The organism is Sinorhizobium sp. GQ132 (genome assembly GCF_059758575.1).
This window is the reverse complement of record NZ_JCAXDX010000001.1, coordinates 511277-625050: the sequence shown is the minus strand read 5'-3', so window position 1 is coordinate 625050 and position 113774 is coordinate 511277. Positions and strand designations below refer to the sequence as shown.

Here is a 113774-nt window from a genome sequence, read left to right as displayed (position 1 = left end):
CCCAGGAAAGATCCTCGGCGATGCCGTTTACCTTTTCCAGCGCCTGGTAGAGCGGCACGGTGCCGATCGGTACCGGCGAATTGCGGATGATCCATTCGCGGATGTTGTGAATGTTGCGGCCGGTGGAAAGGTCCATGACCGTGTCGGCGCCCCAGCGCGTCGCCCAGACCATCTTCTCGACCTCCTCGGCCATCGATGAGGTGACGGCGGAATTGCCGATATTCGCGTTGATCTTCACCAGGAAGTTGCGGCCGATGATCATCGGCTCGGCTTCCGGGTGGTTAATATTGGCCGGAATGATGGCGCGGCCGCTCGCCACTTCCTGGCGCACGAATTCCGGCGTCACGAAATCGGGGACCGAGGCACCGAAGCTTTCGCCGTCTCGGGCGAGCGCCTCCTTCGCGGCCTTCCGGCCGAGATTTTCGCGGATGGCGATGAACTCCATTTCCGGCGTGACGATGCCGGCGCGGGCATAGGCGAGCTGGGTTACCGCTTTTCCCGGCTTAGCCTTGAGCGGTTGGTGACGAATCGGGAATTCCGGCGTCAGCCTTTCACCGGTCGCAAAGCCATTGTCTTCGGCCTTCACCGCACGGCCGTCGTAGCTCTCGACATCGCCGCGCTTGAGAACCCAGTCGCTGCGAAGGCGCGGCAGGCCCGCGTCGATGCGGATATCCACGTTTTCGACCGTGTAGGGGCCGGAGGAATCGTAAACAGTCACCGGCGGCTCGCCGGAGGTCGGATGCAGCGCGATCTCGCGCATCGGCACGCGGATGTCCGTGTGGATCTCGCCCGGCTTGTAAACCTTGCGGGATGCCGGGAGCGGTCCTTGCGTGACCGAGGGCGCAGCGGCGAGAGGCTTGATTAGATTCATCTTGAGGCTCCAATGTTTTCGCGTTGGAGACCCAGTTCTGAAGCCGGAAGGATGAAAAGACGTATCGCCGATGAATTGCCGGTAAACGGAATCCTGGCTGCTGCACGTCTGCACCGTCCCTACGCCAGTATGAACTGGATCAGGTTCAACGGGTCACTGCGCGCGCTAGCAGTATCTCAGCCCCTTGCCGGGACCCCCCTGGTGAATGGCGCAATTAGGGACGGTTATCGCCGCGGCGTCAAGATGGTTTTTGCACCGGCTAAATCCCGTGCGCAGGGCTCGCGCCATGCTTGCAAATGCAAAGTTCTAAATCTACTTACCGTCCGAGTCTGAAGCGCCATGATGCGCATAGCGAAAAGGGGTGAAGGTCTTGGGGCAGGCGGAGACGGGGACCATGAAAAGGGGACGCAAGGCGCTTTGGGCGGCTGTTGCGGTCATCGCAATCGCGGCCGCAGGCGCGACCGGTTACAAGATCGCTGTCGAAAAGAGCGTGAGCAGGCTGATCGCCGAACGGGGCGGCAGAGTGGGCACGGTCGAAGCGGACTTCTTCGGGCGCATTCACCTGCGCGACCTGACGCTGCCGCTGAAGGAAGGATCCGAACTTCGCGTCGCCGCGATCGACGGGCGGCCCAGGATCCTGTTCCTGGACGGCATGCTCGAGGTCAGCGGCGTGGACCTCGATATGCGCCCGGGCAAGATCGCCGTGCCGAAGGTGATCGTCGAGCAGGCGGAGTTCGGTCGCGACACGCTGGCGCAAATGTTCGGCGCGGGAAGCGATCTTTCGCTGCCGAAACAGTTGGCGCTTTTTACGGCAAAGAGCGTCGCCGCCCCTGAGGTGATCATCACGCAGACGGTTGCCGGTAGCGAGCAGAAGCTGGTCTACAAGAACGTGGTCTCGGAAGGTATCGTGGATGGCCGCATCGCGCGCTATTCGGCGAGTGGTGCGAGCTTCGAAGCCGGCATAGGCGCCTCCGATGGAGAGGGCGGCGAGAAGAGGCGGCTGACGGGCTCCCTCGGAGCCATGACGGGGCAGGACGTCGATGCCGCCTATCTGGCCCGCATCTATACTGAAAAAGCCGGGCCGGGCGACGAGCAGGCAAGGCCTGTCTATGGGCCATTCTCGATCAAGGATATAGCCTTCTCGGATGGCGAGGCGAGCTTCGGCTATGACGAGGTTCGCAGCAGCGGCGTAAGCATGCGGATGCTGGACGAGCCGCTTCGCGAGACTCTAGAGAAGCTCAACTCGGTCTCGTCGCCCGAGGATCTGCCCGTGGCGGAGCGTCAAGACTATTTCGCCCGGATTCTGTCGGTCGCCGATTTGACGAGGAAGGCCGACATGGAAATGCTGGGTCTGAAGATCGACGCGCCGGACAAGGATGGTGAAGAGGGCGAGAGGATCAGGCTTGCGGTGGATCGCCTCGCGCTCGAGCTGGATGGCCGGAAGCTTGACGCGTCGGTGAATGGCTTCTCGATGGCGGAGGGCGCGGACTACGTCAAAGTCTCCGAAGCAAGCATTTCGGGCTTTTCCTGGGATCCCAGCGTGGAAGCGCTGAAGAAGTTCGTCGCTCTGCAGGATGGGCAGCATGAGAACTTCCCTTTCACGACGCTGCTGCCGGAGTTCGGAACGTTCCGCGTGGCGGGAATCGATGCCGATCTGCCTGACTCGAGCACCGGCGTGGAAGACTGGGACGAATACAACGACACTCCGGATGCTGGAGAGGGCGATCGGCCGCAACGCATCCGCTTCACGATGAAGGGATACGAGCTGGCGCTCGCGAAACCGCGAAACGGCATTCCGACTGACGTCCGCGCCGGATACCAGGACTTCGCCCTTCAAATCCCGGAGCATACGCAGGACGAGACTCTCGCCAAGCTTCGCAAGCTGGGCTTCAACGAATTGGTCCTCTCCTCCAACCTCGAAGCCGCCTGGGACGAAGCGAACGAGACTCTGGTCATCAAGGATATTTCCACGAGCGGAAAGGATATCGGCCGCTTTTCCCTCTCCGGCCTTCTGGGAGGCGTGAGCGGCGACTTCTTTTCGGGCGACGCGGCCAAGGCGCAGGCGGCGTTGTTCGGCCTCACCGCGCGGGAAGCAAGCCTGAAGATCGAGGACAAGGGCTTCACCGCCAAAGGGATACAGGTCTATGCCGAACAAAACGGCATGACGGAGGATCAGGCACGCGGTATGCTGGAAATGACGGCGTCGGTGATGCTGCAGCAATTTGCCGCGCAGGAGCCTCGGCTGCGGAACGTGATGGATGCAGTTTCGCGGTTCATCGCGAAACCGGGGACATTCACGCTGACGGCCAAGGCCAAATCCGCCAGCGGCATAGGTGCGCTCGAATTCGCGGTTGCTTCGCAAAATCCGCTTCTGCTTCTCGACAGGGTCGACTTCGAGGCGACGGCGGAATAGCGGCCTTCTCACCGCAAGCGGGGCGAAGAGGGCTCCAAGCGCCGCCTAAGTCTACTCCCTGGTTCAACGCAGGTTGAACGGGGAAGGGTTAGAGCGTGGGCAAAACTGTCCACCTACGCGTCGCCACTCTTCGCGCCTGCACGGTCGATAAAATCCGCCCGATTGATCCCATGGCGCTGCAGCTTGTCGTAAAAAGTCTTGCGGGGGATTCCGAGGGCTTGGAGGGTCTCCTTGACGTCGCCGCGGTGCGCCGTGAGAGCCTGCTTGAGGATATCGGCCTCGTAGCGTTCCAATCTTTCCGGCAGGGTTGCTCTGCTTGAGGCGGGCGTTGCGGCCGGGGCTCCCAGGTTTCCCTCCACCCCCAGCGCGACCCGTTCGGCGAAGTGCGAAAGCTCGCGCACATTGCCCGGCCAGGAATGCGTGGCCAGGTAGGCGCGCATGGCAGCCGAGATCGCGGGCACGTCGCGGCCGAAGCGTTCCGAGGCGCGGGCCAGGAAATGGGAGAAGAGGAGTGGGATGTCGTCGCGCCGTTCGCGCAAGGGCGGGATCGAGAGCGTCACGACATTCAGCCGGTAATAGAGATCTTCGCGGAAATCGCCGCGCGCGGCCGGATCGCCGAGGTCGACCTTGGCTGCGGCGACGACGCGGATGTCGACGGGACGGGTCAGGTTGGTGCCGAGCGGGGTGATCTCGCGTCCTTGCAGCACGCGCAGCATCTTCACCTGGGTTGCCGGCGGCATCGCCTCGATCTCGTCGAGGAAGAGGGTGCCGCCGTTCGCATGCTCGATCCTGCCGACCCGCTTCTTGACGGCGCCGGTAAAGGCGCCGGGCTCGTGGCCGAAGAGCTCGCTTTCGATGACCGTTTCCGGCAGAGCGCCGCAATTCAGTGCGACGAAGTTGCCGGTCCTGCGTCGGCTCCATTGGTGCAGCAGCGTGGCGACCACCTCCTTGCCGCTGCCCGTCTCGCCGGCGACCAGCACATCGACATCGGTGTCGGCGATGTGTTTCAAGGTCTGGCGAAGCCGCTCCATGGCCGGCGTCTGGCCGATCAGCGGCAGTCCTTCGGAGGCGGCTTCGGCCGCGCGGCGCAGCGCCCGGTTCTCCATGACGAGCCGCCGTTTCTCCTCTGCGCGCCGGGCGCTCTGGACAAGACGGTCGGCGGCAAACGGCTTGGCGATGAAGTCATAGGCGCCGTCCTGGATCGCCTGCACCGCCATCGGTATGTCGCCGTGTCCTGTGACAAGGATCATCGGCAGGTCCGGATCGAGCGCCAGAACCTTGCGGAAAAGGGCGAGCCCGTCCATGCCCGGCATGCGGATATCGCTGATGACGACGCCCGCGAAGTCGGCGGAAAGTTCGGAGAGCGCCTCCGTCGCGCTGGCAAAGGACGAGACGGTGAAGCCCGCAAGCTCGAGCGTCTGCTGCATCGCCTTGCGCAGATCGCGGTCGTCATCGATCAGGAACACGGATGGGGCGGCGCTCATCGCTCAGGCCTTCTTGAGATTGACGGTAAATATCGTTCCGGAGGGACCGCTCTCGACCTCGATCGTGCCGCCATAGTCGGAGACGATCTCCTTGGAGATCGCGAGACCGAGGCCCAACCCGTCTTCCTTCGAAGTGTTGAACGGCGTGAACAGCTCTTCGCGGACATCGGCCGCAATCCCCGGGCCATTGTCGGCGACGGTCAGCGCGATACCGCCGGCCACGTCCTCGCAGCGCACTCGGATCGCGCCGTTCTCGCTGTCGCCGATCGCTTCCAGCGCATTCTGCAGAAGGTTGATCAAGACCTGCTCCAGCCGGATGCGGTTGCCGAGTGCCTGGAGGTCATCGGGCGGCAGATCGATGCGTATTGCGTCCATCCGTCCGGCAAAACGGCTTCGGAGCAGCATGAGCGCACCCTCGACGACCTCCTTCATCGCGGTCGGCCCGGCGGCGAAATGGCCCTTGCGGGCGAAGCGGCGCAGTTCGTCGGTGATGGCGCCGACCCGATCGGTAAGTTCGGCAATGCTTTCCATGTTCTCGGCGGCGGTGGAGCTCTGGCCACGGTCGAGAAAGGTGCGGGCATTATCGGCATAGGCGCGGATGGTGGCGACCGGCTGGTTGATCTCATGGGCAACCCCGGCCGCGACCTGGCCGAGGATCGCCAGTCGGTTCGCCTGGACGAGGTCCTGCTGCACGGCCTGGAGCTTCTCGGTGGTCTGCCGGTGGTCGGCGATCTCGGATTCGAGACGGTCGCGCGCCATGCGCAGGTCGCGCGTCCGCTCCTCGACGCTCGCCTCAAGCGCATTGCGGGCCAGCCGCTCCTCGGCGCTGCGCATGGCGACGACCTGGCGACGGCGCAGGAGCAATGCGGCAAGTGCGAGAAGCGGTACGAGCGTGGCAAGGGTGAGGAGCTGCGCTTCCCGCGCACCCGCCGCAAGCGGCGCCTTCAGCGGCGACAACTGCTCGAGCCGCCAGTTCGTCGACGGCACCATGGTTTCCACGCGCAGGAAGGTTGCGTTGGAGTCGCCCGGCAGCAGGGCGTCCAGCGTGGAGGAGCCATCGGGCCGCGCTTCGATCTTCCGGAAAGGCAGCGGCAGCAGCGGTGCATCGCCGAACTGCAGGCTTTCGCGGATGGGTGCGAGCCGGTCTTCGGGGATCGGCTTCGTCGTCATGAAGCGCCAGGAGGGCAGGCTGGTGATGAGGACGATGCCGCGCCGGTCGGTGACATAGGCCGGCTTGCCGGAGACCTGCCAATCCGCCTCGACCCCGTCGAATTCGAGCTTGGCGACGATCACCCCCAGCGGACCGCGGGGCCCGTCGACGCGCCGGGAAATATAAAGCCCGGGCCGCTTGCTGACCGTGCCCAAGGCGAAGTGTTCGGCCATGCCGTCGCGCACGGCGAGCCGAAAATAATCGCGGAAGGCATAGTCGTTACCGACGAAGCTCGTCGGCTCCTGCCAATTGCTGGCCGCGACGGCCACGCCGCTCCGGTCGATCAGATAGATGACCGCGGCTTCGGCACTTGTCGCCAAGGCCTCGAGCTTGCGGTTGATACGGTCGAGCGACTGCCTGTCCGGCGAAATCAATGCGCCACGAATGGCTGCGTCGTCGGCGAGGACAAGCGGCAGGGCGCGCTGCCGTTCCACGACTGCCCGAAGAAGCGAGGCTTTCAGGCTGGCGTCGATCCGGCTCTGGCCGGCAAGGCCGGCGAGCGCCTGCGACCGGCCGTAGTCTCGCGCAAGAAGAAGGCCGGCCGCCAGAAGGACGAGCGCGACTGCCGCGAAAACCAGCCAGGACCGTCGGGCCCGGCTGCGAAGCGCACGCGGATCGCTCGCATCTGCAGGAAGTTTGGCCATGCGAGCATTGTGCATGATTTCGCTCAGCGCGCCAGCGTGTCTGTGCGGAAATCCGCACATATCCACGAACAGCAAGCGTGCGACGCTCCCAAAAATCTCATGAATTCAATCGCATCGGCCTCCGCGGCAAACTGGCACGCATGTTGCTCACCAGCTCCACAAGGCAGCCATTGCTGTCGATCTTCGGAAAGCGGCCCGGGAGGCCCGGCATGTTGCCGGACTGGGCCTGCCACGTGGAGGACATCATGATCATCGAACATTCCGCGGAGGTCCGCGGCAAGACACCTCTTTACCGCCATCTCTATGTCCAGGTGCTGGCGGCGATCGCCGCAGGCATCCTGCTCGGGCATTTCTATCCGGACATCGGCACGGAGCTCAAACCGCTCGGCGACGCCTTCATCAGGCTCGTGAAGATGATCATCGCGCCGGTGATCTTCCTGACGGTCGCGACAGGCATTGCCGGCATGACCGATCTCGCCAAGGTCGGCCGCGTGGCCGGCAAGGCGATGATCTACTTTCTCGCCTTCTCCACCCTTGCCCTTCTCGTCGGCCTCGTCGTCGCAAACGTGGTTCAGCCAGGCGCGGGAATGCATATCGATCCGGCCTCGCTGGACGCCAAGGCGGTCGCGACCTATGCCGAGAAGGCACACGAGCAGTCGATCACCGGCTTCCTGATGAACATCATCCCGACGACGCTCGTCGGCGCCTTCGCCGAGGGCGACATCCTGCAGGTCCTGTTCATCTCGGTGCTCTTCGGTATTTCGCTGGCGATCGTCGGCAAGAAAGCCGAGCCCGTCGTCGATTTCCTGCAGGCGCTGACGCTTCCGATCTTCCGGCTCGTTTCGATCCTCATGAAGGCCGCCCCGATCGGCGCCTTCGGCGCCATGGCCTTCACCATCGGCAAGTACGGCATCGCCTCGATCGCCAATCTCGCCATGCTGATCGGCACCTTCTATCTGACGTCGTTTCTCTTCGTCTTCATCGTGCTCGGCGCGGTCGCACGCTATAACGGCTTCTCGATCCTCTCGCTCATCCGCTACATCAAGGAGGAGCTGCTGCTGGTGCTCGGGACGTCTTCCTCGGAGGCGGCGCTTCCGGGCCTCATGAACAAGATGGAGAAGGCCGGCTGCAAGCGCTCTGTCGTGGGTCTGGTCATTCCGACCGGCTATTCCTTCAACCTGGACGGCACCAACATCTACATGACGCTTGCGGCCCTGTTCATCGCCCAGGCGACCGATACGCCGCTCTCATACGGCGACCAGATCCTGCTGCTCCTCGTCGCGATGCTGAGCTCGAAGGGTGCGGCCGGCATTACGGGCGCCGGCTTCATCACGCTTGCCGCAACGCTCTCGGTCGTTCCCTCCGTGCCGGTCGCCGGCATGGCGCTGATCCTCGGCATCGACCGATTCATGTCGGAATGCCGCGCCCTGACCAATTTCGTCGGCAACGCGGTTGCGACGATCGTGGTGGCGAAGTGGGAAGGCGAGCTCGACCAGGCGCAGCTTTCCGCAGCTCTCGGCGGCGAGGCGTCTGCCGAGGCCATCCCGGCGCTCGTCCAGCCCGCCGAATAAGCTAGCCTCTCAAGGCGAGACCGCACGCCGGTGCGGTCGGCGCGGTCCGGTTCTCCGGGCCGCGCTCTTTTTGCGATGGCGTGCGGCTCCGCAATCCTCTCGGGACTTTTCGGGACGGTCCCCCGCCGCACGGGCCGATCAGATCCCGTGCAGCACCTGCGTCGCCTTCACTGCCGCCGAGGCCCGGTTTTCGACGCCGAGCTTCACATAGATCTGTTCGAGATGCTTGGTGACGGTGCGCGCGCTCAAGCCCAGGATTTCGCCGATGTCGCGGTTGGATTTCCCTTTGGCGATCCACAGCAGCACCTCGGACTCCCGCTGGGTGAGCCGGAAGTGCTGGCGCAGCGTTTCGTCGTCGCTCAAGCCGTTCTCGGCCGTCAGCCGGAAGAGGTATTCATTGGCGCCGACCGCGCCGAGATAGGAGATCTGCAGGCCAGTCTGGCTGCCGCGCTGCAGGGTGAAGGTCCCTTGCCTTTCGCCGGGACTGGTTTCCCGCTCCCGCATCCACTCGGCAATGCGCCCGGCGACGAAGGCAAGACCGTCGTCGCTGCCGGTGGCCGCGTTGACGAGACGGGTCGCCTGCGGCGTCGACCAGCGGACCGTTCCATCGCCCCGCACCGCCAGCAGATGCCGCCCCGCCGCGTCCAGTGCGACGCGGGCGCTCTGGGCGGAGCGCGCATTGGAGAGATGGACGCGGATGCGGGCGCGCAGCTCGTCGATATTGATCGGCTTGGTCAGGTAATCGACGCCGCCGGCTTCGAGCGCCCGCACCACATGCTCCGTCTCGGTGAGGCCGGTCATGAAGACCACGGGCACCTGGGCGACGGAAGCATTCGACTTCAGCCGGGTGCAGGTGTCGAAACCGTCCATGCCGGGCATGACCGCATCGAGCAGGATGATGTCCGGCGTGATGCGGTCGGCGATGTTGAGCGCCGCGTTGCCGGAGGTCGCGATCAATACGGAAAAGCCGGACTGTTCCAGCGCTTCGGTCAAAAAGCCAAGCGCCTCCGGTGAATCGTCGACGAGAAGTACGATATCTCGCACGTTCGCTGCCTCAGGCACGGGCATTCGCCTCCCCGGCGAGCAGGCGTTTGAGGAAGGCGTCATAGCCCGCGAGGTCGAATGCCCCGACATAGGCGCGCGCCGTCTCGGCGAAGGCTCGGTTGTCCGGGTTCAGGGCGATCTCCGTCAATTTTGCTTCGATGCCCCTCACGTACCCGATTTCGCCGAGCTCGATCAATTCCTTCAAATGATGATGGCCGGGGCTCGCCACCGCAGGGGTCATGCCGGTGCCGGACGTTTCCTGCGGGCCGTCGTCGTAGATCCATTCGAGTTTCAGGTGGATCGCGAGCTTGTCGGTGAGCTGGCGCAGGCCGAAGGGCTTGGCAAGCGCATCGTTGTGGCCGATGGCGCCGGCGGCCGAGCCGTCGCCGATATTGGCCGAAAGCATGATCGCCGGCGCGCTCTGGCCGCCTTCCCTCAGACGCATCACCAGATCCCAGCCGCTCATGCCGGGCATGGAGATGTCGATCAGGAACAGGTCCGGTTTCGTATGTTCGACGAGCGCCAGGCAGGCCGCCCCGCTCGCCGCCGCAAGAACGGTGAAACCGAGTGGCGCGAGCAGCTCGCCCATCAGGTCGCGGTGGTCCGCATTGTCGTCGACGACGACGATCGTCCGACGTGGTCCTCGATAGGACTTGATCCTGCGGACCGGGTCCTTGAGCGCGGCGGGCCGGTCGACGGCAGAGAGCATCAGCCGGACCTTGAAGGCCGTGCCCTTGTCCTTCTCGCTGGTGACGGAGATTTCGCCGCCGAGCGTCTGGGTGAGCAGGCGCGTGATGGTCAGGCCGAGGCCGAGGCCCGGCATGCGATATTCCGCCTCGCCGCGCTGAAAGGGCTCGAAGATCCTGGGCAGGTCCTTCTCGCCGATGCCGCGGCCGCTATCCTCGATGGTGAAACTTGCAACCTGGCTGCGATAGGCGACGTCGAAGCGGATATGCCCCCGTTCCGTGAACTTCAGGGCATTGGAGAGCAGGTTGACGAGGATTTGCCGCAGGCGCTTGTCGTCGGTCCGCACATATTGCGGCAGCGAGGCTGCGCGGTTGTGCTCGAAGGCGATGCCCTTGGCCTGCGCCTGCGGGCGGAACATGTCGACGATCTGGTCCAAAAAGTCCTGAATGTTGATCTCGTTGGAATAGACCTGCAGCTTGCCGGCTTCGATCTTGGAAATGTCGAGGAGGCCGTCGATCAGTCCGGAGAGATGGTCGGCGCTGCGCCTGATCGCCTTGATCGCGCCCTGCCGCGGCGGCGGTATCGTCTCGTCGCGCTCGAGGATCTGGGCGTAGCCGAGCACCGCATTGAGCGGCGTGCGCAGTTCGTGGCTCAGGCCCACGACATAGCGGCTCTTCGCGCGATTGGCCGACTCCGCCCTTTCCTTCGCGTCCTGCAGCGCCGCGTCCGTCTTCTTGTGGGCGGCGATCTCCTTCAGAAGAGCCGTGTTCTGCCGGGAGGATTCCTCTTCCGCAACGACCCGGCTGTCATGGGCAAGCACGTAGAACCAGGACACGACGCCGGCAAGGATGGCGAAGACGAAAAAGACGATGGCGATGGTCCGCTGGACGACGTCGGCGATCTCGGGAGAGGCGGCCGTGGTCTGGTGAGCGATCATCGCCAGGATCACGCCGATGCCGGTAATAGAGATCACCGCCGAAATCGCGTAACGGCCGAGCCTTGTCGCGAGCTTTGCGACGACCGTTTCGGGCAGGACCGCCTTGGCCACGGTGGCGACCTGCGCCTTCAGACGCGCCTTCGGCTTGCACATGTCGTGGCAGCGGCTGTCGAGCGAACAGCAGAGCGAGCAGATCGGCGCCGCATAGGCCGGGCACCAGGCCATGTCCTCCGGTTCGAACGGGTGCTCGCAGATCGAGCAAGTGATCTCGTTTTCGCGGAGCCAGCTCTTGCGCGGCTTGCGGGCGAGATAGAATTTCCCCTCCGTCCACCAGGCGATCAGCGGCGAGACGACGAAAGCCGTGACGAGCGCGATATAGGGTGCGAGCGAGGCGGCGATTTCGCCCGCCGCGCCGAAATGCGCGACGAGGGCGAAGAGCGTCGACACGCCCATGGTGCCGAGACCGACGGGATTGATGTCGTAGAGATGGGCGCGTTTGAACTCGATTCCGGGCGGGGCGAGACCGAGCGGCTTGTTGACGAAGAGATCGGCCGAGATCGTCGAGAGCCAGGCCATGGCGACGATCGAAAAGATACCGAGCGTTTCCTCCAGCAGACGATAGATGCCGAGCTCCATCAGGAGGAGCGCGATCGCCACGTTGAAGACCAGCCAGATGACGCGGCCCGGATGGCTGTGGGTGAGCCGCGAGAAGAAGTTCGACCAGGCGAGCGAGCCCGCATAGGCGTTCATCACGTTGATCTTGAGCTGCGAGACGACGACGAAGGCTGCCATCAGCAGGAGCGCGGCCGTGTCCGATGGGAAGATGTAGCCGAAGGCCGTGTAATACATCTGCGCCGGGTCGGCGGCCCTGGTCGAGGGAACGCCGGTGCTGAGCGCCAGGACGACGAGAAAGGAGCCGGCCAGCAGCTTCGGCGCGCCGACGATCACCCAGCCGGAGCCGGCAAGAAAGACGGCGATGCGGTGGCGGAGCTTGCGCTCGCCGTCAGGCGGCAGGAAGCGCAGGAAGTCCACCTGCTCGCCGATCTGCGCCGTCAGAGCGAAGATGACCGCCGAGGCAGCGCCGAATTCGACGAGATGGAACGGCGCGAGCGTGCCGGGGGGACCCGATGTGTGATGGATGCCCGCATAGGCGAGCCACAGGCCGACCTTCTCCCAGTCCGCAAACGCGATGAAGACGAAGGGAAGAATGTTCAGGACGATCCAGAAGGGCTGCGTGACGAGCTGGAACCGGCTGATCAGCTTCACGCCATGGGTAACCAGCGGGATCACCATGACGGCGCTGACGATGTAGCCGATCCAGAGCGGTATGCCGAGCGCAAGCTCCAGCGCCCCGGACATGATCGAGGCTTCGATCGCGAAGAGGATGAAGGTGAAGCTCGCATAGATCAGCGAGGTGATCGTCGAGCCGATATAGCCGAAGCTCGCGCCGCGCGTGAGAAGGTCGATGTCGACGCCGTGACGAATGGCATAGCGGCTGATCGGCAAGCCGACGAGAAGGATCATCAGGCTCGCGACGAGGATCGCGACGATGGCGTTGGTCGTGCCGTAGGACATGGTAATGGCACCGCCGATGGCTTCCAGCGCCAGGAAGGAGATGGCGCCGATCGCCGTCTGCGAAATGCGCGCCGAGGAGAAGCGCCGCGCGCTCTTGGCGGTGAAGCGCAGCGCATAGTCTTCGAGCGTCTGGTTGGCGACCCAGCGGTTATATTCTCGCCGAACGGGAATGATGCGCTGGCGTGCCGCCATGGTCCCTCGTCATCTCGCAATGCCGGCCGAATGCGCCAGCCGCCCATGTCGTAACACGGACGAGCGCCCCGGGAAATTGCTGCATTGCGGAAAACGTCGGCGCTCTATCGGGGGCGCTTGATCAGTTTTGATCGTTTCGTATCGAATGCTCTCTTTCTTTAAACGGATTTGCTCTGCGTTCCCTTGAGGCGGACCAAGCGAATGGGCAATCCTGCCAGCCAGAGGAGATCAAATGATCAAAGAACAGCGACATGCGAGGATTCTTTCGATACTCCGCCGACAGGGCGTTGTGAGTGTGGAAGAGTTGCGCCGCTGCATGCCGGGCGTCGCGGCCGTGACGCTCCGGCGGGACCTCGCTCAACTGGATGAACTTGGGGCCGTCCGGCGTCGCCACGGGGGAGCAGTGCTCTCCGACGAGGCGATCGTGCGCTCGAAGGGCTCGCTGCCCGGGGCGGAGGCAAGCCCGCTCGCATCCGATCTCGACTCGCTTGATGCCGTCATTCTGCCACCGATTTCCGGTCGGGGAAGCGACGCGCTCCGGCGGGAAATCATTCGCCGCGGAATACCTTTCATCGCCGAGAGTGCGGCCCAGCCGGACGGGGTCTACCTGGGTCCCGACAACTTCACTGCCGGCGTGGAACTGGGACGACTGGCGTCGTCGGAGGTGGGCGGCAGTCCCGTCACGATGCTTGTGATCGGTGTCGCCGAGTTGCCCAATACCCGCGAGCGCGTGGCGGGCTTCGAGGCAGGTCTTGCCGAAGCGGGCGTCAAACCGGCGACCGTCTATCGGGTCAATGGCCAGGGCAGCTACAGGGTCGGCCTTCGTGTCGCCCATGACGCCTTCGTCGCGAACGACGCGATCAACCTCGTCTTCGCCGTCAATGATCATGCGGCCATTGCGGGAATCGAGGCGGCGGAGCGCCTGGACAGACGGGTCGCGGTCTATTCCATGGGCGGCGAGAGCGCCGGCTTCATGGCGCGCCTTGCCGAGAACGGCCCCCTTCGCGCCGTGGGCGCTCTGTTTCCGGAGGTGGTCGGGCGCCTGGGCATCGATATGGCCGTACTGGGGGTGTTAGGGCAATCCTTGTCCGACACCATCACGCCGCACGCCATCATCACGCCCGAAACGCTCGACGACTATTTCGAGAACGGTCCGCAAGGCTGGCACCTCAAGGAGGAGGTGCTCGAACGGCTTAGCAGCGGTCGGCTCGGCTTCAAGGCGAACCTTCTGCGGTCGCGGCGGATCGGGTTCCTGCCGCACTATCCCGCGCATGACTGGTACAGGAGCATGGCGAGCGCCATGCAGACCCGTTGCCTCGTTTACGGGGCTACGCTCGTCATTTCGCCGCCGCATCATGGCATCTCGGCCGAGATCGCCAGGCTGCGGCGAGAGATTGCCCAAAGCGCGGTTCAGCTTTTCCGGCCCGGATTGGTGGCTGCGCTCAACGAGGGGCAGGCAAACGTCCTTCTGGCCGAAGAACTTCGAAGCCTCGCGGCAAACAAGCCGGAACGTCTGCAGGGCGTTACAGTGCTGACCAATTCCTTCGACGTGCTGCATGTGCTGGAGGACACCTCCGGGATCAAGGTGATCCTGACGGCCGGGGAATACCAGAAGGCCGACCGCTGCCTGGTAGGGCCGAGTCTCGGGGCGATATTCGAGCGGGTCCGCCCGCATCTCGCCTTCGTCGCTGTGGACGGGGCTACATCCGGCTTCGGCCTTTCCTCGCTTGACGAGCGGCGCGCCCTTGCGGCTCAGCGGTTCATCGATGCGGCGCAGACCACCATCGTCCTCGTCGACAGCGTCGCGCTCGGTTCCGACGCCAATCATCGCATCGCCGGAATTTCCCAGATCCGCTCGGTGCTCACCGACGATGGTGCTCTGCCCGAGGACCGTCAGCGTTTCCGCTCGGCGGGCGTCGACGTGCTGATCGCCGGGGAAGCGCTTCCCGAGCCGAGCTTCGAGACGGGCGCAAACTACCGAAGTCATTCCTGAAACAGACATATCGCGAGGGAGGAAACCATGAAGCGATCACTTTTGACGACTGTATTCCTGGGAGCGGCGTTGCTTTCCACGGGGCCGGCGCTTGCCGCCGAGGTGACGCTGCAGTTCTGGGACAACCAGCAGACCGAAAGCGGCCTTTCGGATGTGCAGAAGGCCGCCGTCGAGCGGTTCATGAAGGAAAATCCCGACATCAAGATCGAGGTCACGACCGTACCCTATCCGGAATATCAGCAACGGCTGCTGACGGCGGTGCAGGGCGGCAATGCGCCGGATATCGCCACGCTCGACCAGATCTGGGTCGGCGCCTTCGCCAAGGCCGGCGCGATCGCCGACCTGACGGATGGGGCCGCTTCCGCCGGTCTCACCCGTGACGGCTTCTTCGGCGGGGCTTGGGATTCGGCAGTGCTGGACGGCAAGCTCTACGGCATTCCGTTCAATGTGGACGTGTGGCAGTTCAGCTACTACAATAAAGACTTGCTCGCCGCTGCCAAGATCGACCCGGCGAGCCTCGGCACCTTCGACGGATTGAAAGCCGCCGCCGAAAAGCTGACTGCCGACGGCAAGTTCGGCGTCGGACTGTTCGGCCACAAGGGCGAGGATACGGTCGTCGTCGGCGACTCTTTCATATTCTCCAATGGCGGCAAGATCCTGAACGACGACGGCAGTTGCGCCCTGACGGAGGCGCCTGCGGTCGAGGCCCTCACCTACCTTCAGGCGCTATCCAAGTTCGCCCCCGCCGGCATTCTCAATGCCTCGTCCGGCGACATGCGCGAATTGTTCCTGAACGGCTCGCTCGCCATCGAGTTCTGGCCGGCCCTCGAACAGCCGACCTTGCAGAAGAGCAGCCTCAGCTGGGGTTTCGTGAATGGAACCGCGCCGCAGGGCAAGATGCCGGTCGGAACCTTCGGCGGCTGGAACCTGGCCGTTTTCGAATCATCCGAGAACAAGGAGGCGGCTTGGAAATTCATCCAGTTCATGGTGCGTGAAGACGTGAACGGCGATGTCGTCGACCTCATTCCCGCCAACAAGAAGGCCGCCGAGGCCTTCCTCGAAGAGAACCGTCAGGATCCGCAGACGATCATGACGCATCTCGACAATGCGAAGGCTCGTCCGCTGTCGCCGCGTTATCTCGAGCTTGCTGATGCGCAGGTCGCCATGTTCCAGGACATCTATGCGGGCGGCGATCCGGCTGCGGCAGCGGCCAAGGCCTGCGACGTCATCAACACCCTGAAGTAATTCCATCTCCAGCCGCATCCCGGAGACGGGGTGCGGCCCAGGATAAGGTTTTTCCGATGCGCCAAGATCGCCGGCTCCACTGGCTGCTTCTTGCACCCGCTCTCATTCTGATGGCGGTCATGCTGTACTATCCGATGTTCGCTACGGTCTATGAAAGCTTCCACGAAACGAGCTTCCTGAACCCCGATCCCAAGTTTGCGGGGCTCGCGCTGTACCGGCGTGTCCTGGCAGGCGGCACCTTCACGCAAGTGCTGGTGAATTCGGTCGTCTGGACGCTCGGCGTCGTGCTGTTGCAGAATATGCTTGGCTTCCTCACCGCGCTTCTGCTCAATCAAAATCTGCCGATGCAGGGCGCGCTTCGCGCCGTCGTCCTCCTGCCCTTCATTCTGCCCGGAGTCGTCGCCGCCATCCTCTGGCGCTTCATGTACGATCCGCAACTGGGTCTCGTGAACTCACTGCTGCTTCAGGCGGGGCTGATCGAAAACAGTGTCGCCTGGCTTGCGGACAGCCGCATGGCCATGGCCTCCGTGATCGTCGCTGCGGTCTGGAAAGGCTTTCCCTTTTCCATGCTGATCTACCTCGCGGCCCTGCAAAACGTCGACCGAAGCCAGATCGAGGCAGCGACGCTGGACGGTGCGGGGCCTGTGCGCCGGCTCATCGATGTCACACTGCCCGCGATCCGTGACGTGATCGTCGTCAATATCGTGCTGACTCTGATCCTGACCTTCAACTACTTCGACATCATCTGGGTCCTGACCAAGGGTGGTCCGCAATCGGCAACCCACATATTCCCGACCAAAATCTTCGAGACCGGCTTCGGCCAGTTCCGCTTCGGCGAGGCTGCGACCTACGGCGTGTTTTCGATCCTCGTGCTCGCTGTCCTCGTGGCGCTCTATGCGATCGTTCAGGGCAGGGCCAATCGCCGGAGGGTCGCCGCATGAAGCAGACCCGATCGACCCGCCTCGCATTGATGCTGCTCCAGCTTCTCCTGGCCGTGCTTGTCCTGCTGCCTTTCTTCTGGATGCTTTCCGTCAGCCTGAAGCCGCCGGCCGAACCCTTTGCGATCCCGGCCCGGCTCTGGCCGGACCATCCGACGATCGACAATTACGTCACGGCGTTCCGGCCGGAATTCCGCACCTATTTCCTCAACTCGCTGGTGGTATCGCTTTCCACCGTCGTCATCAGCGTGAGCCTTGGCCTGCTTGCCGCCTACAGTTTCACGCGGGCGCAGCTTGCCGTGATGTCCGCGCTGGTCGGGATGGTGGTTCTGGCGCAGATGTTCCCGCACTCGGCGATCATCATCCCGATCTATAAGATGATGCGCGGCGCAAATCTGCTCAACACCTACTGGTCGCTTATCCTCGCCTATGTATCGGTGACGCTGCCGGTGGCGATCTGGATGCTCAGGGGTTTCCTGCTGAAGCTTCCGGCCGCACTCGAGGAATCGGCCGCGATCGACGGTGCGACGCCGCTTCGCGTGTTCTGGGACATCGTCGTGCCGCTGTCGCGCCCCGGCCTGATCGCCACATCGGTCTATGTGCTCATCGTCACCTGGCAGGAGTTCCTCTTCGCGCTTTCCTTTACCTCGACAAAGGAGATGCGGACGCTGCCGGTCGGCCTCAACGATTTCATCGGCCAGTACGGAATCCGTTACGGCGAACTCATGGCCTCCTCGGTGATGGTTTCGCTGCCGGTCATGGCCGTCTTCTTCTTCCTGCAACGCTACTTCGTCGCCGGCATCACCGCCGGTGCCGTGAAAGGCTAAGCCATGGCACTGATCGAAGCGTCGGACCTCCTTCCGGGTATCCGCCAGATTCTCTTCAACCGGCCGGAAAAGCTGAATGCGCTCTCCACGCCCCTGATGCGCGAATTCGAAGCTGCGCTCGACGAGGCGGCTGCGGATACGGACGTGCGCGTCGTCGTGCTGCGCGGCGCCGGCGGCAAGGCTTTCGTCGCGGGCGCGGACATCGCCGAATACCAGGGAAACAAGCGGGCGGAATTCTTTGCCTACCAGTTCAATTCCCGCCGGGTTTTCGACCGGCTCGAACGTGTCGCCAAGCCCGTGATCTGCGCCATCGACGGCTTTGCCCTCGGCGGCGGTTTCGAGATCGCGCTCTGCTGCGACATCCTGATCCTGTCCGAAACCGCGCAGCTCGGTCTGCCGGAGGGGCGGCTCGGCCTGTGCCCGGGAGGCGGGGGCACGCAGAGGCTCTTGAGAGCGATCGGGAAGTATGCGGCATCCGATCTTCTGCTCGCCGGGTGGCGGATGTCGGCGGAGCGGGCTCTCGCACTCGGGATCGCCGCGGACGTCGTTCCGCCGCAGGAGATGGAAGAGGCGATCCTGCGCCGGGCGCGCGCCTGCCTGAAGATCGCGCCGCTCGCGGCGGCCGAGATCAAACGGCTGCTCAGGGAGGGCGCTGACGCCTGCACCGAGACGGCGAAGAGCCTGGAGCAGGAGGTTCTGTTCCGCCTCTATTCGACCGCCGACGGCCAGGAGGGCATCGATGCCTTCCTTGAGAAACGCGATCCCCAGTTCAGGATGGAATAGATCATGGAATTCAAGGACAAAGTCATCGTCGTGACCGGCGGTGCCAAGGGCATCGGCCGCTCCTGCGTCGAGCTGTTCGCGGCGCGCGGGGGGCAGGTCGTCTTCTCGGACATCGACGTCGCAAGCGGAGAGGCGCTGGCTGCAGGGCTCGGGGATTGCGTCGCGTTTCTGCGCGGCGATGTTCGCCGGCTTGCCGACATGCAGGCCATGGCTTCCCTCGCCGAGACCCGTTTCGGGGGCCTCGACGTGATCGTCAACAATGCAGCCGTCGCGCTCGACGGCGTGATCGACGAGATCGACGAAGAACGCTGGACGACGGTGATCGACACCAACCTGACCGGTTTCTGGCGAACGATGAAGGCCTGCGTGCCGCTCCTGCGCAGGCGCGGTGGCGGCGCGGTGGTCAATCTCTCCTCCGTCCAGGGTCTGATCGGCTTTCAGGGCTGGCCGGCCTACGCTGCCGCGAAGGGCGCGATCATCTCGCTAACGCGGCAATGCGCCATCGATCTGGCCAAGGCGGGTATCCGCGTCAACGCCGTCGCGCCAGGCACCATCATGACGCCGATGAACGAGAAGATCTTCGACGAGACCGAAGACGCACAGGCCCTGATCGACACCTGGAACCGGGCGCATCCGATCGGTCGTTTTGGCCAGCCGATGGAGGTCGCCGAGCTCGTCGCCTTCCTGGCATCAGACAGGGCGAGCTTCATCACCGGCGAGATTGTGCGTTGCGACGGCGGGCTCGCCATCCGGGGCGAGTGATGCAGGACCTGTTTTCCATAGGTACGCCCTGCGGCGCGTTACAGTTCGATCCGGCCGTCGGCAACATTCCCCTGCTGCGCTTCCACTGGGCGGGGCGCTCGATCGAGCCCCTCTATGCAGCTCCGTGGCGCGACGAACCGGAGGCGCAGGCCAATCCGGACCTTTCGCCCGCCGAGCGCCGGCTGGCGGGAGACTTCTTCTGCGCCCCCTTTGCCGAGGCGGCGGATCCGGATGTACCTGCTCACGGCTGGACCGCCAACAGCGCGTGGCAGTTGCGGGAGCATGGGGCCAACCGGCTGTGCCTTGCGCTCGCTCGCGACGTCTCCGGCGCGCAGATTGCGAAGATCCTCGAAATTTCCGCGGACGCGCCTCTGCTCTACCAGGAGCACCGGATCGACGGAGGGGAGGGCATTCTGCCCGTCGCCCATCACCCGATGCTGCATCTTGAGGGACGCGGACGCTTCTTCACCTCGAAAAAGCGAGCAGTCCTCACGCCGGGCCAGATCTTCGAACCGGGGCGCTCCTGCCTCGCCTATCCGACGCGCACCGCCGAGCCGGAGCAAGTGGAAGGCGCGAACGGCGGAACGGTGGACCTGACGCGCTGGCCGATCGGCAGCCGCAACGAGGATTTCGTGATCCTGGTCGAAGCATCCGGTTCGCCACTCGGCTGGTCCGCGGTGATCCGGGAGAAGGAAGACGATATCGTCTTCTTCCTCAAGGACCCCTCCGTCCTGCCCGTCACCATGCTGTGGTTCTCGAACGGCGGGCGCGACCATGCCCCGTGGAACGGGCGGTTCGTGGGGGTAACGGGCATCGAGGACGGATGCTGCGCCGGGCCGGGCGGCGAGGCGCAAGCCCGTTCGGGGAACGCGGTTGCGGCCGAAGGCGTCGCGACCGGGCTGCCGCTGGCCGAAGGGCGCAGCCATATCGTTCGCCATGTGATTGGCGCGGTGCCGCGCCCGGCAGGATGGACCCGCATCTCGGATATCTCCATCGCAGGGAACCTGCTCACGATCTTGGACGGTGCCGGACGGCAATTGGATCTGCCGTGGCGACGCGACTTCCTGAAAGGACACGAATGATATGGCTGCAATCGAGCTGCGCAAACTGACCAAGAGCTTCGGCACCTATACCGCGCTCGGCGGACTGGATCTCTCCATCGGTGACGGCGAGTTCCTGGTCCTGCTCGGTCCATCGGGCTGCGGCAAGTCGACCACCATGCGGATCGTGGCAGGCCTCGAGGAACCGACGTCAGGCGAGATCCTGATCGACGGGCGCCGGGTCAACGACGTCCCCGCTCGGGACCGGGACCTCGCCATGGTGTTCCAGAACTATGCGCTCTATCCCCACATGACCGTGGGCGAGAACATCGCCTATCCGCTGAAGATACGGAAAGTCGTCAGGCCCGAACGCGAGGAACTGGTGCGCGCTGCGGCCCAAAGGGTGGACATGGAGCATCTCCTGACCCGCCGTCCGGCCGAGCTTTCCGGTGGCCAGCGGCAGCGCGTGGCGCTCGCCCGCGCCATCGTGCGGCGCCCGCAGGTGTTTCTGATGGACGAGCCGCTTTCCAATCTCGATGCAAAGCTGCGCACGGTGATGCGCGGCGAGTTGAAAAACCTGCAACGCGACCTCGGTGTCACGACCATCTACGTGACCCATGATCAGGTCGAGGCCATGACGCTGGCCGACCGCATCGTGGTGCTGAACAAGGCGGTCATTCAGCAGATCGGGACACCTGCGGAGATCTACGCCCGTCCCGCGAACACCTTCGTCGCGAGCTTCATAGGCTCACCCCCAATGAATCTGCTCCCCGGCCATCTGCGGGACGGTTTTTTTGCAAGCCAAGGCGGGCGCTTTCCGCTGGACCATGCGCCAGGTGAGATAGTGCTGGGCATCCGGCCGGAACACGTGCGGGTCGCGCCGGAGGGGAGCGGCCATTTCAAGGGTACGGTGTTCTCCTCCGAACTGCTCGGCGACTGCACCATCCTGACCGTCAAGGCCGGTGATGTGTCGATCGCCGCCAAACTGCCGCCGGAGGCGGGGCTCGAGCGAGGCACGCCGGTCAGCCTGAGCTTCGCAGCAGGACGAATGCATTTGTTCGATGCCGCGACGGGCGGGCGACGGGGAGAGGCGTGATGTCTGCCCCCGTTCTCTCAGAAAACCGCGTGCGGGTCTTTTTCGACGGTATATGGAGCGAGCCGCGCCTGAGCCACCCGGAGGGTGTCGCCATCGGGCCCGACGGCTGGGTCTGGTGCGGCAACCAGGACGGCGACATATGTCGCATCGCCCCTGACGGCAGCCGCATCGAGCGCGTAGCAGCAACCGGGGGCTTCATTCTCGGCCTCGCCTTCGACGGGGATCGGGGGCTCTACGCCTGCGACCTGAAATACGCGTCCGTATTCCGGCTGGATATTGCGGCCGGCACGCTGGAACGACTCGACGCACCGGGTATGCGCATACCGAACTATCCGGTCATCGACCGTCGCCGCCGTCGCCTTCTCGTCTCGGACAGTCATGCTTCCGACCGGCCGGGTCCGGGCATCTGGGCCTTCGATCTTGCCGGCCGAACGGGGCATCTCTGGTGCAATTCCGACTTCACCTTCGCCAACGGGCTCGCAATGCGGCCCGGCGAAGACGCGCTCTATGTCTGCGAAACCTTCGCCAAGCGCGTATCGCGCATCGGCATCGAGCCCGATGGCAGTGCAGGGGAGATTGCTTCATTCTCAGCCGGACTACCCGGCTATCCCGACGGTCTTGCCTTCGACGAGGCCGGCAACCTCCTGATCTCTCTTTACGAACCATCGCGCATACTGAGGGTGGATGCCGGGGGCGGCGTATGTGTGCTTGCCGAGGATCCGACAGCGCATGTGCTTTGCCATCCGACCAACATCGCCTTCGACGGTAAGACGCTCTACGCAGCCAATCTCGGCCGTTGGCACATTGCAGCGATCGATTGCGACGTCGGTGCGCCTCCGCTCTGGAGGGCCACGGCATGACCTTTGAGGGCCTCACCTGGGATCATCCGCGCGGCTATGACGCGCTTGCGGAGACGGCGCGGCGCGTGAACGCCCGCCGTGCGCAGCCGTTGATCCGCTGGAACAAGCAACCGCTGGAAGGTTTCGAAAGTGCCCCCATCGGCTCGCTTGCGGAGAGCAACGACCTCCTGGTCATGGATCATCCGCATATCGGCGAGGCAATCGCGGAAGGGTGTTTCCTGCCGCTCGAAGACCTCTATTCCGCAGAACAGCTGCAGGCCTGGCGCCGCGACAGCGTCGGCCCTTCTGCCGAGAGCTACCACTGGGATGGCAGAACCTGGGCGCTGCCGCTGGATGTGGCGACGCAGGTCATGGCTCGTCGGGCGGACCGGCTCGCTGCGGCGCCCAAAGGCTGGGATGACGTGCTTGCAATCGGTCAACGCCTGCCCGTGGCGCAGTCGCTCGCCGGACCCCACGCGGTCCTGACCCTCATGTCCATGGCAGCCGGGGCCGGCGGCTGTGTCGGCGGGGCGGAATTCCTGTCGGACACCGAGGGCGCCCCAGCGCTCGAAACCATGCAGCGTCTCTACGCGCGGCGGCCCCGGGGAAGCGAAGCGCTCAATCCGATAGCGCTTCTGGAAGCTATGGCCCGGGGCGAAGATGTCGCGCTGGTGCCGCTGGTCTTCGGTTACGTCACCTATGCCGTGGCGGGTCATGCGCCCCATGCCGTTCGTTTTTCGGATACGATCCGGGTCGCCGGCGGCAGGGGCGGGGTCATCGGCGGCACGGGAATCGCATTCTCCCGCCGGTGCAAGCCGACGCCGGAGCTGCTTGCGCATATTGCGTCGCTCTTGTCCTCCGAGACGCAGATAGAGACGTTCCCGGCCTTTGGCGGGCAACCCTCCGCGCGTGCCGCCTGGCAGGACGCTGAGGTCAACCACGGCTGGAGCGATTTCTATCGCAACACGCTCGCCACGGCAGAGGCGGCACTGCTGCGCCCCCGTTTCGACGGTTACATCGCCTTTCAGGCGGCTGCCGCGGAACGAATCCGCTCGGCGCTGGAGCGGCGGGAAGAACCCGAAACCACTCTCGCTGCCCTTCGCACTCTCTGGCTGCGCGCGCGCCAGGGGGCGAGGGGACATCTCGACGACAAAAGAGGCTGATTATGACCGACACCCAGAACTCCACCCCTGCCGCCCCGGCGGGCATCCGCATCCTCGATTTTTCGCATCTGCTGCAAGGCCCTTTCGCGACGCAGCTTCTTGCCGATATGGGGGCGGACGTCATCAAGATCGAACGCCCCGGCACGGGTGACCTGTTCCGCTCGCTGACCTTTCGAAATAAATGGGTCGGTGGCAGCGAAAGCCCCAATTTCCTTGCCTGGAACCGCAACAAACGCTCGGTCGCACTCAATCTCAAATCGCCGGAGGTCAAGGCCATTCTCATGGAGATGGCGCGGAGCGCCGATATCGTCGTCCAGAACTTCCGCCCCGGAGTGATGAAGGCGATGGGCTATGGTTACGAGGATTTCCGCGCCGTCAATCCGCGGATCATCTATTGCTCCGGTTCCGGTTACGGCGAAGACGGCCCCTATGTCGAACGGCCCGGCCAGGACATGCTGGTCCAGGGGCTCACCGGCATCATGGCCGCGACGGGACAGGCGGACTCTCCGCCTACGCCGGTCGGCGCGGGCTTCTCGGACCAGATCGGCGCGATGAACATGGTCTACGGCATCCTTTCCGCGCTCTACTGGCGCGAGAAGTCGGGGCTCGGACAGGAGGTCAAGGTGAACCTTCTTGCCGGCATGCTTGCGCACCAGAACCAGGAGATGGTCATGGCGCTGAACTTCAATGAGGATTTCCAGCGTCCGCGAACGGGCATCGGGCATCCCGGCATGGATGCGCCGTTTGGCACCTATCCGACGAAGGACGGTTGGGTCACGATCGCGATGAGCCCATACCGCACACTGGTGAGAGTGCTCGGCAACGACGATCTCCTCGCCTACGACGATCCCGAAAAGCTCTTCGATCAGCGGGACGAGATCTGGCGCAAGCTGGCGGCGGAGACCGGGAAATGGACGACGGCCGCGCTGCTGGATGCATTGCTGGAAGCCGACATCTGGTGCGGCGAGGTGAAAACCCATCTTCAGGCGGCCGAGGATCCGCAGGTGCGCCACATGGAACTGGTGACGAGCTACGAACATCCGCGCGCCGGCACGGTGAAGGTTGTCGCACCCGCGGTGCGCCATTCCGAAACGCCTGCGGCGATACGCCGGCCGGCGCCGCTGGTCGGCCAGCACACCCGCGAAGTCCTGGGGCAGTTCGGCTATTCGGAAGATCAGATCAGCGCCTGGCTCGCTTCGGGCATTGCCTATGCAGACGAGGGAACAGGAAAGTGAACGGCGGGCTGTAGCGCGGGTCAAGTCGGCACCCGCCCATTGCAGATCGCAGCTCTTGACAGAACGCCACGCTGCTGCAATAAACCATCAAGTTAATTAACCTGATGGTTTATCAATCATGGACCAACTCAGCAGCACCCTCTCGGCATTGGCCGACCCGACCCGCCGGGCCATCGTTGCGCGCCTCGCCGCCGGCGAGGCGACGGTGAACGAACTTGCTGCTCCGTTCGATATGAGCCTGCCGGCGGTTTCCAAACATCTGAAGGTCTTGGAACGTGCGGGGCTGATATCCCGGGGCCGCAACGCCCAATGGCGGCCCTGCCGGCTGGAGGCGGCGCCGTTGAAGGAAATCGCCGATTGGGTCGAGCGCTACCGCCACTTCTGGGAGGGCAGTTTCGACCGGCTCGACAGCTATCTTCACGAGTTGCAGCGCAACGAAAAATCGGATCACGACTGAACCGGGTTCGCCCGACCGCAAGGGAGAAGATCATGAATGCCCCGTCTCCGAAGGAAGAGATCGCGCTCACCATCACGCGCGTCTTCGACGCGCCCGCCAACCTCGTCTTCAAGGTCTGGACCACACCCGAACACCTGGTGCGCTGGTGGGGTCCGAAGGACTTCACGGTGCCCGCGATCACTGCGGATTTCCGTGAAGGCGGCGCCTGGCGCGGCTGTATCCGCTCGCCTGAGGGCCAGGACTACTGGGCGCACGGCATCTATCTCGAGATCGTGGAGCCGAGCCGTATCGTCCTCAGCTTCGCCTGGGAAGAGGAGGGCGCCATCGACACGCTGATCACGGTAACCCTTGAGGACGTGGCGGGCGGCACGCGTCTCACCTTCCGCCAGGCGCCGTTCACGAGCGCCGAGAGCCGCGATTCTCATGCGGAAGGATGGGGCGAGTGCATGGACCGGCTGGTTTCCTATGTCGCTGCCCGGAAGGAGGAAATGCAATGAAGAAGACCTATCACGGGAGCTGCCACTGCGGCGCGGTGCGCTTTTCCGCAAATCTCGACCTCGCTCCGGAGGGAAAACGCTCCCCAGCGCCGCGGCCCGGCGTGTGGTGGACGACAACCTTCCGCTGCAACTGTTCCTCCTGCCTCAAGACGCGATTCTGGAAGGTGTTCGTCACGCCCGAGGATTTCTCCTTGCTTTCAGGCGAAGAGGCCTTGGCGGAGTACCGCTTCGGCGAGCGCATGATCCGCCACGTGTTCTGCCGGCACTGCGGCGTCCACCCCTTAGGCAGCGCCGACTTCGAGATCATGGGCGGGCCGTTCCATGCGGTGATTATCGCCTGTCTCGACGACGCGACCGACGAGGAGCTGGCGAATGCCCCGATCGTCTATGAGGACGGGCGCCATGATGCATGGGACCGGCCACCCGCGGTGACGGCCTATTTGTGAGGAGCGTGCCGCTCCTTCGCGTCTGCCGCGGTAGCGACCTGGATCCGCGGCAGAAACCCCGGGCAGTAAGCCCGAACTTCCTTCTTCCCCCCGCCACCTACGTAGAATGACGTATGTGCAGTGCAGCGCGGCTGCCCGATGATCCCCGAGCAACGGCCATGGAGAACGGCCACTTGCCTTGCGGCGATCAGAACAAGGGGGTTCAATCAGATGACTATCAGGGCACGCGTCACCGGCGCATTTCTCGCTGCCGTCCTTTCGACGACGGCGTTCAACGGCGCCTTTGCGGCCGACGACACGATCAAGGTCGGCATCCTGCATTCGCTTTCCGGCACCATGGCGATCTCCGAAACGACGCTCAAGGACGCCATGCTGATGCTGATCGAGGAGCAGAACAAGAAGGGCGGCCTGCTCGGCAAGAAGCTGGAAGCGGTCGTCGTCGACCCGGCCTCGGACTGGCCGCTCTTTGCCGAAAAGGCGCGCGAGCTCGTCTCCGTCGACAAGGTGTCCGCCGTCTTCGGCTGCTGGACGTCGGTGTCGCGCAAATCCGTGCTGCCGGTCTTCGAAGAGCTGAATTCCATCCTCTTCTATCCGGTCCAGTACGAGGGCGAGGAAAGCCAGCGCAACGTCTTCTATACGGGCGCCGCTCCCAATCAGCAGGCTATTCCCGCCGTCGACTATCTGATGGAGAACGAGGAAGTCGAGCGCTGGGTGCTCGCCGGCACCGATTACGTCTATCCGCGCACGACCAACAAGATCCTCGAGGCCTACCTGATCTCCAAGGGCGTCGCGCCTGAGGACATCATGATCAACTACACGCCTTTCGGCCATTCCGACTGGCAGACCATCGTTTCCGACATCAAGAAGTTCGGCTCGGCCGGCAAGAAGACCGCGGTCGTGTCGACAATCAACGGCGACGCCAACGTGCCGTTCTACAAGGAGCTTGCCAACCAGGGCATCAAGGCCGAGGACATCCCGGTCGTCGCCTTCTCTGTCGGCGAGGAGGAACTTGCCGGCCTGGATACCGGGCCGCTCGTCGGACACCTCGCTGCCTGGAACTATTTCCAGTCGGTCGACAACCCGGCCAATGCCGAGTTCATCGAGACCTGGCAGGCCTACACCAAGAACGACAAGCGGGTCACCAACGACCCGATGGAAGCCCATTATATCGGCTTCAACATGTGGCTGAAGGCAGTCGAGAAGGCCGGCACCACGGATACCGATGCCGTGCTCGACGCCATGATCGGGGTCTCGGTACCGAACCTTTCGGGCGGCTATTCGACGATGATGCCGAACCACCACATCACCAAGCCCGTGCTGATCGGCGAGATCCAGTCCGACGGCCAGTTCGAAACTGTCTGGGAAACGCCCGGCCTCGTCGTCGGCGACGAATGGTCGGACTACCTGCCGGACTCGAAGGACCTGATCTCCGATTGGCGCGCGCCCATGTCCTGCGGCAACTTCAATGTGGCCACCGGCAAGTGCGGCGGCAAGGGTTCCTGATTTCATGACGAAAGACTTGCTAAGGGAACGGCACGGGTCGGATCGCTCCCTCAAACGCCTCTTTTCATGACGAACCGCTAGCTCGAAATCCCCTCCGTCCGAATGCGTTTTTTCGGACGGAGGACTGCAAGGCGAGAGACGAATGTACCGCATCATCCAAACCGTGCTGGCTGCCCTGTTCCTCTTCGTTGCGATGGCTCCGGGGCTTCGCGCGGAAGAGGGACTGCGCGATCTGGTGAACGCGCTCGGCGAGGCGAAGCTGCCCGAGATGGACCAGCATATCGCGGCACTGGCAAGAACCGGAAAGCCCGAAGCCGTCGCCATCCTCGAGGCGCTCGGTGAAGGCGGGCTCTATGCCCGCAAGGCGGACGGCCAGGTCTTCCTGACGAAGGAGAGCGGTTCGAACCTGACCCTCACGGATCCGATCTCCGGCGACAGCGCCGGCGAAGCGCCGAAGGCGGCACTTTCGAAGATCAGGGTGAACAACAGCGTGCGGCGCGCCGTGCGCACCGCCCTCGGCAGCCTGACGCTCCTTAGTCCCGATCGAAATCAGCGCCTCAGGGCTGCGCAGTCGGTGCTGCAATCGGCCGATCCCGACGCGCTTGGCACCATCGAGAATGCGCTCGCTGCCGAGAAGGACGGAGCCGTTCGTGCGGTCCTCGAACAGGCGCGCGCCACGATGCTCCTCTTCTCCGACCGGCCGGTCGAGGAGAAGAAGGAGGCGGTGAGGCTGCTGGAGGAAAGCGGCGGCCGCGAGGCGCTGCCGATCCTTTCTGCCGCGCTCGGCTCCGCCGACGAAGGCCTCAAGCCGGACATCGAGGCGGCGCTTGCCAGCATCGAACAGGCGCAAGCCTTCTGGAATGCGGGCCAGAACATATGGTACGGCCTGTCGCTGGGCTCGGTGCTGCTGCTTGCGGCGATCGGCCTCGCCATCACCTTCGGAGTCATGGGCATCATCAACATGGCGCATGGCGAGATGGTGATGCTCGGCGCCTATACGACATTCCTCGTTCAAGATGTCGTGCGCACCTCCTTTCCTCATCTTTTCGATTGGTCCCTGGCGATCGCGCTGCCGCTTGCCTTTCTTGTCACAGGCGCCGTGGGCCTCGCACTGGAACGCGGCGTCATCCGCTTCCTCTACGGTCGCCCGCTCGAAACGCTGCTTGCCACCTGGGGCATATCGCTCATCCTGCAGCAGACGGTGCGGACGATCTTCGGCCCCACCAACCGCGAAGTCGGCAATCCGTCCTGGATGTCCGGCGCCTTCGAGATCGGCGGACTGGCGATCACCTGGAACCGCCTCTGGATCATCGTCTTTGCGCTTGCCGTGTTTGCAGCACTTCTCTTTCTTCTCAAGAAGACGCCGATGGGCCTGCAGATGCGCGCCGTAACGCAAAACCGGCGCATGGCCTCCTCCATGGGCATCCGCACGCCCTGGGTCGATGCGCTGACCTTCGCGCTCGGCTCCGGCATTGCAGGCATTGCCGGTGTGGCGCTGTCGCAGATCGACAACGTCTCGCCGAACCTCGGGCAGGGTTACATCATCGACAGCTTCATGGTCGTGGTCTTCGGCGGCGTCGGCAATCTCTGGGGAACGCTGGTCGGCGCCTTCTCGCTCGGCATCCTCAACAAGTTCCTCGAGCCCTATGCCGGCGCCGTGCTCGGTAAGATCCTCGTGCTCGTGCTGATCATCCTCTTCATCCAGAAGCGGCCGCGGGGGCTCTTCGCACTCAAGGGCCGGGCGGTGGAAGCATGATCACCTCGTTTCTCGTCAAATCGCTGGATCGGACCATCGTCGCGGCCGTCGCGATCCTGCTGGCACTGGCCGTCACCGTTCCCGCGCTCAACCTCCTGACCGCCCCGGACCACCCGCTGCATGTGCCGACCTATCTGGTTTCACTCTTCGGCAAGTACCTGACCTATGCGCTCCTGGCTCTGGCGCTCGATCTCGTCTGGGGTTTCTGCGGCATTCTCTCGCTCGGGCACGCTGCCTTCTTCGCGCTCGGGGGCTATGCCATGGGCATGTATCTGATGCGCCAGATCGGCTCACGCGGCTCCTACGGCAATCCGCTGCTGCCGGACTTCATGGTCTTTCTCAACTGGAAGGAGCTGCCCTGGTTCTGGCACGGCTTCGACATGTTCTGGTTCGCAGCGCTGATGGTGGTGCTGGTGCCGGGCCTCCTTGCCTTCGTCTTCGGCTGGTTCGCCTTCCGATCGCGCGTCAACGGGGTCTATCTCTCGATCATAACCCAGGCGATGACCTATGCGCTGCTGCTCGCCTTCTTCCGCAACGACATGGGTTTCGGCGGCAACAACGGGCTCACGGATTTCAAGGACATCCTGGGTTTCAACATCCAGGCAGACGGAACGCGTGCGGCGCTTTTCGCCGCCTCCGCGCTGGCGCTCGCCGTTTCGCTCGTCGTTACCTCTGGCATCGTCCGCTCGAAATTCGGAAAGGTGCTGGTGGCGCTGCGCGACGCGGAAAGCCGCACCCGCTTCCTCGGCTATCGCGTCGAGCACATGAAGCTCTTCGCCTTCACGATCTCGGCCATGATGGCAGGCGTCGCCGGTGCGCTCTACGTACCGCAGGTCGGCATCATCAATCCGGGCGAGTTCGCTCCCGCCAATTCGATCGAGGTGGTCATATGGACGGCGGTCGGCGGGCGCGGCACGCTGATCGGACCGATCGTCGGCGCGATCCTCGTCAACGGCGGAAAAAGCATCTTCACCGCCGCCTTCCCCGAATTCTGGCTCTTTGCGCTCGGCGGCCTCTTCGTCCTCGTCACGCTTTTCCTGCCGAAGGGCGTGGTCGGCACGGGGCAGAACTATCTGGCAAGCCGGCGCGCGTCCCACGCGACGGCCCGGAAGGAAAGCGAGAGCGAAAAATCGGCGACCCTTGCGGACGCCGAAACGATGGCCGCGGAGTGATCGCCATGACCGGAAAGAAGCCCAGGAACCTGCTCTATCTCGACGGCGTCTCCGTCTCCTTCGACGGCTTCAAGGCGCTGAACTCGCTCTCCTTCGTCGTGGAGCCGGGGGAATTGCGCGCCATCATCGGCCCCAATGGCGCCGGCAAGACGACGATGATGGACATCATCACCGGCAAGACGCGGCCGGATGAGGGCGAGGTCTTCTTCAAGGGCGACATCGACCTCACCAAGAGGGACGAAGCGGCAATCGCCGAGCTCGGCATCGGCCGCAAGTTCCAGAAGCCCACCGTCTTCGAGAACCATACCGTCTGGGACAATCTGGAGCTGGCGCTGAACCGCAGCCGCGGCGTCTTCGCGACGCTGTTCTATCGGCTGACGAGAGAGGACGAGAGCCGCATCGAGGAGATCCTTTCGACTGTGCGGCTTACGGCGCGCCGGGACGAACTCGCCGCCAATCTCTCGCATGGTCAGAAGCAATGGCTGGAGATCGGCATGCTGCTCGCCCAGGAACCGGAACTCCTGCTCGTGGACGAGCCGGTGGCCGGGATGACCGATGCGGAGACGGCGGAGACCGCGATCCTCCTCAAGGAAATCGCCAGGACGCGCTCGGTGATCGTCGTCGAGCACGACATGGGCTTCATCCGCGATCTCGGCGTCAAGGTCACCTGCCTTGCGGAAGGCTCGGTGCTGGCGGAAGGCTCGATCGATTTCGTCAGCAACGATCCGAAGGTGATCGAAAACTATCTCGGCCGATGAGCGGAAGGAATTGAACCGATGCTGAACGTCGAAAACGTCAGCCTGCATTACGGCGCCGCCCAGGCGCTTCGCGACGTCTCGTTCAAGGCGGAGATGGGCAAGATCACCTGCGTGCTCGGCCGCAACGGCGTCGGCAAGTCGAGCCTGCTCAGGGCCGTCACCGGCCAGCATGCGGTGACGAGCGGCACGATCTCTTTCAACGGCACGCCACTCGACGGCATGGCGCCCTTCCGACGCGCCAAGCAGGGCGTCGGCTACGTGCCGCAGGGCCGCGAGATATTTCCCCTGCTGACGGTGAAGGAGAATCTCGAAACCGGCTTCGCTCCGCTGAGGCGGGCTCAACGCTCGATCCCCGACGACATCTTCAGCCTGTTTCCGGTACTTCAGACGATGCTCGGCCGGCGGGGCGGCGACCTTTCGGGCGGCCAGCAGCAGCAGCTTGCGATCGCCCGCGCGCTCGTGACACGCCCGAAAATCCTGGTGCTGGACGAGCCAACCGAGGGTATCCAGCCGTCGATCATCAAGGACATCGGCCGCGCAATCAAATATTTGCGGGATTCGACCGGCATGGCGATCCTGCTCGTGGAGCAATATCTCGATTTCTGTCGTGAGCTTGCCGACCACGTCTATATCATGGACCGCGGGGCTTTCGTGCATGAGGGGCCGCCGGAGACGCTCGACACGCCGCAAGCGCGCCGGCATCTAACCGTTTGAAGCCGGATGGCGAGCCTGCGCGCGGTTTTCCACAGACGCGAAAATAGTTATTAAAGTCAACATTTTGCGCCGGGCGTCTGATCTCAGGTGCGCCTGCGGGCGACAGAAAAATCCACTTCTTTTGTGGATTGCGTTTGCCCGCTCAAGCGCTTTGACCCATACTGCACATGCATGTTCGATGATTGCTCCTGCGTGGTTCTTCGACCGGAACCGGTTGAGGGTTAGCCAATGCAGCAGTTCAAAGTGTCACGGCGCGTTCCATGTCTCCGGACGAAGCATGGTGCCGTGGCGAGTTTCGCAATCACATCCCGCTGACAGAATTGGCCATTTCGCGTTTCCGGCCTATCCAATCGGAGGAGACCCTAATGACGAATTTCCTGCCCGCCCTTCACGAAGGGCACGCCCCCATTACGCTCCAGACGCTCTTCAAGGACGCCCTCGAAGCCTATGACGATTGGGAGGAGGGCATGCCCGAACCCATCGTTTCCTTCGAGGACAAGGTGCTTCCGGTCAGTGCCGTTTTCGAATGGATGAGACCCTGCACGGACCTCATGCCGGCCAATATGATCGGTATAGTCACCGATCGGCTGACGAAGCCCTGGAGCGGCGCCGGACCGCTGGACGCAATGACCTTCTCGACCGCCGCCCGGGTCATGTCCATTCTGGTGCGGCGGCGCTTGAGACGCTTCGGGCGCGGCTCCATCGAGGCCTTTGCCGACCGCTTCAGCCATCCGATGCATTCCGTTCCGTCGCCATCGCCGGTTTCGGCGGGATCTCGATCGGCACGCTTATAAAGCCACCGCTCACGACCGTGGCGATGCCCGAGCTGGTCATCGTTGCGGTCGAGCTGCGTCGCTCTAGGGCCTGTCGATATCCGGATACCCGCCGCGGCTTGTCGATCGCCTCGTCCCCATGCGCGCCATCATGGCGGGCTAAGTCTTCTGGTTCTCGACGAAGGAGGCATGCCACTTGGCGAGCATCGCCACGGCTTCCTGGACGACGGCCGGATGGGTGCCCGGGAGGAACTCGATCCTCGGCGCTTTCCCGTCGCGCTTCAGCCGAGCGAAGACCCGCCCTGCCGCGTCCTTCAGTTCCTCCGGCTTTTCCGGTTCAGGCTTGTCGCTTTGCGACAGACGATTGAAGACAAGCTGAAAGCGCTGGTCTGAATCGACGGCGCGGAAGCGTGGCGAAGCGATCTCGTCCTGGGCTCTGGCGCGCGCCTCTTGCCTTTCAAGCAGCGTCCCGATCGCCATCCAGCGCTCGCGCCCGGCCTTTGGCGCCGGGCCGATCGCGCGGGCGACTTCGTGCGGCACGCCGTCGGCCACCTGCAGGAGGCGCGAAAGCTCGCTTTTCTGCACCGCAAGCGCATCGCCGATCACCTTGCGGTCGAAGCCGCGCGCTACGAGCGCAGCGGCGAAAAGCGCCCGTTCGATGAAGGAAAGGTTGCGCCGTTCGGCATTTTCCTTGCCTTGGGCAAGCACGAGCTCGTCATCGGTCAGCGTCCGGACGATCGCCTTGACCTGGAGCTCGAGCCGGCGCACCGCCTTCAGGCGCCGGTGGCCGTAGGCGGTCTGGTAATGGCCCCGCTTTTCCGGGTGCGGCCGCACGAGGATCGGCGATTGCTGGCCATTCTCGCGAATGCTCTCGACGAGCGCGAGGAAATCCGCATCGTCCACCTCGCCATCGGTCAGCCGATCCTCGACGAAGGAGCTTTCGACCAGAGCCGGATCGAGCGAAATGACGCGTTCTCCCTGGGTCAACGCCTCCCTGAGCACCCGTGCTTCCTCGGCCTCGCGGGTGATGCTGCCGAGAGAAAGCCCCATGGCCTTCACTGCGCCGGAAGCCGCACGGGGCGCATCGAGCGCTGCGGCGGGCCTGGCGTTGACAGGTGTCAACTCGGCCGGCGCCGCTTCGGCGGGGGCTTGCTGATCGCCGGCAGGCGCGCTTCCCGAAAACAGCGCCCGCAATTCGTTTTTCCGGTTGTTGCCAGCCATGACTCAGCGCCCCCATGCCGTGTGAATGAGAGCCTCGATCTCGCCGTTGACCGCGTTCAGCGATTCGATCGCGCGGTCATAGGTCGCGCGGGTGAAATTCTCCCGGCCCACCTCGTAGAGCGTCTGCTTGGTGAGACCTGCATCCGAGATCGCGGTCGATTTTACCATGGCGGAGGTCAGCACCCGGTCGCCGAAGAGCGAGCGCATGAAGCCGACGATCTGGGCCTGCGGCCCGTCATTCGGCTCGAAGCGGGTGACGAGATAGCGCAGGAAATCGAAATTGAGCTCGCCGCCGGCCTCGCGCACGACGCTGAGCAGGTCCGAAGTCATGTAGAGGAACTGGTTCATAGATGCGACGTCGAGCATCTGCGGATGCACGGTGACGATGACCGATGTCGAAGCGCAGAGCGCCGAGAGCGTCAGGTAGCCGAGCTGCGGCGGGCAGTCGATGACGACGACGTCGTAGTCGTCGGCGACGCTTGCCAGCGCCGCCTGCACCCGTGCGAAGAAGAGCGGCCCCGCATCGGCACCGCTTTGCCGCGCACTGAGCGCCTGCGGCGTCGTGTGTTCGAACTCCTGCAGTTCGAGGTTGCCCGGCACCAGGTCGAGCCCGTCGAAATAGGTCTTGCGGATGATGTCCTTCAGTGGCCGCGCCTCGGCGTCGTAACGGATTGCGCCGTAGAGCGTGTCGTTGCCGGTCAGGTCCAGTTCCGGCTGGTAGCCGAACAGCGCCGAAAGCGACGCCTGTGGGTCGAGGTCGACCGCGAGCACCCGGTGCCCGGTCAGAGCGAGATATTGCGCGAGATGGACCGATGAGGTCGTCTTGCCGGAGCCGCCCTTGAAGTTGGTGACCGAGATCACTTGCAGATGCTCGCTTCTCGCGGCATCGCGCCATTTGAGATAACCGCGCGCCTTGGCGTCATTGCCTTTGGCAATCGCCTGTTCGGCCAGATGTCGACGCAACGCGTTGATATCGCAGAGCGAATAGGAGCGTCGTCCGCCGGCGCCGGTGTCGGGCTGCGGTCCCTCGCCAGCCAGCGACAGCTGGCGCAAGTATCCGTCGGAAACCCCGATGAGCTTGGCGGCCTCGCCGGAGGTGAAGCTCCGGAGCGTCTTCCTCGCTGTCGGCGCAAAGAGCCGGTCTCGCATCGCCTTCAGCTGTTCGGAAAGCGCCCGCGCGTCGGCGGCGATCGCCTCGTCTGCCGGTTTGCGCAATGCCCCGCCGCTCGCGCCTGCCGTCGCCGCTGCCGTCATCATATCCATGGTCAAAACTCCTCGTGCCCGCATGGCGCCTCGCCGCCGTGCAGATGCGCCTGCCGCATTCTCTGACAGAGCAATCGCTTAGCTACGCCGAAATGCGAAATATGCGGTCTATTCCGTTAGAGGAATGATTCATCCTCTGATTCGCGTCAACCCATTTCTCGGTTGGCGCGACCGACCCGGCCGTCCAGGCTGAAGGCACCCGCGCCGAAGGCGGCGATCTGAAGGAAGCCGCCGGTGATCGCCAGGTTCTTCATGAAGTGGATCATCTGGTTCTGGTCGGCGAAGTCGGTGTGAAAGCCGATCGCCGAGGCCAGGGTGAAGGCTGCAAGGATCAGCGCCATCCACCGGGCCCGATAGCCGAGGACGAGGAGGATGCCTGCGCCGATCTCCACGACAAGAGCAATCGCATAGGCGACCGGAGGCAGGGGCAGCCCCGCCGAGGCGATGTAGCCGATCGTGCCGGATGGATCGCCCAGTTTCCCGAAGCCGGAAAGAATAAACATGGCGGCGAGAAGCAGGCGGCCGATGAGGGCCAAGGAGCCTTGAAGTGCGGGATTGTCGCTCATGTGACGTGCCTTTCTTCACTATGGCCTGATCGCGGACGCATACCCGCTCCGGGCCTTCGGAACGGCGGCAGGCGTTCGCTGCTCCATGATTGTAAATGCAGAGCCCGCGGATCGGAAATTTTCCACAGCTGAAACAGAAATTGAACGGAACGGAATTGCATTGTCGAAGCGCGGGAAAGCCTTGCACCGCGAGCACGGAACAGCACTCGGGAGGGTTTTCAAGGCGGCCCGGCGCCCTTCCGGCGAGGCTCCCGGAAGGAAGTTGTTAACCTTCATTTCCTATTCCGTAGGGCAGCCCCTTCGATGATGAATTTCGAGTTTACAGGCCATGCGCATTCCCCGGACAAATTTCTCGCCTGCAGCTTTGTATGACGCAAATCACGCGGTTGATTTCGAGGACCCGCATCCGGTTGCGCAAGGTTCCGCGGACGCTTCGGCGCCTGAGGCGGCCGCTCACGACCATCTGTTCGAAGCACCGGAAGCGCCGCGGCGCGCGCCTGGCCATCGGGACCAGGAGACAGGCTATGCGGGACGCGCCGCGCGCCTCTACGGTCATGGCTCCGCCTATGCTCCGGCCGAGGTTACCGTCTCTACGCGCGATCCGCTTCCGACGCTTGCCGAGATCACCGGCCTATCCGGCGAGCCGAGCTGGGAGAGCCATTTCTTCCTGTCGCCGAACGTGCGCTTCACGCGCACGCCCGAGCGCGAACTCATGAAGCGTCACCCGCCGGCGCCCGAAGAAACCCGGGCTGAGGCCGACGAAGCTGCGGCGGAAGCGTCCGATGCCGAAACGGTGATGGCCGTGGTACCGGCCGACTCCGCTCCGTCGGCGGTCGAAACGGAACTGCCGTCCTACAGTCCGTCCGAGCTCCTGCGGGTGCTGACGCAGCAGCTGCCCTCCTGGAGCGCTGCACGCTCGCCGGCGCCGGAAGCGAGCACCACCGAACCGGCAACCACCGAAAGCGCGGCCGTGACGGAGGAAGAGCCCGCCACTCCTGAAACACCATCGGCCCTGCCGGTAGCGGACGAGGTGCCTGTGGTTCCGCATGCACTGCCCGTTGCGAACCTTGCGCCCCGGAGTGCCGGAATGCAGGAGGATGTGCCCCGGCAGGCAGAAGCGCATCTGGCCTATCTGTCCGATTTTGCGTTTTTCGAGTTCATGCCGCTCGAAGCGGCGGCTGTTCCGCCGACTGCCGCGGAACCTGTGAAGGAAGCCGCGCACCTTCGCGCGCCGGTCGCAGCCGCGCCGAAGGTCTCGCCACCAAAGATCGCCGCCGCAACGCCTGTCGAGATCCGGCCGCAGCCGCCCACGGCGATAAGCTCGCTGTTCCGTGTGGTGGAATGCCGGCGGCCCGAGCCCGCCGCTGCCGAACCGGCTCCGGCAGCGCCGCAGGCTCTTGCCGCTGACCCGGCCGTCGTCGAGACAGCCGCCCCGGTTATAGCCGAAGCCCCCGCTCCGGCACCGGCCGACCCCGTCGCGCCCGCCATCGTGCCCGCCATCGTGCCCGCAAGCGAACCGGCTCCCGAAGCGCCGGTGACCAGGGCGGCGATCACCATGCCGGCCGTGATACAGCGTTCTTCGCCGTCTCTGCCGCCGATCGGCGCCATCGAGCCGCTGCAGGGCGGCGACGCCTACGAGTTTCCTTCGAAGGAACTTCTGCAGGAGCCGCCGCAAGGCCAGGGTTTCTTCATGACGCAGGAGCAGCTCGAGCAGAATGCCGGACTGCTCGAAAGCGTGCTCGAGGATTTCGGCGTCAAGGGCGAGATCATCCATGTCCGCCCCGGCCCTGTCGTCACCCTTTACGAATTCGAGCCCGCGCCGGGCGTCAAGTCCTCGCGCGTCATCGGTTTGGCCGACGATATCGCCCGCTCGATGTCGGCGCTCTCTGCCCGCGTCGCGGTGGTGCCCGGCCGCAACGTCATCGGCATCGAGCTGCCGAATGCCACGCGCGAAACCGTCTATTTCCGCGAGCTGATCGAATCCGGCGATTTCCAGAAGACCGGCTGCAAGCTGGCGCTCTGCCTCGGCAAGACGATCGGCGGCGAACCGGTGATCGCCGAACTCGCAAAGATGCCGCATCTGCTCGTCGCCGGCACCACCGGCTCGGGCAAGTCGGTAGCGATCAACACCATGATCCTGTCGCTGCTCTACCGGTTGAAGCCGGAAGAATGCCGGCTCATCATGGTCGATCCGAAGATGCTCGAACTCTCCGTCTATGACGGCATTCCGCATCTGCTGACGCCCGTCGTCACGGATCCGAAGAAGGCGGTGATGGCGCTGAAGTGGGCGGTGCGCGAGATGGAGGACCGCTATCGCAAGATGTCGCGGCTCGGTGTGCGCAACATCGACGGCTACAACCAGCGCGCGGCGGCCGCGCGGGAAAAAGGCGAGCCGATCCTCGCGACGGTGCAGACCGGTTTCGAGAAGGGCACCGGCGAGCCGCTCTTCGAGCAGCAGGAAATGGACCTTTCGCCGATGCCCTATATCGTCGTCATCGTCGACGAGATGGCCGACCTGATGATGGTCGCCGGCAAGGAGATCGAAGGGGCGATCCAGCGGCTTGCGCAGATGGCGCGTGCTGCCGGCATCCACCTGATCATGGCGACCCAGCGTCCCTCCGTCGACGTCATCACCGGCACGATCAAGGCGAACTTCCCCACCCGCATCTCCTTCCAGGTGACCTCCAAGATCGACAGCCGCACCATCCTCGGCGAGCAGGGGGCCGAACAGCTCCTCGGCCAGGGCGACATGCTGCACATGGCCGGCGGCGGCCGCATTGCCCGCGTCCACGGTCCGTTCGTTTCCGATCAGGAAGTCGAGCATGTGGTCGCGCATCTGAAGACGCAGGGGCGTCCGGAATATCTCGAGACGGTGACGGCGGACGAAGAGGAGGAAGAGGTCGAGGAGGATCAGGGCGCCGTATTCGACAAGAGCGCGATCGCCGCCGAAGACGGCAACGAGCTCTACGATCAGGCGGTGAAAGTGGTGCTGCGGGACAAGAAGTGCTCGACCTCCTATATCCAGCGCCGCCTCGGCATCGGCTATAACCGCGCCGCCTCGCTGGTCGAACGGATGGAGAAGGACGGTCTCGTCGGCCCGGCGAACCATGTCGGCAAGCGCGAGATCATCTACGGCAACCGCGACAATGCGCCGAAACCGGAAAGCGACGATCTGGACTGAGTTGTCGGTTGCTTCTGCTCCCTCCGGCCGCGGGCGGGAGGGAGCTGCGGGTCACGGCCGCACGGTGATGTGGCCCTTCATGTTGGGATGGTAGCGGCAGATGTAATCGAAGCTGCCCGCCTCCTGAAGCACCAGCCGGCCGGATTTCTTCGCCGGCAGAAGCACGTCCGCGCCGCCTTTGACGGTCGCCGTGTGGACGAGCGCATCCTTGTTGATCCACTCGACCTCGTCGCCCACCTTCGCCTCGATCTCTACGGGCAGGTAGACGAGGCGATCGATCGTCACACGGATGGTTTCGGCCTGAGAAGGAGTGGCCACGACGGCCGCTCCCATCGAAAATAAGACAGTTGCCGCTCGCGTCATGAACATTGCGGTCTCACTTCAATTCGGCCGCGACGTGTTCGGCATGCTGCTGATGTCCCTGGAACAGCTTAAGCCCGGTCTCGAGCAGCGATTTGAGTTCTGCATTCTGAGCCGACGGTATCAGCAGCGTTTCCAGCGCGCCGTTGACCTGCTTGTGGTAGGCGACCTCATGCGCGATATAGGCCTTGTCGAATTCCTCGCCCTTGAGCTTCGCAAGCTCCTGCCGCTTCGCCTCGGCCGCTTGCGAGAGGGTCTTGCTCGTCTCGTTGTCCTCAGGCGTGACGTTGAGCTTCTTGACGAGATCGAGGGCTTGCTTGTTAACCGACTCGTGGTCGCGCAGCATGCTCTGGGCGAATTCGACGACGGTCTCGTTCTTCGACGTCGCGATCGCCTGTTTGGCGGCTTCGATATCGAGCACGCCGGCAGTGTAGGCGATATGGGCGATCTGCGGGTCGGTCGGCTTGTCGTTGCCGAGTGCCCCGCCGGTGCCGAAAAGGAGGGCGATCACGGCCGTTGCGGTCGTCAGTCTGATGATGGTCATGGGATGTTCCTTTCCTCGAAGATCAAAGCGTGTTTGAAAGCCACGCTTTGGATGCTTCGCGGCTCGAAGCGTTCCCGCTATTTTCCGTCTGTTTCCGGCGACCGAGGCGAAATGCGGGCAAGAACGGACTCGGTCAGACGCTCGCAGCGCTTTCCCGCGAAAGGAAAGGCATCCAGCAGAACCGGGCCGATCTGCCGCTCCAACTGCTCTTTCAGGATGCGGCGCGCCCGGTGCAGCCTTGTGCGTGCCGTTTCAGGCTTGAGACCAAGCAGGGCGGCCGCCTCGTCGTTGTCGAGCCCTTCGATGACGCGCAGTACGAATACGGTGCGGTAGGTGTCCGGGAGATCGTCCGTCAGCCTTTCGACGAGGTCGAGGATTTGTCGCTGTGCCATCGTCTTTTCCGGATCGCCGATGCCTGAGTTGAGGGGAAAGGCGATGATCTCCGCCTCTTGCGACTGCCGCATATCTTTGGCAAGTTTCATCAGCCGCCGTTTTTTCCGCAGGCGGCCGAGCGCCTCGTTGATGACGATCCGGGCGAGCCAGGTCGTGATCGCCGCATCGCCGCGAAAACCCTCGAAGCGCGTGAAGGCACGGACATAGGCCTCCTGCAGCACGTCTTCCGCATCGCTGTCGTTGCGCAGGATGCTCCGGGCGATCCGGTAGAGCTTGCGGTTATGCGCCTGCATGATCGCGCGGAAACGGGAGAGGTCCTGCGCAGGTGGCGGCGCATTCAGGCAAAGCTCGGTTTCAGCGATAGGCATGGTCGGGCTCCTTCTCGGATATTGGATGCCCCATCTCCGGAAATGTTCCCAGCTATGTGCCGGCCATGTTTCGGATCTTACCGCGGTCTAGTCTTGCAGGGATAACGGAATTCGGGATCGCGCTGGCTCGACGCCTCGGCTGAAAGAGAAAGCCCGGCGCGGGAGGAGGTGCGCCGGGCTTTCGATCCTGACCGGCAACTGGGAGGAGGAGGGTTGCCGATACCGCGATGGAACTGGGAGGAGGAGTGTTCCATCGACAGTTACATAATAATGCTGCAGTGCAGCATCTTCAAGACCGAAAGTGAAATTTTTTCCGTCTGATAAAAGAAAGGCCGAGGTGCCGCACCGGAGGCGTAAGGAAGACGCTTGCCTTAGCCGCCATATGCGCCAGATTCGAAGCGGAAAGGAGGCCAACGCCATGACGAAGGACCGCAGGGCCGCTTTGGTCAGAATTACCGGACGGGTACAGGGCGTGTGCTTTCGCGACTGGACACGCGAGGAGGCCGAAAGGCTCGGCCTTGATGGCTGGGTTCGCAACGAGAGCGACGGCTCGGTGACCGCCCTCATCGCCGGGCCGGACGGCGCCGTGAGCAGAATGCTGGATCATTTCTGGAAAGGGCCGCCCGGCGCTTCCGTCGCCGACGTCGCAAGCGAGGAGACTTCTTCCGTCGAAGCGCCGGCGGGATTTCGCATTACACGATAACTACACCCGCTCCAGCGCCACCGCGATGCCCTGGCCGACGCCGATGCACATGGTGGCAAGCGCGGTGCGGCCACTCGTTTCGGCGAGCTCCAGCGCTGCCGTTCCGGTGATGCGCGCACCCGACATGCCGAGCGGATGGCCGAGTGCGATGGCGCCGCCGTTGCGGTTGACGCGGGGATCGTCGTCGGCGATTCCCAGCGCGCGCAGGACCGCAAGTGCCTGGCTGGCAAAAGCCTCGTTGAGTTCGATGACGTCGAACCGATCCTGCGTCACGCCGAGCCGTGTCATGAGCCTCTGCGAGGCGGGCACCGGTCCCATGCCCATGATGCGCGGCGGCACGCCGGCCGAAGCGCCGCCGAGGATGCGGGCCATGGGCCGCAGCCCATATTTTCTGGCAGCATCCTCCGAGGCGATGATGAGTGCCGCAGCGCCGTCATTGACGCCCGAAGCATTGCCGGCAGTGACGGTGCCGCCCTCCCGGAAGGGAGCCTTGAGCCTGGCGAGCGCTTCGATGGTCGTGGCGCGCGGATGCTCGTCGCGGTCGACGACGACGGGTTCGCCTTTCCTTTGGGGGATGGTGACGGCGACGATCTCGCTCGCAAGGCGGCCGTTCGTCTGGGCGGCCGCGGCCTTTGCCTGGCTGCGCAGGGCGAAAGCGTCCTGGTCCTCGCGCGAGACCTTATAGTCTTCGGCGACGTTCTCGCCGGTCTCCGGCATCGAGTCGACCCCATATTGTGCCTTCATCAGCGGATTGACGAAGCGCCAGCCGATCGTCGTGTCGTGAATTTCGGCATTGCGCGAAAAGGCGCTCTCGGCCTTCGGCAGCACGAAAGGCGCCCGCGACATGGATTCGACCCCGCCGGCGATCATCAGTTCGGCCTCGCCGCATTTGATCGCCCGCGCGGCCGCAATCACCGCATCCATGCCGGATCCGCAGAGCCGGTTGATCGTCGTGCCGGGAAGGGCGACGGTCAGCCCCGCAAGTAGCAGCGACATGCGCGCGACGTTGCGGTTGTCCTCGCCCGCCTGGTTGGCGCAGCCGAAGATCACGTCATCGACCGCTTCCCAGTCGACCGACCTGTTGCGGTCCATCAGCGCCTTCAGCGCAATGGCGCCGAGGTCGTCGGCGCGGACCGACGCGAGCGAGCCGCCGAAGCGGCCGATCGGAGTGCGGATATAGTCGCAGATATAGGCCTCGCGCATCAGGTGGCCTCCCTTCCCGCGGCCTCGTGGGCTTTTTTGGTGCGGGCGTTGATGTCGCGCAGAACGACAAGCTCGGTCTCGGTCGGTGCCGGTGTTTCGATGACGTTCTCCGCGAACTTGATCGGCCAGCCGCAATTTCCGGCGATCTGATCCCGGGTGACGCCGGGGTGCATGGAAACGACGGTCAATTCCTTCGTCTCCGGATCCGGTTCCAGAATGCAGAGATCGGTGACGACGCGGGTCGGGCCGCTGGTCGTCAATCCAAGCCGCTCCCGATGATTGCCGCCTTCGCCGTGTCCCATGGAGGTTACGAAGGGCAGCCTCTCCACGAAGCTGCGCTTCGTCAGCGCCATGGTGATGAAGATGCGGCCGCAATTGGAGGCGATTTCCGGCGCGCCGCCGCCTCCCGGCAGGCGCACCTTGGGATGGTCATAGGGGCCGACGACGGTCGTGTTGAGATTGGCGAAACGATCGATCTGCGCGCCGCCGAGAAAGCCCGTGGTTATCCGGCCGCCCTGGAGCCAGTAGCGGAACATTTCCGGCACCGAGACGGTGAAAAGCGCGGTATCGCAGAGCTCTCCGTCGCCGATCGAGAGCGGCAGTACGTCGGGCCTGGTGCCGACGGTGCCGCTCTCATAGATTAGCGTGATATCCGGCGCATGCGTCAGCCGCGCCACATTGCAGGCGGCTGACGGCGCGCCGATGCCGACGAAGCAGACGTCGTCGTTTGAAAGCGCGCGCGCCGCGGCGACCGTCATCATCTCTATGGGGGTGAAATCAGTCATTCTTCGCTTTCCCCTCAAGCAACCTTGGCCGCGGTCTTCGCGGCGTGGCGGGCGAAGTCCTCGGGTTTGGCGGCAAGGACGTTCTCCCTGATCCATGCGTTGAAGGTCTCCCGTTCGCGCGCAATCTCGTCCCAACGGATGTAGAAGGCGTTGGAGCGGGGATAGTAACCATGCGCATAGGACGGGAAGGCGCCCCCCGGCACATGCGCGACGGCGGTCACCGCCCACTCCGGCAGCACCACCGAATTGGGGGAGGGCGGGTCGAGTTCGTCGACGATCTCCTCGACCGTTACGATCGAGCGCCTGGCGGCGAGCACCGCTTCCTTCTGCACGCCGACGATCCCCTCGATCAGGACGTTGCCCTTGCGGTCGGCGCGTTGGGCATGGATGATCGTGACGTCCGGGCGGATTGCAGGCACCGCGGCGAGCACCTCGCCGGTGAAGGGGCAGGTCACGCTTCTGATATTGAGGTTCACCTTGGGCAGGTCGGCGCCGATATAGCCGCGGAAGGACGCAAAAGGCAGGTTCGCGGCACCCGCCTCATAAGCATTGGCCATGGCCGCATGCGAATGTTCCTCGATCTCGATCGGCCGCGGCCATTGGTTCTCGACCGCATCCCGGAAGCGGTGCAGCGAACCGACGCCCGGATTGCCGCCCCAGGAAAACTTCATGCCCCGCGCCGCACCGACGCCGATCAACTGGTCGTAGAGGATGTCGGGCGTCATGCGCACGAGGAACAGGTCCTTCCGGCCCTGGCGAATCACCTCGTGTCCCGCGGCATAGGGGATCAGGTGCGTGAAGCCTTCCATCGCCACCGTATCGCCATCCCTGACATTCTCCGCCACCGCCTCGGCGAGAGAGACTATCCGCGCCATCGTTTTCCTCCAGTGATGTTCGACCCGAATAAGCGCCTGTTCCTCCCAGGCGTCAATTTCTTTTGTGCGAAATTTGACATTTGTTCGTATGTCGCACAAAATCGCAGGCCAGAAACCGGCGGGAGACACGATGCGGGAAACGGATTTCGTCAGCGGCTTTGCGCGCGGTCTGAGGGTGATCGAAGCCTTCGGCGAGGCGCAGCCGCGGCTTTCGATCGCCGACGCCGCGAAGATCACCGGGCTCGACCGGGCGACCGTCAGGCGATCCCTGCTGACGCTGTCGCAGCTTGGTTATGCCAATTACGACGGCAAGTTCTTCACGCTCACACCGAAGATCCTGAGGCTCGGCCATGCCTATCTTTCGGCGACGCCGCTGCCGGCCATTGTCCAGCCTTACCTGGACCAGCTCGCGGAAAAAGCCGGGCAGAGCGCTTCCGCCTCGGTGCTCGACGGGACCGAGATCGTCTATGTGGCACGCGCGTCGCAGCGCCGGGTGATGTCGATCAACCTGACGCCCGGCTCGCGTCTTCCCGCCTATTGCGCCTCGATGGGGCGGGTGTTGCTGGCCGCACTACCCGAGACCGAGGCACGCGAAATACTCGGACGTTCCGACTTGAAGGCGAACACACCGCTGACGAGAACCGACCCGGAAGAGCTGGTGGCGGAATTGCGGCGGGTTCGCGACGAGGGCTATGCGATTATCGACCAGGAACTGGAGCTCGGCCTCTGCTCGATCGCGGTACCGGTCGCCAATGATCGCGGGCAGGTGCTCGCGGCCGTGAACATCGGTGCATCCGCCGCCCATGTGCCGGCCCGCGAGATGGCCGAGCGCTTTCTGCCTCTGCTCAGGGAAACACAAGCCGCATTGCGGCTTGTGTTGCGCTAAGGCCTGTTGAGATCGGATACCCGCGGCGGGTTGTTTGATTTCCTCATTCCTGTGACGAGCACAGGGGCGAGGGTGGAGAGGGTGCGGTTCCTCAGCGCGCTTCATAAACCGTGAAGATAGCGAGGCGGCGCGGGTCCCGCCCGTATACAGCGTCCCGCTTCGCTTCGATGCGAGAATGTAGACACTTTCATTGCGTGACGTATCCCCGGTCCCTCATTCCTGTGCTTGTCACAGGAATCCAGCCAGCCCAAGTCCTTGGGCTGGAAAGGCTCTTCCGCGCCGCAGACGCGGCGCTGCTGGATCTCTGTGACAAGCACAGAGATGAGGATGAGGAGAGATTGCAGCCCTCCGAAAAGTTTCCTGCAGCGCCGCGCGTCTTATGAGACGAGCAAAGGTCACTGTAGCCCTTTGAGCTGCTGCATGTTTTGTCCATTGACCGGCTACGAGCGGGATGGGGGCGGAAAACCGCACGCATTTTCCTCATCCCGCTTTAGCCGTCGCCCTCAATATCCTCGCGCCGCACCTGCGCCGATGCGGCTGTCGACGGCGCCGTTGTAGCGGGCGCCGCCGCCCGCCTCGATCTCGGCAACGTTCTCGCCGCCGACGAGGATGCCCGCTGCCTGACCCCAGATCATCCAGTTCTCGTCGACCTGAACGTCATGGCCCATGGCGGAAAGCAGTTTGCGCGTATCGGGCGAGAGAGCATAGGGCTCCATGAAGACCTTGTCCGGAAGCCACTGGTGGTGGACGCGCGGCGCGTCGACGGCCTCCTGGATGTTCATGCCGTGGTCGATCACGTTGATGATCGCTTCCAGCGTGATGGTGATGATGCGGGCGCCGCCGGGGCTGCCGATCACCATGAAGGGCTTGCCGTCTTTCGAGATGATCGTAGGGCTCATCGACGAAAGCGGCGTCTTGCCGGCTTCGATCGCATTCGCCTCGCCTTGCACGAGGCCATAGAGATTGGGGGTGCCCGGCTTGGCGGTGAAATCGTCCATCTCGTTGTTGAGGAGGATACCCGTGCCGGGCGCGACGACGCCCGCGCCGAAGGAGCCGTTCAGCGTGTAGGTCACCGCAACCGCATTCCCCTCGTCGTCGATGATGGAATAATGGGTCGTCTCCTTGCTTTCGGTAAAGCCCGCCGGCATCAGCTCCTGGGAAACGCCGGCCTTGAAGGGGTCGATCTTGGCGCGGATTTCTTTCGCGTAGCTCTTGTCGACGAGCTTTGCGACCGGGTTTTCGACAAAGGCCGGATCGCCGAGCGCGGTGTTGCGATCGACATAGGCATGGCGCATCGCCTCGATCATCGCATGCACGGTCTCGGCCGAGCCGTAACCGAGATAGGAGAGCGGGTAGCCCTCGAGGATGTTGAGAATCTCGCAGATGATCAATCCGCCTGACGATGGCGGCGGCGAGGAGACGATGTCATAGCCGCGGTAGTTGCACTTGACCGGCTCGAGCTCGCGAACCTGATAGCGCTCGAAATCCTCCTTGGCGAGAATGCCGCCCTTATCCGTGCTCGCCTTGACGATCGCGTCGGCGATCGCGCCCTTATAGAAGGCGTCCGTGCCTTTTTCGGCGATGCTCGAAAGCGAAGCGGCAAGATCGGTCTGGACCAGCCGGTCACCGGCTGCAAAAGGCTTGCCGTCGGGCTTCAGGAAGATGGCGGCGGCCGCCGGATCCCTGGCGAGCCGCTCGGTCTCGCCGTCGAAAGACTCGATGTCACCCTGTTCGAGCACGAAGCCCTCGCGCGCGAGCTTGATCGCCGGATCGATCAGCTCCTTCAGCGGCCTTGTGCCGTAACGGCTGCGGGCGAACTCGAACCCCATGACCGGTCCGGGCACGCCGACTGCGAGATAGCCTTCGGTGCTCAATCCCTCGACGAGATCGCCCTTGTCGTCGAGATACATGGTCTTGGTGGCGGCGAGAGGCGCGCGCTCGCGAAAATCGAGGAATGTCGTCTTGCCGTCCTTGAAGCGGATGGTCATGAAGCCGCCGCCGCCGATGTTGCCGGCCGTCGGGTAGACGACGGCGAGGGCATAGCCGACCGCAACCGCCGCATCGATCGCATTGCCGCCCTTCTTCAGGACCTCGACGCCGATGTCGGATGCAAGATGCTGGGCGGTCACGACCATGCCGTGCTCGGCCTTGACCGGCTCTGGCGAGGCCGCCGGGGCCGGCCGCGGTGAGAACGTACTCAGTGCGACGATCAGGGTAATGGACAGGGATTTCAGGCAGGGACTGCGCATGCTTTCCTCCCGGACAGGAATGTTGGCTTCAAGGTCGGCGCGGGGATGCGTTACCGCCCCCTCAACCGGGGACTGTAGCATCAAAAATCACGAGTTGCAGTCGAAGACGAGAGCGTCAGAGCATTTCCGTTTTTCTCCGAATCGCGGACACTCTCTAATGCTTTTCCGCAATCCCGGACGGAAAACCACACTCATCCCGCGCTGGCGTCAATCGCCGGAATAGCGCTCCTCGAGCCAGGGATCGCCCCGCATGTGGTAGCCGTTCCGCTCCCAGAAACCTGCCGAATCGGCTGCGCGGAAATCGATGCGCTGCAGCCATTTGGCGCTTTTCCAGAAATAGAGATGCGGGACCACCAGGCGCACCGGCCCGCCATGGGCCCGCGTAATCGGCGCGCCCTCCCAGGCGGTCGCGAGGATCGCATCCTCGGCGGCAAAGTCGGCGAGCGGCAGGTTGGTGGTGTAACCGTCAAAGCTCGTCAGCATGACAAAGGCGGCCTCCGGGTTCGGCATGACGCGATCAAGAAGATCGCGCGTGGATACGCCACGCCAATTGTTGTCATAGCGCGACCAGGTCGTCACGCAATGGATGTCGGAGAGGCTGTCGCTCTGAGGCAACGCCTGGAAGGCGTTCCAGTCGAGCGAGAGCGGGTTCTCGACGAGGCCGGTGACGTCGAGCCGCCACGTCTCGTGGGTCAGGTGCGGCTGCTGCCCGAGATCGAGAACCGGCCAGTCCCTGACCAGATGCTGACCGGGCGGCAGGCGATCCGTCTCCGGACGGGCAATGCGGCCGGTGAGAAACTTGCCGTCGGCCGCCCAGCGGCGCTTCGTGGAAGTCAACTTGGTTTCCGGCGCCTGTGTTTCGTCGGCCACGACTGCTCTCCCCTCATGTTTCCTTCGATCGTATCGCGATTGACGGAAAAAAGCATGCAGCAGATCAAAGCGCTACAGCCGAGCCGCCGGCGATGTACGATAGCGGAAAGAATTCGCGTGCCGATACCGGCGAGCCAGCTGCAATTTCCCGGCGGAAGTGGGAGGACAATCATGCGCACTCAGGTCGTCATTATCGGCTCCGGGCCTTCGGGGCTCCTGCTCGGGCAATTGCTGACGGGAGCGGGGATTGCCAATGTGATCCTCGATCGCGCGACCAAGGATCACATTCTCGGCCGTGTGCGCGCCGGCGTTCTGGAGGAAGGCACGGTGCGGCTGATGGAGGAGGCGGGCTGCGGCGCCCGCATGCATGCCGAGGGCCTCCCGCATGACGGCTTCTCGCTCGCCTTCGACGGGCGCGACCATCGCATCGACCTCTTCGGCCTGACCGGCGGAAGGAGGGTGATGATCTACGGGCAGACGGAACTCACCCGCGACCTGATGGACCATCGGGAACGGGTCGGGGCGCTCTCGATTTACGAAGCGGCGAACGTGATGCCGCGGGATTTCGACGGGCGGACACCGCATGTCGCCTACGAGAAGGACGGGATTGCGCAGCGCATCGACTGCGACTTCATTGCCGGCTGCGACGGCTTTCACGGGGTCAGCCGACGTTGCCTGCCGGAAAGGGCCATCCGCAATTTCGAGAAAATCTATCCCTTCGGCTGGCTTGGCATCCTTGCCGACGTGCCGCCGGTCGACCACGAACTGGTCTATGCCAACCACCCGCGCGGCTTCGCGCTCTGTTCGATGCGCTCGCACACGCGCAGCCGCTATTACATCCAGTGCCCGCTCGAGGAGAAGCTCGAGGACTGGGACGATCAGCGCTTCTGGGACGAATTGCGCCGCCGCCTGCCCGCCCATCACGCCGAGCGCGTGGTGACGGGGCCCTCCTTCGAGAAGTCCATCGCGCCGCTCCGCTCCTTCGTCGCCGAGCCGATGCGGTTCAACCGGCTGTTTTTGGCGGGTGACGCCGCCCATATCGTTCCGCCGACCGGCGCCAAGGGCCTGAACCTTGCGGCGAGCGACGTGCACTATCTGTTCGAGGGATTGCTCGAATACTATCGGGACCGCTCGAATGCCGGCATCGACGCCTATTCGGCCCGCGCACTCGCCCGCGTCTGGAAGGCGGTGCGCTTCTCCTGGTGGATGACGACGATGCTGCACCGCTTTCCGGAGACCAGCGACTTCGACCAGCGAATCCAGGAGGCGGAACTCGATTATCTCACCCACTCGCGCGCGGCGGCGACCGCGCTCGCGGAGAACTATGTGGGGCTGCCGTTTTGAGGCCGCACGCAAACTCCCTGGACGCTACTTGCGCGCGGATACCGGCTCTGCTCGACTGCCGCCGGTGAGGCAGCCGCCAGGGAGGGTGCGATGGGGCTTACGCTACGCCAGATCGAAGTGATCCGGGCGGTGATGATCGCCGGCACGATCGCCGGCGCGGCGCGTCTGATGAATGTCGCCCAGCCGGGGGTCAGCCGGACGATGAAGCATATCGAAAGCGCGCTGGGGATAAAGCTCTTCGTCAAGAAGGCCGGGCGTTACGTGCCGACCGACGAAGCGCGCGACATCTTCGCGCAGCTCCAGGAGGTCCATCGCAAGGTCGACGACCTGCAATTTTCCATCCGTCAGCTGGAGCGAGGACGAGGTGTGGAACTCGCGCTCGGCTCGGTGCCGAGCATTGCGAATGCGATGATGCCGCAGGCCATCGCCGGGCTTATGCGGCTCTACCCGGACATCCGCATCAACTTCGATATTCTGAGGATAGAGGAGGCGATCGATTACCTGTTGCTCGGCAAGGGAGAGCTGGTCGCGATGAGCTATCATCTCACCCATCCCTCGATCACGTTCGAGCCCCTGTCCAAAGGGCACCTCGTCTGCATCGCCGCCAGGGAGCATCCGATTGCCGGCCGGACCGAAATTTCCGCCCGCGAGATCGCCGAGCATCCGCTCATCGGTATCGACCCGCGCGATCCCTACGGGGCGATCATGGCGGGCATATTCGAGAGGGAGAAGCTCGAATATCGCACCCCGATCAGGGCGCGTTTCGGCACGACGGTTTGTGCGCTGGTCAAGCGGAATCTCGGCATTGCGGTCATCGACGCCTTCACCGTGGGCGGTATCGCCGACCAGGAAATGGCCGTCATTCCGATCAGCGAGGATACGGAATTCCAGACCTATGTCGCCTATCGCGCCGACGCCGCGCTCTCCAGCTATGCCGAGCGGCTGGTCACGACGCTGCGCCGCGTCATGGATGAATCGACCCGCCGTTCGCGCGGCGGCCGAGATACATAACAACAGGGTATGGAAGACGAAAGAAACGGTATTTGCGGTATAGATAGGAAGTGACCATCATCCTTCGACGCTTCGCCTTTTTCCAAGCATGCCGGCCCTGCCACGCGGACCGGCAAAGGACGAGGCCGGCGAGAGGAGATCGGCATGAAGACCTCGATCGCGACCGTTTCGATCAGCGGCACTCTTTCGGAGAAGCTCGCTGCCGTCGCTGCGTCAGGCTTCGATGGCGTGGAGATATTCGAGAACGATTTCCTGACCTTCGACGGCTCGCCGGCGGAGGTCGGCCGCTTGGTCGGCGATCACGGGCTGGAGGTGACGCTTTTTCAGCCGTTCCGCGATTTCGAAGGTCTGCCGGAACCGCACCGGTCGCGTGCTTTCGACCGGGCGGAGCGCAAGTTCGACTTGATGCAGGAGCTTGGAACGGAACTGATGCTCGTCTGTTCCAGCGTTTCCCCGCTCGCATTGGGCGGCATCGACCGCGCTGCCGACGACCTTCGGGAACTGGGCGAGAGGGCGGCCAAGCGCGGCTTGCGCGTCGGCTACGAGGCGCTTGCCTGGGGCCGCCATGTCAACGATCATCGGGATGCTTGGGAAATCGTGCGGCGGGCGGACCACCCGAATATCGGGTTGATCCTCGACAGTTTCCACACCCTGTCGCGCAATATCGACCTGCGGTCGATCCGATCCATTCCGGGGGACCGCATCTTCATCGTTCAGCTCGCGGACGCGCCGCGAATCGACATGGATCTGCTTTATCTCAGCCGCCATTTCCGCAACATGCCCGGCGAAGGCGATCTTCCGGTCGTCGATTTCATGCAGGCTGTCGCCGCGACCGGCTATGACGGCGCCCTATCGCTGGAAATCTTCAACGACCAGTTCCGGGGCGGATCACCCAGGGCGATCGCCGAGGATGGACATCGTTCCCTGGTCTATCTGATGGATCGGGTGAAGCGGCGCGAACCGGTCGCGAAGAGCGCGGAGGCAATGCCCGACCGCGTCGAGGTGCTTGGCGTCGAATTCGTGGAGTTCACCGCCGATCGGGCAGAGGCGGAGGCGCTCGGGTCGCTTCTGGGAACGATGGGTTTTCACGCGGTTGCCTCACATCGCGAGAAATCGGTGGCGCTCTGGCGCCAGGGTCGCGATCGTGGAGGCGTAAACATCGTCATCAACACCGAGCAGCATGGCTTCGCTCATTCGAGCTACCTGGTGCACGGGGCATCGGCCTATGCGATCGGCCTGAAAGTGCCCGATGCCGCGGCCGCCGTCGAACGCTCGGGCGCGCTCGGGGCCGAAATATTCCGGCCCGAGGCAAACGAAGAAGAGGGGGCGATGGCCGCAATCCGCGGCATCGGCGGCGGCTTGATCTATTTCCTGAACGAGGCCGACGACGTTTGGTCGCGCGAGTTCGTCCGGTCGGGAAAGGCGCCTCAGGGATCATCGCCCCTTGTCGCCATCGACCATGTGGCGCAATCCATGCAGGCGGAGGAGCTCCCGAGCTGGCTGCTTTTCTACACGTCTATCCTCGATGCCGACAAATCGGCAGAGGTCGATATCGTCGATCCTGCCGGTCTGATCCGCAGCCAGGTCGTGGAGAATGCGAGCGGGACGCTCCGGCTGACATTGAACGGAGCGGACAACCACCGCACGCTGGCAGGCCACTTCATAGCAGAGAGCTTTGGCTCGGGTGTCCAGCATGTGGCCTTCCGCACCGACGATATCTTTGCAGCCGCCGACCATATGCGCCGCAGCGGCTTTCGCCCATTGGCAATCTCGCGCAACTACTATGACGACATCGAGGTGCGGTTCGGGCTCGAACCTGACTTCGTCGATCGACTGAGGGAAGAGAGCATCCTCTATGATCGCGATGAGGAAGGCGAGTATTTCCAGATCTACGGCCCGACCTATGGAGAAGGCTTCTTCTTCGAAATTGTCGAGCGGCGCGCCGGCTATCGCGGCTACGGCGCAGCCAACGCGCCCTTCCGCATCGCCGCTCAGAAGCGCTCGCTTCGACCCGCCGGAATGCCGGCTCTTTAGGGTTGGCGAGGGGTTCAATACCCCCCGGGTGCTACGCCGTCCTCTTTGCTTCCGCAGCCATCGCCGTCCCGGCCGCCTCGCGCAGCGTCTGCATCAGGATCGAGAGCGGCAGCGACGGGATAGCGTCGGTCCGCATGGTAAGCCCGACGGGTCCCCTCGTCTCGCTCGTGTCGACCGGCAGCGCCGCCAACACACCATCCGCGATATCCGTGGCGACGACGCCCGCCGATATGATCCAGATGGCGTCGCTGGAGCGCACGAACGCCCGGCCGAAGGAGTCGGAAACGGTCTCGATCTGGTTCGGAAGGCCGGCGATGCCGTTGGCGATCAGGAAATGCTCGACGAAGGGGCGGATGATCGAGGCGCGGGTAGGCATCAGCACCGGATAGTCGCTCAGATGCGCGAACACAGATTGTTTGCCGGAGATGAGCGGATGTCCGGCGCGCACCGCGAAGACCACCTGTTCCGAGTAGAGATGCTCGAACGAGAAGCCGATCATCTTGTCCGGAGCGGCGAGCCTGCCGACGACGAGGTCGAGATCGCCCACGCGCAATTGTTCGAGAAGCACTGCGTTTTCACCGGTGACGATCTTGATGCGTGCGCCGGTCTTCTCTTTCAGGAAGAGCGCGATGGCGCGGGGCATGATGCGGGTCGAAACGGTCGGAAGCGCTCCGACGCGGATCGGCGGACCTTCGCCTGACCGCTCCTGCGAGACGGAATCGAGGCCTTGGCGCAGCGCCGTCAGCGCGGCGCCTGCATGGCGCAGAAAGACCTCGCCGTAGCGCGTGATCTTGATGCCGCGCCCCTCGCGCTCGAAAACCGCGACCCCCAGAACCTCTTCGAGTTCCCGGATCGTCTTGGTGACCGCCGGCTGCGTGACATGCAGGAGTTCGGCCGCCTTCACCACGCTCTTCTGACGCGCGACCTCGACAAATGTCTGCAGATGGCGAAACTTAACGCGAGCGTCGATCACGGATCGCATAACCCTCTGGTTAAGGGAAAGCCACGAAATATCATTTTACCTAACCAGATGAAACATCCAATTTGACGACGGAGGAGAGCTGCCGTGCAATTCACCCGCATCAACGACGTCACGATTCACTATCGCGTGGTTGGCGCGGTCACGGAAAGGCCCGCGCTCGTCTTCATCAACTCGCTCGGCACGGATTTCCGCATCTGGCGCGATGTCGTCCTCCGACTGGCGGGCGATTTTGCCATCGTGCTCTACGACAAGCGTGGCCACGGGCTGTCCGATATCGGCCAGGTCCCCTATTCCATCGAGGACCATGCGACCGATCTCGCCGGACTCCTCGATCGCCTCGCCGTGAAAAAGGCGATTGTTTGCGGACTTTCGGTCGGCGGTCTCATCGCGCAATCGCTCTACGGCCGCCGCACCGACCTCGTGCGGGCGCTCGTGCTTTCCGACACCGCCCACAAGATCGGTACTGCCGAGTTCTGGGACGCCCGCATCGCGGCGATCGAGGCGCATGGCATAGAGGCGGTCGCCGACGGCGTGCTCGAACGCTGGTTCACCCCGGCCTTCCGGCGACCCGAAAACCTTGCCTTCACCGGCTACCGCAACATGCTGGTCCGCCAGCCGGTGCCGGGCTATGTCGGCACCTGCGCCGCCATCCGCGACGCCGATTTCACGGAAGCCGCGGGCAGGATCGCGGTTCCGGTGCTCTGCGTCGTCGGCGACCAGGACGGTTCGACCCCGCCCGACCTGGTCCGCTCGACGGCCGATCTCATTGCGGGCGCGCGCTTCGAAGTGATCCGCGGAGCGGGACATATCCCCTGCGTCGAGCAGCCGGAAGCCTTGACGTCGGTGCTGAGACGCTTCTTCCGATCCGTGTTGTCTGGAGGCAAACCATGAGCGATGCCCTTGCGCCTTCCGGGCGCTACCGACAGGGAATGGCGACGCGACGCGCCGTTCTAGGCGACGATCACGTCGACCGGGCAGAGTCGGCATCGACCGATTTCGACCGTCCTTTCCAGGAGCTGATCACCGAGGCGGCATGGGGGCATGTCTGGTCGCGTCCCGGCTGGACGAAGCGGGAGCGGTCGATCGTCACCATCGCCCTGCTCGCCGCGCTTGGACAGGACGAGGAGGTGGCCATGCATGTCCGCGCCACGGCCAATACCGGGGCGACGCGCGAGGATATTTGCGAGGCGCTGCTGCATGTTGCCATCTATGCAGGCGTTCCGGCGGCCAATCACGCGATCAAGATCGTCAAGCAGGTTTTCGCGGAAATGGATGCCGGCACGGCTGCTCGATAGGGGCGAGGGAGAAGGACGATGTCCGACAATCAAAATGGCAGACGGAAGGCCCAGCCCGAAACGGGCGCCTTTTTCGCCCGCGACCGCGCCTGGCACCCGCCGGCCTTCGCGCCCGGTTACAAGACCTCCGTGCTGCGTTCGCCTCAGAAGGCGCTGCTGTCGCTCGACGGGACCATATCCGAGATCACCGGCCCGGCCTTCGGCCATTCGATGCTTGGCGAGCTCGACAACGACCTGATCCATAACTTCGCCAGTCCCGGTGAAAGCGCGATCGGCGAACGCATCATCGTCCATGGCCGCGTCCTCGACGAACGCGGCCATCCGGTTCGGGGTGTGCTCGTCGAGTTCTGGCAGGCGAATGCCGGCGGACGCTACCGTCACAAGAAGGAAAGCTATCTCGCGCCGCTGGATCCGAATTTCGGCGGCTGCGGCAGAACGATCACCGACGAGGAAGGCCGTTACTGGTTCCGCACGGTCAGGCCCGGAGCCTATCCCTGGCCGAACGGCGTCAACGACTGGCGGCCCGCCCATATCCATTTCTCGGTCTTCGGCCACGGTTTCGCCCAGCGCCTGATCACGCAGATGTATTTCGAGGGCGATCCGATGATCTGGAAATGTCCGATCGTCGGCACGATCCCCGACCGCCGGGCGATCGAGCAACTGATCGCGGCTCTCGACTGGGGCAACACCGTGCCCATGGATGCGCGCGCCTACAGGTTCGACATCGTGCTGCGTGGCCGCCGCTCGACCTACTTCGAAAACAGGCCGGAAGGGAATTGAGGAGGCACCGATGGTTCAGGATCCAGGCACCCTCAAGGAAACGGCGTCGCAGACGGCTGGCCCCTATGTCCATATCGGCCTGACGCCGAATTTCTGCGGCATCGGCGGCGTATATGATGGCGACCTCGGCGCTTCGATGGTCAACGACAAGACGCTCGGGCAGCGCATCACCGTGACCGGTCGCGTCATCGACGGCGCCGGAATGCCGCTCAGGGACGCACTTCTCGAAATCTGGCAGGCGGACGCAGCCGGGCTCTACAATTCCCCGTCGGATCTGCGCGGTACGGCAGACCCGAACTTTACCGGCTGGGGACGCTCACCGACGAGCGACGAGGACGGTGTCTTCACTTTCGAGACGGTGAAGCCGGGCCGCGTTCCATTCCACGACGGCCGGCTGATGGCCCCGCATGTCAGCTTCTGGATCGTCGCGCGCGGCATCAACATCGGCCTTCACACGCGCATGTATTTCCCAGACGAGGCGGCGGCGAATGCCGAAGATCCGTTGCTTGCCCGCATCGAGCACCGCCACCGGGCCAAGACGCTTGTCGCGGCGGGTCAGGCGCCTAATTATGTCTTCGACATTCATCTCCAGGGCGAGAAGGAAACGGTCTTCCTGGATATATGATCGTTCGGCAGCCCGCCCCCGCGTTGCCGCATGCGTGTGAGGCTCCCTTCGAATCGAAGGGAGCGAGAGCTGGAGATGCGGCATGACCTATTCGGCCTTCGATCACCCCTATCTTTCCGGCCTTCTGGGAGACGAGGCGGTGGCGGCGGAATTCTCCGTCGTCGCCGATGTTCGCGCCATGCTGGCCTTCGAGGCGGCGCTTGCGCGTGCCGAGGCGCGCCACGGCGTCATCCCCGAGGCGGCCGCCAATCGCATTGCCGAGGCATGCCGTGGCTTCTCTCCGGACGTCGGCGCCATGCGCCGGGCAACTGCCATCGACGGTGTCGTCGTTCCCGAACTCGTGCGGCAATTGCGTCGGGCGGTCGGCGAAGAGGCGGCGGAACATGTCCATTTCGGAGCCAGCAGCCAGGACGTGGTCGATACCAGCCTCATGCTGAGGCTGAAGGCGATCGCGGAACTTTTCTCCGGCCGGGTCGGCGACGTCGTGAGGGCGCTCGAAGCTTGCGGGCGGCACTGGGGCGAGCGTACGCTGACCGCCCATACGCGGATGCAGCCGGCGATCCCGATTACAGTGGCCGACCGGCTGCGGAGCTGGATCGAGCCGCTGTTCGACCATCAGGACAGGCTGGATGCCACGGGAACGGACATTTTTACGGTGCAGTTCGGAGGGGCCGCCGGCACGCTCGAAAAGCTCAAGGGCAAGGCCGACATCGTCCGCGCGACGCTGGCGGAGGAGCTCGCGCTGGTCGACTGCCCGCAATGGCACAGCCAGCGCCTGCCGATCGCTGATTTCGCCCACCTCCTGTCGCTCGTCACCGGCAGCCTCGGCAAGTTCGGTCAGGACGTGGCGCTGATGGCGCAGGCGGGAGACGAGATCGTGCTTGCGGGCGGCGGCGGCTCCTCGGCCATGCCGCACAAGCAGAACCCGGTCGCCGCGGAGGTGCTGGTGACGCTCGCCCGCTTCAACGCGACGCAGATTTCCGCCATCCACCAGTCGCTGGTGCACGAGCAGGAGCGGTCGGGCTCCGCCTGGACGCTCGAATGGCTGATCCTGCCGCAGATGGTCGGCGCAACGGCCGCCGCATTGAGGCTCGCCGCCGAGCTCGCCGGCAATGTCCGGCGGCTGGGGCGGGTGTGAGGTAGATTCCTCACGCCTCGACCAGCAAGGCGACAGGGAAGTCCCGCAGGATGTCCGCCAAGGCGAGAAGAGGCCGAGGCTCGGTGACGCCGCCCGTCAGGAGATTGCACATGGGCTTGAACTGGCAGCCCTCGGGCAAGGCGAGAAAGGCGTTTCGCCACAGTTCCGGACGGATGGATACGCGGCCGTCGACCGTCTGGCCGAAGACAAGCCGTGGGACGACTGTGAGCGCAAAGCCATTCCGGCTGCGACGCATGAAAGCGGCGGCGTGACGGGCGCCCCGACCTTCGACGCGCACCGCGCGATATTCGCCTCTTCCAAGACAATCCGCGCCGCGCCCCCGGCGATAGTTCAGGCCTATCGAGATCAGCGTCTGCTTGCAGTCCTCGAAATCGCCGATCGGCGGCGCTTGCGGCAGCCGGGAAGGCGAGGGGCGCGGTGAAAAGCCGCGGCGGTTGTCGGGATCGACGAGGGAAAGGTCGACGCGTTCGCTGCCCTGATAGATATCGGGAATGCCGGGCGCGGTGAGCTTCACCAGCGTTTGCGAGAGGCTGTTGATCAGGCCGGCATGGATGAACGGTGCGGCCGTTTTCTCGAAATCGCCGAGGAAGGACCGGTTCCGGCGATCCAGGAGATCGCCGAGAAAGGCCTTGATCGCTGCTTCATAGCGCTCGTTCGGATCGTCCCAGCTTGTCCTGAGCTTTGCCTCCCGCAGCGCCTTAACGGCGAAATCGAGCATCCGCTCGTGCAGAAAGATCAGGTCGTCTTCGTCACCGAGCGGCGCTATGGGCCAGGCACCGAGCAGGCTCTGATAGAGGAATTGCTCGACCGAAGCGTCCGGTTCCTCGCCGGCCGGGAGTCGGCCCATGCTTTCCGCATTCATCCCGTGCCAGCGGTCCACCGCTGCGGCCCAGACGTCCGGTGCCTCGCTGATGACGTGGAGCCGGGCGCGCGCATCTTCACCCCGCTTGGTGTCGTGCGTGGAAGTCGCCGACAGGCCGTGCGGCATCCGGCTTGCGCGATCCTGCATCGTCGCATGAAAGCGGCCGACGCCGCCGGGCGTCCATAAGGGGGAGGCACCCACCTCGTTCGCCGCGAGGTAATCGCCTCTCCGATAGAAGAAGGTATCCTCGACCGCCTTGGCCATGACCGCGCCGCTCAACTGCTGAAAGCGCGTACGGAATTCAGAGCGCAGCTTGCCGTCGGCCGAGTCGATCGGCAGCCTGAGTGCGGGAACGATCGCTGCGATCTCGGCGCCGACGGCGGGCGCGCGTGCCGCTGCCTTCGCTGCGGCTGCGTCGAGGATGCGGCTGTCGCGCGCTCCGGCCCCCCGGTCGCCGACATAGGTCCGATAGACGGGCAGTGCAGCCGTCAGCTGGGAAATGGCCTCACCGGTCCGCTCGTTCTGGTCCGGATCCTCATCGCCTGTGAAGCGAGCGGCCAGTCCGGTCAGCCGCCGGACTTCCGTATTGAAATTGCGGCTCAGGACCTGGAGCTTGCATCCCGTGACCGCCTCTTCGGCCGCCGATCGCCTTTCCTCGCTCGAAAGCCACGAAGAGGGAGTGTCGTCGGAAAGGAGATCCGCGAGGGCCGATATGAACTCGTAGCCCGTGGTTCCGTCGACCGGCCAGTCGGACGGCAGCGTTTCGTTCTCGCCAAGTATTTTCTCGACGATGATATAGGTGCCGTCGCCGGCCTCCCGGCGGAGCCGGTCGAGATAGCCCTTGGGATCGGCCAGGCCGTCGATGTGATCGATCCTGAGCCCATCGATCAGGCCTTCCCGGACCAGGGCGAGCGCAAGCCGGTGGGTATCCGTGAAGACCGCGTCATCTTCTACGCGCATGCCGATGAGGCCGGCGACCTCGAAAAACCGCCGGTAGCTGAGCTTGTCCCGGGCCGTCTGCCAGCTCATCAGCCGCCAGGATTGTCTCCGATGCAGCCGGTCGAGTGTGTCTGCGGAGAACCGGGCGAGACATTGGTCGAGTTCGGCAGCGAGCGATGGCGTCGCGACGACAGAGGCGATTTCCGCGTGGAACTGTGCGGCGGTTTTCCGTTCGACCGTGCCGGCGGCAGCCGCGAGCCTTTCGAGCACGGCATTGCCGTTGCGCGGGATCGCCGCATAGCTGGCGGGATTGAGCGGATAGAGAGCCTCGTAATAGCGGAGCGCCAGGCAGCGGTGCTCGTGGTCGTAAGCAAGGCGCAGATTGCCGGCTGCGACCTCTTCCTCAAACGACCGGCCGAGGAAGGGGAGCGTAAGCGGCTCCCGCCAGTCGATGTCGAAATAGTCGACAAATTCGCTAAGGCGGCCCCATTCGATCGCGCTGTGCCACCAGTCATTCTCGAGATGCGCGGCCATGTGGTTCGGGACGATGTCCAGAATGAGACCGAGTCCTTCGGCTTTCAGCGCATGGGCGAGCCGCACAAATCCGTCGTAGCCACCCAGGTCCGGGTCGATCTCGTTGTAGTCGACGATGTCGTAGCCATGGGTTGACCCTCGGACCGCGGTGAAAACGGGCGAGGCGTAGAGGTGAGATATGCCGAGCCCGACGAGGTGCGGGATCAACTCCACGGCTTTTGCGAAGTCCATCCCGTTGCGGAATTGGAGACGGTAGGTTGCGTCGGGCAGATGCATGGCGGTCTTGCGCTTGTCTGGCGGTAACCCCGCGGCCGGTGCTTTGTTCCCCCAGGGAAGCCTCGAAGCAAAGTCTTCTTGTTCGCGCATCGGGAATAGAACGGCGTTCCTTTAGTCTACTAAGATTATAGATTTTGATGAGTATCACGAAAGCACGGATCTCACGAGGAGCTAAAGCGATGCCGCAGACACGAGTGGTGGGTATTTCAGGCAATATCACGCGTCCGTCCAGGACACGCGCATTCGTCGACCATATCGTCCACCGGCTGGCGGTCGATGCCGGCGCGTCGGCGCAGACCTTCGATATCGAGGACTTCGGGGCGTCGCTGCTCCCCGCGAGAAGGCTCGACGAACTCGCACCGGAAGCGCGATATGTCGTTGGTCAGATGCTTGCAGCCGACATTCTGGTGGTGGGGTCGCCGACCTTCAAGGGAAGCTATACCGGCCTCTTCAAGCACGTCTTCGACCTGCTCGATCCCTCCTCGCTTCGCGGCAAGCCCGTCATCCTCGCCGCTACCGGGGGCGGGGAGCGCCACTCGCTGATGGTGGAGCATCAGTTGAGGCCACTGTTCGGCTTCTTCGAGGCATTGGCGATCCCGACCGCGATCTACGCCTCCGACAAGGACTTTGCCGACGGCTCTCTCGCCTCCGAGGCGATCCATGACCGCGTCGGCAGGGCGGTCGGCGAGGCAACGCAGGCGCTCGCGCGCGCCGCCAGGGCAAGCCTGGCGGCTTAACCGCAATTTCAACCCAACCCGGTTTGCGTCGGCAATCGAGGCGAAGTGACGCCAGCCGGCGAAGCAAATCCAACGGAGGCAGCAATGACAAGACAGATCAAGCTTGGAGCCTTTCTTCCCGGCGGCGGCCAGCATATTGCCGCCTGGAGGCATCCGGGCGCTCCGGCAGATGGTGCAACCAATTTCGAATTCCACAGAAGGCTCGCCGAGACCGCGGAGCGCGGCCTGTTCGACGCCTATTTTCTCGCCGACAACCTCTCCGTCGGGCTTGGCGGCCGCGAAGGCGGCAATGCGAAGATCGCCGGTTTCGAGCCTGTCACCCTCTTTGCAGCACTCGCACCGCTGACGACCCATCTGGGCTTCATTGCCACGGCATCGACGACCTATGAGGAGCCCTACACGCTCGCCCGCAAGTTCGCCTCGCTGGACCTTCTGTCCAACGGGCGGGCAGGCTGGAACGTGGTCACCTCCGCCGGCGACGAGACGGCGCGCAACTTCAACAGAGAGACGCAGCCGAGCCACGCCGAACGATACGAGCGCGCGCACGAGCACGTCGAGACCGTCAAGGCTCTATGGGACAGCTGGGAAGATGATGCCTTCATCCGCGACAAGGCGACCGGCCGCTTCTTCGATGCCGGCCGGGTTCACGACATCGACCACAAGGGCAAGCATTTCAGCGTCAAAGGACCGCTGAACGCGCCGCGTCCCGTCCAAGGACATCCGGTCGTGGTGCAGGCGGGGCAATCCGAGGACGGACGCAGGCTTGCGGCGGCAAGTGCCGAGGTGATTTTCACCGCCCATCAGAACCTCGCTTCGGCGCAGGAATTCTACCGCGACATCAAGGCACGCGTGAAGCACGCCGGGCGCAACCCCGACCATGTGCTGATCATGCCGGGGGTGGCTCCTTTTGTCGGCCGGACCGAAGAGGAGGCGCGCTCCAAATATGAAGAGCTGAATGCGTTGATCGTGCCGGAGGACGGCGTGGCGCTGTTGAATGGCCTGACCGGCGGCACGCTCGACCTGACGGGATATCCGCTCGATGGGCCCTTGCCCGTCAGCAATCAGACAGAAGGAATGAAAAGCCGGCAGGCGCTGATCCGAAAGATCGCGGACGAGCATGGCTTCACCATCCGCCAGCTCTATCAGTGGATCGCGACCGCACGCGGTCACTGCACCGTCGTCGGCAGCGCCGAGCAGGTCGCCGATCAGCTCGAGGAGTGGTTCCTGAGCGAAGCGGCCGACGGTTTCAACATCCTGCCGCCATGGCTTCCGGGCGCGCTCGACGATTTCGTCGATCTGGTCGTCCCCATACTGCAGAGACGCGGCCTGTTCCGCACCGCCTACGAGGGGCGGACGCTGCGGGAAAATCTCGGACTTCCCCGTCCGGCGAACCCGTGGACTTTGGCGCGCGCGACCGTTCAGGCGGCCGAGTAAGAGGGGAGACACGAAAATGAGCTTGCAGGAACTCGACAGGTCGATCCTCCACGAAGGCGGCAGCGTCAGCGCAAGAGCGGACGAGTATCTCCGCCGGTCAGGCGCCGCCGCCGGCAGCTGGCTGTCGCGCTACGGACTGCTCATCGCCTTTCTTGCGCTCTGGCAGGCGGCCAGCACCGCCGGCTGGATCAATCCGGCCGTGTTTCCGTCCGTCGGTGCCATCCTTTCCGCCCTGTGGACGGGAATTTCCGGCGGAGCCTTGCTCGACGACATCGCGATCAGCATTCAGCGCTCCGGAACCGCCTTCGTCGGGGCGGTGGTCCTGGCCATACCGCTCGGTCTCTTGATGGGGCAGGTGCGTCCGATCGAGAACGCGCTCGATCCCGTCCTCCAGCTTTTCCGCCAGACGTCCGCGCTCGCTCTCTATCCGGTTTTCATTCTGCTTCTCGGACTCGGCGAGGCGTCGAAAGTCTTCGTCATCTTTTGGGCGACGCTCTTCCCGTTGCTTCTGAATACCATCAACGGGGTCAAGGAAGTGGATTCGAAGCTGATCGAGATGGCGCGCGTCTATGGCGCGTCGCGTCTCACTGTGTTCCGTCGCGTGGTTCTTCCGGGCGCCGTTCCTTCGATCTTCGTCGGCCTGCGCCTGAGTGCGACGACTGCCCTGCTGCTGCTCATCGCATCCGAGATGATCGGGGCCAATAAGGGCATCGGGTTCCAGGTCATGAACGCCCAGTACAATTTCCAGATTCCCCTGATGTTCGCGGCGATCTTCATTCTCGCCGGGCTGGGGCTCGTCTCCAATTACGCGCTGGTCTTTGCGCAGCGCCGCCTCTGCCGCTGGAGCGACGCCTCGAACTAGAGCAATTCCAGAAAAAGTGCGCAGCGGCCTTCCGCCCGGAACTGCAGCAAAACGGCCTCGACATTCGAAACTTCCAGATCATGGAAAAGGTGACATATGACGATTTCCATTCGTGCCCTCGCATTCGGCAGCCTGTTGTCGATCGGGCTTTCCAGCCTTGCAGCAGCAGAAGCTCCGGAACCGGTGACGCTGCGGTTCCTCGCGAGCCAGGGCAGCCTGTCGCCGCACGAACTCGCCTATGAGCTCGGCTATTTCGACAGCCTCGGCATCAGGCTCGAGAATGTCGGTTATGCGGGAGGCGGGCCCGCATCCCTGTTCGCGCTTGCCTCCGGCAGCGTCGACATCGGCTCGGCGGCGACCGCAGCCGTCATCAACTCGATCGCCGGCGGAAACGATTTCGTCGCGGCCTTTCCGACCAACGGCATCAACGAGCAGGTCAAGAGCATATTCTACGTGCTCGAAGACAGCCCGATCAGGTCCATCGGGGATATCGCAGGTAAGACGATTGCGGTGAATACGCTCGGGGCGCATCTCGACTATGCGGTACGCGAGGCGCTGCACACCAAGGGCTTGCCCGAAAACGCAGCAAACCTCGTCGTCGTACCCGGGCCGCAGCTCGAGCAGACGCTCCGGTCGAACCAGGTCGACATCGCCGCCGTGGGATACTGGCAGGCGACCTTCAACGGCCAGATATTGGATCACGGCGGGGTGCGTGCGGTCTTCGACGACACGGATGTGCTCGGCGAAATTGCCGGCGGTTTTGCGGTTCTCAGGCGGGATTTCGTCGAAAAGAATCCGGAGGCCGCCAAAAACTTCGTTGAACAATCCGCGCGCGCCGCCGACTGGTCACGCGAGCATCCGGAAGAAGCGCGCGCCGTGCTCGCCCGTATTCTGACCGAGCGCGGCGAAAACGGCGATCTCGCGAGGCATTGGACGGGATTCGGTCTGCGAAAGGGCGCGCAGGCGACCGAGCGCGATCTGGATTTCTGGATCGGCGTTCTCGAGCGCGAGGGCAGCCTGCCGCAGGGCAAATACAAGGCTTCCGATCTTCTGTTCCGGCCGGACGCGACGTCCGCCGCGGCGAATTGAGGTGGTGAAAATGGCTGAAGTCAGAAGCCTGCGCAAAGGAGAGGTGGCGTTGCGCGATCTCTCGAAATCCTTCCGCATCAACGGGCGGCGGCTCAGCGTCCTCAGGAACCTCAATCTGGACATCCGGTCCGGGGAATGCCTTGCGATCGTCGGGGCGAGCGGATCGGGCAAGACGACATTGCTGCGGGTTCTTGCGGGTCTCGAGACGGCCGATGCGGGCCGGGTATTGATCGACGGCCGGCCGGTTGCTGGTGTCGGCAAGGAGCGCGCCGTCATTTTCCAGGAGCCGCGGCTGCTTCCCTGGCTGACGGTTCTCGGCAATGTGGCCTTCGGCCTGAAGGTACGAGGCGAGGATTCCGGGCGCGCCGAGGAGCTTGCACGTCACTACATTTCGCTTGTCGGCCTTGCCGATTTCCAGGATGCCTATCCGAAGCAGCTTTCCGGCGGAATGGCGCAGCGGGTCGGGCTTGCGCGAGCGCTGACGGTAAAGCCCGAAATCCTGCTGCTGGACGAGCCGCTGGGCGCCCTCGATGCGATGACTAAGCTGATGATGCAACAGGAGCTCGAGCGCATCTGGCGGGAGGAGAACGTGACGATGGTTCTGGTCACGCATGATCTCGAGGAGGCCATCTATCTGGCGGATCGTGTCCTGATACTGCCGAAGCAACAGGACGGAGCGCGGAGAGCGATCGACATCGACCTGCCCCGGCCGCGCGATCGCAGCGGCGCACGCTTCGTGCGCTACAGGCAGGAACTGCTTCGGGAATTCGGGCTGCACTGACGCACGCGCGCGCTTCCTCCATAACCCCCCCGGACAAAACAATAACCGGGGGATTATGGATTTCCGCCCATATTTCATTTTTGCATCACCGTTTGACATGGCAGACTGCCCGCTGTCGATTGCGATTGATGTAAAAGGAAGCGATGCCGGCCGGGAGTAGCGGCGTCGCGGGGGAGGAAATATGACAAGGCTCATTCTGGCCGCACTCGCGGCTCTGGCAACGAGCGTCGCGGCGCAGGCGGATACGATCAAGGTCGGCGTCGTCGGACCGTTTTCCGGTCCCTTTGCGCTGCAGGGCAAGAACTTCAAGGCAGGCATCGACGCCTATATGGCGGTGAACGGCGCCAAGGTCGGCGACGACGATATCGAAATCCTATACCGCGACGTGCCGCAGGCGGACCCGGCCCAGTCCAAGGCGCTGGCGCAGGAGCTGGTCGTAAAGGAAGGTGTGCAATATCTCGCCGGCTTCTATTTCACGCCCGACGCGATGGCCGTCACGCCGCTGCTCGAGCAGGCGAACGTGCCGCTGGTGATCATGAATGCCGCCACGTCGGCGATCGTCACCAAGAGCCCGCTCGTGGTGCGCACCTCCTTCACGCTCTGGCAGACATCCACGCCGATCGCCAAGGTGGCGAAGGATGCCGGCGTCTCGAAGATCATCTCCGTGGTCAGCGATTACGGCCCGGGTGTCGATGCGGAGAACGCATTCAAGGCCGGCTTCGAGGCGGTGGGCGGCGAGATCGTGGAGGCGATCCGCATGCCGCTGTCGACCAACGATTTCTCGCCGATCATGCAGCGCATCAAGGATTCCGGTGCCGAAGGCGTCTTCGCCTTCCTGCCGTCCGGCCCGACGACGCTCGGCTTCGTCAAGGCGTTCAACGAAAACGGCCTCAAGGATGGCGGCATCAAGTTCTTCGCGCCGGGCGACCTCACCCAGGAGTCCGACCTGCCGGCGCTGGGCGACGCCGCGCTCGGCCTGCAGACGACCTTTCACTATGCCGTTTCGCATGACTCGCCGGAAAACAAGGCCTTCGTCGAGGCGGCCGCCAAGGCGATCGGCAATCCGGCCGAGCTCTCCTTCCCCGCGGTCGGGGCCTATGACGGCTTGCATGTCATCTACAAGATGATCGAGGCGACGGGGGGCGAGCAGGATGCCCAGAAGGCGGTCGATGCCGTGAAGGGGCTCTCCTGGACAAGCCCGCGCGGGCCGGTGTCGATCGATCCCGAATCGCGCCATATCACTCAGAACATCTATCTGCGCGAGGTCGCCAAGGCCGATGATGGAACCTATTACAACAAGGAAATCCAGACCTTCGAGAAACAGGGCGATCCGGGTCTTGCCGCGGTGAAATGATCGGCGGCCATCATCTCGACCGGTTGATCGAAGCCGCCATATGCGACGGCTGCATTGCTGGTTTGGCGGAAGCCTTCCGGAATGAGGATCGAGGGTGAAGCCTTGCCACACCGTTAGGATGCGCTCATGCAAACCATCTCCAGCATAGCCGTCGATGCGCTCGCCTATGGCATGGTGCTGTTCGTGATCTCGATCGGCCTTTCGGTCACGCTCGGCCTCATGCGCGTCGTCAATCTTGCCCACGGCGCCTTTGCGATGATCGGCGGCTATATCGCATCCTATGCGGCGCGTGATCTCGGGCTCGGCTACGGAGTCGCGGTGCTGATCGCGGTCTTCGGCACGATCGTCATCGCCATCCCGATCGAGCGCCTGCTCTACCGCCGCATCTACGGCCAGCCGGAGCTGACTCAGGTGCTGATGACGATCGGTATCACCTTCTGCATCATCGGCATTGCCAACTACGTCTTCGGCCCGACTCTCAAGACGATCCCGCTGCCGCCGAGCCTCGAGGGCTCCGCCGATCTCGGCTTCCGCTCGATCGCCGTGCACCGGATCTTCGCGATCGTCTGCGGCCTCACCGTTGCCGGAGCCCTCTGGTTTGCCATCGAGAAAACCGCCTTCGGGGTCAAGCTCCGCGCCGCCGTCGACGATGCGGCGATGGCGGCGGCACTCGGAGTGCGCACGGAGGTCGTCTATGCCGTGAGTTTCGCCGTGGCCGTGGGGCTTGCCGCGTTCGGCGGCGTCGTCGGCGCGGAACTGCTGCCGGTCGAGCCCTATTATGCGCTCAGATACATGGTCACCTTCCTGGTGGTCGTTTCCGTCGGCGGTGCGGGGTCGATCCCGGGTGCACTTGCCGCCTGCCTCCTGCTTGGCGGCATCGATACGACGGGGCGCTATCTGATGCCGGAATTCGGAGAGTTCTTCTTCTATCTCGCCGTCATCGCCGTCGTCTGCGTGTTTCCGCGCGGCCTTGCCGGGAGGATGAAGTAGGTGACCATGGCAACGATGAACGAAGCAGCCACGGCACTTTCTGCGGGCAGGCGGGGGTTCGGCCACGATCTTGCCGGCCTCGCCCTGATCCTCGTGCTGGCCGCCATCGGCTACCTGCTCTTTCCGAACAATCTCGCGCTGCTCACCCGCATCATAGCGATCGCGCTGCTGGTCCTCTCGCTCGATCTCGTCACCGGCTATTGCGGCGTCGCGACCCTCGGCCATGCCGCGCTGTTCGGCAGCGGCGCCTATGCCGCCGGGATCGCGGCCGTGCATTTCGGCACTACCGATCCGCTCCTCATGGTCGCCGCCGGTATTCTCGGCGGTGCGGTGGCGGGGCTCGCCTGCGGGGTAGTGATCCTTCGGGCGCACGGTCTGCCGCAGCTCGTGCTCTCGATAGCGCTCATCCATCTGTTCCATGAATTCGCCAACAAGGCCTCGTCCTGGACGGGGGGAAGCGACGGACTGGCCGGCATCGCGCCCGATCCGCTCATCGGCCTTTTTGCCTTCGACCTCTGGGGCCGCACGGCCTATGTCTTCGGCGTCGTGCTGCTCGCAATCGTCTTCGTGCTCCTGCGCCTCGTCGTGCGCTCGCCTTTCGGCATGCTCTGCCGCGGCATCAAGGAGGATCCGATCCGCATTCAGGCGATGGGCGCGTCGCCGACGATCGCCCTCCTCAAGATGTATGTGATTTCCGGCGCGGTCGCCGGCGTCGGCGGGGCGCTCAACGCCGTCTCGACGCAAGTCGTCGGTCTCGACAGCCTCTCCTTCACGCTCTCGGCCGAAAGTCTGGTCATGCTCGTGCTCGGCGGTACCGGCTCGCTCTTCGGGGCGCTTACCGGCACGATCGTCTTCATGTTCTTCGAAGATCTCGTCTCGGCGGCCAACCCGTTCCATTGGCTGACCATGGTCGGGGCCCTGTTGATCGCGGTCGTGCTCTTTGCGCCGAAAGGGCTTTACGGCACGGTCGCAGAAATCCTCGCGCGGCGATGGGGGGCGGGCCGATGAGCGCCATATTCGAAGCCAGAAATCTCAAGCGCTCCTTCGGCGGTCTCGCCGTCACCAACGATGTCAGCCTTTCCATGGCACCGGGCGACCGCGTCGCCCTGATCGGCCCGAACGGTGCCGGCAAGACGACCTTCGTCAATCTCGTCACCGGTAATCTGAAGCCGGATGCCGGAGAGGTGCGGATCGGCGGCGAAACCGTCACCCATATCGACGCGATCGGCCGCGTGCGCCGCGGCCTCGTGCGTTCGTTCCAGGTGACGCGCCTTTTCCAGGACATGACGCCCGCCGAGCACGTGGCGCTCGCGATCCTGCAGCGCGACGGCCGGGCGGGCCGCATGTTCGGCAATTTCCTGGCGATGCCCGGGGTGATGGCAGAGGCCGGTAGCCTGCTTGGCAAGCTTGGCCTGCGCGATCTGGCGCACCGGCCGGTGCGCCAGGTCGCCTACGGCCAGCAGCGGCTGCTGGAGATCGCGGTCGCGCTGGCGCTCAAACCTAAGGTGCTGCTGCTCGACGAGCCGGCAGCCGGCGTGCCGCAGAGCGACACGGGCCGCATCGAGCAGGCGCTCGCCGAACTTCCCGATGACCTTGCCGTCCTGATGATCGAGCACGACATGGATCTCGTCTTCCGCTTCGCCAAGCGCGTGATCGTGCTTGCTGCCGGCATGGTCATCTTCGACGGCTCTCCAGCCGACGTCACCAAAGATCCGCGTGTGCGCGAAGCCTATCTCGGGAGCTATGCCGATGCCGGCAGCACCGCTTGAAGTCGACAATCTCTCCGCCGGCTATGGGCCGACGCGGGTGCTGGAGGGGATTTCCTTTTCGGTGCCTGCCGGCGCGCGGCTTGCGGTTCTCGGCCGCAACGGCATGGGCAAGACGACGCTGCTCGCTACGCTCGCCGGGCAGACGCGCCGTTACGGCGGACGCATCCGTATCGGCGAGGCCGACGTCACCACGCTGCCGAGCGCATCACGCGCGCTGAAAGGCCTCGGCTTCGTGCCGCAGGCGCGCTGCGTCTTCCCGTCGCTGACGGTTGAGGAAAATCTCTTCGTCGGCCTCAAGGGCCGGCCAAAGACGGCGCTGAGCGAGGCCTATGAGATGTTCCCGCGCCTCTACGAGCGGCGCCGAAACCTCGGCTTGCAGCTTTCCGGCGGCGAGCAGCAGATGTTGTCAACCGCCCGCTCGATCCTCGGCCGCCCCTCGGTCCTGCTGCTCGACGAGCCGCTCGAAGGACTGGCGCCGGTCATCTGCGAGGAACTGATGAAGGCTTTCGCCGAGCTCGCGAAAACCGGCGACATGACCATCCTGCTGGTGGAGCAGCGCATCCAGAGCGCCCTCGATTTCGCCGACCGGGTGATCATCCTGGAGCGCGGCAGGCTCGCCTGGAGCGGAACGCCGAAGGCGCTGGCGAAGGAGCAGGCCACGGTCGAGCGGCTGCTGGGGGTCGGCGGCTTGCATTGAGCGCCAAGCCCGTGATTTGCCCTCATCCGCTATTTCAGCAGCCGTTCCCGCTCGCGCTCGTAATAGCGCGCGAGCGACGGCAGCGCCGCCTTGAGTTCATCGAACAAACCGTCATCGGCAGCGATCTCGCCGCTGTATTTCCCGGCGAGGTAGGCGCGGTGGCGCGCGAGCGCCTGTTCCGAAGCCCCGTCGACCAGGGTGAAGATCGGGGAGACCGCGCTGCGTCCCTTGACGGTGATGCGGTCGAGCTCGGCAACCGCAAATTTCCGGGCGGCGAGTGTTGCAGTACGTTCGCCGAGGAGCAGCGGCACACCGTAGTCCTTGGAGGCACCTTCGAGGCGCGAGGCGAGATTGACCGCATCGCCCAGCGCCGAATAATCGAAGCGGCGGGCCGAGCCCATATTGCCGACGACGCATTCGCCCGTGTTGATGCCGATGCCGATCCTCAGCGCCTTCGGCGGACGCCCCGCCGCTTTCGCCTCGGCTTCCAGCTCTGCGTTGAGACCGCCGAGGGCGGCAAGCATGTCGCGCGCCGCCTGAACGGCATGGACGGCATGGTCCGGATCGTCGAGCGGAGCGTTCCAGAAGGCCATCAGGCAGTCGCCGATATATTTGTCGATCGTGCCGCGTCGGTTGAGCACCGCCTCCGAAAGAGGGGTCAGGAGCCGGTTGACGAGCGTCGTCAGTCCTTCCGGATCGTCCTTCATGTCCTCCGATATGGTGGTGAAGCCGCGAACGTCGCAGAAGAGTACCGTGAGCGTCCGTCTTTCGCCGCCGAGCTTCAGCTGGGATGGGTCGCTTGCCAGCCGCTCGACGAGGGCCGGCGAGAGATACTGCGCGAAGGCACGGGTGATTTCCCGCCGCCGCCGCCGTTCGTCCGCGTAGTCGAGGCCCGCCTGCCCCACCGCCACGGCGAGAAAGGCGAGTGCCGGGGCGAGGGGCGAGACGAACGCATGGCCGAGGCGCATCAGGCCGTAGCTTGCAAGAAAGATCAGAGTAAGGGCGAGGGCGCCGTAACCAAGCGTCTTCCAGCTCGTCGACCTGAGAACGGCAAGGGCTGCGGCCAGGCTGGCGAGGATGATCGCCGCGATGGCAAAGCCCGCGCCTGCCTGCCTGACGAACAGCCGGTGCACGAGATTGTCGTAAATGGTCGCCTGGATTTCAGCACCGGCGACGCGGCCGCGTGAGAAGACCGTGTCGGAGGTGGGGAAGGCATCGACGCCACCGCCCGCGATGGTGGGCGCGTTCTGCAGGCTCAGGCCCACGATGACGACCCTGTCGCGGAAGGTGCCCTCCGGCAGGAAATTCTCGGGGTCGAGCGCCTGATAATAGGAAACGGTCGGATAGGTCCGGGCCGGGCCGAAGGTCTGCATCAGCGCCTTTCTCGGCGGCACCGCCGGCTCGGCGCCGGCGACGGTCGCGAGCGTTGCGGCGAAACCGTCCGGATAGGCGGGGATCTGCCGGAGCGCTCCGTCGCCGCTGAGGCCGACCGAGGCGATGCCGACCTTCGCGCCCCGTGCCAGAAAGGCGGGTAGCGGCTCGATGCGCACGAATTGCTCGGCCTGCGGCGTGCGGATCAGCGTCTCGTCGCCGGCAAGCACCACATCCGGCCCGAGAACTTCGGCAAGCGCCTGATCGTTCTCCGGCGCGGCGGCCGGTTCGGCGAAGATCACGTCGAGGCCGATCGCCCGGGCGCCGGCGGCCCTCAGGGCTTCGATCAGGCGGGCGTGCAGCGCGCGCGGCCAGGGCCATTGACTGCCGATCTCCGCCATCGAGGGTTCGTCGATGGCCACGATGACCGGGCCGTCTTCCGGTAGCGATGGCCGGCCGAAGATCGAGAGATAGTCATAGGCGCGCAGGTCCACCAGCGACCACGTACCGGTCAGCGAGACAGCCGAGACGAGGGCGGCCACGACGGTCGTCAGGGCGGCAAGCTTTACCCGCCGGGAGGAAAGGCGAAGCTCGCGAAAGTCGTTCATCAGAACCGCACTTTGACGGTGCCCTTGACCGTGGGACCCCAGCCGGGCAGCCCGTCGCGCACCTCGAACTCCTCGCCCAGAAGATTGAAGCCGGCGAGCTCGACTTCGAACCGCTTGTCGAAGGGCTCCCATTGGAGAGCGGCGTCGAGCGTCCAGAAATCGTCGTGGGTTATCGGACCTTCGGCCCGCTCGCCTATATAGTTGGCGGCGACGGTCGTTTTGACATTGGCTGTGCTGACAAAGGTGAGTGCCACCTGGCCTGAATATTCAGGCAGAAAGGGCAGATCGCCGCCGGCGCCGGTCGAGAGGTCCTCGCTTTCGGTGTGGGCCATCGTCGCCGACAGGCCGAATCCGTGACCGAGCGCGAGGTTTGCGGTCAATGCAACGCGGTCGATGCGGCCCTTGTCGAAAGGGAAATCCGTCAGTGCGAAGAAGGGGCTGGTGACCGGGATGGCAATCGAACCGTCGCTAATTTCCTGGTGCTGGTAGTCGACGGCTGTAAAGAGCCAGTCGTTCCACTCGGCATCCCAGCGAAAGGCCAGCGTGTCGGCATAGCCGCCCGTGCCGATAAGGAACTGGTTGGGCTGCAGTCCGACGATGCCGACCGGCGCAAGCGTGGCAGAGCCGAAATTATAGCCTTCGCGCTGAACGGCGGCGCGCAGCCAATGGCCCTCGACCGGTGCCCAGGCGATCCCGAGTCTCGGCTCAAGCCGGATATTGTTGTCGTTGACGTCCTCTATGTAACGGGCGAACAGGGCGCCTTCGACTTTGAGGTCCGGGGTCATTTCATAGAGGACATCAACATAGGCTTTCGCGACCGCTTGCGTGGACGAGTCGAAGACGGCCGGTGAGCTGTCCGACCGGACCTTCCCGCCCTCAACGCCATAGCGCCACGTCAGGTCCCCATCTCCATATAAGTGGTTCACTGCAGCGATATAGGTCCGCTCCTTCGTTTCAAGATCGATGGTCCCTCCAGCGCCGCTGGCATCCAGAATGGATAGGCTATCACCGGTGCGGAGTTCCCTGAAAAACAACGCGGCGTTTCCGACGTTGCGGTATCCGAATGTATGGCTCCATGCGAGCCCGGAAATGAGGCCGGAAGACTCGTTCCCTATCTCAAGGTCAGGCGGAACAGGCAGAAATTGCTGTGTCTCCTCGATATCGGAATAGTTCGCGAAGGCTACAATGCGGTCATCGGGCGTCGGACTGGCCGTAACGTAGCCGTTGCCTCCGATTATCCGCAGCTCTCGTTCCACTCGGGCGCCTCCGAGATCGAACACATCCTTCGGCTCCTCCCACTGGAACGTACCGTAGACGCTGATCGGGAACGGCGAGACCGTAAATCCCCGAACCGCAGCTTCCCCGACCCATCCGGTATGGTCCTCATTGGCGATGAACCCGCCGCCGAGCTCCGTCTCGAAAAAGGGCGAACGCAGCAGGTTGACCGTTCTCTCGCGGCTGGCCAGCATATGCGGCTCGATCAGAAGCCCCTGGATGAGAGCGGAAAAGCTTGTGGTATTGACCGTGTTCGCGACGGCGTTGGCGGTGAAATCGTAAGCGTTGAAGAAGGGGTTGACGCTGCCGCGCACCGCCTGGTCGACATAGCTGGCGCCGGTGAAGGGATCGAAGACGGCGTCGCCGTAATATTGACCCCAGGCATCCAACCCCTGCAGCCGGAAGGCGTCGTTGAGCGTCGAACCTTGCTCCTGGTTGGCGCCGAGTGCCGCCGTGTCGCCGCCTTTGGCGCGGGTGCGGCGAAGGGCTTCCTGAGCATTGCGAATGGCCGCGTCCGCATCATAGGCATCGATCGCGATCGCGGTTCTGACCGTCGCCACGACGGGATCGTTCGGGTCGAGCCGGTCGGCATTGTCGAGCGCCTGAGCTGCCGGAACGTGGTCGCCCTTCTCGTAATGCGCGGCTGCGAGCAGCAGCTGTGCGTTCGAATAGGCCGGGTTGGCCGTCGAGCCGGCGAGCAGGTCTTCCACCGCCTTGTCGGCCTCGCCGTTCTGCATGTGGTAGCGGCCGCGCGCCACGAGCGCCACGTCGAAGGAGGGATCGACGGAAAGCGCGGCGTCGATCTCGCGCTTCGCTTCGGCCATCCGCATCTCGTCCATGTATTGTATCGCAAGGTTTGCGTGCGAGACGGGATCGAGCGGATCAAGCGCGATCGCCTGCTTGAAGGCGGCCTCGGCGGCACGATTGTCGCCGCGCGCGCCCTGGACCAGCCCGAGGGCGTTCCAGATCGACGAGGAGCCTGGGGCAGTCTCGAGCGCCCTGTTCAGGTCGGCAAGGGCGGCATCGAGATCGTTCTCGATGTAAGAGCGGTAATGTGCGCGCGCCTCGAGCGCCGTCGGGTCTTCAGGGTCGATCGCAAGCGCCCGCTCGACGCCGTTGCGAAGCTCGTCGCGATCGTCCAGCAGCAGGGCGAGCTGCGCGCGTGCCGCAGGCAGGGTCGGGTCGTCGGGATATTGCTGCTCGGCCCTCTTGATCACTGCGATCGCCGCCGGAATGTCTTCGCGGAAGCCGGCGGTCCAGGCCCTGACCATGCCCGCATAGCGGCCGCTGGCATTGCGCGGCGGCTCCTCGACGCGTTCGGGGTTCGCGAGCCCGCGCGAGAAATAGCCGCCATAGGCCGCGATCGTGCGGCGGCTCGGGTCGAGGCCGCGTTCGGCCCTGTCGAACAAGCGCGCCGCCTCTTCATACCGGTTGGACGAGCCGGCGATCAATGCGCGCACGAGATCGGCACGCGCTGCCTGGGACCGGCTCAGGCCCCGTCCCGCCGCTTCCGCGAGCGCGGCCTGAGCCTTGTGGCGGCCATCGAGCGAAAGATAAATTTCCGCAAGCGTCAGCCACTCCTCGGTCGTGCGCAAGCCTGCGGGTTTCGCTTCGACGCGCGCGCGCTCCCGACGCATTTCGGGAACGCTGAAGGGCGTGGCCGGCATCCAGACGAAGGCATTGCGGAGCGACAGATGAAAGAGCATCTGCTCGCGGTCCTTCGGCGTGACGATCACGATCTTCGTCGGTGCGCTGCCGATCGCCGCAACGGCGCCTTCGCCCTGCTTCACAGTCACGCTGCCATAGGCATTGCTGAGTTCGACGACGCCTTCGAGGACGACGAGCGAGGTCTTGCCGTCGGGGCCGACCGTCAGCGTCCAATCGGTACCGCGAATGGCGGCGGCCGCGGCCGGCGTGTCGATGACCAGGCCCTCGCCGCCGCGCTCGGCTCGAGCCCAGATCGTCCCCGATTCCAACCCGAATTTCGTGTCGCCCGCGCCGATTTCCTTGACGCGAAGCGCGGTATTGCGCCCCAGTCTTATCTGCGTGTGATCTCTGAAGAGGACCGCGAGCGCGCCGGTGGCATTGGTGCGCAGCACATCGCCGGGAATGAGATCCTGGGCGAGGTCGACGACCCGCCAGTTGGAAACGTCGACGAAACGCACCTCCTCGCCGGACTTGCGGGCGATAACGGAGCCGGCGGCCGGCGAGGGGCGCGGAACCGGCTCGGCTTGCGCAGACAAGGGCGCAAAAAACGTCGCCGCGGCAAGCAATGCTCCCGTTCTTCTTCCCCGCATTCTCTGTCACCCCTCGTTATACTGAATCCAGTGAATTTAGAGGGGAGAAATGTCAAGAGCCCAGTTTTGGGCGGATGTTTTTACTCGTCGAGTGTAATAAAGAGGAGACGAATAAAGGGGAGTGGCGAATGGAAGCCGGGGGTAATCTGTACAAACTCGATCTGCCAAGTGAAGGAGCCGGGTCGGAAGTGGCACTCGGCGCCTATTATGATCACATCAGGAAGGTCAACGACGTCTTCGCCGATCAGATAAAGACGTCGGACCAGAAGGCGGCCTATATCTTCACCTTCATGTTCGCCTTTCTCGTCACTTCGCAAGAAGGGCGGAGCGTCTTTTCCTGGCAGCGTTACGCCGAGGGCGGCGGCGTGGCGCTGGCCCTGTCGGCAATGCTTGCGCTTGCTTCGGTCTTCTCCATCGTGTCGGCTATACTCGTGGTTCTGCCGCGGAAGAGCACCACCTCCACGACGCTGTTCTGGGGCGCCTGGTCCCGTCATCGCGACAGCTTCATCCGAGCGGCGGAGACCGGCGATCAGGCCTATCTCTTCCGCCAATATGCCGAGAATGCGGATGCGCTTGCGGCGATCGCCTGCGGCAAATACCGCTGTGTCAGCTTCGCTTTCCGTGGCCTGCTGGTAACGGTGCTTGCCTATATCTGCCTGCTGGCGGTGAAGTGATCGGCGCCGAGCGGTGATGCCCCCTGGCCGGCAGGCCAGAGGGCGTATTTCGCTTTTGCGTCGACGCTCTAGACCGCGTCGCGTACCCGTTCCCAGGCCTTCGTCAGATGGAGCCCCAGCACTTTCGATAGCCTGGCCTTGTCGCGCGCTTCGAGCGCGGCGATCATTTCCTGATGTTCGGCGACCGCGGCGGCCCATTTCTCCGGGCCTTCATGGCCGATGAAGCGGATGCGCTTCAGCCGCGTCTGCAGCATGGCATGCATGTCGGCGAGGGCCGCATTGCCCGAAAGCCGGGCGATGGCGGTGTGGATGTCCTGGTTGAGCTTGTAATATTGCATCCGGTCGCCCGCCTCGTAGCGGCGCACCATTTCGTCGTGGAGCGCCCGCACTTCGGCGATCTCCGCATCCGTCGCGGCCTCGCAGGCAAGCCTGCCAGCGAGCTCCTCCAGGGTCTGCAGCACTGTGAGCATGTCCTGAACATCCTTGGCGCTGAAGCGCTTGACGACGGCGCCGCGGCTCGGGACGAGCTCCACCAGGCCTTCGCTCGCAAGATACTTGATCGCCTCGCGCAGCGGCGTGCGCGATACGCCGAGCTGCTCGCCCAGTTGCCCCTCGTGCAGACGGGTTCCGGGCGGAAGGTCGCCCTCGATGATCATGTCGCGCAAATGGCTGACCAGCGTGTCGTGCAGTGCGGTGCGCCGGATGGGTCCCGGGCCGCCTATGGGCCGCTGATCCAGTGATTTGAGTTCGTTCATTTTTCTCGTCTGAACTTCGGGCCGCCGCGCGGCCCTTCTTGAGTGTGCGCGATTGAATCGGCGCCGTTCATTCAAGCATGGAGACTGCCCCGGATGTCGTCAACAGAAAATGCTGCATACAGAATACAAAAGACTTGATGCAGAATTTTGAATGACGTATGAGACATCGAAGCTGAAGCGGAGGACATCTCGAATGACGACATCAGGAGCGGACGGAACGAAGGAGCGGCGCCCTGTGATTGCGCTGGCTATGGGCGACCCCGCGGGAATCAGCCCGGAACTGACGGCGCAGCTTCTGGCCCTTTCCGACATTCGCGACGCGGCGCACATCATCGCCATCGGCGATCGCCGCATCCTCGACGAGGGCGCCCGGGTGGCCGGCGTCACGCTGGATCTGGAAGCCGCTTCGCTCGATGCGCTCGACGACGCCGGCACCATCCGCCACGTCTTCGTGGATCTCGCCCATCTCGATCCGGCCGATGTGGTTCGCGGCGAGGCGACGCTTGCCGGCGGCACCTTCGCCACGCGCAATTTCCGCACCGCCCTCGAACTCGCCCATGCGGGCAAGGCCGATGCCGTCTGCTTCACGCCCTTCAACAAGAAGGCGATGCGCTTTGCCTATCCCGGCTATGACGACGAGATCCGCTTCGTTGCCGATGTGCTTTCCTTCACCGGAAAAGTTCGTGAATTCAATGTTCTCGAGAAGGTGTGGAACGCGCGGGTGACGTCGCATATCCCGCTCAAGGACGTGGCCTCCCATCTGTCGGTGGAGGCGATCCTTGCCGAACTCAAACTGACGCAGGCCTGCCTCAAGGATGCCGGCTACGATGAGGCGAAGATCGCGGTTGCGGGACTCAATCCGCATGCCGGCGACGGCGGCAGCTTCGGCATGGAAGAGATCGACATCATCGAGCCGGCGGTCGCAAAGGCCAAGGCGCTCGGCTTCAACGTCGAGGGGCCGTTCCCGGCCGATACGATCTTCCTCCGGGCGCTGAAGGAAGGCTTCAACGCGGTGATGACCATGTATCACGACCAGGGTCAGATCGCCATGAAGATCATCGGCTTCGACAAGGGTGTGACGATGATGGGCGGACTGCCGTTCCCGCTCTGTACGCCCGCCCACGGCACCGCATACGACATCGCCGGCAAGGGGATCGCCGATATAGGCGCAACACGCGAGGCGATCCTGCTTGCGGCCCGCATGGCGAAGAAAAAGAGGGCGCTTTCGGCTGCTGCCTGAATTCGCACGCTTTCGATGAATACCGGCGTGAGGGGAGGTCTCGCGCCGCAATCCAGCTCAAAGGGAGGACCACGCATGAAAAAATCCGTCTCCATCGCAGTAATCGCGGCCGCCGCATTCGGCCTTGCCGCGCCGGCATCGGCCTTCGAGCCGAACCGTCCGGTCGAATTCGTCGTCACCGCCGGCCCCGGCGGCGGCACCGATATCTTCGCGCGCACCATCCAGGCGATCATCGGCAAGTACGAGCTGATGAAGGCACCGGTCGTCGTCACCAACAAGGGCAGCGCCGGCGGCGCGGAAGGCTTCGTCTACACGGCTGGCTACAAGGGTGATCCCTACAAGCTCGCCTTCGGTACCAACAATGCCTATCTGCTGCCGGTCCGCGCCAAGGTGCCCTATACGTCCGAGGACCTGACGCCGGTGGCCTCGCTCGCGTCCGACGAGTTCGTGCTTTGGGTCAATGGCAAGGCGGACTACGCGACGGCTGCCGATTTCGTGGCCAAGGCGAAGGAAGGCGGCCTGAAGATCGGCGGCAGCCAGTCCAAGGATGCCGACCAGATCCTGACTTCGATGATCAACGACGCAACCGGCGCCAAGATCAACTACATCCCCTTCAAGAGCGGCGGCGAGGCGGCCGTTCAGCTTGCCGGCGAGCACCTCGACGCCAATGTCAACAATCCGAGCGAGAACCTCGGTCAATGGCAGGCCGGCATGATCAAGCCACTCTGCGTCTTCAAGAGCGCGAAGTTCACGAGCGACGCCAAGGTCGCCGGCGACAAGGCCTGGAGCGATATCCCGACCTGCAAGGAAGCCGGCATTCCGATCGAGAACTACTCGATGCCGCGCACCGTCTGGCTGCCGGCCGGAGTCGAGCCTGAGGTCGTCCAGTTCTATGCGGATGTCCTGCGCAAGGTCTCCGAGACGCCGGAATGGGCGAAGTATCTCGCCGACAGCTCGCAGTCTCCCGGCTATATGACCGGCGACGAACTCAAAGCCGTCATCGAAAAGGATGGCGCGACGATCGGCGAAGTGCTGAAGCGCGAAGGCTGGCTCGCCAACTAAGGACCGGTCGATGGGCGCCTGGGCCGGGGGGAGAGGATGCGGGCAGAACCGCATCCATCCTCGGCCTCTCAGGACGCCCATTCTCCGCTTGGAAAGGTCACGATCATGAGTGAGAACAGTGCGAATGGGATCAGCCGCTTTGCGGTGGAACTCGGCGTCGCCGCGCTGACGGGTGCCTTCGGCATCGCTGTCTGCTACGGCTCTCTCGACATCGGTGCGGGCTGGACCGACATGGGTCCGGATGCGGGCTATTTCCCCTTCTATATCGGTCTGCTCATCGTTCTCGGCAGCCTCGCCAATATCGCGCATGCATTCTTCAAGCATCGCGGTACAGGCGAGATCTTCCTCGACGGCGCCCGCGCCAGGGTGGTCGCCTCTTTCCTGCTGCCGATTGCGGCCTTCGCTGCCGTTTCCGCCTGGCTGGGACTCTATGTCGGAACGGCGCTCTACATCGCCGCGACCATGCTCTTCCAGGGGCGTTACAAATGGTGGATCGCGATCCCCGCAGGACTCGGCGTCTCGATCTTCTTTTTCATCGTTTTCGAAATCGGCTTCCAGGTTCCGTTGCTGAAGGGACCGGTCGAAGCCTGGTTCGGAATTTACTGACCCGCAAGGGTGCAGTGCTTGCGGGAGGAATGACATGGAAAATATCGGTCTTCTGATCGATGGCTTCGGCCACATCCTCAGCTGGAACCACATCCTGCTGATGATCGTCGGCGTGACGCTCGGCATCCTCGTCGGCGTGCTGCCGGGCCTCGGTGCGCCGAACGGCGTGTCGCTGCTTCTGCCGCTTACCTTCTCCATGGACCCGATCTCGGCGATCATCCTCTTGTCCTGCATGTATTGGGGCGCGCTTTTCGGCGGCTCGACGACGTCGATCCTCTTCAACATTCCGGGCGAGCCCTCCTCGGTCGCCACGACATTCGACGGCTATCCCATGGCGAAAGCCGGTCATGCGAGCCGGGCGCTCACGCTTGCCTTCGTTTCGGCCGGCCTCGGCGCCCTTGCCGGCGTCGTCATGATCACGCTGCTTTCGGGCTGGGTGGCGAACTTTGCGCTCAAATTCTCCTCGCCCGAATATTTCGCCGTCTATTTCCTCGCCTTTGCGAGCTTCATCTCCATGGGCGCGCAGTCACCCTTCAAGACGCTCGTCTCGATGATGCTCGGCTTCGCGCTCGCCTCGATCGGCATGGATACGATCTCGGGCAATCTGAGGCTCACCTTCGACATCCCCGAACTGATCAAGGGCGTGAGCTTCCTGATTGCCGTCATGGGACTCTTCGGCATCGGCGAACTGCTGCTGACGACGGAAGAGGGGCTGCGCTTCGAAGGCATCAAGGCGCGGGTGCGTCTCTCCGAGATCGGCAGGACGCTGATCGAGATCCCGCGTTACTGGCTGACGATCGCCCGCTCGACGATCATCGGCATCTGGATGGGGATCACGCCGGCCGGCCCGACCGCCGCCTCCTTCATGAGCTATGGCGTTGCCCGGCGCTCGGCGCGCGACAAATCGATGTTCGGCAAGGGTGATCCGCGTGGCATCGTCGCGCCCGAGACGGCCGACCATTCCGCCGGCACATCGGCTCTGCTGCCGATGCTGGCGCTCGGCGTCCCGGGGTCCGCCACCGCCGCGGTGATGATGGGCGGGTTGATGATCTGGGGCCTGACGCCCGGCCCTATGCTCTTCACCGATCGTCCCGACTTCGTCTGGGGTCTGATCGCCTCCATGTATCTCGGCAATGTCGTCGCCGTCTTCCTCGTGATCGCGACGGTGCCGCTTTACGCCTCGATCCTGCGCGTGCCGTTCTCGATCATCGGACCGATCATCGTCGCGGTCATCTTCTCGGGGGCCTACCAGGTCGCGAACTCCGTCTCGGACATCTTCATGGTGATCGGCTTCGGTCTCCTGGGGTATATCTTCAAGAAGCTGGACTATCCGCTGGCGCCGCTGGTTCTCGCCATGGTGCTCGGCGACAAGGCGGAAGACGCCTTCCGTCAGTCCATGCTGATGTCGGGCGGCAGCCTCAACATCTTCTGGTCGAACGGCCTTGTCTCTGCCCTGATGGCCGTTGCCCTTGCGCTGCTTCTCTCCCCGCTCTTCTTCTGGTTGATCGGCACGTTGCGCAGGCGCAAGAACGAGGTTGCCGCTTCGAGCGGCGACGGCAACGCGGCGGCCTGACCGGCCGCCTCGTCCCGTACCCCCAGATCCAATTTCTTCAAATCCCGAGGAGTCCGCCATGGCGCCGCGCAAATGGAACCGTGACAACTGGCCGATTGCGGCCGCGATGATCCAGTATCCCAACCTTTTGCCGGACGGCCGTTCGGTGCAGGACCAGCCGGTCGAGGAGTGGGGGGCGACGCTCGCCGACGTGGTGGATGCCGGCTTCACCGAACTGGATCCGACCGACAGCTGGATACGGCTGGCGGACCTTTCGGCGGAGCGTCTTGATCAGTTCGTGGGCCTGACACGGTCTCTCGGCCTCACGATACCGGCGATCTCCACCTCGCGGCGCAGCCTCATAGACCCGGAACATGGCGAGGAATACCTCGCTTACGGACACCGGGTCGTCGAGGCGGCTGCCGCCGTAGGCGCCGGCTCGGTGTCCTTCGGCTTCTTCGGCCCGCTGACGGAGGCGCAGAAGAAAGTGCTCTGGTTCTGGACGGTCGACGGCGTGAAGAACCCCGACGATGCGGGAACCTGGCAGTTGGCGGTTTCGCGCGTTCGCGAACTCGGCCGCCATGCCGAAGAACTCGGCATCGAAGTCTCGCTGGAGATGTACGAGGATACCTATCTGGGCACGGCCGACAGTTCCGTGCGCTTCGTTCAGGAGGTAGGCCTCGCCAATGTCGGCATCAATGCCGATCTCGGCAATCTCATCCGCCTGCACCGGCCCGTGGAACATTGGCAGGAAATGATGGCGAAGGTTGCGCCTTTTGCCAAATACTGGCACGTCAAGAACTACAACCGCACGGAAGATCCGGCATCCGGCGTCATCGTCACCCATCCGGCCCCGCTCGAATTCGGCCTTATCAACTATCGGGCGGCAATTCGCATGGCGCTGGCGCATGGCTTCGACAGTCCCTTCCTCTGCGAGCATTACGGCGGTGACGGCCTTTCCGTCAGCGCCGCCAATCGGGACTATCTGAGGCGCATCCTGCCTCGACAAGAAGGACATTGAAGGGGACATTGAAGCGATGACCACGATCTTTGACGCTCCGGAAGATTTCGCCACGACCGCACTCGCAGGATTCGCGGCGATCTATCAGCGCAACGTCCGCCTGGTGAAGGGCGGCGTCGTGCGCTCGACCAAGGTGCCGAAGGGCAAGGTCGCCGTCGTGGTCGGCGGCGGCTCGGGACATTACCCGGCCTTTGCGGGCTATGTCGGGCCGGGGCTCGCCGACGCGGCGGTCGCCGGCGATGTCTTTGCCTCGCCCTCGACGGCCGCGGTAGCCCGCGTCTGCCGCCATGCCGACCAGGGCGGCGGTGTATTGCTCGGCTTCGGCAACTATGCGGGCGACGTTCTGAATTTCGGGGTTGCGGCCGAACGGCTTCGCTCCGAAGGCATCGACGTGCGCATCCTGCCGGTGACCGATGACGTGGCGAGTGCGCCCGCGGAGACGTCGGCCAAGCGCCGCGGGATTGCCGGCGACCTCGTCGTCTTCAAGATCGCCGGCGCGGCAGCGGAAGCTGGCAAGTCGCTCGACGAGGTCGAGCGGCTCGCGCGTCACGCCAATGAGCGGACGGTATCCTTCGGCGTCGCTTTCGGCGGCTGCACGCTTCCGGGCGCCACCGGTCCGCTTTTCACCGTGCCGAAGGGCCAGATGGCGCTCGGACTCGGCATTCACGGGGAACCGGGCGTCAGCGAAGAGACGATCGCGACGGCGAGCGATCTCGCGAAGCTTCTAACCGGCAAGCTTCTTGCTGAGCGCCCCGCAGGCTCCAGGAAGGTGGCGGCCGTGCTGAACGGTCTCGGCTCGACCAAGTATGAAGAACTTTTCGTGCTTTGGACGGCGATCGCCAGACAGCTCAGCGATGCGGGCCTCGAAATCGTCGACCCCGAATGCGGCGAATTCGTCACCAGCCTCGACATGCAGGGCTGCTCGCTCACCCTTCTCTGGCTGGACGAAGAGTTGGAGGCGCTCTGGCGCGCGCCCACGGATGCGCCGGTGCTGCGAAAGGGTGTGATCATTGCCGCCGAACCCGCGACCGACGAAATCGTAGACGCCGACGGCCCGCAGTCTTTCGGCCCCGCAGCGGAAGCCTCGAAGGAAAGCGGCAAATGCATAGCCCGGCTGATCGGTAACATTGCCGAGGCGCTGAAGGACGCGGAGGAGGAACTTGGCCGCATCGACGCCTTTGCCGGCGACGGCGATCACGGCCAGGGGATGCGCCGCGGTTCGGCCGCCGCATTCGACGCAGCAAAGGCGGCGGCCGCGGCTGGGGCAGGGGCCGCAAGCGTGCTTGCTGCCGCGGGCGACGCCTGGGCGGACCGCGCCGGCGGCACCTCGGGCGCGATCTGGGGCCTGGCCCTGCGCTCCTGGAGCAATGCCTTCAGTGATGAGGATAAGGTGAGCGACGCGGCGATCGCGAAGGGCTCCCGCCTCGCACTCGACGGGGTCACGCGTCTCGGCCGCGCGCGCGTGGGCGACAAGACGCTGGTCGACGCGCTGGTGCCTTTCGTGGAGACGCTGGAAAGGGAATCCGCCGCCGGCAGGCCGCTTGTGGAAGCCTGGAACGCGGCGGCCAAGGCCGCTCAAGAGGCCGCTGATGCGACCTCCGCGCTGACCCCGAAACTCGGCCGCGCCCGGCCGCTGGCCGAAAAGAGCATCGGCCACCCGGATGCGGGTGCCGTTTCGCTGGCGCTGGTGGCTCGGGTCGCGGGTGCGTTTTTGAGGGAAGCTGCGGCCGCCTGATACGCTTGCGGCGGCGGATTTGCCCCTCTTCCGGGTTGTGCCTTCTCCCCGTCGAAACGGGGAGAAGGTCGCGGCAGCGGGAGAGGGCATCATACGCGCGGCGCCTAGCTATACCGCACAAGGAACTCCTCCGCCGTCAGTTCCCGGAAATCGTCCAGCGCATGGCGTAGCTTGGTGTGGTCCCAATCCCACCAGGCGAGCTGATCCATGGCTTCGCCGACCCCGGCCGTGAAGCGATCTCGGATGAGTCTCGCAGGTACCCCGCCGACGATCGTGTACGGTGCGACGTCCTTGGAGACGACGGCGCCGGCGCCGATCACGGCTCCATTGCCGACACTCACGCCGGGCAGGATCGTCGCGCCATGGCCGATCCAGACGTCATGGCCGATCGTCACCCGGTTCTGCCGGCGCCAGGCGAAGAGATCGTGGTCGGGCTCCGCATCGTCCCAATACATCGGTGCGCGATAGGTGAAGTGATGCAGCGTCGCCCGCCAGGTGGGATGGTTGGTGGCGTTGATGCGCACGGCTGCGGCGATGTTGACGAATTTGCCGACCGTCGCGCACCAGATCGAGCCGTCCTGCATGATGTAGGAATAATCACCGAACTCCACCTCGTCGAGGCGCGAGCGTTCCCGGATTTCGGTGTAACGGCCGAGCGTCGAATTCACGACGCTCGCTGTCGGATGGATGGCGGGTTCGAGGCCGAGTTTCTGGCTCATGCTGCGTATTTCCTCGGAGAGAATTCCGATACGTCGATGATGCGGTCGGCGACCGCCTCGCGTACCTCCTCGTCATGAAAGATACCGATCAGCGCCGTGCCGGCGGCCTTCTTCCCTGCGATCATTTCCACCACCACTGCGCGGTTCTTCGCATCGAGCGAGGCCGTCGGTTCGTCGAGGAGCAGGATCTGATGGTCGGTGATGAAGCCGCGGGCGATATTGACCCGCTGCTGTTCGCCGCCGGAGAAGGTGGCCGGCGGCAGGGCCCAGAGTTCCCTCGGCAGGTTGAGCCTCGAAAGCAGTTCGGCCGCACGCTCCCGCGCTTCGGCCGCCGTCACCCCGCGCGCCTGCAGGGGCTCGGCGACGATGTCGAGGGCGGAGACGCGCGGCACGACACGCAGAAACTGGCTAACATAGCCGAGCGTCGTGCGGCGTACCTCGAGCACGGTGCGCGGCTCGGCCGTCGCGAGGTTCACCAGGCGGCCGTCATGTTCCACCAGGATCTGGCCTTCGTCGACGCCGTAATTTCCGTAGAGCATCTTGAGGATCGAGCTCTTGCCGACGCCGGAGGGGCCGCCGAGCACGACGCATTCGCCGGCCTTCACCGAGAAGGAGACATTCGCGACCACCGGCAGGCGCACGCCGTCGCGAAGGTGCATGGTGAAGCTTTTCGCGACTTCCGAGACAACGAGGGGAGTTGGCATGGTCTTTACTTTCCGTTGCGCATTGTCAATGCGTCACACCTGAAGAATCGAGGAAACGAGGAGCTGCGTGTAGGGCTCGCGCGGATCGTCGAGCACCCGGTCGGTCAGACCCTGTTCGATGACGGCGCCGTCCTTCATCACCATCATCCGGTGCGAAAGGAGGCGCGCCACGGCGAGGTCGTGGGTCACGATCACCGCCGCAAGGCCGAGGTCGTGGACGAGGCCGCGAACCAGATCGAGCAGGCGTGCCTGCACCGAGACGTCGAGGCCGCCGGTCGGCTCGTCCATAAAGACGAGGCGGGGCGAGGTGACCAGATTGCGGGCGATCTGCAGGCGCTGGCGCATGCCGCCGGAGAAGGCGCGCGGCTGATCGTCGATCCGGTCCTCTTCGATTTCCACGCGCCTCAGCCAGTCGCCTGCCGCCGCGCGGATATTTCCGTAGTGCCGGTCGCCGACCGCCATCAAGCGCTCGCCGACATTGGCACCGGCCGACACCGTCATCCTCAGCCCGTCCGCCGGGTTCTGATGCACGAAGCCCCAGTCGGTGCGCATCAGAAAGCGACGCTCGGCCTCGCTCATGCGCGCAAGATCCCGGTACTGGCCGTCGCGCATGTGATATTCGACGACGCCGGATGTCGGCATCAGCCGGGTCGAGAGGCAGGAGAGCAGCGTGGTCTTCCCCGAGCCGGATTCGCCGACGATGGCGAGCACCTCGCCCGGATAGAGCTCGAAGGAGACGTTGCGGCAGCCGATGCGACTTCCATAAAATTTCGAAACGTCACTGACTTTCAGAAGCGGCACGGCGCTCATACTGCAGCCTCCTGGCTTTCTTTCGCGGCGGGGGCGAGCATGGCACCGGCATGGCCGTGCGCCCGGCGATCCTCGCAATGGTCGGTGTCGGAGCAGACGAACATGCGCCCGCCCTTGTCGTCGAGAACGACCTCGTCGAGATAGACGTTCTCGGCGCCGCAAAGGGCGCAGGGCTTGTCGAATTTCTGAACCTCGAAGGGGTGATCCTCGAAATCGAGGCTGACGACTTCGGTATAGGGTGGCACCGCATAGATGCGCTTTTCCCGGCCGGCGCCGAAGAGTTGGAGGGCCTCCGACATATGCATCTTCGGATTGTCGAATTTCGGCGTCGGCGAGGGGTCCATCACATAACGGCCCTCGACCTTCACAGGGTAGGCGTAGGTCGTGGCGATATGGCCGTTGCGGGCGATGTCCTCGTAGAGCTTCACATGCATGAGCCCGTATTCCTCGAGCGCATGCATCTTGCGCGTCTCGGTTTCGCGCGGTTCGAGGAAGCGCAGCGGTTCCGGAATGGGCACCTGGTAGACGAGCGTCTGCCCCTCTCTCAGTTGCTCCTCGGGAATGCGGTGCCGTGTCTGGATGATCGTCGCCTCCGTCGTCCTCGTGGTGACGGCGACATCGGCGACCTTCTGGAAGAAGGCGCGGATCGAAACGGCGTTCGTCGTGTCGTCGGCGCCCTGATCGATCACCTTAAGCACGTCGTCGGGTCCGAGGATGGAGGCGGTCACCTGCACGCCGCCGGTGCCCCAGCCATAGGGCATCGGCATTTCGCGGGAGGCGAAGGGCACCTGATAGCCCGGGATGGCGATCGCCTTCAGGATCGCGCGGCGGATCATCCGCTTCGTCTGCTCGTCCAGATAGGCGAAGTTGTAAGTTGCGAGGTCGTTCATTCGGCGGCCTCCTTCATGCCGTCCCTGCCGCCGGCCTGGGCGGCGTCGTGTTCCCGGCGCATGCGCCTGACCAGGTCGAGCTCGGCCTGGAAGTCGACGTAATGCGGCAGCTTCAGATGTTCGACGAAGCCGGTCGCCTGGACGTTGTCGGCATGCGAGATGACGAATTCCTGATCCTGGGCGGGGGCGACGATGTCCTCGTCGAATTCGTCGGTCCGGAGGGCCCGATCGACCAGCGACATCGACATCGCCTTGCGCTCGCTCTGGCCGAAGACGAGTCCGTAGCCGCGGGTGAATTGCGGCGGCTGCTTGGCCGAGCCCTTGAACTGGTTGACCATCTGGCATTCGGTAACGCGGATGACCCCAAGTGAAACGGCAAAGCCCAGCTCCGGCAGTTCCAGTTCGACCTCGACCTCGCCGATCCTGACCTCGCCGACGAAGGGATGCGTGCGGCCATAGCCGCGCTGCGTGGAGTAGGCGAGCGCCAGCAGGAATCCTTCGTCGCCACGGGCAAGCGCCTGCAGGCGGAGATCGCGTGCCATCGGAAATTCCATCGGCTCGCGCGTGAGGTCGCCCGCCACGTGACCTTCCGGCATCCGGCCGTCGCCCTCGATCAGACCTTCGCCGTCGAGAATGTCGGAGACGCGCATGACAGGTTCGCCCGGCTCCTTGAGCGCCGGCTCATCGACCGGCTCTTCGCCGATGAGCGACGGGTCGAGAAGCCGGTGCGTATAGTCGAAGGTGGGGCCGAGCAGCTGGCCGCCGGGGAGATCCTTGTAGGTTGCCGAGACGCGCCGCTCGACCTTCATTTTCGCGGTGTCGACCGGTTCGGAACAGCCGAAGCGCGGAAGGGTCGTGCGGTAGGCGCGCAGGATGAAAATCGCCTCGATCATGTCGCCGCGCGCCTGGCGCACGGCAAGGGCCGCAAGCGCACGGTCGTAAAGCGAGGCCTCGGCCATTACGCGGTCGACCGCGAGCCCGAGCTGCTCGACGACCTGTTCTATGGTGATCGCGGGCAGCGCCCGGTCGCCGCGCCGGCGATCGGCCAGCAGCCGGTGAGCATTGGCAATGGCGGCTTCTCCGCCCTTGACGGCTACATACATGCGCTTACTCCCGCTCGAGTTTGGTGGTGCGCGGCAGGCAAAGCACTGCCTCGCGCGCCGTCAGGACGAGATCGATGCCGCGCGGAAAGATCGCCCGGTTGGCGGCCCAGAGGTCGAGGAACACGTCGGGCAGGCCCTTCGGTGCGATGACGATCCCGCTCTTGATTCCCGGTCCCCGGCCGATCAGCGGCCGCCCGCCCTCGAGCGCTTCCACCTCGACGACGAGCGTGGTGGAACGGTCGGGATATTCCTGCGTGCCGAGGGCGAACTGGTCGAAGCCCGGCACAGCCGCGCCCTTCTCGAAGAAGGCAAAGCGGGCCTCGTCCTTCGCCTCGGTGACGCCCGCGCCGGTGTGAAACGCGATCCACTTCGGCGCCGAGGATTTGGAGAGCGCCGGCGATAGCCAGACCGGCGTGTCGTGGTCGCAGAGCGTGAGCGCGACAGCTCCGCTTGCCTCTCCGAGTGGCGCCGGAGGGGCTGCAGCAGTGGAAAGCCGGCCGACGGTACCCGGGCGGGCGAAGCGGTCCATCAGGCTGCGGAACACGGACTGCGCCTCGAAGACAGGATCGGCGAAGGCGCCGCTATAGATTTGCGATTTGGCCGTCATCAATCCTCTCCGCGGACCATGGTGAAGAAGTCGACGCGGGTCGCAGCCGTTTCCTCGGCCTTGCGACGGTCTGCCGCATCAAGGCGAGCGGCCACCTGCTCGTGCAGCGCCTCGACGCTTGCGCGATGCGCAGCGCTCTGAAAAAGCGCGTCGAAGATCGCGGCAAAGCGGGCGCGTGCCTTGTCGGTGCCGAGCAGTTGCCCATGGCCGATCTCTCCGGTCGCAAGCCGCACGGTGGCGCGTGAAACGGTGGCCTCGCCGAGGTTGAAAGGATCGCCGCCGCCGCCGATCTTGCCGCGCACCATGACGAGCCCGGTTTCCGGACCGCGCACCGGCGCGACCTCCGGCTTGTCCTCGATCGCATCCCAGGCCATGGAAAGTTCGCCGAGCGTGGCGCGCGCCAGAAGCCGCATGCCTTCCCGGCGCTGAGCGATGCCTTCATCACTTGTCTTAGCTGCGTCCATCATCTCACTCCAAAATGTCTATTGATCTAGACAACTATACATCTTATACCTTTCCATAGCCTTAGCAAATGACAGGCTTGTGACATTTGCCAAGAAACCGGCGGCAAAGAAGTGGGGCGAAGAAGATGGTGGCGAAGGTCGTCGAACGGCAGATGGGCGTGGCGCTGTGGCGGCAGATTGCCGACAGAATACGGCTCGCGATCAGCAACGGCGACTATGACGCGACCGGCATGGTGCCGCCGGAGACGGCCCTTGCGGCGGAATTCGGCGTCAATCGCCACACCGTCCGCAGCGCGCTGGCAGCACTCGCGGAAGAAGGTCTGGTGCGCGCGGTGCAGGGGCGCGGCACGATGATCGAGCGCAAGGATCGTGTGAGCTATCCGATCTCGCGGCGCACTCGCTTCTCCCAAGGTCTCGGCCGCCAGGTGAAGGAAATCGGAACCGAGCTCCGGGGGCATCGCCGAGTGACGGCAAGCGGCGAAATCGCCGCTGCGCTCGGCGTTCCCCCGGGCACCCCTCTCATCGAGCTCAGCACCGTCAGCAGCGGCGACGGGCGGCCGCTTTCGACGGCGGTCAGCTACTACCCCGCCGAGCGCTTTGCGAGGATGGCGGAGGAATATGCGCGGCTCGGATCGGTCACCAAGGCCTTTGCCGTGCATGGGCTCGACGACTACGTCCGGGTCTCGACGGAGATCGTCGCGCGGCACGCGGACGCAGAGGAACTCTCGCTCCTGAAACTCTCGCCGGGGGCGATCGTCATGGAGACGCAATCGGTCAATGCGGATCTCGGAGGCCGCCCGGTCGAATATTCGCGAACGCGCTTTGCCGCCGACCGGATGAAGCTCCGGATCGAGACCTGAACTCGGCCGGACGCCGGGGACTACACGTTTCGCCGCCTGCCTTCGATCAGATCCAGCACGGCGCGCGCGGCGTCGAGCACCTGGGTGCCGGGTCCGAAGACGGCGGCGACGCCGTTCTCCATCAGATAATCATAGTCCTGCCGGGGAATGACACCGCCGCAGACGACGATTATGTCCTCGCCGCCGCGCTTCTTCAGTGCCTCTGCGAGCTGCGGCATCAGCGTCCTGTGGCCGGCGGCAAGCGATGAAACGCCGATAACGGTGACCTCTTCGGCGAGCGCCAGATCGGCGGCTTCTTCCGGCGTCTGGAACAAGGGGCCTGCGACGACGTCGAAGCCGATATCGCCGAAGGCGGATGCGATCACCTTGGCGCCGCGGTCGTGCCCGTCCTGGCCGAGCTTGGCTACCATGATCTTCGGCTTGTGGCCGAGCCGCTTCGTCGCTTCCCCGAGCCGTCCGGCGAGAACGCCGAGTTCCGGATCTCCTTCATAAGCCTTGCCGTAGATGTCGGTGACGACTTCCGGAATGGCGGTGTAATCGCCGAAAGCCTCCCGCATGGCATCGGTGATTTCGCCGACGGTGGCGCGGGCCCGGGCGGCCTCGACGGCGGCGGCGAGCAGATTGCCCTTGCCGCTGCGCGCCACGTCGGCCAGCGCGTCCAGCGCTTCCTTCATCTTCCGTGAGTCCCGCCGGCGCCTCGTCTCCTCGATCCGCTTGATCTGAGCCGCCCGAACCGCGGCATTGTCGATCTGGAGAATGTCGATCGGCTGCTCGTTCTCGAGCCGGTACCGGTTGACGCCGACGATTACCTCTTCGCCGCGGTCTACGGCGGCTTGCCGTCGGGTCGCGGCCTCTTCGATCAGCCGCTTCGGCAGGCCGGCGTTGACGGCCTTCGTCATGCCGCCCAGCGCCTCCACTTCCTCGATCAGGGCCCAGGCCTTTTCGGCAAGCTCGTTCGTCAGGCTCTCGACGTAATAGGAGCCGGCAAGCGGGTCGACGACCTTCGTCACGCCGGTCTCGTGCTGCAGGATCAATTGCGTGTTGCGGGCGATGCGGGCTGAAAAATCCGTCGGAAGCGCCATCGCCTCGTCGAAGGAATTGGTGTGAAGCGATTGCGTGCCGCCGAGCACGGCGGACATCGCCTCGAAGGCGGTGCGGACGATGTTGTTATAGGGGTCCTGTTCCTGAAGCGACACGCCCGACGTCTGGCAATGAGTGCGCAGCATCAGGGAGGACGTCTTCTCGGGCTTGAACTCCTTCATGATCCGCGTCCAGAGGAGCCGTGCCGCGCGCAGCTTCGCTGCCTCCATGAAGAAGTTCATGCCGATTGCGAAGAAGAAGGAGAGCCGGCCGGCGAAGTCGTCGACGTTGAGCCCCTTGGCGAGTGCCGCGCGCACGTATTCGCGCCCGTCGGCAAGGGTGAAGGCGAGTTCCTGCACGAGCGTCGCGCCGGCCTCCTGCATGTGATAGCCGGAGATCGAGATCGAATTGAACTTCGGCATCTCCTTCGCCGTATATTCGATGATGTCGGCGACGATCCGCATCGAGGGTTCCGGCGGATAGATGTAGGTGTTGCGGACCATGAACTCCTTGAGGATGTCGTTCTGAATGGTCCCGGAGAGCTTGTCGCGGCTGACGCCCTGTTCCTCGCCGGCAACGATGAAGGAGGCGAGGATCGGGATCACCGCACCGTTCATGGTCATGGACACCGAAATCCTGTCGAGCGGGATGCCGTCGAACAGGATCTTCATGTCCTCCACCGAGTCGATCGCGACCCCGGCCTTGCCGACATCCCCTTCGACGCGCGGGTGGTCGCTGTCATAGCCGCGGTGCGTGGCGAGATCGAAGGCGACCGAGACGCCCTGCTGGCCGGCGGCGAGGTTTCTGCGATAGAAGGCGTTGGACGCCTCGGCCGTCGAGAAGCCGGCATATTGCCGGATCGTCCAGGGCCGGCCGGCATACATGGTGGCCCGCGGGCCGCGCACGAAGGGTTCGAAGCCGGGGAGCGCGTTCAGGTGACCGATGCCGGAGATGTCGTCGCTCGTATAGAGCGGCTTGACGTCGATGCCCTCCGGCGTGTGCCAGACGAGGCTTTCGGGGGAGGCCTTGAGTTCCTTTTCGGCAAGGGCTTCCCAGTCCTTGATGGTCTTGTCGGTCATTGTTTCACTCCGAATAGCTTTGGCCGGGGCTTGGCCCTCATCGGTACCGATGAAACCGCAAGCCCCTCATCCGCCTGCCGGCACCTTCTCCCCGCAAGCGGGGCGAAGGAGACTCGCGGCGCAGTCTTAAGTCCCTCTCCCCGCGTGCGGGGAGAGGGCTAGGGTGAGGGGCAAAGCTGCCGCTCCTTATGGCGGCATCTCAGCGCCTCCTCAACGCTGCACCATCACTCGAACTCCATGATCAACTCGTCCACCGCGAGGCTCGCGCCGGCTTCGATCGCCACGCGCTTCACGATCGCACGCTTTTCCGCCCGCAGAATATTCTCCATCTTCATCGCCTCGACGACGGCAATCGCCTGTCCGGCCTCGACCGTGTCGCCGGGCTTGACGCTGATCGAGGTCACCACCCCGGGCATCGGGCAGAGCAGCATCTTGGACGTGTCGGGCGGAAGCTTCTTCGGCATCAGGCGGGCGAGCTCGGCGACGCGAGGGCTTCTGACCCTTGCGACGACGTCGATCCCTCGCCAACGCAACCTTATGCCCGGGCCGGCGAGCTCGACCTTCACGCTCATGGGCTGATTGTCGATATTGAAAGCGGCGCGGGTGCGGCCGGGCGCCCAGTCGGTTGCGACGGAAACGGAGGTCCCGTCGGCAAAGCGGACATAGGTGCCGTCGGCGGAAGCCTCGCATGTGATCTGAATGTCGTGCCCGTCGAGGCTCGCCACCCATTCATGGCCGACGATCCGGCGGTGGTTGCCGATTGTGCCGGAAATCCGGCTGGCGCGCTCCTGGAGCGTCTGGTTGACCGTAGCCGCGATGGCGGCAAGCTTGCGTGCCGAAGTCTCGTCCGGCGCCACCCCTTGAAACCCGTCCTTGAATTCCTCGGCGATATAGGCGGTGGTCAGCCGTCCCTCACGGAAACGGTCCTGCTGCATGACGGCCGAGAGGAAGGGCAGGTTATGGCCGATCCCTTCGACTTCGAACGCCTCGAGTGCATCCGCCATCGCGCGCACGGCCGTCGGTCGGTCCGGTCCCCAGGTGCAGAGCTTGGCGATCATCGGATCGTAATACATCGAGATCTCGCCGCCCTCGCAGACGCCGGTGTCGTTGCGGATGACGGTACCGTCGGCCTGCACGCCTTCCTCCGGCGGACGATAGCGCGTCAGCCGGCCGATCGAGGGGAGGAAGTTGCGATAGGGGTCTTCCGCATAGAGCCGGCTTTCAATTGCCCAGCCGTCGAGCTTCACGTCTTTCTGGGTGAAAGCCAACTTCTCGCCGGCCGCGACGCGGATCATCTGCTCGACCAGATCGAGGCCGGTAACGAGTTCCGTCACGGGATGCTCGACCTGCAGCCGGGTGTTCATCTCGAGAAAGTAGAAGTTGCGGCCGGCGTCCACGATGAACTCTACCGTGCCGGCCGAGTGATAGCCGACGGCCTTTGCCAGCGCGACCGCCTGCTCGCCCATGGCGCTGCGCGTCTTCTCGTCGAGGAAGGGCGAGGGCGCCTCCTCGATGACCTTCTGGTTCCGCCGCTGGATCGAGCATTCGCGCTCGCCGAGATAGACGATATTGCCGTGTTTGTCGCCGAGCACCTGGATCTCGATGTGGCGGGGCTCGGTCACGAATTTCTCGATGAAGATGCGGTCGTCGCCGAAGGAGCTTTTCGCCTCGTTCTTCGACGACTGGAAACCCTCCCGTGCCTCGCGCTCGTTCCAGGCGATCCGCATGCCCTTGCCGCCGCCGCCGGCGGAAGCCTTGATCATCACCGGAAAGCCGATCTCAGCGGCGATGCGCGCGGCCTCGTCCGCATCCTCGATCAGCCCCATATGGCCGGGAACGGTGGAGACGCCCGCTTCCGCGGCGAGCTTCTTCGAGGTGATCTTGTCGCCCATCGCCTCGATCGCCCCAGCCGGCGGACCGATGAAGGTCACGCCTTCCTTCTCCAGAGCCTCGGCGAAGGCGGCGTTTTCGGAGAGGAAGCCGTAGCCGGGGTGAACGGCATCGGCCCCGGTCCTGCGGATCGCCGCGAGGATATTCTCGATGACGATGTAGGACTGGCTGGAGGGGGAGGGGCCGATATGGACGGCCTCATCCGCCATGCGTACATGCATTGCGTCGCGGTCGGCATCCGAATAGACGGCAGCTGTCGCTATGCCGAGCTTCTTCGCGGTGCGGATGACGCGGCAGGCGATTTCACCACGATTGGCGATGAGGATCTTCTTGAACATGTTTCCCATCGGGTTCTCCCGTCAAAGCGGGATGGTGTCGTGCTTGCGCCAGCGGGTCTCGACCTGCTTGTTGCGCAAGGAGGCGAAGGCGCGGGCGATGCGGCGGCGGGAGGAGTGCGGCATGATCACCTCGTCGATGAAGCCTCTCTCGGCGGCGACGAAGGGGTTGGCGAAGCGCTCTTCGTACTCCTTCGTCCGGGCTGCGATCTTCTCGGGATCGCCGAGTTCGGAACGGTAGAGGATCTCGGTCGCGCCCTTGGCGCCCATCACGGCGATCTCGGCCGTCGGCCAGGCGTAGTTCACGTCGGCGCCGATGTGTTTGGATGCCATGACGTCATAGGCGCCGCCATAGGCCTTGCGCGTGATCAGCGTCACCATCGGCACGGTGGCCTGGCTATAGGCGAAGAGCAGCTTGGCGCCGTGCTTGATGACGCCGCCATATTCCTGGGCGGTGCCGGGCAGGAAGCCGGGCACGTCGACGAGCGTCAGAATCGGGATCGAGAAGGCGTCGCAGAAGCGGACGAAACGCGCCGCCTTGCGCGAGGAGTCGATGTCGAGGCAGCCGGCGAGAACCATCGGCTGGTTGGCGACGACGCCGACGGTCTGGCCTTCGATGCGGATGAACCCGGTGATGATGTTGCGGGCGAAGCTTGCCTGGAGTTCAAAGAAATCGCCCTCGTCGGCAATGGCGAGGATCAATTCCTTCATGTCGTATGGCTTGGCGGCACTGTCCGGGATCAGGCTGTCGAGCCGCATTTCGATGCGCGAGGGGTCGTCATGGAACGGCCGCACCGGCGGCTTCTCGCGGTTGTTCAGCGGCAGGAAATCGAAGAGCAGGCGGACGTGCTCGAGCGCCTCGACATCGTTTTCATAGGCGCCGTCGGCGACGGAGGATTTCGTCGTGTGCGTGCGGGCGCCGCCGAGCTCTTCCGCGGTGACGATCTCATTGGTGACCGTCTTCACGACGTCGGGACCGGTCACGAACATGTAGGAACTGTCGCGCACCATGAAGATGAAGTCGGTCATCGCCGGCGAGTAGACCGCACCACCGGCGCAGGGGCCCATGATCACCGAGATCTGCGGAATGACGCCCGACACCTCCGCATTGCGGCGGAAGACCTCGGCATAGCCGGCGAGCGACGCCACGCCCTCCTGGATGCGCGCGCCGCCGGAATCGTTGAGGCCGATCACCGGCGCACCGTTGCGCGCGGCCATGTCCATGATCTTGCAGATCTTTTGGGCATGGGTCTCGGAGAGGGAGCCGCCGAGAACCGTGAAGTCCTGGCTGAAGACATAGACCTGGCGGCCGTTGATGGTGCCCCAGCCGGTGACGACGCCGTCGCCGGGGATCTTCTGGCCAGCCATGCCGAAATCGACGCTGCGATGCGTCACATACATGTCGTATTCTTCGAAGGAGCCCTCGTCGAGAAGCACGTCGATGCGCTCGCGTGCCGTCAGCTTGCCCTTGCCGTGCTGCGCGGCCACGCGGCGTTCACCGCCGCCCGCCCTCGCTTCGGCCCGGCGGGCTTCCACCTGTTCAAGTACGGCGCGCATCGCTCTCCTCCATTTTTGCTGATTGTGCAGAGGCTTGCCTGCCTTCGCAATAGCGCCGAAGGCCTGATGGAAAAACCGCCGATGATGTGCAAATGTGGAACATATAAAATTGCGAAGCGCAAACTGCAAAGTTGCGAATACGAGTGCAAGGATGGCGATCGGGAAGCTCTATATCGGCCGCAAGGTCAGGGATCTCAGGGATGGCAAGCGACTGACGCAGGGGCAGTTCGCCGAGCGCATTGGAATTTCGACGAGCTATCTCAATCAGATCGAGAACAATCAGCGTCCCGTGTCCGCGGCGGTGCTGCTCGCACTGGCAGAGAAGTTCCAGATCGACATCGCCGAACTTTCCTCGGGCGAGAGCGACCGATTGCTCTCGGCACTGTCGGAAGCTTTGAGCGATCCGCTCTTCGAAACCTATTCGCCGAGCCTGCAGGAGCTGAAGCTCGTCGCCCAGAATGCGCCGGGGCTCGCCCATGCGCTGATCTCCTGTCATCAGGCCTATCGGCGCAACAGCGAGCAGCTCGCCAGCATCGACGACACGATCGGTCGTGGTGCGTCCCTGGTGGAGACGACGCCCTATGAAGAGGTGCGCGACTTCTTCCATTTCGTCGACAACTATATTCATGAAATCGATACGCTCGCCGAGACGCTTGCGGGCGAGCTCGGCCTCGGCGATGGCGACAACCATGCGGCCCTCGCCGCCTATCTGGAGGCGCGCCACGGGATACGTGTCGTGCGCGGGGCAGCGGGCGACGAGGCGATCCGCCGTTTCGATCCCCGCGCCCGCCTACTCACGCTCAATCCTTACGCGCCGGCGGCGACACGCGACTTCCAGCTCGCATTGCAGATCGCACAGATGCACGCTCGCGAGGAGATCGACCGGGTGGCGGGAAGCGCCGGCTTCCGAACGGAGGAAGCCTATGAGATCTGCCGCATCGGTCTGCAGAACTATTTTGCGGGCGCCTTGATCCTCCCCTACCAGCCGTTCTCGAAAGCCGCACGCGACCTGCGCCACGATGTCGAGCTTCTTGCTGCCCGTTTCGGTGCCTCGCTGGAGCAGGTCTGCCACCGGCTTTCGACGCTGCAGCGGCCGGGGCAGAAGGGTATTCCGATCTTCTTCGCGCGGATCGACCGGGCCGGCAACATCACCAAGCGGCACAGTGCCGCCAAGCTGCAATTCGCCCGCTTCGGCGCGGCCTGCCCGCTCTGGAACGTGCATCAGGCCTTCGAGACACCGGGCCGCATCATCCGCCAGCTTGCGGAGACGCCGGACGGCGTGCGCTACCTCTGTCTCGCGACCCAGATCACCAAGGGCGGCGGCGGCTACCGGGCCGCGCATCCCCGCTATGCCTTGGCGCTGGGCTGCGAAATCTCCTACGCCGATGCCTTCGTTTATGCTGACGACATGGATCTCGGGAACCGCGCCGCCTACGATCCGATCGGCATTTCCTGCCGCATCTGCGAGCGCACCAGATGTGCGAGCCGTGCCGTGCCGCCGCTGAAGCGCAAGCTCATCGTCGATCATGACATGCGCGGCGCTCTGCCGTATCGTCTTAGCGAGACGTAGAGCCGCGCCTAGCGTCCTGTTCGTTTCTGAACAGATACTGTGTGCATTTGCGTCTGTGCCTGTGCGGGTTTTGCTGTAACTAAGCATTGCAGCAGCGATATGCGGGTCAGGGAGGACATGCATATGGATTTTCGCCTTTCCGAGGAACAGCAGGCCATCCGCACGATGGCGCTCGATTTTGCCCGGGACGAGATCGCGGCCCACGCAATCGACTGGGACCAGCAGAAGCATTTTCCGGTGGAGACTTTGCGCGCGGCGGCCGCGCTCGGAATGGCCGGCATCTATGTCCGCGACGACGTCGGCGGAACGGGACTTACCCGTCTCGACGCGGCAATGATCATCGAGGCGCTCGCGACCGGCTGCCCCGCGATCGCCTCCTTCGTTTCGATCCACAATATGTGCGCCGGCATGATCGATCGCTACGGCACGGACGCGCAGCGCCGGCGCCTGCTTCCGCCGCTTCTCACGATGGACGTCCTGGCGAGCTATTGTCTGACGGAGCCCGGCTCCGGCTCGGACGCGGCCGCGCTCAAGACAAAGGCGGTGCCCGAGGGTGACGCCTATCTGCTTACCGGCCAGAAACAGTTCATTTCCGGTGCCGGCGAGTCCGGCCTTTATATCGTCATGGCACGCACGGGCGAGGAAGGGCCGAAGGGGATCTCCGCCTTTGTCGTCGAGAAGGACGCTCCTGGGCTCACCTTCGGCGCCAATGAGAAGAAGATGGGCTGGCATGCCCAGCCCACGCGGGCGGTGATGCTCGACAATGTTCGCGTTCCCGTCGAGAACCGCTTGGGTGCCGAGGGCGAGGGCTTCAGGATCGCCATGGCCGGTCTCGACGGCGGGAGGCTCAACATCGCCGCCGCCTCGCTCGGGGGCGCGCAATCCGCTTTCGACAAGGCGCTTGCCTATGTCCAGGAGCGCCGTGCCTTCGGGAAGGCGATCGGCGAATTCCAGGCGCTGCAGTTCCGCCTCGCCGATATGGCGACGGATCTGGAAATCGCTCGGACCTTCCTCTGGCGGGCGGCCTGCGCCCTCGATACGGCGGACCCGGAGGCGCCGAAGCTCTGCGCGATGGCCAAACGTTTTGTCACAGATCGCTGCTTTGCTGTCGCCAATGACGCACTGCAATTGCATGGCGGCTACGGCTATCTCGCCGACTACGGCGTCGAGAAGATTGTCCGCGACCTGAGGGTGCACCAGATACTCGAAGGTACGAACGAGATCATGCGGCTGATCGTGTCGCGTGCGATCATGGGACGGAACTAGGAAGGATTTTCGATGGAGATGCAGACCACGCTTCCGGAGGTCATTGTCGAGCGCCAGGGCGCGATCGGCAGGCTGCGGCTCAACCGTCCCCGCGCACTGAACAGCCTCAATCGCACGATGATCCGCGCGATCGCTGCGGCGCTGACCGAGTTCGAGCGCGACCCGGAGATTGCCGCGGTGCTTGTCACGGGCGAGGGCGAACGGGGCCTCTGCGCCGGCGGCGACATCCGGATGATCTACGAAAGCGGCCGCGAACGGCCTGAGGAGGGCGCGCAGTTCTGGCGCGAGGAGTTCATCGTCAACAGCCGAATTTCAGCCTATTCCAAGCCCTATATCGCGATCATGGACGGGATCGTGATGGGCGGCGGAGTCGGCGTTTCCTCCCATGGCAGCCATCGGATCGTGACCGAGAGGACGCGCTTCGCCATGCCGGAAACGGGGATCGGCTATTTCACCGATGTCGGCGCGACCTGGCTCCTGCCGCGCGCGCCCGGCGAGTTCGGTACCTATCTCGGGCTGACGGGCCGCGATATCGGTGCGGCGGCGGTCATCCATGCGCGCCTCGCCGACAGTTTCGTTCCCTCCGAGAGGATCGGCGAGCTCATCGCCTCGCTCTCTGCCTCGGCCACGGCCGATGACGTTTCGGCGGCGATCCGCGCCGTTTCGAGCGAGCCCCCGGCATCGGCCCTGCTCGACCATCTGTCCGTCATCGACCGCTGCTTCGCCTTCGATGCCGTGGAGGAGATCCTCGCGGCACTGGAGAAGGACGAGTCGGATTTCGCGCGCGAGACGCTCGAACTCCTGAAGACCCGATCGGCGATCAGCCTCAAACTGACGCTGTCGCTCCTAAGGGCAGGGCGCGCCAGCGCAACGCTCAACGAATGCCTCGAGCGGGAATATGCCGCCACCCTCGCCATGCTTTCCAACCCGGATTTCTACGAGGGCGTCAGGGCCGCGGTGATCGACAAGGACAGGAATCCGAAATGGTCGGTCGGGCTTTCGGAAGCTACCCCCCAGATGCTCGCCCGCTTCGGGAGGAATGACGGCGCGCCGCTCTTCGCCGGAAAGGCATAAGGCGCGGGCAGTTCGCGACAGTTTCAGTTGAGGAGGAGAGGCAAGATGACGAAGATCGCCTTTATCGGGCTTGGCAACATGGGCGGACCTATGGCCGCCAATCTGGTGAAGGCGGGCCACGCGGTCGCCGGTTTCGACCTTTCGGAAGCCTCGCGCAATGCCGCCGCCAAGACGGGCGTCTCGGTCGCCGGCTCGATCGCGCAGGCCGTGCGTGAGATGGAATGCGTCATCACCATGTTGCCGGCGAGCGCGCATGTCCTTTATGTGTGGGACGAACTGCTCGGCTTCGTCGATCCCGGCACGCTTCTAATCGACAGCTCGACAATCGACGTCGAAAGCGCGCGCAAGGTTCACGGCCTTGCCGAAAGGGCTGGCTGCCCTTCGCTCGACGCGCCGGTCTCCGGCGGCACGGCGGGGGCGGCGGCCGCTACGCTGACCTTCATGGTCGGAGGGAGCGACGGCGCCTTCTCGCGCGGCAAGCACCTGCTCGAAGCCATGGGCAAGAAGATCGTCCATTGCGGCGACGCCGGCGCCGGCCAGGCGGCGAAGATCTGCAACAATATGATCCTCGGCGTTTCCATGGCGGCGGTCTGCGAGGCCTTCGTGCTCGCCGAACGGCTCGGCCTCTCGCATCAGGCGCTCTTCGACGTGGCCTCTACCTCGTCGGGCCAGTGCTGGTCGCTGACGACCTATTGCCCGGTGCCCGGTCCGGTTCCGACCTCGCCTGCCAATGGTGGCTACAAGCCCGGTTTCGCCGCGAGCCTCATGCTCAAGGATCTGAAACTCTCGCAGCAGGCGGCCAGCGCCAGCGGTGCGTCGACGCCGATGGGGGCACAGGCGACACAGCTTTACAGCCTCTTCGAGAAGCTCGGCCACGGGGCAGAGGATTTCTCGGCGCTGATCCATCTGCTCAGGGGGAACGAGGAGGCGAAGGAGGGATAGCTTGCCCCCTCTGGCCTGCCGGCATCCACCAATCCTCACATCTGCACGGTCATTCCGCCGTCGACGGTGAGCGTGATTCCGTTGACGAAGCTCGCGGCCGGCGAGGCGAGGAAGACGGCGGCGGGGGCGATCTCTTCCGGCCGCCCCCAGCGCTTCAGCGGAATGCGGACGTCGACGAAGGCTTTGAGCGCCGGATCGGCTGCGAGATGCGCATTGGTCTCGGTTGCAAACCAGCCGGGCGCGATCGCGTTGACGGTGAGATTGTCGGCGCCGAGTTCGACCGCGAGCGAGCGCGTCAGTGCGGCGAGCCCGCCCTTCGCCGCCGTATAGGCGGGATCGCCGGCCCGCGCCGCGAAGGCGGCGATCGAGGTCACGAAGATCAGCCGACCGGCCGCGGAGCGCCTGAGATAGGGAAGGGCGGTCTTTGCCATGGCGTAGGCCGCGGTCAGGTCGGTGTTCAACAGAGCCGCAAATTCGTGCGGTTCCATCGCTTCCGTCCCGCGGCGGTCGCGTTCGCCCACGGCGTGGATGAGAATGTCGAGTCCGCCAGTCTTTTCGACCGTGGCGGCGATGATCGCCGGCGCATCGCGGGTTATGTCGCCGGCCGCAATCCCGATCTCGATACCGTCGCCTTGGAGCCGCTTACGCGCCTCTTCAAGGCCTTGGCCGTTGCGGCCGTTGATCACCGTCCAGGCGCCGGCCCTGGCAAGCGCCTTCGCCATCTCCAGCCCGAGGCCGCGTCCGCCGCCGGTAACCAGAGCCGTCCTGCCGCTGAGATCGAACATGGCCTTCCTTCGCCCGTCCTTAGATCACGATGTTTTAAGTCGGGTCGACCAAACAGGACCGTGATCGGTTCCAAGAAGTTGAGACGCGGGACGCGGGTGGAAACCGGATACACTTTTTTGCCTCGTCCCGCTCTAAGCCCCGTAGCTTCGAAGCGTTGCCGCCGACCCGTTCCGGAGGAGTCCATCCAGCGCCTTGATCAGCGCGGCGCGAAACGGAGCGCTCGCCGGAAGGTCCGTGCCGAAGACGTCCGTCATCGTCAGAAAGGCATCGACGATGCGGTCCGGCTCGTCAATGCCCTGCGCAAGCCCGGCAATCCGGGCAGCATGCGGATCGCGCACGTCGATGGGACGCCCCGCCTCGTCCAGGCCGCGCGCATACCGCATCCAGGCGGCGACCCCGAGCGCGAGCCGGTCATAGCCGGCCTCGGCGTGCAGCCGGTCCCTGATCGAGCCGAGGAGGCGCTGGGGCAGCTTCTGCGAGCCATCCATGGCGATCTGCCAGGTGCGGTGGCGAAGCGCCGGATTGCGAAAGCGCTGAAGGAGTTCGGCCCGATAGGCCGGAAGGTCGAAGCCGGGCAGTTCCGGAAGGGTGGGGCTCACCTCGTGGCGCATCAACCCTTCGACCAAAGCTTCCATGCCCGGAAGGGACATGGCATCCGCCACCGTCTCGGCACCGGCGAGATAGCCGAGATAGGCAAGTGTGGAATGGCTTCCGTTCAGAAGCCGGAGCTTCATGAACTCGAAGGCGGAGACGTCTTGGACGAAGAGCGCTCCCGCCTTTTCCCATGCCGGGCGGCCGAGCGGGAAATCCTCTTCGATCACCCATTGCCGGAAGGGTTCGGTCATGATCGGCCAGGCATCTTCGAACCCCATTGCCGCGGCGACCGCACTCCGGTCGCCGTCGGTGGTGGCCGGAACGATGCGGTCCACCATGGTCGAAGGCGACGCGACGTTGCGGATGACGGCGGCGAGGGCCGGATCGCGCAGTTCCGCGAACTGTGTGACGATACGCTTCAGGACATGCCCGTTCCCCGGAAGATTGTCGCAGGAAAGCAGCGTGAAAGGGGCGATACCGGCGCTGACGCGACGCGAAATCGCCTCGACGATGAAGCCGATTGCCGATCGCGGCCGCGCGGGGTTTGCGAGATCGTGAACGATGTCCGGGTGGCCTTCGTCGAGCGTGCCGGTTGCCGGATTGTGGCAATAGCCCTTCTCGGTGATCGTCAGCGACACGATGCGCGTGGCGGGGTCTGCCATGCGGCGAAGAACGGCTTCCGGGTCCTCCGGCGCGCAAAGGAGCTCGACGACACTGCCGATCACGCCGAGATCGGAGCCTTCGCCGTCCTGGACGGCGAGGGTGTAGAGCCCGTCCTGCGGTTGAAGCGCGTCGCGCGTTTCCGGGCTGCGCAGCGAGACGCCGCAGATGCCCCAGGACGGATTCTCGGAGAGCAGCGCATCGGTGTACGCCGCCTGGTGCGCGCGATGAAAGGCGCCGATGCCGAGGTGTACGATGCCGACGGTAACTGGACCGAGGTCGTAATCGGGCCTTTTGACGGTGGGCGGCAGGCGGTCGATCGTCTTTCTCGAAAGCCGCATCAGAAGGCCCATCCGTTTCCGGTGCCTGCTTGTCCGGTGCCTGCGACCGGCATCGCGTTCGCGGGCTGCAATGTTGCGCCTCGCGCCGTCAATCGCGTGGCGATCACCTTCATGGTGTTGGGGTGTCTGGCATCCACGCGGCTTCCTCCCTGCGTCGTTCTGGCTGCAAAACTGGTATATCAGCCGCCGGAGGCGCGTCAACCGAGGTCACTTTGCTGCCTATCGGGGCATACTCGATCATCGGCACGGTAAGGCTGCAGACCGGCGTGCCGCCGCTGCAGCGGTCACTCAAATGCCACAAAACTCAGGAGGCTCACGCAGGATCGAGCACGATCTTCGCCGCCCGCCCGGCGCAACCGCGCCGTTGTCTTCACCGCAGCCCGGGAGGCTGTGCTTTCGGGACGGGCATCACCCTCAAGGACCTGCATGAGAAGGTTCGCCGCGACCAAAGCCGAAAAGCGAGGTTCACTGCGATGCATTCCATCCGAGACCATCTTCCTGTCTCCATCATCATAGCGAATTACAATTATGCGCGGTTCCTGAGCCGCGCGATCGACAGCGCCCTCGACCAGGACCACGCGCAGGTCGAGGTCATCGTCGTAGACGATGCGTCGACCGACGGGTCGCCGGAGGTGATCGCGTCCTACGGCGGACGGATCAAGGCCTGCCTGCGGGAGGAAAATGGCGGTCACGCAGCCGCTTTCAACACCGGCTTTGCGGCAAGTCGCGGGGCGATCGTTCTCTTCCTCGACGCCGACGACTATCTCTACCCGGCTGCCGTTTCCGAATTGCTTGCCCAATGGAGCGACGACACGGCCCAGATGCAATTCCGGCTGCATCTGGTGGACGAGGATCTGCGCGTCAAGGACATCTTCCCGCCCCCGGAGGTCCCGTTCGACTCCGGTGACGTAACGCCGCAACTGGCGAGCCGCGCACGATACCAGACGACGGTCACCAGCGGACTGGCTTTTGCACGCTCGGCTCTCGATGTCATCATGCCGGTTCCGGAAGCCGAGTTCCGGCAGGGTGCAGACGGCTACCTTGTCACGCTCGCCCCGCTCTACGGGAAGGTGACGTCGCTCGAAGCCTGCCTCGGCGCCTACCGAATGCACGGCAGCAATCATTCTGTCTTTGCCGAAAAACTCGGGCAGAGGGCGCGCTGGCGGGTGGAGCATGATTTTCACCGACTGAATGCCCTCAACGAACAGGCGGCCGATGTAGGTCTATCGGTTTCGCCGAAAGCGAACCTGCGCGACCCGGTGCATCTGGAGGAGCGTCTTGCATCGCTCTGCGTGGACGGCGCACGCCATCCGGTGGCTGCGGATTCGAGGCTCGGCCTCGCCGCTCACGGCGCCGTCGCCAGCATGCAGATGAACGTCTCGCTGCGCCGTCGTGCCGTGCTGGCAGCCTGGTTCGTCTCCGTCGGGCTGCTGCCGCGGCGCATGGCGCAGGCGGTCCTTTCATGGAAGCTCGTCGCTTCCTCACGGCCAGCCTTCCTGACCCGGATTTCGAGAACCATTCGCCATGCAATGGGGTAGTTGCAACTGCACGCAGACGCGATCAAGGTTCACAAAGGAAAAGTAGACAGGCTGTCTGTTCGGCTGCGAAACCTGACCCATATTTCCGCAGGTGACGGCGCCATGGCCCGTGCGTCCGATCGGACGCGCGTTACCGGGAGAAAGAGCATGCGCATCGAACCCGTCTTCCTGTTCGATCTGGACGGCACACTCGTCGACAGCGTCTACCAGCACGTGCTTGCCTGGAAGGAAGCCCTCGACGCGGAAGGGATCGACCTTTCGGTCTGGCGCATCCATCGCAAGATAGGCATGAGCGGCGGGCTCTTCACCGACCAGCTCCTGCGCGAGACGAATATGGAAATCAGCGGTGACAGGGTTGCGCGATTGCGTCAGCGCCACGCCGACGCCTACAGGCGGCAGGCAGACAGCATAAGACCGTTGCCCGGCGCGCGCGAGCTTCTAACGTGGCTCACCGATGCGAAGATCTCTTATGCGATCGCCACGAGCGGGCGGATGGAGACGGCCGCCGTCAATCTCGCCGCTCTCGGCGTCGATCCGGCGGTCGTGCCGGTCGTGACGCGAGACCTCGTCAAATATGCCAAGCCCGATCCGGATCTCTTTCTCGCCGCCGCCGAACAGCTCGGCGCCCCGATCGAGACGGCAGTGGTGGTCGGCGACAGTATCTGGGATATGCTGGCGGCGGTGCGCTGCCGTGCCTTGGCCATCGGCTTGCTGAGCGGAGGCTACGGACATGAGGAACTGCGGCAAGCCGGCGCTTACCGCATCTTCGACGACCCGGCCGATATGCTGCACCATATCGACGAGGTCGGCGGGCGGCGGTGAGCGGGAAGACCGCTCCGCTTCAGTGCTTCGTATCGTCGCTCAGGGCTTCCTCGTGATACCAGCAGCCATCGACGGCGGCGCACACGTCCGACGGTGCGAGGTCCAGTTTGCGCTGGGCTTCGGAACGCCGTTCCTCGGCCTTCCGCGACACAGCGGCCGGAAACTTCAGGATCGTCGCAGACTTGCCGTAAAGACTCGTGGCCATGCTCTGGTCTCCCGTGAGTTCTGGGGAGAAACATAGTGCAACCAGGCAGGATTTGCACATGATTTACGCGAATTGCCGAAATTTCGTTCAATTCCGTGCCGGAATTGCGAGCATTGTCCGGAGCATTCGCGGATGCAACGGGCGCAAGTGCGATTTTTTAGGCAGCGGCGCCTGCCAAATAATTTTTGGGCAGAAATGTTCGGGCCGCGGACGCCGATAAGGATGAGCAGGAGAAGCGGCTCCAGGCACCTTTCCGCAAGTGAGGAGACCGCGGTATCGATTTGAATTGCTGCTTGTTTTTCTGCCCAGGACGGCCCCGAACCGCGTAAAAATGCCGGGCTTTGCGGGTCCCGCCGACGATCTTTTCCGGCTGCGTCCGCGGGGCGCGTCCGCGCCGATTCGCCCCGCCGCGGTGCCGCCGGCGGAAAAAAGTCTCTCTCCAGCCGCCCAACTGGCACGCTTGATGCTTCATGGTATCCGATCCCTGGCGGTTGGGCGTTGTGTAGCGCTGAAGCTGTCAGGATTTGCTCAAACCATGCAGCACCACGTTAGAGAGATTCGCTAATGACCAAGTATAAGCTCGAGTACATCTGGCTCGATGGCTACACGCCCGTCCCAAATCTCCGCGGGAAGACGCAGATCAAGGAATTCGACGCGTTTCCGACGCTCGAACAGCTTCCGCTCTGGGGCTTCGACGGCAGCTCGACGCAGCAGGCCGAAGGGCGCAGCTCCGATTGCGTGCTGAAGCCGGTTGCGGTCTATCCCGACCCGGTCCGCACGAATGGCGCATTGGTCATGTGCGAGGTCATGATGCCGGACGGCAAGACGCCGCATCCGTCGAATACCCGTGCAACGGTCCTCGACGATGAAAGCGCCTGGTTCGGCTTCGAGCAGGAATATTTCTTCTACAAGAACGGCCGCCCGCTGGGCTTCCCGGAGCAGGGCTATCCGGCGCCGCAGGGCCCGTACTACACCGGCGTCGGCTACAAGAATGTCGGCGACATCGCGCGCCAGATCGTCGAAGAGCATCTCGACATCTGCCTGGCCGCGGGCATCAACCACGAAGGCATCAACGCCGAAGTGGCCAAGGGCCAATGGGAATTCCAGGTTTTCGGCAAGGGCTCCAAGAAGGCTGCCGATGAAGTCTGGCTGGCGCGCTACCTTCTGCTGCGCCTGACGGAGAAATACGGCATCGACGTCGAGTTCCACTGCAAGCCGCTCGGCGACACCGACTGGAACGGCTCCGGCATGCACGCCAACTTCTCGACTGCCTATCTGCGCGAAGTCGGCGGCAAGGACTATTTCGAAGCGCTGATGGCCGCCTTCGAGAAGAACCTGCACGACCACATCAACGTCTACGGCCCGGACAACCACTTGCGCCTGACCGGCAAGCACGAGACGGCGCCGTGGGACAAGTTCAGCTACGGCGTGGCCGACCGCGGCGCCTCCATTCGCGTTCCGCACAGCTTCGTCAACAACGGCTACCGCGGCTATCTCGAAGATCGCCGCCCGAACTCCCAGGGCGACCCCTACCAGATCGCTTCGGTCATCCTGAAGACGATCGCGAGCGTGCCGACGGCGGTTGCCAAGGTCGCTTGATCTCTTGCGGAATGCCCACGTGACCTCAAAGCGCGCGGGACTGTAAAATCTTAATGGCGCCGGCCAGTTTGCCGGCGCCATTTTTATTTGAAGATCTTCCCATTCCGGCGCCTTTTCACATTCCCTGCCTGTTCGAGACGGACAGCGGAACCGACCTGTTCGTGACGGAACCGTTGAACAGGCCGAAGGACGGCATCGGATATCATCGGGAGGGATTGGTCGCCCTGCACACTCACCATGAACCGGCAGTTCACCCGGGCAGGGCATGAGGTCGGGTTCGAAGCGGCGAGCGGATCCGTCGCGTCTCTCCCGTTTCGTGCGGGGGCTCGGCGTCATGGGCCGGAGGATCATCGCGTCCGGTTGAGGTTGAAGCCGTTCGGACGACGGTCGCAATGGGAGGGCAGTTCCCTGAAACAGGATCGCGTCGCCTGATGGCGACGCGATCCTGTTTCAAGCTGAGGCCTGGACGTCGGGCAGGTCAGCCCTGGCGATTGCCCGGGAAGGCTGCGGGATCGATGCCGAGGGTGCGGAGATCCTGTGCTTTGGGGCGGCGATGGCCTTCGACGGCGGCGGCAGCAGCGGTTGCGGCGCCGAGTACGGCGAAGGCGCGGCCGATGAAGCCCATGCGGTTCTTGCTGGTCATCTCTTGCTCGCTTTCGTTTTCTATTCGATGAGCAAAAGATGGGTCCGGCGGGGTTGTTTTGCAATGCACAAAACCTCAGCCCAGCCATGCAGCGAAAGCAGGCCCGCACGCGTCCAGCAATAGGGGCGGTAGCCGATCGGCCTGCCAGATCGTCGGAAGCCGCTCAGTCTTCGCTGGCGGCGAGTTGTGCGAGCACTTCGCCGCGGCCGCGGGCCCTGAGGATCAGCGGCACGACAAGGGCGAGCGCGGCGATCACCAGGAGCACGGCCGCGATCGGCGACGTGAAGAGCACTGTTATGTCGCCCTGGCTGATCGAGAGCGCTCTGCGGAGCTGCTGTTCGGCGAGCGGCCCGAGGATCAGGCCGACGACCACCGGCGCGATCGGATAGCCGAAGACGCGCATGACGTAGCCCAGCAGGCCGAAGGCCAGCAGCATGCCGAGTTCGAAGACCGAGGGATTGGCGCCGATGGTGCCGAGCGTTGCGAAGAGCAGGATGCCCGCATAGAGCCACGGTTTCGGGATCGTCAACAGCCTCACCCAGAGGCCGATCAGCGGCAGGTTGAGGACAAGCAGCATGAAATTGGCGATGAGGAGGCTGGCGATGAGACCCCAGACGAGCTGCGGATTGGTGGCGAAGAGCAGCGGCCCCGGCTGCAGCCCGTATTGCTGGAAGCCGGCGAGCATGATCGCGGCCGTCGCCGTGGTCGGCAGGCCGAGCGTGAGGAGCGGCACCAGCGTGCCTGCAGCGGATGCGTTGTTGGCGGCTTCCGGGCCCGCCACGCCCTCGATGGCGCCGTTGCCGAATTCCTCCGGATGTTTGGTCAGGCGCTTCTCCGCCGCATAGGAGAGGAAAGTGCCGATCTCGGCGCCCCCGGCCGGCATGGCGCCGATGGGAAAGCCGATGAAGGTGCCGCGCAGCCACGGCTTCCAGGAGCGCGCCCAATCCGTGGCGCTCATCCAGACCGAGCCCTTGACCGCTTCCACCTTGTCCGGGCCGCGGTCGCCTTGCGCGGCGATGAACAGCGTCTCGCCGATCGCGAACATGGCGACGGCGAGAGTCGTCACCTCGATGCCGTCGAGGAGGTCGGGCACGCCGAAAGAAAGGCGCGCCTGGCCGGTCAGCTGGTCGATGCCGATGCACGCAAGGGTCAGGCCGACGAAGAGCGAGGTGAGCCCCCGCAGCGTCGAGTCGCCGAAGGCGGAGGAGACGGTGACGAAGGCGAGCACCATCAGCGCGAAATATTCGCGCGGGCCGAAGACGAGCGCCAGCTTGACGATATAGGGCGCAATGAAGGCCAGTCCGAGCGTGGCGATGAGGCCGGCGACGAAGGAGCCGATGGCTGCCGTGGCAAGCGCCGGACCGCCGCGGCCGGCACGCGCCATCTTGTTGCCCTCGAGGGCGGTGACGATCGAGGCGCTCTCGCCGGGCGTGTTCAGCAGGATCGACGTCGTCGAACCCCCATACATGCCGCCATAATATATGCCGGCGAACATGATGAGCGACCCGGCCGGATCGAGCTGATAGGTGACCGGCAGGAGCAGTGCGACGGTCAATGCAGGGCCGATGCCGGGCAGCACCCCGACGGCGGTGCCGAGCGTTACGCCGATGAGTGCGTAGAGAAGGTTCATCGGCTGGGCAGCAACCAGCAGCCCCTGCAACAGGAAATCGAAAGTACCCATGGTCGTCGGCCTTCTTTAGATCACGGTGATTCCAGGATCGAACCTGAAATCATGAACGTGATCGATCTGATAGGTTAAGAGCGGGATGCGGGCGGAAGACCGCGCACACTTTTCCTGATCCCGCTCTAGAAGAACAGGCGTTCCAGCGGCCCTGCGGGCAGCGACAATTGCAGGAGCTTGGCGAAGATAGCCCAGACGATGAAACTGAACACGACGCCGATCGGCACGGTCAGCCACAATTTGCGTTTGCCGAAGCCGCGGGCCGTGAGGGCGAAGAGAATGCCGGTCGCGATCGAGAAGCCCAACGTGTTCAAGAGCAGCATCTGCGCCGCAAGCCCGGCGACGATCCAGACAACCGGACCCGCCTGCTGGTGCTCGCGTTCGGGAAAGTCGCCCCGCCAGGCTTCGACCGCCGTCCAGACCGCAAGCGCGATGAGACAGCAGGCGATCGCATAGGGCACGGTCATCGGCCCGACTTGCGAGTAGCCGGCAAGGCCGCTCAGGCGCGACACGTCCCAGAAGATCACACCGGCGATTGCTGCCAGAACGGCGGCGATGACCAGCGCCGCCCGGTCGGGGCGGCGCGTTTCGACCGAAGGGTTGGTCCCCTTGTTCATTTGACCAGCCCGATGTCCTTCAGGACGGTTTCCGTGGCGGAAATGTCCTTGGCGAGCTGCTCGTCGAAGGCGGCGCCGGCGAGATAGGTGTCCTGCCAGCCTTTGGTCTTCAGCACTTCCTGCCAGCCTGCGGATTTTGCAAGCTTCTCGATGTCGGCGGAGACTGCGGCCTTCTGTTCTTCCGTGAGGCCCGGGGCAGCGGCGACCATGCGCCAGTTTTCGACCACGACGTCGACGCCGGATTCCTTCAGCGTCGGCGCGTCGATACCCTCGAGGCGCTCGGCGCTGGAAACGGCGAGCAGGCGGAGCGTTCCGGCCTTCACCTGGGACTCGAATTCACCGTAACCGGAAATGCCGGCGGTTACCTGGCTGCCGAGGATCGCGGCAAGCGCCTCGCCGCCGCCGGAATAGGCGATGTAGTTGATCTTGGTCGGATCGACACCAGCGGCCTTGGCAATCAGGCCTACCGCGATATGGTCGGTACCGCCGGCCGAGCCGCCTGCCCAGGAAACCGCGCCCGGATCCTTCTTCAGCGCCTCGACGAGATCTTTCATCGTCTGGATCTCGGAGGCGGCGGGAACGACGATCGCTTCGTATTCGCCCGTAAGCCGCGCGATCGGCGTCACGTCCTTGAGGGTGACCGGCGAGTTGTTGGTGAGGATGGCGCCAACCATGACGTAACCGCCGACGAGGAGCGCGTTCGGGTTGCCCTTCTGCTGGCTTGCGAACTGGGCAAGGCCGATCGTGCCGCCGGCGCCCGGAACGTTCTGGACCTGCACGTTGCCGGAAATGCCCTCCTGCTGCAGGACGGCCTGCATCGAACGGGCGGTCTGGTCCCAGCCGCCGCCGGGATTGGCCGGCGCGATGATCGTGTAGTCGGCGGCATAGGCCGGCAGAGCAATTGCGCCGGCGAGAATGGATGCGAGGAAGAAGTGTTTCAAGGTCGGTCCTCCGTGAGGCGCGCTTCGTCACGCGCACATTGATTATCGTTCGCGAAGGGGAGAAGCGGCTGGTCGACATCGACGGCGACCTTAGACCGGACTTGTGGATCCTCCCGATACGCTGCCGGCGGTCCGCCTCCACGGTTCGCCGGCGACCTTAAGCAACATAGAAAGCTGACATTAACCTGACATCAAGTCCGTTTCGCGTAAATGACTTGTTTGCCTGCTTATTATTCACTGCAGGCGCAGCATCTCGTTCCAGCGGGCAATCAGCCGCGCCCGCTTGACCTGGTCGAGATAGACCATCAGCCCGGGGCTGACCGGTACGGGTTTCAACTGACCTCCGAGCATTTCCCGCATGGTGTTCGCGGTGTTCTCGCCGGCGACTTCGGGGCTGACCGCCGGGATCTGCAGCTCGCGCGCCATGATCGTCTGGCCCTCCTTCGACATGAAGAATTCGAGATAGCGGCGGCCGAGTTCGGGGGCGGCTGCGGCCTGCGGCACCAGCCCGATGCGCGACATGACGACCGTATAGTCCTTCGGCAGCACGATGCCGACATCGGGATGCCGCGATGCCCAGTCGGCCGCGTAGGAGCCGAGGATGTTGTAGCCGAGCACGAAGCGTCCGTCGGAAATCCTCTCCAGGATCGCCTGACTGGTCGAATAGAGCTTCACTCCGGCCGACCCCATGGTGCGGATCACCGTCCAGATGTCGCCGAACTGCTCCTGGTCGCGCGACATGAAGAGGAAGCCGACGCCGGAGCGTTCGATGTCGTAGGTGCCGATGCGGCCGAAGACGGCGTTTCCTTTCCGCTTGAGGTAATCGACGAATTCGGCGCGCGTCGCCGGCGGCTCCTCGTGCCGGAAGCTCGGCTTGTGGTAGACGAAGACGGCCGGCTCGAAGGTGAGAGCGTAAGCCGTGTTGCGCCAGTTCGCCCAGGCCGGCCAGCGTCCGCTCATAGGCAGGTCGCTGCGTTGCGCATAACCATCATTGCTGAGCTTGACCTGCAGGTCCATGGCGGAGGAAAAGGCGAAATCGGCGGTCTTCTCGCCGGCATCGGTCTCCTTGACGATCCTGTCGTAGATCTCGCCGGTCAGCATGTCCTCGTAGCGGACCGCGACATCCGGATTGGCCTTCTGGAAGCCGTCGATCATCGGTCTCGCCAAGGGTTCGTCGAGCGAGGAATAGACGGTCAGGACCGGTGCGGCTCCGTCACCGGAGAGAGCCGGGAAGAACGTCGGCGCGGCCTTAGCGACCGCGGCCGACAGGATCAAAAAACCGAGAGAAATCAAGAACCGCATGAATTCACAATGCCTGAGAGCGCTGCCGTTCACAAGCAAGCTCGCGAGCGATAGAGTGATCCCGGGGAGAGGCGATATTGCGTATCTTGCTGGTTGAGGACAATCGGGCCCTGGCTGAGGGCCTTTCGACGCTTCTGCGGGGCAGCGGCTATGCCGTCGACGTCGTAAGCGACGGCGCATCCGCGCATGCGGTTGCTGCGGCCGAGAGCTTCGATCTGGTGATCCTCGATTTGAACCTGCCGGAGATGGATGGACTGGACGTGCTGCGTGCCATGCGGGCACGGCAGAACCGCGCGGCGGTTCTCATCCTGACGGCGCGCGGTACGCCGGAGGAGAGGATCAAGGGACTCGACCTCGGCGCCGACGATTACCTGATCAAGCCTTTCGATATCGGCGAGTTCGAGGCGCGCGTGCGCGTCCTCCTGCGCCGGCAGGCGGGGTTGCGCGCCTCCGTCGTCAGCTATGGCAATGTCTCGCTGGATCTCACCTCGCGCAGTTTCTCCTCGGCAGGCATGCCGATCGAAATTCCGGCGCGCGAGCTCGGTCTTCTCGAGCTTCTGTTCATGCGCGCCGGTAAGGTCGTCGCCAAGGACGCCATCGTGCAATCGCTGACGGGCCTTGACGACGATCTGAGCCCCAATGCGATCGAGCAATATGTGAGCCGGCTGCGCAAGCGGCTGGCGCCCTTCGGGCTGACCGTACGGACCGCCCGCGGCATCGGCTATTATCTCGACAAGACGGCCGGTCCCGAATGACAGCCGCCCCCGGAAAGGTCGTCTATTCGCTGCGGCGCAGGCTGCTCGGCTGGCTGCTGATCTCGACAGCCGTAATCGGCGTCGTCGCGCTGGCGGATACCTACCGGGAAGCCGTCAAGACGGCAAATGCCGTCTCGGACCGGGTGCTTGCCGGATCGGCGCTGGCGATCGCCGAGCGCGTGGTCGTCGCCGAAGACGGCTCGTTGCAGGTCGACATCCCCTATGTTGCGCTCGAGATGCTGACATCGGCGGCGCAGGACCGGGTCTTTTACCGGGTGGACGGCCCGCCCGGCGAGTTCATCACCGGTTACCAGACCCTGCCTTCGCTTTCCGAAAGCACCGGTCAATCGACGAGCTTCGCAGATGCCGTCTTTCGCGGCGAACCTATCCGCGTCGCGGCACTCAGACGCTCCGCCTCGACCGGGGTCAATTCCGTTCCCTTCGTCGTCACCGTCGCGGAGACGACGATCGCCCGGCGCCAGCTCGCGCAGACCATCA

The 113774-nt window shown here is 64.2% G+C and carries 99 protein-coding genes and 1 riboswitch (2 of these 100 running past the window's edge); of the genes, 60 read left to right on the top strand and 39 right to left on the bottom strand.

Features of this window, described 5'->3' with window-relative positions:
• Positions 1 to 871: the 5' end (the start) of a phosphomethylpyrimidine synthase ThiC gene (thiC, locus tag AC6CIG_RS02835; protein ID WP_498322247.1), read on the bottom strand. The gene continues 965 nt to the left of window position 1, outside the view; only the first 871 of its 1836 coding nucleotides appear in the window; its start codon is at positions 869 to 871; its stop codon lies beyond the left edge, outside the window.
• 98 nt (positions 872 to 969) lie between these two features.
• Positions 970 to 1081, bottom strand: a riboswitch (TPP riboswitch).
• Positions 1082 to 1241: 160 nt separating this feature from the next.
• Here thiC and AC6CIG_RS02830 point away from each other — a divergent pair.
• Positions 1242 to 3284, top strand: a complete 2043-nt coding sequence (locus tag AC6CIG_RS02830; protein ID WP_498322245.1) for an aq_1923 C-terminal domain — start codon at positions 1242 to 1244, stop codon at positions 3282 to 3284.
• Positions 3285 to 3397: 113 nt separating this feature from the next.
• Here AC6CIG_RS02830 and dctD read toward each other — a convergent pair whose 3' ends face one another.
• Complete coding sequence (gene dctD / locus AC6CIG_RS02825) at positions 3398 to 4768, bottom strand: C4-dicarboxylate transport transcriptional regulatory protein DctD (protein WP_498322244.1); 1371 nt, start codon at positions 4766 to 4768, stop codon at positions 3398 to 3400.
• 3 nt (positions 4769 to 4771) lie between these two features.
• Positions 4772 to 6637, bottom strand: coding sequence for a sensor histidine kinase (locus AC6CIG_RS02820; RefSeq protein WP_498322243.1), 1866 nt, complete (start codon positions 6635 to 6637; stop codon positions 4772 to 4774).
• Between the two features lie 230 nt (positions 6638 to 6867).
• Between AC6CIG_RS02820 and AC6CIG_RS02815 the strand changes: the two genes are divergently transcribed.
• Positions 6868 to 8193 (top strand): dicarboxylate/amino acid:cation symporter, encoded by a 1326-nt coding sequence (locus tag AC6CIG_RS02815; RefSeq protein ID WP_498322430.1) that lies wholly within the window; start codon positions 6868 to 6870, stop codon positions 8191 to 8193.
• A 138-nt stretch (positions 8194 to 8331) separates the two neighbouring features.
• Here AC6CIG_RS02815 and AC6CIG_RS02810 read toward each other — a convergent pair whose 3' ends face one another.
• The gene (locus AC6CIG_RS02810; protein ID WP_498322241.1) at positions 8332 to 9261 is read right to left on the bottom strand and encodes a response regulator; all 930 of its coding nucleotides are present in this window, start codon (positions 9259 to 9261) and stop codon (positions 8332 to 8334) included.
• Positions 9248 to 12628 (bottom strand): hybrid sensor histidine kinase/response regulator, encoded by a 3381-nt coding sequence (locus AC6CIG_RS02805; RefSeq protein WP_498322239.1) that lies wholly within the window; start codon positions 12626 to 12628, stop codon positions 9248 to 9250. The genes AC6CIG_RS02810 and AC6CIG_RS02805 overlap by 14 nt, the downstream gene beginning before the upstream one ends.
• 232 nt (positions 12629 to 12860) lie before the next feature.
• Between AC6CIG_RS02805 and AC6CIG_RS02800 the strand changes: the two genes are divergently transcribed.
• From AC6CIG_RS02800 to AC6CIG_RS02705, 20 genes are all read left to right on the top strand, one after another.
• Complete coding sequence (locus tag AC6CIG_RS02800; protein WP_498322238.1) at positions 12861 to 14621, top strand: substrate-binding domain-containing protein; 1761 nt, start codon at positions 12861 to 12863, stop codon at positions 14619 to 14621.
• A gap of 27 nt (positions 14622 to 14648) precedes the next feature.
• Entirely contained in the window at positions 14649 to 15866 is a 1218-nt protein-coding gene (locus tag AC6CIG_RS02795) for an ABC transporter substrate-binding protein (protein ID WP_498322236.1), read from the top strand.
• A 56-nt stretch (positions 15867 to 15922) separates the two neighbouring features.
• Positions 15923 to 16807 (top strand): carbohydrate ABC transporter permease, encoded by an 885-nt coding sequence (locus AC6CIG_RS02790; protein ID WP_498322235.1) that lies wholly within the window; start codon positions 15923 to 15925, stop codon positions 16805 to 16807.
• Positions 16804 to 17631: an ABC transporter permease subunit gene (locus tag AC6CIG_RS02785; RefSeq protein ID WP_494297574.1), complete on the top strand. Its 828-nt coding sequence runs from the start codon at positions 16804 to 16806 to the stop codon at positions 17629 to 17631. The genes AC6CIG_RS02790 and AC6CIG_RS02785 overlap by 4 nt, the downstream gene beginning before the upstream one ends.
• 3 nt (positions 17632 to 17634) lie before the next feature.
• Positions 17635 to 18414: an enoyl-CoA hydratase/isomerase family protein gene (locus AC6CIG_RS02780; protein ID WP_498322234.1), complete on the top strand. Its 780-nt coding sequence runs from the start codon at positions 17635 to 17637 to the stop codon at positions 18412 to 18414.
• Between the two features lie 3 nt (positions 18415 to 18417).
• Positions 18418 to 19176, top strand: coding sequence for an SDR family NAD(P)-dependent oxidoreductase (locus AC6CIG_RS02775; RefSeq protein WP_498322233.1), 759 nt, complete (start codon positions 18418 to 18420; stop codon positions 19174 to 19176).
• Positions 19176 to 20258, top strand: coding sequence for a hypothetical protein (locus AC6CIG_RS02770; protein ID WP_498322231.1), 1083 nt, complete (start codon positions 19176 to 19178; stop codon positions 20256 to 20258). The genes AC6CIG_RS02775 and AC6CIG_RS02770 overlap by 1 nt, the downstream gene beginning before the upstream one ends.
• A gap of 1 nt (position 20259) precedes the next feature.
• Positions 20260 to 21312, top strand: a complete 1053-nt coding sequence (locus tag AC6CIG_RS02765; protein ID WP_498322230.1) for an ABC transporter ATP-binding protein — start codon at positions 20260 to 20262, stop codon at positions 21310 to 21312.
• A complete protein-coding gene (locus AC6CIG_RS02760) occupies positions 21312 to 22172 on the top strand; it encodes an SMP-30/gluconolactonase/LRE family protein (RefSeq protein ID WP_498322229.1) in 861 nt (286 codons plus the stop codon). Before AC6CIG_RS02765 ends, AC6CIG_RS02760 begins: the two co-directional genes overlap by 1 nt.
• Positions 22169 to 23314 carry an extracellular solute-binding protein gene (locus AC6CIG_RS02755; protein WP_498322228.1) on the top strand — a complete coding sequence of 382 codons (1146 nt, stop codon included), beginning with the start codon at positions 22169 to 22171 and terminating at the stop codon, positions 23312 to 23314. Before AC6CIG_RS02760 ends, AC6CIG_RS02755 begins: the two co-directional genes overlap by 4 nt.
• 2 nt (positions 23315 to 23316) lie before the next feature.
• Entirely contained in the window at positions 23317 to 24549 is a 1233-nt protein-coding gene (locus AC6CIG_RS02750; RefSeq protein ID WP_498322227.1) for a CaiB/BaiF CoA transferase family protein, read from the top strand.
• Positions 24550 to 24667: 118 nt separating this feature from the next.
• Positions 24668 to 25006, top strand: coding sequence for an ArsR/SmtB family transcription factor (locus AC6CIG_RS02745; protein WP_018096111.1), 339 nt, complete (start codon positions 24668 to 24670; stop codon positions 25004 to 25006).
• Between the two features lie 32 nt (positions 25007 to 25038).
• Positions 25039 to 25503 carry an SRPBCC family protein gene (locus AC6CIG_RS02740; RefSeq protein ID WP_498322225.1) on the top strand — a complete coding sequence of 155 codons (465 nt, stop codon included), beginning with the start codon at positions 25039 to 25041 and terminating at the stop codon, positions 25501 to 25503.
• Positions 25500 to 25949, top strand: coding sequence for a GFA family protein (locus AC6CIG_RS02735; RefSeq protein ID WP_498322224.1), 450 nt, complete (start codon positions 25500 to 25502; stop codon positions 25947 to 25949). Before AC6CIG_RS02740 ends, AC6CIG_RS02735 begins: the two co-directional genes overlap by 4 nt.
• Positions 25950 to 26159: 210 nt before the next feature.
• Complete coding sequence (urtA, locus tag AC6CIG_RS02730; protein ID WP_018096114.1) at positions 26160 to 27452, top strand: urea ABC transporter substrate-binding protein; 1293 nt, start codon at positions 26160 to 26162, stop codon at positions 27450 to 27452.
• Between the two features lie 142 nt (positions 27453 to 27594).
• On the top strand, positions 27595 to 29208 hold the full coding sequence (urtB, locus tag AC6CIG_RS02725) for an urea ABC transporter permease subunit UrtB (protein ID WP_498322223.1): 1614 nt from the start codon (positions 27595 to 27597) through the stop codon (positions 29206 to 29208).
• Positions 29205 to 30380, top strand: a complete 1176-nt coding sequence (gene urtC, locus AC6CIG_RS02720; protein WP_498322221.1) for an urea ABC transporter permease subunit UrtC — start codon at positions 29205 to 29207, stop codon at positions 30378 to 30380. The genes urtB and urtC overlap by 4 nt, the downstream gene beginning before the upstream one ends.
• Positions 30381 to 30385: 5 nt before the next feature.
• Entirely contained in the window at positions 30386 to 31138 is a 753-nt protein-coding gene (urtD, locus tag AC6CIG_RS02715) for an urea ABC transporter ATP-binding protein UrtD (RefSeq protein WP_102761757.1), read from the top strand.
• A gap of 18 nt (positions 31139 to 31156) precedes the next feature.
• Positions 31157 to 31852: an urea ABC transporter ATP-binding subunit UrtE gene (gene urtE, locus AC6CIG_RS02710; protein WP_100671186.1), complete on the top strand. Its 696-nt coding sequence runs from the start codon at positions 31157 to 31159 to the stop codon at positions 31850 to 31852.
• A 365-nt stretch (positions 31853 to 32217) separates the two neighbouring features.
• Positions 32218 to 32646 carry a BRA0787 family protein gene (locus AC6CIG_RS02705; protein ID WP_018096119.1) on the top strand — a complete coding sequence of 143 codons (429 nt, stop codon included), beginning with the start codon at positions 32218 to 32220 and terminating at the stop codon, positions 32644 to 32646.
• Positions 32647 to 32784: 138 nt separating this feature from the next.
• On the opposite strand, the gene repB is transcribed toward AC6CIG_RS02705, so the two are convergent.
• The 3 genes from repB to AC6CIG_RS02690 all read right to left on the bottom strand — a co-directional run bounded on the left by repB (position 32785) and on the right by AC6CIG_RS02690 (position 35675).
• Complete coding sequence (repB, locus tag AC6CIG_RS02700) at positions 32785 to 33846, bottom strand: plasmid partitioning protein RepB (protein WP_127708155.1); 1062 nt, start codon at positions 33844 to 33846, stop codon at positions 32785 to 32787.
• 3 nt (positions 33847 to 33849) lie between these two features.
• The gene (repA, locus tag AC6CIG_RS02695; RefSeq protein ID WP_018096121.1) at positions 33850 to 35109 is read right to left on the bottom strand and encodes a plasmid partitioning protein RepA; all 1260 of its coding nucleotides are present in this window, start codon (positions 35107 to 35109) and stop codon (positions 33850 to 33852) included.
• 146 nt (positions 35110 to 35255) lie between these two features.
• Positions 35256 to 35675, bottom strand: a complete 420-nt coding sequence (locus tag AC6CIG_RS02690; RefSeq protein ID WP_498322219.1) for a DoxX family protein — start codon at positions 35673 to 35675, stop codon at positions 35256 to 35258.
• Positions 35676 to 36003: 328 nt separating this feature from the next.
• Between AC6CIG_RS02690 and AC6CIG_RS02685 the strand changes: the two genes are divergently transcribed.
• Positions 36004 to 38856 carry a DNA translocase FtsK gene (locus AC6CIG_RS02685; protein ID WP_498322217.1) on the top strand — a complete coding sequence of 951 codons (2853 nt, stop codon included), beginning with the start codon at positions 36004 to 36006 and terminating at the stop codon, positions 38854 to 38856.
• 51 nt (positions 38857 to 38907) lie between these two features.
• On the opposite strand, the gene AC6CIG_RS02680 is transcribed toward AC6CIG_RS02685, so the two are convergent.
• From AC6CIG_RS02680 to AC6CIG_RS02670, 3 genes are all read right to left on the bottom strand, one after another.
• Positions 38908 to 39225, bottom strand: coding sequence for a cupredoxin domain-containing protein (locus tag AC6CIG_RS02680; RefSeq protein ID WP_100671194.1), 318 nt, complete (start codon positions 39223 to 39225; stop codon positions 38908 to 38910).
• Between the two features lie 7 nt (positions 39226 to 39232).
• Positions 39233 to 39760: a DUF4142 domain-containing protein gene (locus AC6CIG_RS02675; RefSeq protein WP_498322215.1), complete on the bottom strand. Its 528-nt coding sequence runs from the start codon at positions 39758 to 39760 to the stop codon at positions 39233 to 39235.
• Positions 39761 to 39837: 77 nt separating this feature from the next.
• Entirely contained in the window at positions 39838 to 40521 is a 684-nt protein-coding gene (locus AC6CIG_RS02670; RefSeq protein WP_498322214.1) for an RNA polymerase sigma factor, read from the bottom strand.
• Positions 40522 to 40939: 418 nt separating this feature from the next.
• Here AC6CIG_RS02670 and AC6CIG_RS02665 point away from each other — a divergent pair, with 418 nt between their 5' ends.
• Positions 40940 to 41224, top strand: a complete 285-nt coding sequence (locus AC6CIG_RS02665; RefSeq protein WP_348627601.1) for an acylphosphatase — start codon at positions 40940 to 40942, stop codon at positions 41222 to 41224.
• Here the strand turns inward: AC6CIG_RS02665 and pcaF are convergent, their stop codons facing one another.
• From pcaF to AC6CIG_RS02650, 3 genes are read right to left on the bottom strand one after another with little or no spacing between them, the layout of a single operon-like run.
• Complete coding sequence (gene pcaF / locus AC6CIG_RS02660) at positions 41225 to 42427, bottom strand: 3-oxoadipyl-CoA thiolase (RefSeq protein ID WP_498322212.1); 1203 nt, start codon at positions 42425 to 42427, stop codon at positions 41225 to 41227. It abuts the gene before it with no gap.
• The gene (locus AC6CIG_RS02655) at positions 42427 to 43212 is read right to left on the bottom strand and encodes a CoA-transferase subunit beta (RefSeq protein WP_018096129.1); all 786 of its coding nucleotides are present in this window, start codon (positions 43210 to 43212) and stop codon (positions 42427 to 42429) included. The genes pcaF and AC6CIG_RS02655 overlap by 1 nt, the downstream gene beginning before the upstream one ends.
• A gap of 14 nt (positions 43213 to 43226) precedes the next feature.
• Positions 43227 to 44087, bottom strand: a complete 861-nt coding sequence (locus tag AC6CIG_RS02650; RefSeq protein ID WP_100671204.1) for a CoA transferase subunit A — start codon at positions 44085 to 44087, stop codon at positions 43227 to 43229.
• A 130-nt stretch (positions 44088 to 44217) separates the two neighbouring features.
• Between AC6CIG_RS02650 and AC6CIG_RS02645 the strand changes: the two genes are divergently transcribed.
• Positions 44218 to 44973, top strand: coding sequence for an IclR family transcriptional regulator (locus tag AC6CIG_RS02645; protein WP_102761758.1), 756 nt, complete (start codon positions 44218 to 44220; stop codon positions 44971 to 44973).
• Positions 44974 to 45476: 503 nt separating this feature from the next.
• On the opposite strand, the gene ggt is transcribed toward AC6CIG_RS02645, so the two are convergent.
• Positions 45477 to 47222: a gamma-glutamyltransferase gene (gene ggt, locus AC6CIG_RS02640; protein WP_498322210.1), complete on the bottom strand. Its 1746-nt coding sequence runs from the start codon at positions 47220 to 47222 to the stop codon at positions 45477 to 45479.
• A 207-nt stretch (positions 47223 to 47429) separates the two neighbouring features.
• On the bottom strand, positions 47430 to 48092 hold the full coding sequence (locus AC6CIG_RS02635) for a sulfite oxidase-like oxidoreductase (protein WP_498322208.1): 663 nt from the start codon (positions 48090 to 48092) through the stop codon (positions 47430 to 47432).
• 171 nt (positions 48093 to 48263) lie between these two features.
• On the opposite strand from AC6CIG_RS02635, the gene pobA reads away from it, so the two are divergent.
• From pobA to AC6CIG_RS02620, 3 genes are all read left to right on the top strand, one after another.
• Entirely contained in the window at positions 48264 to 49436 is a 1173-nt protein-coding gene (gene pobA, locus AC6CIG_RS02630; protein WP_498322206.1) for a 4-hydroxybenzoate 3-monooxygenase, read from the top strand.
• A 90-nt stretch (positions 49437 to 49526) separates the two neighbouring features.
• The gene (locus tag AC6CIG_RS02625) at positions 49527 to 50447 is read left to right on the top strand and encodes a LysR family transcriptional regulator (RefSeq protein WP_018096136.1); all 921 of its coding nucleotides are present in this window, start codon (positions 49527 to 49529) and stop codon (positions 50445 to 50447) included.
• Positions 50448 to 50591: 144 nt separating this feature from the next.
• The gene (locus AC6CIG_RS02620; protein WP_498322205.1) at positions 50592 to 52481 is read left to right on the top strand and encodes a bifunctional sugar phosphate isomerase/epimerase/4-hydroxyphenylpyruvate dioxygenase family protein; all 1890 of its coding nucleotides are present in this window, start codon (positions 50592 to 50594) and stop codon (positions 52479 to 52481) included.
• Positions 52482 to 52512: 31 nt separating this feature from the next.
• Here the strand turns inward: AC6CIG_RS02620 and pcaQ are convergent, their stop codons facing one another.
• Positions 52513 to 53454, bottom strand: coding sequence for a pca operon transcription factor PcaQ (pcaQ, locus tag AC6CIG_RS02615; RefSeq protein WP_498322203.1), 942 nt, complete (start codon positions 53452 to 53454; stop codon positions 52513 to 52515).
• 93 nt (positions 53455 to 53547) lie between these two features.
• On the opposite strand from pcaQ, the gene pcaD reads away from it, so the two are divergent.
• From pcaD to AC6CIG_RS02590, 5 genes are all read left to right on the top strand, one after another.
• Positions 53548 to 54354, top strand: coding sequence for a 3-oxoadipate enol-lactonase (gene pcaD, locus AC6CIG_RS02610; protein ID WP_498322201.1), 807 nt, complete (start codon positions 53548 to 53550; stop codon positions 54352 to 54354).
• Positions 54351 to 54758, top strand: a complete 408-nt coding sequence (gene pcaC / locus AC6CIG_RS02605; protein ID WP_018096140.1) for a 4-carboxymuconolactone decarboxylase — start codon at positions 54351 to 54353, stop codon at positions 54756 to 54758. Before pcaD ends, pcaC begins: the two co-directional genes overlap by 4 nt.
• Positions 54759 to 54776: 18 nt before the next feature.
• Entirely contained in the window at positions 54777 to 55538 is a 762-nt protein-coding gene (gene pcaH / locus AC6CIG_RS02600; protein WP_437405638.1) for a protocatechuate 3,4-dioxygenase subunit beta, read from the top strand.
• A 10-nt stretch (positions 55539 to 55548) separates the two neighbouring features.
• A complete protein-coding gene (pcaG, locus tag AC6CIG_RS02595; RefSeq protein ID WP_102761593.1) occupies positions 55549 to 56163 on the top strand; it encodes a protocatechuate 3,4-dioxygenase subunit alpha in 615 nt (204 codons plus the stop codon).
• A gap of 82 nt (positions 56164 to 56245) precedes the next feature.
• Complete coding sequence (locus tag AC6CIG_RS02590) at positions 56246 to 57301, top strand: 3-carboxy-cis,cis-muconate cycloisomerase (protein ID WP_498322198.1); 1056 nt, start codon at positions 56246 to 56248, stop codon at positions 57299 to 57301.
• 10 nt (positions 57302 to 57311) lie between these two features.
• On the opposite strand, the gene AC6CIG_RS02585 is transcribed toward AC6CIG_RS02590, so the two are convergent.
• Positions 57312 to 59933, bottom strand: coding sequence for a malto-oligosyltrehalose synthase (locus AC6CIG_RS02585; RefSeq protein ID WP_498322196.1), 2622 nt, complete (start codon positions 59931 to 59933; stop codon positions 57312 to 57314).
• Between the two features lie 179 nt (positions 59934 to 60112).
• Here AC6CIG_RS02585 and msuE point away from each other — a divergent pair, with 179 nt between their 5' ends.
• The 10 genes from msuE (at position 60113) to AC6CIG_RS02535 (ending at position 69646) form a co-directional block, all read left to right on the top strand.
• Positions 60113 to 60670, top strand: a complete 558-nt coding sequence (gene msuE, locus AC6CIG_RS02580; RefSeq protein ID WP_102761595.1) for an FMN reductase — start codon at positions 60113 to 60115, stop codon at positions 60668 to 60670.
• A gap of 84 nt (positions 60671 to 60754) precedes the next feature.
• The gene (locus AC6CIG_RS02575) at positions 60755 to 62104 is read left to right on the top strand and encodes an LLM class flavin-dependent oxidoreductase (protein ID WP_498322194.1); all 1350 of its coding nucleotides are present in this window, start codon (positions 60755 to 60757) and stop codon (positions 62102 to 62104) included.
• A gap of 16 nt (positions 62105 to 62120) precedes the next feature.
• The gene (locus tag AC6CIG_RS02570) at positions 62121 to 62966 is read left to right on the top strand and encodes an ABC transporter permease (RefSeq protein ID WP_498322192.1); all 846 of its coding nucleotides are present in this window, start codon (positions 62121 to 62123) and stop codon (positions 62964 to 62966) included.
• A gap of 96 nt (positions 62967 to 63062) precedes the next feature.
• Positions 63063 to 64055 (top strand): ABC transporter substrate-binding protein, encoded by a 993-nt coding sequence (locus tag AC6CIG_RS02565; RefSeq protein WP_498322191.1) that lies wholly within the window; start codon positions 63063 to 63065, stop codon positions 64053 to 64055.
• A 10-nt stretch (positions 64056 to 64065) separates the two neighbouring features.
• Entirely contained in the window at positions 64066 to 64836 is a 771-nt protein-coding gene (locus AC6CIG_RS02560) for an ABC transporter ATP-binding protein (RefSeq protein ID WP_498322189.1), read from the top strand.
• A 181-nt stretch (positions 64837 to 65017) separates the two neighbouring features.
• Positions 65018 to 66190 carry an ABC transporter substrate-binding protein gene (locus AC6CIG_RS02555; RefSeq protein ID WP_018096150.1) on the top strand — a complete coding sequence of 391 codons (1173 nt, stop codon included), beginning with the start codon at positions 65018 to 65020 and terminating at the stop codon, positions 66188 to 66190.
• Positions 66191 to 66316: 126 nt separating this feature from the next.
• Positions 66317 to 67180: a branched-chain amino acid ABC transporter permease gene (locus tag AC6CIG_RS02550; RefSeq protein ID WP_498322188.1), complete on the top strand. Its 864-nt coding sequence runs from the start codon at positions 66317 to 66319 to the stop codon at positions 67178 to 67180.
• A gap of 6 nt (positions 67181 to 67186) precedes the next feature.
• Positions 67187 to 68188 (top strand): branched-chain amino acid ABC transporter permease, encoded by a 1002-nt coding sequence (locus tag AC6CIG_RS02545; protein ID WP_498322428.1) that lies wholly within the window; start codon positions 67187 to 67189, stop codon positions 68186 to 68188.
• Positions 68185 to 68949: an ABC transporter ATP-binding protein gene (locus AC6CIG_RS02540; protein ID WP_498322186.1), complete on the top strand. Its 765-nt coding sequence runs from the start codon at positions 68185 to 68187 to the stop codon at positions 68947 to 68949. The genes AC6CIG_RS02545 and AC6CIG_RS02540 overlap by 4 nt, the downstream gene beginning before the upstream one ends.
• Positions 68930 to 69646 (top strand): ABC transporter ATP-binding protein, encoded by a 717-nt coding sequence (locus AC6CIG_RS02535; RefSeq protein WP_498322184.1) that lies wholly within the window; start codon positions 68930 to 68932, stop codon positions 69644 to 69646. Before AC6CIG_RS02540 ends, AC6CIG_RS02535 begins: the two co-directional genes overlap by 20 nt.
• 29 nt (positions 69647 to 69675) lie before the next feature.
• Here the strand turns inward: AC6CIG_RS02535 and AC6CIG_RS02530 are convergent, their stop codons facing one another.
• Entirely contained in the window at positions 69676 to 71625 is a 1950-nt protein-coding gene (locus AC6CIG_RS02530) for a CHASE2 domain-containing protein (RefSeq protein WP_498322183.1), read from the bottom strand.
• Entirely contained in the window at positions 71625 to 75197 is a 3573-nt protein-coding gene (locus AC6CIG_RS02525; RefSeq protein ID WP_498322182.1) for a FecR domain-containing protein, read from the bottom strand. Before AC6CIG_RS02525 ends, AC6CIG_RS02530 begins: the two co-directional genes overlap by 1 nt.
• Positions 75198 to 75325: 128 nt before the next feature.
• Here AC6CIG_RS02525 and AC6CIG_RS02520 point away from each other — a divergent pair, with 128 nt between their 5' ends.
• Positions 75326 to 75871, top strand: a complete 546-nt coding sequence (locus AC6CIG_RS02520) for a Pycsar system effector family protein (protein WP_018096159.1) — start codon at positions 75326 to 75328, stop codon at positions 75869 to 75871.
• Between the two features lie 68 nt (positions 75872 to 75939).
• On the opposite strand, the gene AC6CIG_RS02515 is transcribed toward AC6CIG_RS02520, so the two are convergent.
• The gene (locus AC6CIG_RS02515) at positions 75940 to 76626 is read right to left on the bottom strand and encodes a GntR family transcriptional regulator (protein ID WP_437405653.1); all 687 of its coding nucleotides are present in this window, start codon (positions 76624 to 76626) and stop codon (positions 75940 to 75942) included.
• Positions 76627 to 76819: 193 nt separating this feature from the next.
• On the opposite strand from AC6CIG_RS02515, the gene AC6CIG_RS02510 reads away from it, so the two are divergent.
• The 6 genes from AC6CIG_RS02510 to AC6CIG_RS02485 all read left to right on the top strand — a co-directional run bounded on the left by AC6CIG_RS02510 (position 76820) and on the right by AC6CIG_RS02485 (position 83842).
• Complete coding sequence (locus tag AC6CIG_RS02510; protein WP_498322181.1) at positions 76820 to 77866, top strand: 4-hydroxythreonine-4-phosphate dehydrogenase PdxA; 1047 nt, start codon at positions 76820 to 76822, stop codon at positions 77864 to 77866.
• Between the two features lie 75 nt (positions 77867 to 77941).
• Positions 77942 to 78928, top strand: coding sequence for a tripartite tricarboxylate transporter substrate binding protein (locus AC6CIG_RS02505; RefSeq protein WP_018096162.1), 987 nt, complete (start codon positions 77942 to 77944; stop codon positions 78926 to 78928).
• Positions 78929 to 79033: 105 nt separating this feature from the next.
• Positions 79034 to 79534 (top strand): tripartite tricarboxylate transporter TctB family protein, encoded by a 501-nt coding sequence (locus AC6CIG_RS02500; protein ID WP_102763849.1) that lies wholly within the window; start codon positions 79034 to 79036, stop codon positions 79532 to 79534.
• A 34-nt stretch (positions 79535 to 79568) separates the two neighbouring features.
• Positions 79569 to 81107 (top strand): tripartite tricarboxylate transporter permease, encoded by a 1539-nt coding sequence (locus AC6CIG_RS02495; protein ID WP_018096164.1) that lies wholly within the window; start codon positions 79569 to 79571, stop codon positions 81105 to 81107.
• 58 nt (positions 81108 to 81165) lie between these two features.
• Complete coding sequence (locus tag AC6CIG_RS02490) at positions 81166 to 82107, top strand: sugar phosphate isomerase/epimerase family protein (protein WP_498322180.1); 942 nt, start codon at positions 81166 to 81168, stop codon at positions 82105 to 82107.
• A gap of 16 nt (positions 82108 to 82123) precedes the next feature.
• Positions 82124 to 83842: a dihydroxyacetone kinase family protein gene (locus tag AC6CIG_RS02485; RefSeq protein WP_498322178.1), complete on the top strand. Its 1719-nt coding sequence runs from the start codon at positions 82124 to 82126 to the stop codon at positions 83840 to 83842.
• Positions 83843 to 83946: 104 nt separating this feature from the next.
• Here AC6CIG_RS02485 and AC6CIG_RS02480 read toward each other — a convergent pair whose 3' ends face one another.
• The 7 genes from AC6CIG_RS02480 to phnG are packed head-to-tail and all read right to left on the bottom strand — an operon-like array spanning position 83947 to position 89139.
• On the bottom strand, positions 83947 to 84561 hold the full coding sequence (locus AC6CIG_RS02480) for a DapH/DapD/GlmU-related protein (protein WP_498322176.1): 615 nt from the start codon (positions 84559 to 84561) through the stop codon (positions 83947 to 83949).
• A complete protein-coding gene (gene phnL / locus AC6CIG_RS02475; RefSeq protein WP_018096168.1) occupies positions 84558 to 85265 on the bottom strand; it encodes a phosphonate C-P lyase system protein PhnL in 708 nt (235 codons plus the stop codon). The genes AC6CIG_RS02480 and phnL overlap by 4 nt, the downstream gene beginning before the upstream one ends.
• A gap of 33 nt (positions 85266 to 85298) precedes the next feature.
• Positions 85299 to 86075: a phosphonate C-P lyase system protein PhnK gene (gene phnK, locus AC6CIG_RS02470; protein WP_011969858.1), complete on the bottom strand. Its 777-nt coding sequence runs from the start codon at positions 86073 to 86075 to the stop codon at positions 85299 to 85301.
• On the bottom strand, positions 86072 to 86965 hold the full coding sequence (locus AC6CIG_RS02465) for an alpha-D-ribose 1-methylphosphonate 5-phosphate C-P-lyase PhnJ (protein WP_018096169.1): 894 nt from the start codon (positions 86963 to 86965) through the stop codon (positions 86072 to 86074). Before AC6CIG_RS02465 ends, phnK begins: the two co-directional genes overlap by 4 nt.
• Positions 86962 to 88068 carry a carbon-phosphorus lyase complex subunit gene (locus tag AC6CIG_RS02460; RefSeq protein WP_018096170.1) on the bottom strand — a complete coding sequence of 369 codons (1107 nt, stop codon included), beginning with the start codon at positions 88066 to 88068 and terminating at the stop codon, positions 86962 to 86964. The genes AC6CIG_RS02465 and AC6CIG_RS02460 overlap by 4 nt, the downstream gene beginning before the upstream one ends.
• 4 nt (positions 88069 to 88072) lie before the next feature.
• Positions 88073 to 88675 (bottom strand): phosphonate C-P lyase system protein PhnH, encoded by a 603-nt coding sequence (gene phnH, locus AC6CIG_RS02455; protein WP_498322173.1) that lies wholly within the window; start codon positions 88673 to 88675, stop codon positions 88073 to 88075.
• Positions 88675 to 89139, bottom strand: a complete 465-nt coding sequence (phnG, locus tag AC6CIG_RS02450) for a phosphonate C-P lyase system protein PhnG (RefSeq protein ID WP_498322172.1) — start codon at positions 89137 to 89139, stop codon at positions 88675 to 88677. The genes phnH and phnG overlap by 1 nt, the downstream gene beginning before the upstream one ends.
• A gap of 125 nt (positions 89140 to 89264) precedes the next feature.
• Here phnG and phnF point away from each other — a divergent pair, with 125 nt between their 5' ends.
• A complete protein-coding gene (gene phnF / locus AC6CIG_RS02445; protein WP_437407557.1) occupies positions 89265 to 89999 on the top strand; it encodes a phosphonate metabolism transcriptional regulator PhnF in 735 nt (244 codons plus the stop codon).
• 20 nt (positions 90000 to 90019) lie between these two features.
• Here phnF and scpA read toward each other — a convergent pair whose 3' ends face one another.
• The 3 genes from scpA to AC6CIG_RS02430 form a co-directional block, all read right to left on the bottom strand.
• Positions 90020 to 92158 (bottom strand): methylmalonyl-CoA mutase, encoded by a 2139-nt coding sequence (gene scpA / locus AC6CIG_RS02440; protein WP_437407558.1) that lies wholly within the window; start codon positions 92156 to 92158, stop codon positions 90020 to 90022.
• 224 nt (positions 92159 to 92382) lie between these two features.
• Complete coding sequence (locus AC6CIG_RS02435; RefSeq protein ID WP_498322170.1) at positions 92383 to 94395, bottom strand: acetyl-CoA carboxylase biotin carboxylase subunit; 2013 nt, start codon at positions 94393 to 94395, stop codon at positions 92383 to 92385.
• A gap of 12 nt (positions 94396 to 94407) precedes the next feature.
• Positions 94408 to 95940, bottom strand: a complete 1533-nt coding sequence (locus AC6CIG_RS02430) for an acyl-CoA carboxylase subunit beta (RefSeq protein WP_100671276.1) — start codon at positions 95938 to 95940, stop codon at positions 94408 to 94410.
• A gap of 151 nt (positions 95941 to 96091) precedes the next feature.
• On the opposite strand from AC6CIG_RS02430, the gene AC6CIG_RS02425 reads away from it, so the two are divergent.
• From AC6CIG_RS02425 to mmsB, 4 genes are all read left to right on the top strand, one after another.
• Positions 96092 to 97510 (top strand): helix-turn-helix domain-containing protein, encoded by a 1419-nt coding sequence (locus tag AC6CIG_RS02425; protein WP_102763672.1) that lies wholly within the window; start codon positions 96092 to 96094, stop codon positions 97508 to 97510.
• Between the two features lie 123 nt (positions 97511 to 97633).
• The gene (locus AC6CIG_RS02420; RefSeq protein ID WP_498322168.1) at positions 97634 to 98776 is read left to right on the top strand and encodes an isobutyryl-CoA dehydrogenase; all 1143 of its coding nucleotides are present in this window, start codon (positions 97634 to 97636) and stop codon (positions 98774 to 98776) included.
• Between the two features lie 12 nt (positions 98777 to 98788).
• Entirely contained in the window at positions 98789 to 99850 is a 1062-nt protein-coding gene (locus tag AC6CIG_RS02415; RefSeq protein WP_498322167.1) for an enoyl-CoA hydratase/isomerase family protein, read from the top strand.
• Between the two features lie 45 nt (positions 99851 to 99895).
• Positions 99896 to 100792 carry a 3-hydroxyisobutyrate dehydrogenase gene (mmsB, locus tag AC6CIG_RS02410; RefSeq protein ID WP_498322165.1) on the top strand — a complete coding sequence of 299 codons (897 nt, stop codon included), beginning with the start codon at positions 99896 to 99898 and terminating at the stop codon, positions 100790 to 100792.
• Between the two features lie 35 nt (positions 100793 to 100827).
• On the opposite strand, the gene AC6CIG_RS02405 is transcribed toward mmsB, so the two are convergent.
• Complete coding sequence (locus tag AC6CIG_RS02405) at positions 100828 to 101577, bottom strand: SDR family oxidoreductase (protein ID WP_018096181.1); 750 nt, start codon at positions 101575 to 101577, stop codon at positions 100828 to 100830.
• 132 nt (positions 101578 to 101709) lie between these two features.
• The gene (locus AC6CIG_RS02400) at positions 101710 to 103185 is read right to left on the bottom strand and encodes a mannitol dehydrogenase family protein (RefSeq protein WP_498322164.1); all 1476 of its coding nucleotides are present in this window, start codon (positions 103183 to 103185) and stop codon (positions 101710 to 101712) included.
• 461 nt (positions 103186 to 103646) lie between these two features.
• On the opposite strand from AC6CIG_RS02400, the gene AC6CIG_RS02395 reads away from it, so the two are divergent.
• Complete coding sequence (locus AC6CIG_RS02395; protein WP_498322163.1) at positions 103647 to 104711, top strand: glycosyltransferase family 2 protein; 1065 nt, start codon at positions 103647 to 103649, stop codon at positions 104709 to 104711.
• Between the two features lie 147 nt (positions 104712 to 104858).
• Positions 104859 to 105533 carry an HAD family hydrolase gene (locus tag AC6CIG_RS02390; protein WP_018096186.1) on the top strand — a complete coding sequence of 225 codons (675 nt, stop codon included), beginning with the start codon at positions 104859 to 104861 and terminating at the stop codon, positions 105531 to 105533.
• A gap of 19 nt (positions 105534 to 105552) precedes the next feature.
• Here AC6CIG_RS02390 and AC6CIG_RS02385 read toward each other — a convergent pair whose 3' ends face one another.
• Positions 105553 to 105738, bottom strand: a complete 186-nt coding sequence (locus tag AC6CIG_RS02385) for a DUF2735 domain-containing protein (protein ID WP_018096187.1) — start codon at positions 105736 to 105738, stop codon at positions 105553 to 105555.
• Positions 105739 to 106302: 564 nt separating this feature from the next.
• On the opposite strand from AC6CIG_RS02385, the gene AC6CIG_RS02380 reads away from it, so the two are divergent.
• Positions 106303 to 107337: a glutamine synthetase beta-grasp domain-containing protein gene (locus AC6CIG_RS02380; RefSeq protein WP_018096189.1), complete on the top strand. Its 1035-nt coding sequence runs from the start codon at positions 106303 to 106305 to the stop codon at positions 107335 to 107337.
• A 478-nt stretch (positions 107338 to 107815) separates the two neighbouring features.
• Here AC6CIG_RS02380 and AC6CIG_RS02375 read toward each other — a convergent pair whose 3' ends face one another.
• The 5 genes from AC6CIG_RS02375 to AC6CIG_RS02355 form a co-directional block, all read right to left on the bottom strand.
• Positions 107816 to 107980: a hypothetical protein gene (locus AC6CIG_RS02375; protein WP_379937002.1), complete on the bottom strand. Its 165-nt coding sequence runs from the start codon at positions 107978 to 107980 to the stop codon at positions 107816 to 107818.
• Between the two features lie 163 nt (positions 107981 to 108143).
• Positions 108144 to 109661, bottom strand: a complete 1518-nt coding sequence (locus AC6CIG_RS02370) for a tripartite tricarboxylate transporter permease (RefSeq protein ID WP_018096191.1) — start codon at positions 109659 to 109661, stop codon at positions 108144 to 108146.
• Between the two features lie 125 nt (positions 109662 to 109786).
• Positions 109787 to 110278 (bottom strand): tripartite tricarboxylate transporter TctB family protein, encoded by a 492-nt coding sequence (locus tag AC6CIG_RS02365; RefSeq protein ID WP_102763666.1) that lies wholly within the window; start codon positions 110276 to 110278, stop codon positions 109787 to 109789.
• Positions 110275 to 111219 (bottom strand): Bug family tripartite tricarboxylate transporter substrate binding protein, encoded by a 945-nt coding sequence (locus AC6CIG_RS02360; protein WP_498322161.1) that lies wholly within the window; start codon positions 111217 to 111219, stop codon positions 110275 to 110277. Before AC6CIG_RS02360 ends, AC6CIG_RS02365 begins: the two co-directional genes overlap by 4 nt.
• A 234-nt stretch (positions 111220 to 111453) precedes the next feature.
• A complete protein-coding gene (locus AC6CIG_RS02355; RefSeq protein ID WP_498322159.1) occupies positions 111454 to 112521 on the bottom strand; it encodes an ABC transporter substrate-binding protein in 1068 nt (355 codons plus the stop codon).
• Positions 112522 to 112598: 77 nt separating this feature from the next.
• Between AC6CIG_RS02355 and AC6CIG_RS02350 the strand changes: the two genes are divergently transcribed.
• Both AC6CIG_RS02350 and AC6CIG_RS02345 read left to right on the top strand, forming a co-directional pair.
• Positions 112599 to 113276: a response regulator gene (locus AC6CIG_RS02350; RefSeq protein ID WP_018096195.1), complete on the top strand. Its 678-nt coding sequence runs from the start codon at positions 112599 to 112601 to the stop codon at positions 113274 to 113276.
• On the top strand, positions 113273 to 113774 hold the start of the coding sequence (locus tag AC6CIG_RS02345; RefSeq protein ID WP_018096196.1) for a sensor histidine kinase. 890 nt of this gene lie beyond the right edge of the window; the window shows 502 of its 1392 coding nt (coding positions 1–502); its start codon is at positions 113273 to 113275; the stop codon falls past the right edge of the window. The genes AC6CIG_RS02350 and AC6CIG_RS02345 overlap by 4 nt, the downstream gene beginning before the upstream one ends.

Excerpts from the sequence above, each read along its gene's own strand:
- dctD (WP_498322244.1), bottom strand. The coding sequence starts at position 4,768 with ATGAGCGCCGCCCCATCCGTGTTCCTGATCGATGACGACCGCGATCTG.
- AC6CIG_RS02820 (WP_498322243.1), bottom strand. The coding sequence starts at position 6,637 with ATGCACAATGCTCGCATGGCCAAACTTCCTGCAGATGCGAGCGATCCG.
- AC6CIG_RS02815 (WP_498322430.1), top strand. The coding sequence starts at position 6,868 with ATGATCATCGAACATTCCGCGGAGGTCCGCGGCAAGACACCTCTTTAC.
- AC6CIG_RS02810 (WP_498322241.1), bottom strand. The coding sequence starts at position 9,261 with ATGCCCGTGCCTGAGGCAGCGAACGTGCGAGATATCGTACTTCTCGTC.
- AC6CIG_RS02805 (WP_498322239.1), bottom strand. The coding sequence starts at position 12,628 with ATGGCGGCACGCCAGCGCATCATTCCCGTTCGGCGAGAATATAACCGC.
- AC6CIG_RS02800 (WP_498322238.1), top strand. The coding sequence starts at position 12,861 with ATGATCAAAGAACAGCGACATGCGAGGATTCTTTCGATACTCCGCCGA.
- AC6CIG_RS02795 (WP_498322236.1), top strand. The coding sequence starts at position 14,649 with ATGAAGCGATCACTTTTGACGACTGTATTCCTGGGAGCGGCGTTGCTT.
- AC6CIG_RS02790 (WP_498322235.1), top strand. The coding sequence starts at position 15,923 with ATGCGCCAAGATCGCCGGCTCCACTGGCTGCTTCTTGCACCCGCTCTC.
- AC6CIG_RS02785 (WP_494297574.1), top strand. The coding sequence starts at position 16,804 with ATGAAGCAGACCCGATCGACCCGCCTCGCATTGATGCTGCTCCAGCTT.
- AC6CIG_RS02780 (WP_498322234.1), top strand. The coding sequence starts at position 17,635 with ATGGCACTGATCGAAGCGTCGGACCTCCTTCCGGGTATCCGCCAGATT.
- AC6CIG_RS02775 (WP_498322233.1), top strand. The coding sequence starts at position 18,418 with ATGGAATTCAAGGACAAAGTCATCGTCGTGACCGGCGGTGCCAAGGGC.
- AC6CIG_RS02770 (WP_498322231.1), top strand. The coding sequence starts at position 19,176 with ATGCAGGACCTGTTTTCCATAGGTACGCCCTGCGGCGCGTTACAGTTC.
- AC6CIG_RS02765 (WP_498322230.1), top strand. The coding sequence starts at position 20,260 with ATGGCTGCAATCGAGCTGCGCAAACTGACCAAGAGCTTCGGCACCTAT.
- AC6CIG_RS02760 (WP_498322229.1), top strand. The coding sequence starts at position 21,312 with ATGTCTGCCCCCGTTCTCTCAGAAAACCGCGTGCGGGTCTTTTTCGAC.
- AC6CIG_RS02755 (WP_498322228.1), top strand. The coding sequence starts at position 22,169 with ATGACCTTTGAGGGCCTCACCTGGGATCATCCGCGCGGCTATGACGCG.
- AC6CIG_RS02750 (WP_498322227.1), top strand. The coding sequence starts at position 23,317 with ATGACCGACACCCAGAACTCCACCCCTGCCGCCCCGGCGGGCATCCGC.
- AC6CIG_RS02745 (WP_018096111.1), top strand. The coding sequence starts at position 24,668 with ATGGACCAACTCAGCAGCACCCTCTCGGCATTGGCCGACCCGACCCGC.
- AC6CIG_RS02740 (WP_498322225.1), top strand. The coding sequence starts at position 25,039 with ATGAATGCCCCGTCTCCGAAGGAAGAGATCGCGCTCACCATCACGCGC.
- AC6CIG_RS02735 (WP_498322224.1), top strand. The coding sequence starts at position 25,500 with ATGAAGAAGACCTATCACGGGAGCTGCCACTGCGGCGCGGTGCGCTTT.
- urtA (WP_018096114.1), top strand. The coding sequence starts at position 26,160 with ATGACTATCAGGGCACGCGTCACCGGCGCATTTCTCGCTGCCGTCCTT.
- urtB (WP_498322223.1), top strand. The coding sequence starts at position 27,595 with ATGTACCGCATCATCCAAACCGTGCTGGCTGCCCTGTTCCTCTTCGTT.
- urtC (WP_498322221.1), top strand. The coding sequence starts at position 29,205 with ATGATCACCTCGTTTCTCGTCAAATCGCTGGATCGGACCATCGTCGCG.
- urtD (WP_102761757.1), top strand. The coding sequence starts at position 30,386 with ATGACCGGAAAGAAGCCCAGGAACCTGCTCTATCTCGACGGCGTCTCC.
- urtE (WP_100671186.1), top strand. The coding sequence starts at position 31,157 with ATGCTGAACGTCGAAAACGTCAGCCTGCATTACGGCGCCGCCCAGGCG.
- AC6CIG_RS02705 (WP_018096119.1), top strand. The coding sequence starts at position 32,218 with ATGACGAATTTCCTGCCCGCCCTTCACGAAGGGCACGCCCCCATTACG.
- repB (WP_127708155.1), bottom strand. The coding sequence starts at position 33,846 with ATGGCTGGCAACAACCGGAAAAACGAATTGCGGGCGCTGTTTTCGGGA.
- repA (WP_018096121.1), bottom strand. The coding sequence starts at position 35,109 with ATGGATATGATGACGGCAGCGGCGACGGCAGGCGCGAGCGGCGGGGCA.
- AC6CIG_RS02690 (WP_498322219.1), bottom strand. The coding sequence starts at position 35,675 with ATGAGCGACAATCCCGCACTTCAAGGCTCCTTGGCCCTCATCGGCCGC.
- AC6CIG_RS02685 (WP_498322217.1), top strand. The coding sequence starts at position 36,004 with ATGCGCATTCCCCGGACAAATTTCTCGCCTGCAGCTTTGTATGACGCA.
- AC6CIG_RS02680 (WP_100671194.1), bottom strand. The coding sequence starts at position 39,225 with ATGTTCATGACGCGAGCGGCAACTGTCTTATTTTCGATGGGAGCGGCC.
- AC6CIG_RS02675 (WP_498322215.1), bottom strand. The coding sequence starts at position 39,760 with ATGACCATCATCAGACTGACGACCGCAACGGCCGTGATCGCCCTCCTT.
- AC6CIG_RS02670 (WP_498322214.1), bottom strand. The coding sequence starts at position 40,521 with ATGCCTATCGCTGAAACCGAGCTTTGCCTGAATGCGCCGCCACCTGCG.
- AC6CIG_RS02665 (WP_348627601.1), top strand. The coding sequence starts at position 40,940 with ATGACGAAGGACCGCAGGGCCGCTTTGGTCAGAATTACCGGACGGGTA.
- pcaF (WP_498322212.1), bottom strand. The coding sequence starts at position 42,427 with ATGCGCGAGGCCTATATCTGCGACTATATCCGCACTCCGATCGGCCGC.
- AC6CIG_RS02655 (WP_018096129.1), bottom strand. The coding sequence starts at position 43,212 with ATGACTGATTTCACCCCCATAGAGATGATGACGGTCGCCGCGGCGCGC.
- AC6CIG_RS02650 (WP_100671204.1), bottom strand. The coding sequence starts at position 44,087 with ATGGCGCGGATAGTCTCTCTCGCCGAGGCGGTGGCGGAGAATGTCAGG.
- AC6CIG_RS02645 (WP_102761758.1), top strand. The coding sequence starts at position 44,218 with ATGCGGGAAACGGATTTCGTCAGCGGCTTTGCGCGCGGTCTGAGGGTG.
- ggt (WP_498322210.1), bottom strand. The coding sequence starts at position 47,222 with ATGCGCAGTCCCTGCCTGAAATCCCTGTCCATTACCCTGATCGTCGCA.
- pobA (WP_498322206.1), top strand. The coding sequence starts at position 48,264 with ATGCGCACTCAGGTCGTCATTATCGGCTCCGGGCCTTCGGGGCTCCTG.
- AC6CIG_RS02625 (WP_018096136.1), top strand. The coding sequence starts at position 49,527 with ATGGGGCTTACGCTACGCCAGATCGAAGTGATCCGGGCGGTGATGATC.
- AC6CIG_RS02620 (WP_498322205.1), top strand. The coding sequence starts at position 50,592 with ATGAAGACCTCGATCGCGACCGTTTCGATCAGCGGCACTCTTTCGGAG.
- pcaC (WP_018096140.1), top strand. The coding sequence starts at position 54,351 with ATGAGCGATGCCCTTGCGCCTTCCGGGCGCTACCGACAGGGAATGGCG.
- pcaH (WP_437405638.1), top strand. The coding sequence starts at position 54,777 with ATGTCCGACAATCAAAATGGCAGACGGAAGGCCCAGCCCGAAACGGGC.
- pcaG (WP_102761593.1), top strand. The coding sequence starts at position 55,549 with ATGGTTCAGGATCCAGGCACCCTCAAGGAAACGGCGTCGCAGACGGCT.
- AC6CIG_RS02590 (WP_498322198.1), top strand. The coding sequence starts at position 56,246 with ATGACCTATTCGGCCTTCGATCACCCCTATCTTTCCGGCCTTCTGGGA.
- AC6CIG_RS02585 (WP_498322196.1), bottom strand. The coding sequence starts at position 59,933 with ATGCATCTGCCCGACGCAACCTACCGTCTCCAATTCCGCAACGGGATG.
- msuE (WP_102761595.1), top strand. The coding sequence starts at position 60,113 with ATGCCGCAGACACGAGTGGTGGGTATTTCAGGCAATATCACGCGTCCG.
- AC6CIG_RS02575 (WP_498322194.1), top strand. The coding sequence starts at position 60,755 with ATGACAAGACAGATCAAGCTTGGAGCCTTTCTTCCCGGCGGCGGCCAG.
- AC6CIG_RS02570 (WP_498322192.1), top strand. The coding sequence starts at position 62,121 with ATGAGCTTGCAGGAACTCGACAGGTCGATCCTCCACGAAGGCGGCAGC.
- AC6CIG_RS02565 (WP_498322191.1), top strand. The coding sequence starts at position 63,063 with ATGACGATTTCCATTCGTGCCCTCGCATTCGGCAGCCTGTTGTCGATC.
- AC6CIG_RS02560 (WP_498322189.1), top strand. The coding sequence starts at position 64,066 with ATGGCTGAAGTCAGAAGCCTGCGCAAAGGAGAGGTGGCGTTGCGCGAT.
- AC6CIG_RS02555 (WP_018096150.1), top strand. The coding sequence starts at position 65,018 with ATGACAAGGCTCATTCTGGCCGCACTCGCGGCTCTGGCAACGAGCGTC.
- AC6CIG_RS02550 (WP_498322188.1), top strand. The coding sequence starts at position 66,317 with ATGCAAACCATCTCCAGCATAGCCGTCGATGCGCTCGCCTATGGCATG.
- AC6CIG_RS02545 (WP_498322428.1), top strand. The coding sequence starts at position 67,187 with ATGGCAACGATGAACGAAGCAGCCACGGCACTTTCTGCGGGCAGGCGG.
- AC6CIG_RS02540 (WP_498322186.1), top strand. The coding sequence starts at position 68,185 with ATGAGCGCCATATTCGAAGCCAGAAATCTCAAGCGCTCCTTCGGCGGT.
- AC6CIG_RS02535 (WP_498322184.1), top strand. The coding sequence starts at position 68,930 with ATGCCGGCAGCACCGCTTGAAGTCGACAATCTCTCCGCCGGCTATGGG.
- AC6CIG_RS02530 (WP_498322183.1), bottom strand. The coding sequence starts at position 71,625 with ATGAACGACTTTCGCGAGCTTCGCCTTTCCTCCCGGCGGGTAAAGCTT.
- AC6CIG_RS02525 (WP_498322182.1), bottom strand. The coding sequence starts at position 75,197 with ATGCGGGGAAGAAGAACGGGAGCATTGCTTGCCGCGGCGACGTTTTTT.
- AC6CIG_RS02520 (WP_018096159.1), top strand. The coding sequence starts at position 75,326 with ATGGAAGCCGGGGGTAATCTGTACAAACTCGATCTGCCAAGTGAAGGA.
- AC6CIG_RS02515 (WP_437405653.1), bottom strand. The coding sequence starts at position 76,626 with ATGAACGAACTCAAATCACTGGATCAGCGGCCCATAGGCGGCCCGGGA.
- AC6CIG_RS02510 (WP_498322181.1), top strand. The coding sequence starts at position 76,820 with ATGACGACATCAGGAGCGGACGGAACGAAGGAGCGGCGCCCTGTGATT.
- AC6CIG_RS02505 (WP_018096162.1), top strand. The coding sequence starts at position 77,942 with ATGAAAAAATCCGTCTCCATCGCAGTAATCGCGGCCGCCGCATTCGGC.
- AC6CIG_RS02500 (WP_102763849.1), top strand. The coding sequence starts at position 79,034 with ATGAGTGAGAACAGTGCGAATGGGATCAGCCGCTTTGCGGTGGAACTC.
- AC6CIG_RS02495 (WP_018096164.1), top strand. The coding sequence starts at position 79,569 with ATGGAAAATATCGGTCTTCTGATCGATGGCTTCGGCCACATCCTCAGC.
- AC6CIG_RS02490 (WP_498322180.1), top strand. The coding sequence starts at position 81,166 with ATGGCGCCGCGCAAATGGAACCGTGACAACTGGCCGATTGCGGCCGCG.
- AC6CIG_RS02485 (WP_498322178.1), top strand. The coding sequence starts at position 82,124 with ATGACCACGATCTTTGACGCTCCGGAAGATTTCGCCACGACCGCACTC.
- AC6CIG_RS02480 (WP_498322176.1), bottom strand. The coding sequence starts at position 84,561 with ATGAGCCAGAAACTCGGCCTCGAACCCGCCATCCATCCGACAGCGAGC.
- phnL (WP_018096168.1), bottom strand. The coding sequence starts at position 85,265 with ATGCCAACTCCCCTCGTTGTCTCGGAAGTCGCGAAAAGCTTCACCATG.
- phnK (WP_011969858.1), bottom strand. The coding sequence starts at position 86,075 with ATGAGCGCCGTGCCGCTTCTGAAAGTCAGTGACGTTTCGAAATTTTAT.
- AC6CIG_RS02465 (WP_018096169.1), bottom strand. The coding sequence starts at position 86,965 with ATGAACGACCTCGCAACTTACAACTTCGCCTATCTGGACGAGCAGACG.
- AC6CIG_RS02460 (WP_018096170.1), bottom strand. The coding sequence starts at position 88,068 with ATGTATGTAGCCGTCAAGGGCGGAGAAGCCGCCATTGCCAATGCTCAC.
- phnH (WP_498322173.1), bottom strand. The coding sequence starts at position 88,675 with ATGACGGCCAAATCGCAAATCTATAGCGGCGCCTTCGCCGATCCTGTC.
- phnG (WP_498322172.1), bottom strand. The coding sequence starts at position 89,139 with ATGGACGCAGCTAAGACAAGTGATGAAGGCATCGCTCAGCGCCGGGAA.
- phnF (WP_437407557.1), top strand. The coding sequence starts at position 89,265 with ATGGTGGCGAAGGTCGTCGAACGGCAGATGGGCGTGGCGCTGTGGCGG.
- scpA (WP_437407558.1), bottom strand. The coding sequence starts at position 92,158 with ATGACCGACAAGACCATCAAGGACTGGGAAGCCCTTGCCGAAAAGGAA.
- AC6CIG_RS02435 (WP_498322170.1), bottom strand. The coding sequence starts at position 94,395 with ATGGGAAACATGTTCAAGAAGATCCTCATCGCCAATCGTGGTGAAATC.
- AC6CIG_RS02430 (WP_100671276.1), bottom strand. The coding sequence starts at position 95,940 with ATGCGCGCCGTACTTGAACAGGTGGAAGCCCGCCGGGCCGAAGCGAGG.
- AC6CIG_RS02425 (WP_102763672.1), top strand. The coding sequence starts at position 96,092 with ATGGCGATCGGGAAGCTCTATATCGGCCGCAAGGTCAGGGATCTCAGG.
- AC6CIG_RS02420 (WP_498322168.1), top strand. The coding sequence starts at position 97,634 with ATGGATTTTCGCCTTTCCGAGGAACAGCAGGCCATCCGCACGATGGCG.
- AC6CIG_RS02415 (WP_498322167.1), top strand. The coding sequence starts at position 98,789 with ATGGAGATGCAGACCACGCTTCCGGAGGTCATTGTCGAGCGCCAGGGC.
- mmsB (WP_498322165.1), top strand. The coding sequence starts at position 99,896 with ATGACGAAGATCGCCTTTATCGGGCTTGGCAACATGGGCGGACCTATG.
- AC6CIG_RS02405 (WP_018096181.1), bottom strand. The coding sequence starts at position 101,577 with ATGTTCGATCTCAGCGGCAGGACGGCTCTGGTTACCGGCGGCGGACGC.
- AC6CIG_RS02400 (WP_498322164.1), bottom strand. The coding sequence starts at position 103,185 with ATGGGCCTTCTGATGCGGCTTTCGAGAAAGACGATCGACCGCCTGCCG.
- AC6CIG_RS02395 (WP_498322163.1), top strand. The coding sequence starts at position 103,647 with ATGCATTCCATCCGAGACCATCTTCCTGTCTCCATCATCATAGCGAAT.
- AC6CIG_RS02390 (WP_018096186.1), top strand. The coding sequence starts at position 104,859 with ATGCGCATCGAACCCGTCTTCCTGTTCGATCTGGACGGCACACTCGTC.
- AC6CIG_RS02385 (WP_018096187.1), bottom strand. The coding sequence starts at position 105,738 with ATGGCCACGAGTCTTTACGGCAAGTCTGCGACGATCCTGAAGTTTCCG.
- AC6CIG_RS02380 (WP_018096189.1), top strand. The coding sequence starts at position 106,303 with ATGACCAAGTATAAGCTCGAGTACATCTGGCTCGATGGCTACACGCCC.
- AC6CIG_RS02375 (WP_379937002.1), bottom strand. The coding sequence starts at position 107,980 with ATGACCAGCAAGAACCGCATGGGCTTCATCGGCCGCGCCTTCGCCGTA.
- AC6CIG_RS02370 (WP_018096191.1), bottom strand. The coding sequence starts at position 109,661 with ATGGGTACTTTCGATTTCCTGTTGCAGGGGCTGCTGGTTGCTGCCCAG.
- AC6CIG_RS02365 (WP_102763666.1), bottom strand. The coding sequence starts at position 110,278 with ATGAACAAGGGGACCAACCCTTCGGTCGAAACGCGCCGCCCCGACCGG.
- AC6CIG_RS02355 (WP_498322159.1), bottom strand. The coding sequence starts at position 112,521 with ATGCGGTTCTTGATTTCTCTCGGTTTTTTGATCCTGTCGGCCGCGGTC.